Below are 113297 nucleotides of genomic sequence, written 5' to 3' on the forward strand. Positions count from 1 at the left end.
CCGGGTCCGGCGGCGGACGGGGCCCCGCCAACGGGCGACGGCGGCAAGCGGCTGCGGCCCGCAGATGGAACCATTGCGGACATCACCGCCGGTGAAGTTGTCCGGATCTCCGGGGTGAAGAACGGCGGCCAGGCCACCGCCGAGCGGATCGCCGAGGGCGCCGGGGACGTGCCCGGGCTCGGGCTGGGCCGCGGAAACGGACACGGCAAGGGCCACGGCAGGGACAAGTAGGCAAAACTCAGCGCCGGTCAACCAGGCCCGCCATGATCTCCTGCAAAGCCTCACAGACGATCATCACCGAACGGCGCTTCAAGTTCTCGGGCCTGGCCAGCAGGTCGATCCGCCGCCGGGTACTGATGCCTTCGAGCGGCCGCAGCACGATGTCCGGATTCAGGACCGGTCCGGCCGTGTACCTGGGCAGTAGCCCAACCACGCCGCCGGCAGCCACCAGGGCCGCCACGGTGGAGTAGTCATTGATGCGGTGGACGATGTTCAGTTCACGGCTGGACACGGCGGCGACGGCGGACAGCACGTCCGCGGGGGAGTATCCCGCGTGGCTGGTCACCCAGGCTTCACCGGCGACGTCGGCCACGGCCAGTGCCCGCTTCCGCGCCAGCAGGTGTGTTGCCGGCAGCGCCACATCCAGCGGCTCATGCGCGAGCGGTATCACGGTGACCCGCTCCGCCGGCCATCCCGGGCTGTGGTCCATGCGGTGCGCCAGCACCAGGTCGTACCGCGCGGTCAGGCCGGGGAAGTCCTGCTGGGCCACGTCCTCGTCGGACAGTTCAACCCGCGGCTGGTCCGGTGCGTCCAGCATCCTGGCCAGCGGAGCGAAAACAGCCTGCCCGGCGCTGTGGAAACCGCTCAGGGTCACCCGCCCTGCGGCCGAACCGTGGTAGCTGCCGATCGCGCTTTTGGCATCGGCCAGGGCGCTGACGACGGCGGCGCCTGCGTCCGCGAGAACCTGACCTGCCTCGGTGAGCACCAGGTTCCGGCCCTCCTTGCGTGTCAGGGGTACCTCCACCGTGCGCTGCAGCAGGGCCAGTTGCTGGGAGACGGCGGACGGGGTGACCATGAGGGTGTCCGCCACCGCCTTGACGCTGCCCAGTGCCCCGAGTTCGCGGAGGATTTCGAGCTGGTGGATCTCCATCTACCCAGTCTATGCATTAGTAACTGCTACATCGTGGATTGAGGGAATCACTGTTGTGCTAAACCGTTACCCGCGTTGTAATGGGGAGGGCAAGACTGCCAAAGACGTGACAACCAAGAGTAAGGAAGCCGATGAAGGCTCTCTATAAGGCCGGGCCGCAGGCCGGATTCGAACTGGTGGACCGTCCGGAGCCCGCGGTGGGCCCGGCCGACGTCAAGATCCGCGTCATGACCACCGGGATCTGCGGCACCGACCTTCACATCCAGTCCTGGGACTCCTGGGCGCAGGGGATCATCGAGGCTCCCCTGATAGCCGGCCACGAGTTCTATGGCGAAGTGGTGGAGGCCGGCGGGCACGTCCGCGACGTGAAAGTGGGCGACCGGGTGTCCGGCGAGGGGCACGTGGTCTGCGGCATCTGCCGTAACTGCCGTGCAGGCCGCCGCCAGATGTGCATCCACACTGTCAGCGTGGGCGTGCAGCGGGACGGGGCCTTCGCCGAGTACGTTGTGATCCCGGAAACCAACGTCTGGGTCCACCACGATCCGTCGGTCACGCCCGAACTCGGTGCCATCTTCGATCCCTTTGGCAACGCGGTGCACACCGCCCTGAGCTTTCCGCTGGTGGGCGAGGACGTGCTGATTACCGGGGCCGGTCCCATCGGGCTGATGGCGATCGCCGTCGCCCGCCACGCCGGGGCCCGCAAGATCGCCATCACAGACGTGTCCCGTCCCCGGCTGGACTTGGCCGGCCAGCTTGGCGCGGACCTGGCCATCGACGTCTCCACCACCCGCGTCCGCGACGCCCAGCGGGAACTGGGCATGCGTGAAGGGTTCGACATCGGGATGGAGATGTCCGGCCACCCCTCGGCGCTGCCCGAAATGATCGACAACATGAACCACGGCGGCCGGATTGCCATGCTGGGCCTGCCCAGCCAGGACATCACCATCGACTGGGGGAAGGTGGTCACCCACATGCTCACTCTCAAGGGGATCTACGGGCGCGAGATGTACGAAACATGGTACGCCATGAGCGCCATGCTCTCATCCAACCCGGTGCTCCACGCGGGCATCTCCGCAGTGGTCACGGACACGCTGCCCGCCACGGAGTGGGAAAAGGCCTTCGACCTCGCCCGCAGCGGCACCGGCGGCAAAGTTGTCCTCGACTGGACCCGACTCTAAGGAACCCCATGTACACCGCAATCAAGGACCAGTTGCAGGCCGAGCTGGAGGACATCCGCACCGCCGGGCTCTACAAGACCGAACGCAGCATCACATCGCCCCAATCAAGCCACATCACCGCCGGCCGGATCGGCTCACCCGGTGCCGGGGTCCTGAACTTCTGCGCCAACAACTACCTTGGCCTGGCAGACCACCCGGAGATTATCAGCGCAGCGAAGGCCGCGATGGATGAGCGGGGCTTCGGCATGGCCAGCGTCCGGTTCATCTGCGGCACCCAGGACCTGCACCTGGAACTTGAAGCCAGGGTCTCCCGCTTCCTCGGCACGGAGGACACCATCCTCTTCTCCAGCTGCTTCGACGCCAATGGCGGGGTGTTCGAGTCCCTCTTCGGCCCGGAGGACGCCATCATCTCCGACGCCCTCAACCACGCCTCCATCATCGACGGCATCCGCCTGTGCAAGGCGCAGCGGTACAGGTACGCGAACCAGGACATGGCGGACCTGGAGGCCAAACTCGTAGCGGCATCGACGCAGGACAAGCCCGCCCGCCGGAAGATCATCGTCACCGACGGCGTGTTCTCCATGGACGGCTACCTGGCCCCGCTCCAGGCCATCTGCGACCTCGCCGAACAGTACGGCGCGCTGGTGATGGTGGACGACTCCCATGCCGTCGGCTTCATGGGCAGCACTGGAGCCGGCACCCCGGAACACGCCGGGGTGTCGGACCGGGTGGATATCTACACCGGGACTTTCGGCAAGGCCCTGGGCGGCGCGTCCGGCGGCTATGTCTCCGGCCGTGCCGAAATTGTCGCGATGCTCCGGCAGAAGGCCCGGCCGTACCTCTTTTCCAACTCGCTGGCCCCGGCCATCGTGGCCGCCACCCTCAAGGCCTTGGACCTGGTGGAGAATTCAGCGGACCTGCGGCGGCAGCTTTTCGACAATGCGGCACTGTTCCGCCGCCGGATGACGGAGGAAGGCTTTGACCTCCTTCCGGGCGAACACGCCATTGTCCCGGTTATGTTCGGCGACGCGGTGATGGCCGCCAAGGTGGCAGACCGCATGCTGCAGCACGGCGTCTTCGTTACTGCCTTCAGTTTTCCGGTGGTCCCGCGGGGAGCAGCGCGCATCAGGGTGCAACTTTCGGCTGCGCATTCCGCCGACGACGTCGAAGCGTGCGTCCGTGCCTTCGTCGCCAGCCGTGCCGGGGCGGGAGCCTGACCCTGCGCGGCTGGGGCGGCAACTCTGCAAGGATGGACGCATGGCAGCACATTACGATGTCCTGATTGTCGGCGGCGGCATTGCCGGATTGTCCCTGGCGTCCGCGCTGGCGGGCAAATGCAGAGTTGCGCTGGTGGAGGCCGAGCAGGAGCTTGCCTACCACACGTCCTCCCGCTCCGCCCGCCAGCTGATCCCCAGCTTTGGCCCGCCCGTGGTCCAGGAGCTGACAGCCAGGACACTTGAGCTGATCGCCGCCCGGGACGCCGAACTGCCCGAACCGGTCCTGACGCCCCGGAGCTTCATGCTGATCGGCAGCGAGGCCGGGGTGGCGGCGGAAGCAAGCGGTTCCATGCGTCCCATAACCCACGCCGAGGCGCTGGAACTTTGCCCTGCACTGGTCCCGGATTCGTTCTCCGCGGCGGGCCTGGACACAGGGTCGTTCGGTTCCAATGCCCCCTTGCTGCTGGAGGACCACCGGCAGCGGGCAGTGGCCGGCGGAGCGGACATCTTTACCGGGGCCAAGGTCCATTCCGCGCAGCGGCTCGGGTCCGGCTGGGAGGTCGGCGCGGGCACGGAAGCCTTCCAGGCAGCCGTCCTGGTTAACGCGGCCGGTGCCTGGGCCGATGAACTCGCCGTCATCAGCGGGGTGGAAAAGCTGGGATTGCAGCCGTACAGGCGCACCGCGGCGATTGCCGCCGTCGAGCATCCCCTGCCGGAACACAGCCCTATGGTGGCTGCCGCGGACCACACGTTCTACTTTCGTCGCGAAGGCAATGACGTCCTGATCTCGCCGTCGGAGGCCGTGCCCAGCGGGCCCGAAGATGCCAGGCCGCGGGCAGGCGACGTCGAGCGCCTTGTGGAGCGGCTGAATACCGTCACCACGCTCGGCATCACGGAGGTGCGCAAGGCATGGACTGGTCTTCGCACCGAAGCTGCCGACGGTGTCCCGGTGGCGGGATTCGACGCCGAGGCACCAGGCTTCTACTGGCTCGCAGGACAAGGCGGCTACGGTTTCCAGACGTCCTCCGCCATGGCGGAGCTGGCTGCCGGGCAGATCCTGGCCGGCCAGCGCGCGACAGGCGGGTACAGTCCGGAATCCCGGACAGCACAGGCGCTGGCGGCAACGCGCTGGTCCATCCGGCGCTGAAGAATGGTTGCATGAGCACCCTGATCACCAACATCGCCGAGCTGATGACCCAGGACCTGGAACACCGGGTCCTGAAAGACGCCGCGGTGGTGGTCGAGGGTGAGCGGATCGCCTGGATCGGGGCCGCTGCCGATGCGCCGGCAGCGGACGACGCCGTTGACGCAGGCGGTCGGGCCGTACTTCCAGGCTGGGTCGATTCCCATACCCACCTGCTGTTCGCCGGCGACCGGACGGCCGAGTTCGAGGCGCGCATGGCGGGTGAGCAGTACGCCGCCGGCGGCATCGCGGTGACTATGGATGCCACCCGCAGCACCTCCGACTACGATCTCACCCGCCTGGCGCTCGGCCGGGTTGCGGAAGCGGTCTCGCAGGGAACAACCTACCTGGAAACAAAAACCGGCTACGGGCTGGACGTGGAGCACGAGGCGCGCAGTGCCCGCATCGCCTCCACCGCCGCCGACCAGGTGACCTACCTCGGCGCCCACCTGGTACCCGCCGGCCAGGATCCGGACGCCTACACGGACCTGGTCTGCGGGCCCATGCTGGCCGCGGTCCGTCCCTACGCGCAGTGGGCTGACGTGTTTTGCGAGGAGGGAGCCTTTTCCGAGGAACAGTCCCGGCGGGTTCTGCTGGCCTGCCGCGACGCCGGCCTTGGGTTGCGCGTGCACGGCAACCAGCTCGGCGAGGGCCCGGGCGTGCAGCTTGCCGTGGAAGTCCGTGCGGCCAGCGTGGACCATGTGAACTACCTTGCGGACGGGGACGTCGAAGCCCTGGCGGGAACCTGGTCGGGCTGGGACGCCGCCCGGGGTACCGGGGAACGGGGCACCGTTGCCACCTGCCTGCCCGCCTGCGACCTCTCCACCCGCCAGCCGCTGGCCCCGGCCCGCACACTCCTGGACGCCGGTGTCCAGGTGGCCCTCGCCTCCAACTGCAACCCGGGCACGTCCTACACGAGTTCGATGGCGTTCTGCGTTTCCACGGCCGTGTTGCAGATGCACCTCAGCGTGCACGAGGCGGTACGTGCGGCGACGTACGGCGGCGCCCTGGCGTTGCACAAGGAAACGGGCAGGGATGCCGACGGCGAACGGGCAGTGGGTTCCGTCGCCGTCGGACACCGGGCGGACCTCCATATGCTTAACGCGCCGTCGGCCACACACCTGGCTTACCGGCCGGGCATGCCGTTGACGTACGCTGTGTGGCGGGCGGGTGTCAGGCAACGGTAATCCGCTCCACCCCAAATGACGGTTCTTGATCGTTTTGATTCTGTTATGATCAGAAAACGTCATCCGAGGCGGTGGCTGCTGTACTGAAAGGCCCTGCATGACCCGCACCGACCGACTGACCGCAATTCTTGACCTCCTGGCCAGGACGGGCCAGGTGGAAGTCGACGAAATCGTCAGCACCCTCGGTGTATCGCCGGCAACGGCACGGCGGGACCTGGACAGCCTGGCCAAGCGCCGGCTCCTGACCCGCACCCGCGGCGGAGCCACCACCGGCGCCCTGGCCTACGACCTTCCCGGCCGCTACAACCGGGACGACCACGCCGAGGCCAAGGAACAGATCGCCCAGGCAGCCTCCGCCCTGATCAGGCCGGGTGCAGTGATTGGGCTGTGCGGCGGAACCACCAGCACCGCGCTCGCCCAGATCCTCGCCACCCGCGAAGACCTCAACGCACCGTCAAACCAGCCCACGCTGACGGTGGTCACGAACGCCATCAACATTGCCGGGCAGCTGGCCGTCCGGCCCAACATCAAGGTGATGGTCACCGGCGGCATCCTCAACCCGCGCTCATATGAACTGGTGGGGCCTTACACGGACATCATCATGCAAAAGGTGGTGCTGGACATCGCCTTCATCGGTGTCAACGGCATTGACCCGGAAGTGGGGCCCACCAACACCGGGGAGGGGGAGGCCTCGGTCAACGCCCTGCTCGCCAGCAGGGCACGCGTGTCCTACGTTATTGCGGACTCCTCCAAGGTGGGCGTGCGTGCGTTCGCCACTATGGACGGCTACAACTTCACCCGGCTGATCACCGACGCCGGTATCTCGCCGACGGACAAAGCCGCGTTTGAAGCCAACGGCACGGAAGTGATCGTCGCACCCGCTTAACGGACTGCGTGGCGGGGGCCGGTCAGCCGCGTTCCAGAAACTGCAGGCAAGATGGGTACATGCTGGTTCCCTCCCGCCGCCGTTTGAAGCTCGAAGTCTGGGTCGTCCTGGGCCTTTCCCTTGGCCAGTCTGCCGTGTACTCCGTGGTGCAGCTCCTGGACAAAATGACCCGCGCGCCCCTGGCCGAGGGAACCTCGACACTGAACCGCTCGCAGAGCACGCGTGAGTACTTCGACCTGACCTACCAGTTGCTGGACATCATCTTTGCCCTGGTACCGGTCCTGCTGGTGATCTACTTCCTGACCGACCAGCGGCAGGCCGGCCCGGGCGATGGCGGGAATCCTGGCTCGGCGTTCCGGAAACTCGGTTTCAATTTTGCGCGGCCGGGAAAGGATCTTTTGCAGGGACTCGGACTGGCGGCCCTGATCGGGGTTCCCTCCCTGGGCCTCTATGCCGCGGGCAGGGCACTGGGCATCACCACCGCCATCATCCCCAGCGCGTTGGACGCCTACTGGTGGACGGTGCCGGTCCTGATCCTGTCCGCCCTTCGGCATGCCGTGGTGGAGGAAGTCATAGTGGTGGGCTACCTGATGAACCGCTTCGGAAAGTTCGGCTGGAGCGTCCCGCTGTCCATTGCCGCCAGTTCACTGCTCCGCGGCACGTACCACCTGTACCAGGGCTTTGGTCCCTTCATCGGCAACGTGGTCATGGGTGTGGTGTTCGCGTGGCTGTACACCCGGACCAAGCGCGTCATGCCGCTGGTGATTGCGCACGCGCTGCTGGACATTGTGGCCTTCGTCGGTTTCAGTCTCTTCGGCAAGGCCGTGGGACTGGGATAGCGGCCCAGCTACGGAGCAGTGCCCAATCGGTAAGCGCCCGGTCCGCGTCCGGGCCGGGAGGAAACACGAAAGGCTTTGCTTAGGTCCGCGCGGGTACTGCCCCGAAGGCATCTGCCCCTGGAAAGACAACTGCCCTCAAACAGATTCGGCCGCCGTCAGCGGGTGACGCCGTTGTCACGCACTGATGGCGGCCGAAGCTCCGAGGGCCTTTGCGCCCGGTCTGGAAGCGGTCAGATGGTGACAGCTCCGTTGGCGGTTTCAAAGGTCACCGACAGAATGCCGGGCGTACCATGCGGGGCAACCCACTCGACAGCAACATCCTCCAGCGGCTTCTCCACCGGCTCACCCAGCCACTCGGTAACCCGGGAGGCTGAGCCGGCGATGGTCAGGCAGCTCATCTTGATGTTGCTCTCGTAGGCGTTGGACGGGTGCAGCGAGGGATCGCCTTCCCACTTCAGCATGTAGGGCACCTGGGGATCGGCAATGAGGCCCAGGATTCCGATCTGCTTCCAGACCAGTTCACGGCCGTCCGGGAACTTGCGGTTGCCGTTGACCGCAGCCCGGCCCAGGCGTTCCTCGAACGGGGCAAGGTCGTCCACTTCGACGCACCAGCCCATCCAACCGCCGCCCGCCGCGGAGCGGGCACGCACGGCCTGTCCGAACGGAGCCTTGTCCGACGCGGGGTGGTCCAGGACCTCCACGACCTCAAGGTACTTGTGGCCCGCGAGCGGGATGATCATATTCCGGGTTCCGAACCGGGGGTGTACCCCGCCCTTGACTGCCTCAACGCCGAGGGCAGAAGAAATACGTTCGGTTGTGGCCGCCAGGCCATCGTGTTCACAGGCGTAAGAGACGTGATCCATGCGCATGCCATCATCTTGGCACTTTGTGATCGGGCTCTCAGCTAAGGGTAGCCTTACTGGGATTTTCCGATTTCAGCCCATCAATACCAGCTCCGGACCTGGCAGGACCCGCGGGACCATGTTCGTCACAATCCTGTCCGCACGGCGGGACAGCTTCCTACACTGGGCTCAGGTCATGAGTGCCAGCAACCAGCCCCGGCTCGCTGGCCGGCAACCCTCCATCCGCGGTGGGGTGCCCCGGGTGAGGACCTGGCTGTCCGGCAATCGGCCGGATGGCAAGCGCGGCCCGTGGTGCTTCCAGCATGCCGGGCCCATGTCAAAGGAGCCTTGAATGTCCAACGGATGGTCCTTCGAAACCCGCCAGATCCACGTAGGCCAGGAGCCGGATGCCGCCACGGGTGCCCGGGCACTGCCCATCTACCAGTCCACGTCCTTCGTCTTTCCAAGCGCCGAGAGTGCCGCGAACCGTTTCGCCCTCGCGGAACTTGCCCCGATCTACACCCGCATCGGCAACCCCACGCAGGACGCCGTGGAGCAGAGGATCGCCAGCCTTGAAGGTGGCCTCGCCGCGCTTCTCCTCAGCTCCGGGCAGGCGGCGGAGACGTTCGCTGTCCTGAACATTGCGGAGGCCGGTGACCACATCGTTGCCAGCCCCAGCCTGTACGGCGGGACCTACAACCTGTTCGCCCACACCCTGAAGAAGTTCGGCATCTCGGTCACCTTCGTGGCGGACCCGGACAACCTGGACCACTGGCGCGAGGCAGTGCAGCCGAACACCAAGCTTTTCTTCGCCGAGGTGGTATCCAACCCGCGGCAGGACGTGCTGGACATTGAGGGCGTTTCCCGCACCGCCCACGAGGCGGGAGTGCCCCTGATCGTGGACAACACGCTGTCCACGCCGTACCTGATCCGGCCGCTGGAATGGGGAGCGGACATCGTGGTCCACTCGGCCACCAAGTACCTGGGCGGCCACGGTGCAGCCATTGCAGGTGTCATCGTCGACTCGGGCAAGTTCGACTTCAGCAAGGACCCGGAACGTTTCCCCGGCTTCAACACCCCCGACCCCACCTACAACGGCCTCGTGTATGGCCGCGACCTCGGCGAGGGCGGGGCCCTGGGCGCCAACCTGTCCTACATCCTCAAGGCCCGCGTCCAGCTCCTGAGGGACCTTGGTTCGGCGGTGTCGCCGTTCAACGCCTTCCTGATTGCGCAGGGCCTTGAGACCCTGAGCCTGCGCGTGGAACGTCACGTGGCCAACGCCGTCGAAGTTGCCCGCTGGCTGGAAGGACGTGACGACGTCGAATCCGTCGCCTACGCAGGGCTGCCCTCCAGCCCCTGGTACGAGCGCGGCCGCAAGTACGGGCCCCGGGGGACCGGCGCCATCGTCGCCTTCAACCTGGGTGGCGGGGCTGAGGCCGGTAAGCGGTTCGTGGACGCCCTGGAACTGCACTCGCACGTGGCCAACATCGGGGACGTCCGCTCCCTGGTCATCCACCCGGCATCCACCACGCACAGCCAGCTCTCCCAGGAACAGCAGGCGGTCGCCGGTGTGACCCCGGGACTTGTCCGACTCTCAGTGGGCCTGGAACACATCGACGATATCCTCGCTGACCTTGAGGCCGGCTTCCGTGCCGCCAAGGAGGCGCCGGGCGCCTGAGCCGGATGCTCCCGGGAGCACCATCCGACGGCGGGTGGCGGGCCGGTGCCGGCAAGCCGGGGAAGTCATAACCAGTCACACTCTTGGCCCGGGGCGGGTGGTGTTTCGTACACTCGAACCAGGTCATGAGTGCCAGTGACAGCCCCGGCTTGCTGGCCGGCAACCCTCCTTCCGCGGTGGGGTGCCCCGGGTGAAGACCTGGCCTGCCGGTCATACCGCCGGTGGGCAAGCGCGTAGAAGAGGTCTTGCCATGACGGTTACCGTCACCCGTACCACCGTTCCCGAACACGGAATCGTCCGCTACGCCTCCATCGGAGGACTGGAACTGGAAGCCGGCGGTTACCTGCCGGACGTCACCCTCGCCTATGAAACCTGGGGCACGCTCAATGCGGACGGCAGCAACGCAATCCTGGTTGAGCACGCCCTGACCGGCAGCACCCACGTCACGCGCGGCGACAGCGACGAGCCCGGCTGGTGGGAACAACTGGCCGGTCCCGGCGCCCCCGTTGATACGGACCGCTTCTTCGTGGTCTCCATCAACATCGTGGGCGGTTGCTACGGGTCCACGGGGCCGTCGTCGACCGCCCCGGACGGAACGCCGTGGGGTTCCCGTTTCCCCCTGGTGACGCTGCGGGACAGCACCGTGGCAGAGGCCCGGCTGGCAAACCAGCTCGGAATCGGCAGCTGGTACGCGGTCCTCGGCGGCTCGTTGGGGGGCGCCCGCGCACTGGAATGGGCTGTCACCTACCCGGAACGGGTGCAGCGCTGCGCCGTCATTTCCATCGGCGCCGCCAGCACGGCGGAACAGATCGCGTTCGCGCAGGCCCAGACCCTCGCCATCCGCCAGGACCCCAACTTCAACGGCGGCGACTATTACGGCGGACCCTTCCCGGAGGACGGCCTGGCCCTCGCACGCCGCATCGCCCATATCACGTACCGCTCCGCCGCCGAGCTGGAAGGCAGGTTCGGGCGGGCGCCCCAGGCTCCCGAATCACCACTGCAGGGCGAGTGCCTTGCAGGCCGCGGGCGGTACCAGGTAGAGAGCTACCTGGACCACCAGGGCAACAAACTGGTCAAGCGTTTTGATGCCAACAGCTACATCGCCATCACCGAGGCGCTCATGAGCCACGACGTGTGCCGGGGTCGTGGCACGCTGGCCGAAACACTTGCCCGCTCCGACGCCCGTTTCTTCATTGCGGCAGTTGACTCGGACCGGCTCTACTTTCCCTCGCAGTCACGCGAACTTGCCCGGGCGCTTCCAGGGGACGTGGACGTCCACCTCATCGAGGCGCCTATCGGGCACGACGGATTCCTGACCGAGATCGGACAGCTGGGTCACCAGCTGCGGACAGGCTTCCTGGTCTGAGCCCTGGCCCAGGTTTCCTGGCTGAACCCGGGCCGGTCAGCCGTTCATGATCTCGCCGCGCCGGGTCATGTACTCCTCCACAGAGAGCTCACCGTTGCTGTATTGCTGGTCCAGTTCGGCGAGCTTCCGGGCCCGGTAGCCCTGCGGAGCCGACGGAGCCGGGGGAGTGGCGGGGGCGGCAGGCTGTTCCGGGACCGGCTGCTGGAACGGCGGTTCCTGGGATGCCCGGTCCCCGTTTCCCGCAGGCGGCACCGGGGGCGGCCCGTACTGGTTGGGCAGAGGCAGCGGATTGTCCATGGGCTGCGGACGCTCGAGGTGGCGGAATCCGCCGGCAAAGTAGTCCTGCTGCGTGTAGCCGTCGCGTGGCTGCTTGCTCTGCGGACCCGCGGAGCCAGGAAACTGCCCGGGGAACTGTTCGGGGTACCGGCCGGGGAAGCTCTGGTCATAGTTCCGGCGGGCCACGGATTTCCGGTACATCCGCATGGCCACCGGGATCAGGAGTGACAGGATGATGATCCAGAAAAACAGGTTGCTCACGGTGCTGCGCCTCTCATGTGTGTCCTTCAAGCTTAGTCCCGGACGGCACGCGGATGGCCGGGACTCCGGTGAAGGCGGCGTACCGGTCTATGGCCTCCTGGACCGCGGCCGCCAGCGGCGGAGTGTCAGCGGAACGGGGCAGGCGGATGTCCAGTTCGCACCGGCCGGGAAGCAGCCTGTGCCGCCAGGACCCTGCCATCCGCCCGTCCAGCAGCACCACGTGGATCGGCTCGCCGGCAAACGGAAACGAGGGGGCACCGCCGCCCATGTAGTGCCTCGTGGCGAAGTACCCCATGACGTATTCGTCATAGCACTGGATCAGGTCAATCCGGGGCCGCGGTGCCGGGCTGCCCGATTCCATTCCATGGCCAGGCCCGGCGCCGGCAGCGTAGTAATGCACGACGCCGTCAATCGCCGTTGCGGCGAGGGCTCCGGGCCGTGCCTCCATGGTGAGCTGCACCCCCTTCCGGACGTCGGTCACGGTCAGTCCCGACCAGCCGGCGCAATCCCGGACGGTGGCAGGCCCGCGGCTGGTGAAGTAGCGGAAGGCAAGTTCCGCCAGTGCTTCCCCACGGGCAGGTGCTGGCTGCGGGCCTGCCGGGACCCGTTCGTCAAAAAGTGCATAGGTCTGTTTGAGTGCGCCCCCGGGGCTGCGGACAGGCCTGCCACTTGCCAGGACACCGCTGATCTCCGCATGCATGATGATGTATGCAAGCCGCAGTCCCTTGGCTTCAAGCCCGGCTGGCCGCAGCTTGGCGGCGAGTTGGTCGCGGGTGAGGTGGTTGCCGCCCGCGACCGCCCCGGCAAGCACCTCTCCGGCCTGCCCGGCCGTGGCGGAATCGATCCCGGTGCGGCGGTATGTCAACGCATTCAACTGCTGGAGCCGCGGTGCGGACAGCGCGGTAAGCCAGCGGAGATCGTCCCGGTGGACGAAATGCCAGGTTGGCCGGAGGATGTGCGTGCGCAGGATCGTGCCTTCCGCCACAGCCTGCTCAATATCGGCGGCCGTCGCGGCCGGACGCCCGTGGGCCGAAACCCGCTGGGCAAGGCTCCAGCGCGCGTAGGCAAACTCCTGTGCCTGCACCGCCAGGAGCTTCCGCAGAGCCGCCCCGGGAGATTCGGCGCCCGGTTCCCGAAGCATCTGGGCCTGCAGCCGCAGCCGTACCACCGTATCCGGTTCCATGAGCAGACCAGCCGCAGTCCGGCGCTACCGCCGAACTGCCTCGGTGCTGCCCAGCGGACCTTCGCCCGAACCCAGGGGGACTCCCGGGCCGAAGACGGGACCCGGCGTCGGCCGTTTCGCGGTGACGCCATCGCCAGATGACTGGTGCCGCAGGCGGCGCACAACCCACGGGACGAAGTATTCGCGCGCCCACACCAGGTCTCCGGACCGTGCCTCGCGCCATGAGCGGGCCGGAAGCGGCTTGGGCTGGAGCGGCTCCAGGGTATGCTCCACGTTCAGTGCATCCAGGACCATGGCCGCGATGGTGTGGTGTCCCAGCGGGGAGAAATGCAGCCGGTCCTGGTCCCACATCTGGGGGTCACTGAGCTGCCGGAGGGACCACATGTCCGCGATGACGGCGTCGTGCCTGGCTGCGACGGTGCGCAGGTTCTCGTTGTAGATGGCCACCTTGCTGCGGATCCGTCCGAGCACGGATGAGCCGGTGTCCGGCCCGTTAAAGAGGACAACGGTGGCGCCGCCCATGGCCAGGATCTGGACCACGGAATCCAGCTTCTCGGCCAGCGCGTCGGGATCACCGCCTGGCCGGATGAGGTCATTTCCTCCTGCGGACAGGGTGACCAGGTCCGGCTTCAGCGCCAGGCAGGGGGCCAGCTGCTGGTCCACAATCTGCTGCAGCAGCCTGCCCCGCACGGCCAGGTTGGCGTAGGCGAAGTCGGGCTGCGTGCGGCCCAGCTCCTCGGCAACCCGGTCGGCCCAGCCGCGGTAGCCGCCGGGGCTTGAGGGTTCGGGGTCGCCGATGCCCTCGGTGAAGGAATCTCCCATGGCCACGTACCGGGTCCACGGGTGGGAACCCGGGTGCGCCGGCGTGGTTTGGATGGCACTTGCGTCAGTCACGGTCCCTATCCTGCCTTCCGGCTTGCTGGCTACGCGAACGTAGGTTGCTGCGTGCGGCTTCCTGTAAGAATGGAAACCATGACTGAAGCCGAGGTATTTCCTGCCCCTGTCGTCCTGTGGTCCCATCCGGAGGACCAGCGTGACGGGAAGCCGTTGCTGGTGCTGCTTCACGGCTACGGCGCCAATGAGCAGGACTTGCTGAGCCTGGCCGACCTGCTGCCGCGGGACTTTGCTGTGGCCTCCGTACGGGCGCCCATCGCCATGGGCCCCGGCTTCACGTGGTTTCCGCTCACGGCGTCCATCGACTACTCGTTGGAACGGGTCAAGGAGGCGTCACTTTATGTTCTCGACTGGATCGACACCATCAAAGCCGGTCACCCGTCGGTCACCCTCCTTGGCTTCTCGATGGGCATGGCCATGGCCACCACGCTGCTGCGTCAGCGGCCCACGGACTTCGCTGCCGTCGTCGGCCTCTCAGGCTTCGTGGTGGACGCCGGGGACGACCCCACCTTCCGCGACGCCGAACTGGACGGAACCGTCCCCATGTTCTGGGGCCGCGACCAGCAGGACCCGGTGATCACCCCGGACAAGATCGAGTTCACCATGGGCTGGGTCCGCAAGCACGTCAAGCTCACCAAGGTGCTCTACACGGGCATGTGGCACGGCATCAACCAGCAGGAAATCGGGCATGTGGGCGAGTTCCTCACCCACGAGGTCCTGAAAAAATAGAAGTCAGTCGGACCCGCGAGCAACCACGCGGACGGTCTGGTTGTTGACGGTGACGGTGTCGCCGTTGCGCAGCTGGCGGCCACGCCTGTCGTCGATCTCCCCGTTGACCTTCACAAGCCCGTTCCTGATCAGCTCAGTCGCCTCCACGCCGTCCTCCACAAGGTTGGCAAGCTTCAGCAGCTGGCCGAGGCGGATCATGCTGTCGCGGATGGGAACGTCGTCAACCGGGTTGCTCATACAGCAATGATGCCTGACGTAAGGTGGATCCAGTGACCTCCACCTCCCGCCTGCCTGTACTCGCAGGCCTTCCGCTGGCGGTGGGCGCCGGCCTTGCCATCCCTGTCCAGGGACGCATCAACGGAGCGCTCGGAGCCCGGCTGGAGGACGGCATCGCCGCCGCAGTGGTGAGTTTCACCACGGGCCTGCTGGTCATGATCCTTATCTCGCTGGTCCTGCCCCGCGGCCGCGCCGGACTGGCCCGGATCCTCCCTGCCGTCCGGGCCCGCGCGTTCCCCCGTGTCTACGTCCTGGCCGGTGGCATCGGCGCACTCTTCGTCTTTGCCCAGTCCTTCACGGTGGGCATCCTGGGTGTTGCGCTGTTCACGGTGGCCACCGTCACAGGGCAGACAGTCAGCGGCCTTCTGGTGGACCGGCTGGGCCTTGGCCCGGCAGGCAGGAAGCCGGTCACCGGCATCCGGATCATCGGTTGCGTGCTTACCATCGCCGCGGTCGCCTGGGCTGTCTCGCCGCGCTTCACCGGGGCCGGTACAGGTCACGACGCCGGTCCTGCAGCGCTGCTTCTTCCCCTCCTGCTTCCCGTTGCGGCAGGGTTCCTGATGAGTTTCCAGCAGGCCATGAACGGTACCGCCACGGTGCATTACGGGACGCCCATCGCCGCCACGCTGGTCAACTTCGTGGCGGGCAGCCTGGTGCTGTGGGCCGCGCTCGCCGTCAAGGTCGCGGCAGCAGGCCCGGGCAATCCGCTGCCGGGCGAGTGGTGGTATTACCTGGGCGGGCCCATGGGTTGCGTCTTCATCGGCCTGGGCGCGCTGCTGGTCCGGAGCCTGGGCGTGCTGGTAACTGGACTGGGCATGATCGCGGGCCAGTTGCTGGGGTCCCTGGCCCTGGACGTGGTGCTGCCGGCCCCGGGCTCCGTGGTGGCGCCCGCAACCGTCCTGGGCACCGTCCTGACGCTGGCCGCCATCATCCTGGCCACCCTGCCGTGGCCCCGGGGCGCGCTCCGCGGGCGGCGGCCGGTAGGCTAGGACACGCAGCTTTTTCGCATCCCTTCACCCGCCCCGCCCGGCCGCCGGAAGTGCCATACCTCTGGTGTTGCCCGGGGCCTGAAAAAACGCGGACCGCACCCAGCGGCCCTGTAGAAATTGGAGTTACCCATGGCAGCAAAATCCGTTCTCGACCAGGTCATCTCCCTCTCCAAGCGGAGGGGCTTCGTGTTCCAGGCCGGTGAGATCTACGGAGGTTCGCGTTCTGCCTGGGACTATGGGCCCCTGGGTGCCGAGCTGAAGGAAAACATCAAGCGCCAGTGGTGGCAGTCAATGGTCCGCGGCCGTGAGGACGTGGTGGGCCTGGACTCCTCCGTCATCCTGCCCCGGCAGGTATGGGAAGCGTCCGGCCACGTGGAGGTCTTCTCCGACCCGCTGGTGGAATGCCTGTCCTGCCACAAGCGCTACCGCGCGGACCACCTCGAGGAAGAGTACGAGGAAAAGAAGGGCCGCCCGGCCGAGAATGGCCTCAAGGACATTGCCTGCGCCAACTGCGGCACCCGTGGGGAATGGACCGAACCGCAGGAATTCTCCGGCCTGCTCAAGACCTTCCTGGGGCCCGTGGCCAGCGATGAAGGGCTGCACTACCTCCGCCCTGAAACCGCCCAGGGCATCTTCGTGAACTTCAACAACGTGCTCACCACCTCCCGCAAGAAGCCGCCGTTTGGCATCGGCCAGATTGGCAAGTCCTTCCGCAACGAGATCACCCCGGGCAACTTCATCTTCCGCACCCGTGAGTTCGAGCAGATGGAGATGGAGTTCTTCGTTGAGCCCGGCACCGACGAGGAATGGCACCAGTACTGGATGAAGGAGCGCATGGCCTGGTACACCGGCCTGGGCATCCGCGAAGAGAACCTCCGCTTCTTCGAGCACCCGCTGGAAAAGCTCAGCCACTACTCAAAGGGCACGACGGACATCGAGTACCGCTTCGGTTTCCAGGGTTCCGAGTGGGGCGAGCTGGAAGGCATTGCCAACCGTACCGACTTCGACCTCTCAACCCACGCCAAGGCCTCCGGCACGGACTTGAGCTACTTCAACCAGGCCACCAACGAGCGCTACACGCCGTACGTGATCGAGCCCGCCGCCGGCCTGACCCGTTCCTTCATGGCCTTCCTGATCGACGCCTACACCGAGGACGAAGCCCCCAACGCCAAGGGCGGGGTGGACGTCCGCACGGTCCTGAAGCTGGACCCGCGCCTGGCCCCGGTCAAGGCCGCGGTGCTGCCCCTGAGCCGCAACGAGGACCTTTCCCCGAAGGCCAAGGACCTTGGCGCCCAGCTGCGCAGGAACTGGAACATCGACTTCGACGACGCCGGCGCCATCGGCCGCCGCTACCGCCGCCAGGACGAGATCGGCACCCCGTTCTGCATCACCGTCGACTTCGACACCCTCGAGGACCAGGCCGTCACCATCCGCGAGCGGGACACCATGAGCCAGGAACGCGTCTCCCTGGACAAGGTGGAGGGCTACCTGGCCGCACGCCTGATCGGCGCCTAGGCATGGCCATCGAATACCGCGAATGGCAGGAGGGCGACGACCTCGCCCTCCTGGAGATCTGGGGTGACCCGGAAACCGCGCAGGCCCGCCAGTTCCGCGGCGCCCTCGCGCTTTCGTCCAACGGGGGCAGCGGCGCCCCGTGGCGCCGCTGCATCGTGGCCGAGGACGTCATTGACGGCGTCGGGATCCCCGTCGCCGCCGGCGTCGTCTATGAAGCCTCGCTGCATCCCGAGCGGCTGTGGACCTACGTCGAGGTGGCACGGGACCACCGGCGCGCCGGCATCGGTGCCAGCCTGCTGGCCATGCTGCGGCGGGAAGCCGAACACGCGCCCTCGGGCGTAACGAAGCTGCGCGCCAAGGTGGAGCCCGGGACCCCGGGCGCCGCCTTCGCCGAGGCTGCCGGGCTTTCGCCCATCCAGCGTTCCCGGCTGGTCATTGTTGACCCGGGCGCCCTCCGGCTTCCCGTGTTCCCGGAGAAGGATTACGGCGGGCGACCCGTCAGTGGCGAAAACGCAGGCTCGGACGTGGTGATGGACCTGGCCACCGGATCCGTGGAGCTGACCGACGTTGTGGGCCGGTACTACACCTCCATCCACGGCTGGGACCCGCCAGGGGTGCTGTCCGTGGGGCAGGTGCAGAAGCTGTTCCTGGACGAGCTCACCGGTGCGCACGGCGCCATCGTGCTGCGGGCACTGCCCGAGTCGGCTTTCGGCGCCGGGGTGGCTCCGGGCCGCAAGGGCCGGATCCGTGCATTCGCCGTCAGCTACGCCGCTCCCGCGGACCCCGCCGAGGGCGCTGGGTCTTCGGATGGAGTCCGGCAGGACCGGCCGGAGGCCGCAACCGACGTCTTTGTCGGCCATGAGCCGGCGCTGGATGCCGGCGACGCCGCTGAGGCCGTGCGCGACATCCTTGCATTGATCGCGTACCAGCACCCAGTGATGCTGGAACTGGACGACTCCATGACAGCGCTGCGCGCCGCCGTCGAGCCGCTCCTGGAGAGCGGCAAAGCCCGCCTCGCGGGTGCGGAAACGCTTGTCGTGTCGGACTGAGCCCGGCGGGGAAACGGTTCAGGGAGAGGGGTTCACAAGGTGACGTGGACCGATGATTCCGGCAGGAGTTGGTTATAGGCGCGGGGCGGCAGGACGCCCACCCCCGTGCTCTCGGCGAAGGCCTTAATGACGAAACCGGTGGCGAGGGTCTGCCAGAGGCGGATCTTGCGGAGCATGAAATGGCCTGCACCCTGCAGCGCTACGTACTGCATGCTTGCGGTTTCCGGAGAGGCGCGCCGGGCGTAAGCCAGCGACTGCGAGGGGCTGGTCCACCGGTCGTTGGTGCCGTGCACAATCAAGACCTTTTTGCCTGCCACGTTAGCCACCGGGGTCTGCGGGCTCAGCCAGGGCGCCAGGGCCACCACGGCCTCCACCTGCGGATGGTCCGCTGCACAGACAGCTGTCAGCCCGCCCATGGAATGGCCCAGCAGGAAGACTGGCACACCGGGGTGTTGCCCGGCGATCTGCCGCAGCGCCCAGCGCGCGTCCTGCAGCGGTGTCATGTCTGGACCGTTCCAGCCGCGGACGCTGTTGCGCAGCGACCATACCGCCAGCCCGTGTTTCCTGCCTGCACGGTGCAGGTGCCTGGCGAAGGGCACCATGCGTGCCGGGCTCAGGTGCCGGGCTTCCACCGGTTCCCGGCTGTGGGATTTACCGCCGTGCAGCACCAGGGCAACGCCCCGCGTGGGACCCGTTGCTTCCAAAACGGCCAGCGCGGCCTGGTGTCCGGACGCTGGGGGAACGCTGCCGGATGGCAGCCTGCTGGCGTCGTCGGTGCTTTGGTTTGCCACTTCTGGTACCTCCCGGTGATCCATTTATCAACCCTACGGTGCCGGACGTAGAGTTCAACGTATGAGGTTTCACTGCTGATGGGCGCCGGCCACTCCCATGCTTCGCCAGGCCATTCGGAGCCGACGCCGGAGGCGATGGCTGCCCGCCGGAAGGCAAACCGCATCCTTGCGGCGGTGCTGATTCCCATCACCCTGCTGACACTTGCGGGCATGGCCATGCTCTGGCCCTCAGGAAGCAAGGAGGGCATCTCGCTGGCCAACCCTTACTCGGCAGCCCCGGGCGTCACGTTCGACACGGGCACCATCCAGAGCGTGGTGACGGAAAACTGCATGCAGGGGGCGGCCCGGCAGGGCCAAACACAGCAAAGCCAGCCGCCACAGGGCCAGCCACAGCAGAACCCAGGGCAGCAGGGATCGGACTGTACCTTCGCCTTCACCGAGCCGGACAAGGGCGGAAGTCCGGTGAAGGTGGTCATCAACCCGGACGTGGCGAAGTCGCACGGCGTCAAGCCCGGGAACCAGATCCGCTACCTTAACCTGTCGAACGCCCAGGGCGCATCCGGCTCGCAGGGTTCGCCCGCCTACATCTTCGTGGACTTTGTCCGCACCCTGCCCATCGTCCTGCTGGCCCTGCTGTACGCGGTGGTGGTTATCGCTGTCGCCCGGTGGCGTGGCCTGCGGGCACTGATCGGGCTGGTGGGCGCGTACTTCGTGCTGGCCAGTTTCATGCTTCCAGGCCTGGTGGAAGGGAAGCCGCCGCTGCTGCTGGCGCTGGTGGGATCCACGGTGATCATGATCGGCGTCCTCTACTTTGCCCACGGCTTTTCGGCCCGGACCTCCACCGCGCTGCTGGGAACCATCTTTGGGCTCGGCATCACCGCGCTGCTGGCGGCCTGGGCCACGGATGCGGCCAACCTGGCCGGGGTGGGCAACCACGACGCCACCACCCTGGTGAACACGTCGTCCAACATCTCCATCACCGGGGTGATCCTTTGCGGGCTCATCATCTCGGGCCTGGGCGTGCTCAATGACGTCACCATCACGCAGTCATCCGCCGTGTGGGAACTTTACGAACTGGCCCCGGCCAGCAGTGCCCGGAAGCTGTTCACCTCGGCCATGAGGATCGGCCGCGACCACATTGCCTCCACGGTGTACACAATTGCGTTTGCATACGCGGGGGCGGCGCTGCCAATCCTCATCATCGTGATGCTGTACGACCGGCCGCTGGGGGAGACTCTCACCAGCGCAGAACTTTCCGAGGAAGTGATCCGCACCCTGGTCGGCTCCATCGGGCTGGTCCTGGCTATCCCGGTCACCACCCTCATAGCCGTCCTGGTGGTCAAGGCGACCGGGATCCGGTCCGGTGCCGCCGGCGCCCCCGCCGTCGAAACCTCCGCTGTCGAAACCTCCGCTGTCGAAACCCCCGCTGTCGAAACCCCCGCAGGGGCCCCCACCGGAAGGTCCGCGACTGCCCGCAGCTACCGGCTTGCGGACGACGTCGAGGATGCGGGTTCGCTTGCGGCGGCAGCCCTGGAAGGACGCGCCCGGCGGTCCGCCGATGGCTTGGACGGGGCGCCGCAAACCCGGCGCGGCCGGCGGGCCGACAGGGGCTGAGGGCAGTCCGGACGCCGGCGGGTGCACCGCAAGCCGGCCGATTTGCCCGCCTTTGCAACAATGGGAAGGTGACTGTTGCAGCAACCCCTCCCGCTCCCAAGCTGGAACTCCCGCCCCTGAAGCTGGGTCCCATCACCGTGGACACGCCGGTGATCCTGGCGCCCATGGCCGGGATCACCAACTCCGCTTTCCGTCGCTTGTGCCGGGAGTACGGCGGCGGCATGTATGTGGCGGAGATGGTCACCTCCCGCGCGCTGGTTGAGCGGACCCCCGAATCCCTCCGCATCATTTCCCACGACGACGATGAGAAGGTCCGTTCGGTCCAGCTCTACGGCGTGGATCCGGTTACTGTGGGCGCGGCCGTTCGGATGCTGGTTGAGGAAAACCGGGCCGACCACATCGACCTGAACTTCGGCTGTCCGGTCCCCAAAGTTACCCGGCGCGGCGGTGGCTCCGCCTTGCCCTGGAAGATCGACCTCTTCACCGCAATCGTGCAGACGGCCGTCAAGGAAGCTGCCAAGGGCAATATCCCGCTGACCATCAAGATGCGCAAGGGCATCGACGACGACCATCTCACCTACCTCGACGCCGGCCGCATCGCCCGCGACTCGGGCGTGGCCGCCGTCGCGCTCCACGGCCGTACCGCCGCCCAGTTCTACTCGGGGCAGGCGGACTGGTCCGCCATCGCCCGTCTCCGCGAGGCGCTGCCGGACATCCCGGTGCTGGGCAACGGTGACATCTGGTCTGCCGAGGACGCGGTCCGGATGGTCCGCGAAACCGGCGTGGACGGCGTGGTGGTTGGCCGTGGCTGCCAGGGCAGGCCCTGGCTGTTCGGCGACCTGCAGGCCGCATTCGAGGGCAGCGACCAGCGCCACAGGCCCAACCTGGGCCAGGTGGCGGTCGGCGTGTACCGCCACGCGGAGCTCATGATCGAAACCTTTGGCGGCGACGAGTACAAGGCCCTCCGCGAGATCCGCAAGCATATGGCCTGGTACTTCAAGGGATACCCCGTGGGCGGGGACCTGCGCGCCAAGCTTGCAACGGTTCCAACCCTTGAGGTCCTGCGGTCCCTCCTGGACGAACTTGACCGGGACGTGCCTTACCCTGGCGTTGATTCCGAGGGGCCGCGCGGCCGGGCCGGAACGCCGAAGAAGCCGGCGTTGCCCAAGGACTGGCTGGACTCGCGGGCGCTCAATGACGCACAGTCACGGGACATCGCCGCCGCGGAACTGGACGTCTCCGGTGGCTGAGACACGCGTGGCCGAAACCTTCGCCGCCCCTGCGCGCTCCGGCTACGGCGCCGATGATTCCGCCCGCTGGGTGGAGGAACCGCCGAAGAGCACCTACCGTTCCGACTTTGAGCGCGACCGTGCCCGTGTCCTGCATTCCTCGGCCCTGCGCCGGCTGGGGGCCAAGACGCAGGTGGTGGCACCGGACACTGACGACTTTGTCCGGACCCGCCTGACGCACAGCCTGGAAGTGGCCCAGGTGGGCCGCGAACTGGGACGCGCCCTGGGTTGCGATCCGGACGTGGTGGACACTGCCTGCCTGAGCCATGACCTGGGCCACCCGCCGTTCGGGCACAACGGGGAATCGGCGCTCAACGAGGTGGCGCACGCCATCGGCGGCTTCGAAGGCAACGCCCAGACCCTCCGGCTCCTGACCCGTCTGGAGCCCAAGGTGCTGACGGCGGACGGACGGCCGGCCGGGCTGAACCTCACCCGGGCCAGCCTGGACGCCGCCGCGAAGTATCCGTGGTCCGCGCTGGAGGCACCGGTTATCCACGGCCAGCGGACCAGCAAGTTCGGCGCCTACGAGGACGACCTGCCGATCTTCAGCTGGATCCGGCAGGGCGCGCCGGAACGCCGCTCCTGCCTGGAAGCCCAGGTGATGGACCTGGCGGACGACATCTCCTATTCTGTCCACGACGTGGAGGACGCCATCGTGGCCGGCCACTTCCAGCTGCGGTGGATGGACAACCCGGACCACCGCGCCCGCGTGGTGGGCTACGCCAAGCAGTGGTACCTGCCGCATAACGAACCCGCAGCGATCGACGCCGCCCTGGCCCGGCTCGAGGCCACCGATGTGTGGGTCCGGGAGGCGGATGGCAGCCGCAAGTCCATGGCCGCCCTGAAGAACATGACCAGCCAGCTGATCGGCCGGTTCTGCCAGAGCGCGCTTGAAACCACCCGCGCCGTGTACGGCCCGGGCAGGCTCACCCGCTACGGCGCAGAACTCATGGTTCCGGATGAGACCGTGATGGAAATCGCGGTCATGAAGGGCCTGGCCACGACTTTCGTGATGACCACCGAACACCGGCAGCCCATCTATGAGCGCCAACGGGAGGTCCTGCATGCCCTGGTCACCGCGCTGAGCGCCACCGGGGACCGGCACCTGGAACCGATGTTCGCCGCCGACTGGCGGGACGCTGCCGACGACGGCGCCCGGCTGCGCGTGGTGATCGACCAGGTGGCCTCCCTGACGGACGGCTCGGCGCTGGCCATGTACGAGCGCCTGGTGGGGAGCCTGCCGTCACTGTGGTGATGAGGTTGGGCCCCAAGGCTAGGATTGCTCTGTGGCTGGGCTGATAAAACGGGAAGATATCGACGAAGTACGCCAGCGCACGGACATCAAGGAAGTGGTGGACGGCTACGTCACGCTCAAGGGCGCCGGCCTGGGAACCTTCAAGGGCCTGTGCCCCTTCCACGACGAGCGCTCGCCGTCGTTCACTGTCCGTCCCCAGGTGGGCCGCTACCACTGCTTCGGCTGCGGCGAGGACGGCGACGTCATCGCCTTCGTCCAGAAGCAGGACCACACCTCCTTCCAGGAAGCCGTGGAGAAGCTCGCAGCCCGCATCGGCTATGAGCTGCGGTATGAGGACGGCGGCAGCGGCCCAAACCGGGAGGAAGTGGGGCGCCGGCAGCGGCTGCTGGACGCCCACAAGATCGCGGACGAATTCTTCCGGGCCCAGCTGCTGACGCCCGGGGCCGCCGAGGCACGCAACTTCCTGCACGGCCGCGGCTTTGACCGGGCGGCAGCGGAACACTTCGGCTGCGGCTATGCCCCGCAGGGCTGGGACGCCCTGCTGAAGCACCTCCGCGGCCGCGGGTTCACGGACCAGGAACTCAAACTCACCGGGATGTTCTCGGAAGGCAACCGGGGGATTTACGACCGTTTCCGCGGCCGGCTCATCTGGCCCATCAGGGACATCGCGGGGGACACCATCGGCTTCGGCGCCCGCAAGCTCTACGAGGACGACCAAGGGCCCAAATACCTCAACACCCCCGAAACGGCGCTGTACAAGAAGTCCCAGGTCCTCTACGGCATCGACCTCGGCAAACGCAGCATCGCCAAGGACCGCCAGCTGGTGGTGGTGGAGGGTTACACAGACGTCATGGCGTGCCACCTGGCAGGAATTACGACGGCGGTGGCCACCTGCGGCACGGCGTTCGGCACCGAACACATCAAGATCGCCCGCCGGCTGCTTTCCGACGACGGCACCGGGGGAGAGGTCGTCTTCTGCTTTGACGGCGACGCCGCCGGGCAGAAGGCCGCGCTGCGGGCCTTCGAGGAAGACCAGCGCTTCACTGCCCAGACCTACGTGGCCGTGGAGCCCACCGGCGCCGACCCCTGCGACCTGCGCCAAAGCAAGGGCGACGAGGCAGTACACGCGCTGGTGCGGTCCCGCCGGCCACTCTTCGAGTTCGCCATCCGGGCCACCTTGAAGCAGTTCAACCTGGACACCGTCGAAGGGCGCGTGCAGGGACTCAAAGCCTCGGTGCCGGTGGTGGCGGCCATCCGTGACGCCTCCACCCGGACGGGCTACTGCCAGGCGCTCACAGGGTGGCTGGGCATGCCGGACCCCAACGAGGTGCTGCGCCTGGTAAACGCAGCGGTGAAACGCGGTGACACCGGACGGCCGCCGGTACCCGGTTCCGGGCAGGCAGCACCGGCCGGAGCCCATGCTCCGGCGGGCCGCGCTTCGGCCGGGGGTCCCGGCGTTGCCGCGGGCCCGGCGTCGGGAGCTGTTCCCTCCTTCCACCGGCCTGACCCACGGGACCCCGTGGCTTCAATGGAGCGGCAGGCCCTCGAGGTGGCGCTCCAGATGCCGTCCCTGCTGGCAGGTGGGGTCTGGGACCGGTTCGCCGCGGCCAGGTTCGCCACCCCGGCGTTCCAGGCTGTCCACGACGCCATGCGCGCCACGGGCGCAGGCCTGGTGGTGGACCCGGTGCGGTGGGTGGAGCACGTGATGCATGAGGTCCCGGAGCCGTTGCGGCCTCTGGTGTCCGAACTGGCTGTGGTGCCGTTGCCGGCGAGTACTGAGGAAGCGGTGCAGAAGTACTGCCGGGACATCCTCTCGCGCCTGTTCGAGCTGCAGATCACGCGTGTCAAAGCGGAAAAGATGGGGCAGTTGCAGCGCCTGGACCCCGCGTCGGATCCGGAAACCTACCAGCGGCTCAACCGGGAACTTCTGATGCTCGAGATGGAACGCCGTGCCCTGCGCGCCGAGGTGTAGCCGTGCGGACGCTGAAGGGTCGGGTTTTCCCCGATTTCGTTTCCCGATTTCGCTTCCAGCCGGTGCGTTTGCTAGGCTGATACCCGCTTCATTCCTCCTTAGCTCAATTGGCAGAGCATTCGACTGTTAATCGAAGGGTTGCTGGTTCAAGTCCAGCAGGAGGAGCTGCCAATCCCCGTTCCGGTCTCCGGAGCGGGGATTTTTGTTGCCCCGGCGGGCCCGCAGCACACCCGGTGGCCACGCGTTTCCCGCGGAAATCCGCCGATTTCGCTTTCGCCTTACTCCTTTGCTAATGTCATACCTGCTTCATTCCTCCTTAGCTCAATTGGCAGAGCATTCGACTGTTAATCGAAGGGTTGCTGGTTCAAGTCCAGCAGGAGGAGCTTCAACAAAAAGTCCCCGTCCTTCCATGTGGAAGGGCGGGGACTTTTGGCATTCAGACAAAGTCCATTTCCACCTGCAGGAACCTCTCCGCCTCGGCGATGGCGGCCTCGAAGGCTTCCTTCTCGGTGGGGGACTTGCGTGGCTGCCGCGGGCTCCACTCGTGCGAGGCCGAGTGGATCCGGACGAACCCGGTGTCCGGTGGGGCGTAAAAGATCCCGAAACGCTGCACCGGCCATTCAGGGGAGGTCTCCGGGGCCACCAGCAGTGCCGACTTGAAGGCCGGGTTGAACCACTGGGCGATCGGCCGCCGGCGGTCCTCCGTAAAGAGCCCTCCGGCGTACAGGGCGGCGGACTGCTGTCCCATCTGGGCACGCAGCCGGTCCCACCACAGTGGCAGGATCCCGGCATCGCACCGTTGCCATGTGGCCGGAAGCGGCGGTTGGTCCTGCCAGCTGGGCACGGACACATTTTATCCCGGGAGGGGCGCAACGGGGCAGTGGCAGAGCCCCTCACCGGCAACTGGCTAAGTCCGGTCGCGGTGCTTCCAGGGACCCGGGTTGACCCGGTACAGGAGTGCCGCGCCCGCTACCGCGCCCAGCGCGATCCCCACGGCAGGGTTGCCCAGCACCCGCCCCGCGAAGTAGCCCGCGACGGCGCCGAGCACCGCCCCGAGGAAGAGGCCACGGCCGTTGCGGTGCGGCTTTCCCTTCATGGAGCCTCTTTCAGGAGGTTGACGGACGTCAGTGGATTGAAGGGACGGTGCGCGGCCGGACGATGATCCAGAGCGCCCCGATGGCGAGCAGGATGCAGGCTCCCTGGACGGCACCCATCGGAGCGGCGCTGGTGATGCCCAGCCATCCAACCACCGGTGAGATAAGCCCGGCCATCATGAATGTCGAGAAACCCAGCAGCGAGGCCGCGGTGCCTGCCTGACCGGCATGGCCTGCGAGGGCGAGCACCTGCACGCAGGGAAACATGAAGCCCGTACCCATGATGTAGAACCACAGCGGAACCAGCACGCCCCAGAGGCCAAAGCCCAGCCGGTCGAACACGACGATCAGCATCGCCATCAGGAACATCCATGCCGTCGCCGCGGCAAGGATCCATTGCGGCGGGACCCGCCGGATCAGACGCGAACTTGTCTGGATACCGGCAACGATGCCGAGCGAATTGATGCCAAAGAGCAGTCCGTACTCCTGCGCGGAGAAGCCGAAGACGTCCTGGAACAGGAAGGGCGACGCCGACAGGTAGGTGAACAGTCCACCGAAGTTCAGGCCGGCCACCATGAGCAGGCCCATGAAGATCCGGTCGCTGAAAAGCACGCGATAACGCTGCCGGGCGCTCAAACCGCTCTGGCCCCGATTCTCCGGTGGAAGGGTTTCCCGGACCAGGAAGAGGGCGGCGATGATGACCAGCGTCCCGTAGGAAGCAAGGAACACGAAGATGCCTGGCCATGGCATCACCAACAGCAGCTGCGAGCCGATGACGGGCGCAAGGATGGGCGCCAGGCCATTGACGAGGCTCATCCGTGAGAACATCCGCACCATGGCGTACCCCGAGAACAGGTCGCGGACCATGGCCATGGCCACTACGCCGCCACCGGCCGCGCCAACGCCCATCAGCACCCGGAAGATGCCCAGCGTGGTGATGTCGGTGGACAGTGCCGCTCCCAGCGAGGCCGCGATGTGCAGTGCCGTTGCCAGGATCAGGGGATACCTGCGGCCGAACTTGTCGCTGAACGGGCCCACCACAAGCTGACCGAAGGCAAAGCCCACAGTCGTGCCGGCAAGCGTCAGCTGCACCTGGGCCTCGGTCGCCCGCAGGCTCGCCTCCAGGGCAGGAAACGCCGGCAGATAGAGGTCGATCGTGAACGGACCCAGGGCCGTCAGCGCACCGAGAAGGAGTATGTACAGAAGCTTCCGGCGCCGGCTGAGTAGGTCGCCCGGATTGGAGGGAGTGGTCACGGATGTCAATCCTAGGCCCGGTCGCGTCGGATTTTGCAGCGTTGTAGGCCGCGCCGTCCGGCAAGCCCCGAAGGTCGCCCGGAACCTGAATGATAGTTTTGTGCCGGGGACTGTGCCAACGCACTTTCCCGCAGCATACGGAAGCCGGAACGAACAAAACCAGTAAGGCGGAACCGATGAGCGGACGTCACAGCGGGGGCACCAGCCCGGGATTGCGCATCACCGCGCTCCCAAGGACGCTAAAACTCCTCTTCCGGCTGGCTCCGCGCCAGCTGAACGACGAGATCGCCTTCGCCAAGTTCGAGCTCAAGCGCAAGGGTATCCAGGTTGGGGTTGCAGCCGCGTTCCTTGCCGTTGCACTGGTTTTCCTGGTCTTCCTGGTGATCGGCCTCATCGTTGCAGCCATCATGGGCCTGGCTACCATCATGCCCGCCTGGCTGGCAGCTTTACTGGTCTCCGCGGCCTTCCTGCTGATAGCGCTCATCGGGGGCCTGATCGGCCTGCGCAAGTTCAAGAAGGCCATGCCCCTGCTTCCGGAGGAAACCATCCGGGGCATCAAGCACGACATCGGCGTCGCCAAGGAGGGCTCCGCCTTCAACGCCGCTGTCCTGGACCCGAACAGTGCCGAAGCGAAAGCTGCCAAGGCGGCCAAGGAAGAAGCCGCCGCCAAGGCCAAGGCCGAGAAGGCGGCAAAGGCGGCCGAGCACGACAAGGAATTCCCGCACGCCTCCGAGCCTGAGCTGGCCCGCCGGCTCAACCAGCGCCGGCACCACCTCACCGAGGTCCGCGACAACCTCGGCACCGAACTGGACGTCAAAACGCAGGCGCGGTACCTGCTCGCCGTTGCCCAGGGCAAGGCCAGCGAGGGCCGGGCCCTGGCCCTCCGCGGAAGGGACGCCGCGGGCGCAAAACTGGCCGCGCTTTCCGGATCCACTGAGGGGCTGCAAAAGCGCTGGAAGCCGCTGGCGGCACTGGCCGCCGCCGGCACCGTCATGCTGGTCCTGCTCCGGAAACTGATCCGCACGTACTAGCAGCCGGCCCAGCGGCCACTGAACGCCGGCGCTCTTGCCGGCCACGACAAGACCGCGCCAACCAGGCAGCAGGAAGGGAAGGGGGACGGGTGAAATTTATTGGTGCCGGCGCCCGTCCCGGCCGCCCCCAGGTGGACCATGACCTTGTGTTCACCATCCCGAACCTGCTCACCGTGGTGCGGTTCATGGGGGTTCCGCTCTTCATCTGGCTCGTCCTGGCGCAGAAGGAGTACGGCGCCGGCGTAGTTGTCCTTGCCATCATGGCCAGCACCGACTGGATTGATGGCTACATTGCCCGCCGCTTCGACCAGGCCTCGAAGCTGGGCCGTGTCCTGGACCCCATCGCCGACCGGCTTGCCCTGATCGCCGTAGCGGTCACCCTGGTGATTGCCGGCGTCGTCCATTGGTTGTACCTGGCCGCGCTGGTGGTCCCGGACGCCGTCCTGCTTGTCCTGACGCTCTCGCTGTTCGGCGGCCATCCCGACCTTCCGGTCAGTGTGGTGGGCAAAGTGCGGACCGGACTGCTTCTCCTGGGAACGCCGATGCTGGTTCTTTCCAGGCTGGATACCGGATTTTCGTCCGGGTTGTTCGTTGCCGCCTGGATAGTGCTGGGCCTTGGCCTGATCGGCCACTGGATCGCCGCCTACAACTACTTCTGGGCTATCCTGCGCAAAGGCAGAATGCAGCAGCATCACGACGGCGGGACCACCTGATGGTGTGGGTGGCCGTTTTGCTTGCGCTGCTTGGAGCCTTCTGCCTCGCCCTGGGTGCCCAGCGGCAGGGAAGCGCCGTCAAGGCAGACACCGGGGGGTTGGCACTTAGCTCGAACAGCTTCCTCCGCCTGCTCAGGAATCCGCGGTGGGTGTTCGGCCTCCTGCTGCTGTGCGCCGGCATGGCCATGAACGCAGTGGCGCTCGTGTCCGCCCCGCTCACCGTCGTCCAGCCAATCGGCGCCATCGCGCTGGTCATCACAACCATCATCAATGCCAAGGACCAGGACCTCACCATCAACCGCGCAACGGTAGTGGCCATTGCCGCTTGCGTGACGGGCTCTGCGCTCTTTGTCCTCCTGGCAGTCAACGTCACCCAGGAAAACCACCATGTGAGCCTCGACGCCGAACTCACCATTGTGCTGCTGCTGGCCCTCGCCGTTGGACTCTTCGGCACATTGGCCGTCATGTTCAAGCACCGGATAAACGCCTTCGTCTACATTCTGGGCGCCGGCGTCCTCTTTGGATTCGTGGCCGTCCTCACCCGCATCATCGGCAAACACCTCTTGGATCCCAACGGGCTGTTCCTGCTGAACGTGCAGTGGTACTCGGTAGTGGCCCTCATCGCCGCAGGAGGGCTGGGGTCATGGTTTGTCCAAAGCGCCTACTCCGCGGGTCCGCCCGACCTCGTGATCGCGGGCCTCACGGTGATCGATCCCCTCGTGGGGATAGCCATCGGGATCGTCATCCTCGGCGAACTCCGGCCGGATGTGCACGCCGTCATGGCGATTGCCATGGGAACCGCCGCTTCCCTTGCTATCGTTGGGGTTATCGCCCTTTCCCGCCACCACCCCGAGGTCACCAAGCGCAAGAAGGACGCGCGGAAGGCCGCGGGCAGGCCGTCCCACTAGCCCGTTCCCCAGTACAGATCCAAAATCCACGAAGCCGGGCGCAACCATGCCAGGCCAGCCGTGCTGCCAGTCATCGCTGTCCGCACCGTGACCATCAGGAGTTTTCCACGTGACCACGCCAGCCGACCTGCCGCCACTGACCATCCTGATCGCCGCGGATACCTATCCGCCCCACATCAACGGTGCAGCCCAGTTCGGCTACCGCCTGGCCAAGGGCATGACGGGCCGGGGGCACGACGTGCACGTGCTGGCCTGCCGGAACGACAAGGGCAAGAGCTTTACTGAATTCCGGGATGAGGCCACAGTGCACCGGCTCCGCTCGCACGCCGCCCCCACCCATGAGTACTTCCGCATTTGCTTTCCCTGGGAAATCAAGAAGGAGATCAGCCTCCTTTTTGACCGGGTCAAGCCCGACGTCGTCCATATCCAAAGCCACTACATGATCGGCGAACACGTCCTGTATGAGGCCGTAAAGCGCGGCGTGCGGATTGTGGCCACCAACCACTTCATGCCTGAAAACCTCAACCCCTTCCTGCCGTTTCCCCAGTGGTTCAAGGACATCATCGGCCGCATCTCCTGGAAGGACATGGGCAAGGTGATGGGCCGGGCGGACGTGATCACCACGCCGACGCCGCTGGCAGCCAAAGCCATGCACGAGCACGCATTCCTGCGCAAGGTCCTGCCGCTGTCCAACGGCATCGACTCCGCCGCCTATGAACTGCAGCCGGGCGAGCGGATCGAGCCCCACCAGCACCCCACCGTGATGTTCGCCGGCCGGCTCGCGGAGGAAAAGCACGTGGATGTCCTCATCCGGGCCATCGGAAAGACCCCGCCCGAACTGAACGTGCACCTGGAGATTGTTGGCGGCGGCGAGGTCCGGGCCTCCCTTGAGGATTTGGTGCAGCGGCTTGGGCTGGGCAGCCGGGTGAAGTTCCTGGGCCTGATCAGCGACGAGGACCTGAGGAAGGCCTATATCAAGGCGAACCTTTTCTGCATGCCGGGCACCGCGGAGCTGCAGTCGCTGGTGACCCTCGAGGCCATGTCTGCCTCCACCCCGGTGGTCCTGGCGGACGCCATGGCACTGCCGCACCTGGTGCGTGACGGCGAAAACGGCTATCTCTTCACGCCGAACGACAGCGACGACCTCGCCAAGAAGATCACCCAGATCCTCGAGTTGCCGACAGACCAGCAGCTCGCCATGGGCCGGGCGAGCCGGGAGATGGTGGAGCCCCACAGTATCCAGGGCACCCTGCAGACCTTCGAGGACCTGTACCGCGGCGCGGGCTACGAGGACAAAGTGGTCTGAGGGCTTTCCCTGATTTGCTAGAGTGTTTTTGCCCTGCCGCCGCAGATCGATCCGGTGCGGTGCGGGCAGCCACGGGGCTATAGCTCAGCTGGTTAGAGCGCGGGACTCATAATCCTAAGGTCCTCGGTTCAAGTCCGAGTAGCCCTACGTCAGTAAACCGCGGCCGACGATTCGTCGGCCGCGGTTTCCTTTGTTTAGCGCCCGATATGCGGTATGTTACTGACCGGTAACATACGCGCTTCGCTTCGAAGCGCCCGCCGCTGAACATCCGGAAGGCAACCATGTCCACTTCTGCTGCAGAACCTTACGAGCTTCCCTACGCCGACGCCGACTTCTACGCCTTCGAGCAACTGCTGACCGCCAAGGAGCAGGACCGGCTGGCCGAGGTCCGGGACTTCCTGGCGCGCGAGGTCCGGCCCATCGCCGCGGACTTTTGGAACCGCGGCGAGTTTCCAATGGACCTCATTCCCAGGCTCGCCGATATCGACCTGGTCAGCCCGGTCCGGCGGCAGGGGCACTCCAACCTCTTCGCGGGCCTGATCCATGCCGAGGTGACGCGTGCAGATGCTTCCATCGCCACCTTCCTGGGCGTCCACGACGGTTTGTTTACCGGATCCATCGAAGCGCTCGCGTCGCCGGAACAAAAGGATGCCTGGCTTCCCGATATCTACGCCCTGAAGAAGATCGGCGCTTTCGGGCTGACGGAGCCGCTGGGCGGAAGCGACGTTGCCGGAGGCACGCGGACCACCGCCCGGCGGGCCGGCGGCAACTGGATCCTGAACGGGGCAAAACGCTGGATTGGCAACGCCACCTTCTCGGACTGGGTGGTCATCTACGCCCGGGACGTCGAAGACAACCAGGTCAAGGGCTTCCTTGTCGACACCGGGTTGGAAGGATTTGGTGCCACAAAGATCGAGAACAAGATCTCCCTTCGCACTGTCCAGAACGCCGACATCACCCTGGACAACGTGGTGGTCCCTGGCTTCTTCAAGCTCGAGCACGCCAACAGCTTCCGCGACGTCAACAAAGTCCTCAAGGTTACCCGCCTCGGCGTCGCCTGGCAGGCGGTGGGCCAGCAGCTGGCAACCTTCGACGTTGCCCGCCGGTACGCGGTGGAGCGGCACCAGTTCGGCCGCCCGCTGGCATCCTTCCAGCTGGTGCAGAGCCAGCTGGTCCGGATCCTGGGCAACGCGGTCAGCTCCATGGGGATGATGGTGCGGCTCTCGCAGCTCGAGGATGCCGGCCTGGCGAAGGACGAACAGTCCGCGCTGGCGAAGGCCTTCACCACCGAACGCATGCGGGACAGCGTAGCTATCGGCCGGAGCATCCTGGGCGGCAACGGCATTGTGACTGACTTTGAGATGGCAAAGATCTTTGCTGATGCCGAGGCCATCTACTCCTACGAGGGAACGGCTGAAATCAACACTCTTGTCACCGGACGGGCGATCACCGGCATTTCCGCGATCGTCTGACCTCTGCCGCTACGGCGGTCCGCCCAGGGGCAGGAGGACGGAAGGCCGCAGGTCGGTGACGAACTGCAGGGGGTTGATGTAGTCCTCCCCGCGCCGCACTCCCCAGTGGATGCAGGCCGAAGTGCCGCAGTGCCCATTGAGTGCGGTGCCCACAATCTGGCCGGCGGCAACCACGCTGCCGGCGGCCAGGGTGCTCTCCACGGGTTCGAAACTGCTGCGCAGCCCGTTTCCGTGGTCGATGGTGATCACAGGCCGGTCAACGACGACACCCACAAAGCTGACGGTTCCCGCTGCGGGGGAGATAACCGCTGCGCCTTCCGACGCCGCACCGAGGTCCACGCCCCGGTGCCCGCTCAGCCAGGGCTTGGGTGGGGGATCGAAATCCCGCAGCGCCCGGGGCCGGTGGACCAGCGGCCACTGCCACGAGGGTGAGGCAACGCCGGCACCGGGATCTCCCGCCGGCGTCAGGTCTGCCTGGGCGGGGAAGGCGGGACTGTATGGCACCGGCTGGGCTGCGGATGCCACGGAGGCGGGAAGCATCAGCAGGGCGGCCAGGAGGAGCGGCGGTTTCATGTGGCCAGCATGCGCCCCTGGAACGGGGCCCGCACGCCGGTTCGAACCTATGTGGATAAACCGCCAGGCGCATCGGCCGCTGTCCGGCGGAAGTGGGTCCCTGTAGTACACTTGATGGAGCAGTTTGCTGCGCCCTCAACGCTTCCCGTGCCAGTGGTCCACCTTAGTGGTGTTTCCGTCTGTCCGGATTGCGTCGGCACATCTCATTCAGGAGTGTGGGGGAGCAGCAGCTGACTACGCGCATCCAGCCCTCCGCAAGGCGAAGCCCCGGCAACGTCTTCGAAGGATCGCGCCTCCTGCGGTCCGTGCCTTACGGCACGGATGGGAAGTGCGATGGGTGCCAGGAGCACGGCCCGGCCTGGGCCACGCTAATCAACCGTCAACTATGGCAGGGTAAGAAGCCTCAGGGCTCTCTCATGAATGACCTGCCGGAAGGAGCGTCGGCATGCCCGTCGTAACCATGCGCCAGCTGCTTGACAGCGGCGTCCACTTTGGACACCAGACCCGCCGTTGGAACCCGAAGATGAAGCGCTTCATCTTCACCGAGCGCAACGGCATCTACATCATCGACCTTCAGCAGTCGCTGTCCTACATCGACCGCGCCTACGAGTTCGTCAAGGCCACTGTTGCCCACGGCGGCACCGTGCTCTTCGTCGGCACCAAGAAGCAGGCCCAGGAAGCAATTGCCGAGCAGGCAACCCGCGTTGGCCAGCCCTATGTCAACCAGCGCTGGCTCGGCGGTATGCTGACCAACTTCCAGACTGTCGCCAAGCGCATCCAGCGCATGAAGGAACTCGAAGAGATCGACTTCGACGACGTCGCCGGTTCCGCTTACACCAAGAAGGAGCTGCTGCTCCTCAAGCGCGAACTCACCAAGCTCGAGGCCAACCTCGGCGGTATCCGCAACCTGACCAAGGCACCGTCCCTGCTCTGGGTCGTGGACACCAAGAAGGAGCACCTCGCCGTTGACGAGGCAAAGAAGCTGAACATCCCGGTGGTGGCCATCCTGGACACCAACTGCGATCCCGACGAAGTCGACTTCCCGATCCCGGGCAACGACGACGCCATCCGCTCCGTGAACCTCCTGACCCGCGTTGTTGCCGACGCCGTTGCCGAGGGCCTCATCGCCCGCAACAACCGCGGCACGGGCGCTACCGAAGCTCCGGAAGAGCCGCTGGCCGAATGGGAGCGCGAGCTCCTGGAAGGCAGCAAGGCTGAGGAAGCTGCTGCCCCTGCCCAGGCAGAAGAAGCTGAAGCTCCGGCTGCTGCCGAGGCTTCCGCGGACGACGCCAAGTAAGACAACTAAATCCGGATTCTCCGCGCTGCCCGCAGCCGGAGCTGCTGACAGGATGGCCGCCCGTGAACACGGGCAGCCGTCCTGTCGGTCCGTACACCACATCAAATTTCTAGACAGAGGGGTTCACATGGCGAACTACACTGCCGCGGACATCAAGGCCCTGCGCGAGCGCACCGGCGCCGGCATGATGGACGTCAAGAAGGCTCTTGACGAAGCCAACGGTGACGCCGAGAAGGCCATCGAAATCATCCGCATCAAGGGCCTCAAGGGTGCCACGAAGCGTGAAGGCCGCTCCACCGCTGAAGGCCTCGTTGCCGCCAAGGTCAGCAACGGCGTCGGCGTCATGATCGAGGTCAACTGCGAGACCGACTTCGTCGCCAAGGCTGACAAGTTCATCCAGCTGGCCGACAAGGTCCTCGCCGTTGCCGTTGAGTCCGGCGCCGCCGATCTCGAGACCCTGCTCGCCACCGAAGTCGACGGCAAGCCGCTTTCCGAGGTCGTTGTCGAAGAGGGCGCTGTCCTGGGCGAGAAGGTTGTTGTCCGCCGCATCTCCCGCGTCGAGGGTGCCACGGTTGACGCTTACCTGCACAAGACCTCCAAGGACCTGCCGGCCCAGGTCGGCGTGCTGTTCGCAGTTGACGGTGAAGGCGAAGCCGCTGCCACCGCCGCACACGACGTCGCCGTCCACATCGCCGCCATGGCTCCGAACTACCTGACCCGCGACGATGTTCCGTCCGAGCTGGTGGAGTCCGAGCGCCGCATCGCCGAAGAGACCGCCAAGGCCGAAGGCAAGCCCGAAGCCGCCCTCACCAAGATCGTGGAAGGCCGCGTGACGGGCTTCTACAAGGGCGAGGTCCTGGTTGACCAGGCATTCGCGAAGGATGCCAAGAAGTCCGTGGCACAGGTCCTCGAAGAGGCTGGTGTCAAGGGGACCGCGTTCACGCGTTTCCGCGTCGGCTCCTAGTCGAATCTGCAAGGGGGTGGCCACTTCGGTGGCCGCCCCTTTTGCATGCATCGGGACCGGTACCTGACACCGGCCCCGGCAGGATAACCTTTTTTCAGAGTCATCAACGGGAAGGCACCATGGAAGCCGTCAACACTTTAATCGAGCCAGAGAAAAGCAGGCGCCGGGTCCTCCTGAAGCTTTCCGGCGAGGTCTTCGGCGGCGGGAAGCTGGGTGTCGACCCCGAAACCGTTCGCGATGTGGCCAAGCAGATCGCCGCAGCCGTTCCCGAGGTTGAGGTAGCCATCGTGGTTGGCGGCGGCAACTTCTTCCGCGGTGCCGAACTGTCCCAGAGCGGCATGGACCGCTCCCGCGCCGACTACATGGGCATGCTGGGAACCGTCATGAACTGCCTGGCACTGCAGGACTTCCTGGAGCAGGCGGGCGTGGAGACCCGCGTCCAGAGCGCTATCACCATGGGGCAGGTGGCGGAGGCCTACATTCCCCGCCGTGCGATCCGGCACATGGAAAAGGGCCGCGTGGTGATCTTCGGCGCCGGGGCGGGCCTGCCCTACTTCTCCACGGACACGGTTGCCGCGCAGCGGGCCCTCGAGGTCCACGCCGACGTCGTGCTGATGGCGAAGAGCGGCGTGGACGCCGTATACACGGCCGACCCCAAGAAGGACCCGGCCGCTGAACGCCTTGAAACCCTCAGCTACGATGACGCGCTCCGCCGCGACATCCGCGTCATGGACCAGACGGCCATGACCATGTGCAAGGACAACAACCTCTCCATGGTGGTCTTCGGCATGGAGGGTGAAGGCAATGTCACCCGCGCCATCCTGGGCGAGAAGCTGGGCACACTGGTCACAGCCTAGCTCCGGCTAGGATGTTTTCAGGAGTTCCGTCCCCGCCCCGGCGGGGGACGGAAGCAGCAACAGAGAACAACGCAGGTGCACGGAGCCGGTGCCCCGGACCGCACCAGAATCTGAGGAGAGACCGTGATCGAAGAAACCTTGCTCGAAGCCGAAGAAAAGATGGACAAGGCAGTAGAGGTAGCCAAGGAGGATTTCGCGGCAGTCCGTACCGGCCGGGCCAATCCGGGCCTGTACAACAAGGTCCTGGTGGACTACTACGGCTCGCCCACGCCGCTCCAGCAGCTGGCATCGTTCGCCATCCCGGACGCCCGGACCATCCTCATTACCCCCTTCGACAAGACCGCCCTCCGGGACATTGAGCGCGCGCTCAGCGACTCGGAAGTTGGTGCGAACCCCTCCAACGACGGCAACGTCATCCGGATCACAATTCCCGAGCTTACGAAGGAACGCCGCAAGGAATACGTCAAGATCGTCAAGACCAAAGGCGAGGACGCCAAGGTTTCCATCCGCAACATCCGCCGCAAGGCCAAGGAAACCCTGGATCGGCTGGTCAAGGACGGCGAAGCCGGCGAGGACGAGGGCACCCGGGCCGAGAAGGAACTGGACGGCCTCACCAAGGCCCACGTTGACGGCATCGATGAGCTGCTGAAGCGCAAGGAAGCAGAGCTGCTCGAAGTCTGATGGGGCAGGCAGATCAGGCCCCCGCACCACGGGCACGCACACGGGGGAAGCAGCCCAGGAGCAATCCGACGCCGAGGGCCGGCCGGAACCTGCCGGCCGCCGTCGTGGTGGGCCTGGCCATGCTCTTTGCAGTGCTGGGCGGACTGCTGTTCCTCCCGCTCGGCTTCGTTGCCGTAACCACCGCCTTCGCAGTCTTCGGCGTCTGGGAAATCTACCGGGCCCTGGAGGCCAACGGAACCAGGATGCCCATCGTGCCGGTTATGACCGGCACGGTGGCCATGCCGTTCGTGGCCTACCTCGGCGGCATGGAAAGCCTGCTGTTCGCCATGCTGCTCAGCTCCGTGGCGGTGCTGCTCTGGCGCTCCATTGAAAGTGCGGCAGGCTCGGCCAACAGCATCTTTGCAGGCGTCTTCACGTTGGGCTGGGTCCCGTTCTTCATCAGTTTCGCCGCACTGCCGCTGCATGCCAGCGGCGGTGCATCCCCGCTGGGGCTGTGGCCCGGCGGGACCATCCCCGAAGGTGCCTGGCAGGTGGCCGTGATGCTCCTGCTGGTGGTCTCCAACGACACCTTCGGCTACCTGGTGGGAGCGTCCCTGGGGAAACATCCCATGGCGCCCAAAATCAGCCCCAAGAAATCCTGGGAGGGATTCGCCGGTTCCGTCGCGGGTGCCGTGCTCATCGGCATCCTCGCCTGCCTCTTCATCCTGGACAAGCCATGGTGGGTAGGGGTGGTGCTGGCGGTCGGCACGGTGGCCGCCTCCACCGCCGGCGACCTCGCCGAATCCATGGTGAAGCGCGAACTGGGCGTCAAGGATATGAGCAGCATCCTGCCCGGGCATGGAGGAGTCATGGACAGGCTCGACTCCATCGTGTTTGCCTCCCCGGTTGTTTTCGTCCTCTACGGGCTGGTCGCCGGAGCCTGACACAAACCCTCGCCGGGCCCGGCACCAATAAACTGGTGCCACAGCGCTACGGCTGAACAGCATTGAAGGAATCACAGTGGCATTGGACATTCATCGGCACATCCCCGGGTCCTTTGAGCGCGTGCAGCGCAGCGAATACGGCTACAACGCCAAGCAGGTGGACCAGTTCCTGCAGCGCGCACGCATTTCCCTGGAAACGCCCGAAGCGGCAGCCGAGCCGGTCAGCAGTGCCGACGTCCGCGCTGTCTCCTTCGACCCGGTCAAGGGCGGCTACGCCGCATCCGTGGTGGATGCCGCCCTGGACCGGCTTGAGGACGCCTTCGCCCGCAGGGAACGCGATGAACTGATCGCAGCACGGGGTGAGGAAGCCTGGCTGCGGGAAATCGGGAACCTCAGCGGCATCCTCCGCGGCCGGCTGCACCGCCCGGACGGCGAGCGTTTCCGCCGGCCGGCCAAAAAGAAGGCGCGCAGCTACAACACCGCTGACGTGGACCGGCTGTGCCGTGAGCTCGTGGCTTACCTCGAGCAGGACAAGCCCCTGAGCGTGGACAGCGTCCGCAGGGCCGTGTTCCGCCCTGCCGTGGGCCGGGAAGGCTACGAGGAAGCCCAGGTGGACGCATTCCTGGACAGGGTTGTCGAGCTTATGGCCGCGATCGACTAATCGGCCGGCCAGGCAGGTTAATTTTCGCCAGGTGTGGTCGGGGACAACGGTGCGTGCCGCTCCCACACGCCCCGGTAGCCGCGGTATCCGAAGTAGGCCGAAGCCGCCAGGAACGTCAGCCCGCCCACCGCTCCAACAATCACTGCCGCCGTCGTTCCCGCCCCTGAAAGCGTCAGCAGCAGACTCGCAAGGATGGCGATGAGTGCGGCATTGGCGGCCGTCATGAAGAGCATGCTGCTGCCGGCCAGATGGCTGAGGGAGCTCCTGTTTCCGAAGAAGAAATAGGTCCGGGAGGATCCCGCCTCGTCGTCATGGTAAGCCGCCATCAGATAGGGAGCCAACCCCGGGTCCAGATCGACGTAGGCGGCCCGCAGCCTGTTCATGGCGGTGACGTACATCAGGTCCTCCTGCGCCACGTTCAGGACCCGCACCTGGGTGAGCAGCCCCATGGCCACATCGATGCACAGGACAATCACGGCCACCATGACGAACGCGTCCGAAAACCTGGTGGCCTGACCCACTAACGCCATGCTCACCACACTCGCTGACGTGAACGTCAGGAACATGCTGATCCGGGTGAGCACCTCGCTCTGCGTGGTGCTGCGGGATGCCAGCAGGCCCCAGTGCTCGGTGGCGAGCAGTTGGGCCCGCACGGCCGGAGGAACCGGCTCCTGCCGGCCCAACGGACTTCCGCCGTCGGTGGACATGGCGTCATTGTCCACCCAATCACCGTTCAGTGGCCAGCGGCCGCTCCGGGGTATGGAGACGGGTCATGACCCGGGCCATGGTTTTCGGCACCCGGCCGGCGGTGGCGCGGGAAACCAGCACCATGACCGCGAAGGCCGTGGGCACGCTCCACGCCGCCGGCTGCGCGAGCCATGCCGGTGTGTTCGCAGCGCCCGCCACCGCGCCGGTGATCATTGCCCCGCCACACAGGAGCCCGCCGGTCACCATGCCGGCGACGGCCCCAACGTCCGTCAGGCCCCGCCACCAGATGCCCAGGAGCAGGACCGGGCAGACGGTGGAGGCCGTGAAGGCGAACACCAGGCCCACGCTGCCGGCCAGGGCAAAGGAATCGGTCATCAGGGCAAACCCCAGCGGCACGACGGCGGACAGCAGCGCCGCGACGCGGAAGCCGCCAACGCCGGCGCCGAGGACGTCCTGGCTGATGACGCCGGCCAGGGAAACCACCAGGCCCGAGGTGGTGGACAGGAACGCCGCGAACGCCCCTGCCACCACCAGCGCGGAGAGCAACTCCCCGGCTGTCCCGCCCACGAGTTCGCCCGGGAGCAGGAGCACCATGGCATCGGCCTGTCCCGCGCGTGCAAGGCCCGGGGCAAACATTCGCGCCACCAGGCCATAGGCGGTCGGGAACAGGTAAAAGACCGAGAGCAGCCCCAGGACGATGAGGGTGGTACGCCGTGCCGACTGCCCGTCCGGATTGGTGTAGAAGCGGACCAGGACGTGCGGCAGCCCCAGCGTGCCGAAGAGCAGCGCCACCAGCAAGGACACGTTCTGGTACAGCCCGGCAGGCGGCGCGCCGGTGGGATTGACGGCGGGCGGTGAGAGCTCCGGGGTCCCGTTGCCTGCCAGCATGAACACGATGAACACGACCGGCACCGCCAGGGCAGTCAGTTTGAGCCAGTACTGGAAGGCCTGCACGAACGTGATGGAGCGCATGCCGCCGGCAACCACCGTGAGGCAAACGACGATCACCACCGCCACGGACCCAACCCAGGACGGCAGGCCGGTGGTGATCCGGATGGTCAGCGCGGCGCCGTGGAGTTGGGGCACGATGTAGAGCCATCCCACGAGGACCACCACCAGGCTGGTGACCTTGCGGACCTGCCTGGAGTCCAGCCGGGCCTCGGTGAAGTCAGGAATTGTGTAAGCGCCGGAACGCCGCAGCGGCGCGGCGACGAACAACAGCAGCATCAGGTACCCGGCCGTATATCCCACCGGGAACCACAGCGCATCGGTTCCGGACAGGAGGATGAGGCCCGCCACTCCCAGGAAGCTCGCGGCGGACAGGTACTCACCACCGATGGCGGAAGCGTTCCACCAGGGGCGGACGGTCCGGGATGCCACGTAGAAGTCACCGGTGGTGCGGGAGATCCGCAGGCCATAAAAGCCGATGACGGCGGTGGCCACGGAAACCAGGGCCAGGGCGGCAATGGCAACACCGGGACTCACGGAGCAGTCACCGGTCCCTGCTCACTGGTCACCGGCCAGGTCGCGGTAGCGGGCCTCGTTGCGGGCAGCCGTCCGGATATACAGCCATGCACTCAGCCCCATTACCGGATAGATCCCGGCACCCAGCAGGAGCCAGCCGAACGGGATTCCCGCCAGCCGGGTCCCGGCAAGGCCCGGAACTGTCGCCAGCAGCAGCGGAAACGCGCCAAGGATCAGCAGGAAGCCGCCGGCCACCACCAGGGCCAGCCGCAGCTGGGACCTGATCAGTGACCGGACGAAGACCTGGCCCACATCCGATTCCAGCGCCGCTTCCCGTGTCTCCCGGGCAGCCCGGGGTGCTGTGGCGGGAGCGGTCACGCGCACCCTGGTCATGAGGTTGGCCTGATCCGGGTGGCCTCGAGCTTCTCCCGCACGGAGGGCAGGTGGCGCCTGCTGATGGGAAGGCTGGCACCTGCCACCGTGACGCAGGGACCGTCGGCGGCCAGCTTCATGGAGGTGACATGCTTGAGCGCCACCAGGTAGGAACGGTGCGTGCGGATGAAGCCGGCATCCGCCCACTGCTGTTCGAGATCGGCCAACGGCACCCTGATCAGGTAGCTGGCGTCGGCTGTGTGGAGCCGGGCGTAGTCTCCCTGTGCCTGCACGTAAGTGACGTCGTCGCGCCTGATCATCCTGGTGGTGCCGCCCTGGTCCACCGTGATCATCTCCGGCGAGCTGTCGCCGTCGCGCAGCTCCGTGATGCGGCCCACCGAACGGGCCAGGCGCTCGGCGCGGACGGGCTTGAGGAGGTAGTCGACGGCGGCCAGTTCGAAGGCCGCCAGGGCGTGTTCCTCGTCTGCTGTGACAAACACAACGGCGGGCGGATGGCTGCTCGCGGAGATGGCGCGGGCGATGTCCAGGCCGGATACGGCCGGCATGTGGATGTCGAGGAAGACCGCATCCACGGAACCGGTGGATAGGGCCCGGAGGGCTTCGGTGCCGGACGTGGCGCGGAGGATTTTGCCGATGCGGCCGTCCCTGCCCAGCAGGAATGCGAGTTCTTCCACGGCGGGCAGCTCATCATCAACGACGAGGACGTTAATCATGCTCCTAGGTTAGCTTTCCGGCAGCGGGACCCGGGTCAGGCGTCATGCCCCGGCTGGGACTTGGGGACCCGCATGGTGATCAGGGTGCCTTCGCCCGGAGCCGTTTCGATCACCAGGCCGTGGTCGTTGCCGTAGACCTGGCGGAGCCGGGCGTCCACGTTCCGCAGCCCCACATGCTCCCCGTCAGTATGGCCCGCGAGCATTGACGTGAGTTGTTCCGGGTCCATGCCCACGCCGTCGTCCTCGATGGTCACCTCGGCAAAAGCGCCGGCGTCGTCCGCGGTGATGCTTACATGGCCCGGCCCTTCCTTGGCCTCCAGCCCGTGCCGGACGGCGTTCTCCACCAGCGGCTGCAGGCTGAGGAACGGAATCACCGTGCTGAGCACCTCTGGTGCGACCCGCAGGCTGACCTGCACCCGCTCGCCAAACCGGGCCCGCTCCAGCAGCAGGTAGCGGTCTATGCAGCGCAGTTCCTCGGCGAGCGTGGTGAAGTCCCCGTGCCGGCGGAAGGAATACCGGGTGAAATCCGCGAACTCCACCACCAGCTCCCGCGCCCTCTGGGGGTCCGTGTTGATGAAGGAGGCAATGGCGTTGAGTGAGTTGTAGATGAAATGCGGGCTGATCTGGGCGCGCAGGGCACGTACCTCGGCCTCCATCAGCAGGGTCCGGGACGCCTCCAGCTCCGCCAGCTCCACCTGCGCGGCCACCCAGTCCGCCACCTCTCCGGTAGCGCGCACCAGGCCGGCTCCGGCGGCCGGCGCGAAGGCCGCGACGGCCCCCACCACCCTTGAGGCCGCCCGGACGGGCGCGATCACGGCTGCCAGGTTGCCGCCCGTGCCGTCCGTGCCGGCCGCCAGCACCGCTGTGCGGCCGCCTGCCAGGACAGGTGCGGCTAGTTCCATCACGCGGGGTTTGAGCTCTTCACCGGATCCGTCCCAGGCCAGGACGCCCGAGGTGTCCGTAATGGCCAGCGCGTCGGAACCAAGCAGGGTGCGCAGCTGGCGGCTGGCTTTCGCCGCGCCGGCCGGATTCAGGCCGCGCCGGAGGTGCTGGCCCGCCTGGGACGCTGCGTGGAGGGTGTGGTAGGTGGCCCGCTCGGCATCCGTGCCCAGGTCACGGAAGGAGCGGAGCACCTTGAGTCCCACGCCGACGACGACGGCGATGGCCATGGCGATCACGGCCACGGCCGCGGCGGTCAGGAGGGGGGAGTCCGGCATGGTGCCCAGCGTAGCGGTGGGTGCCGCTTGCCGCAGCATCCCGACCGTTGAGCGACCACGGGTGCGCTGCTACTGGAATGTGACGGCGGACGCACAGCACAGTGAGTGGAGTCACACCCGTGGTGTCCCTGTACAGGGCAGGCCGGCCGGTGTGTCCCGGCAAGTCTCAAGGAGGAGGAAAGATGGGTAACGATGCCCATACTCCGGACGCTGCGGCGTCCGTGGACTTTGAACAGGTCCAGTCGACCGGGCAGTTCCAGGAACTGCGCAAGCGTCACCGCAGCTTTGTCTTCCCCATGGCAGTGGCCTTCCTGCTGTGGTACTTCGCCTACGTCCTGCTCGCCGATTATGCCGTGGGATTCATGTCCACGAAGGTGTGGGGCAACATCAACATCGGGCTGATCCTCGGCCTGCTGCAGTTCGTTTCCACGTTCGCCATCACCAGCTGGTACGTCAGCTACTCCAACAAGCGCCTCGACCCCATTGCCGCTGAGATCCGGGACGAGATCGAAGGGCACGAATTCGACAAGCAGGGCAACCGGGTGGGAGGAGCCAACAAATGATCACCATTGCCGCCGCGGTGGACGTCGCCGCCCTCAAGGACACCACGCTGCTCAACATGGGCGTCTTCGGCCTCTTCGTAGCCGTCACCATGGTGATTGTGTTCCGCGCCAGCCGGAACAACAAGACCGCCGCCGACTACTACGCCGCCGGGCGTTCCTTCACCGGCTCCCAGAACGGAACGGCCATCGCGGGGGACTACCTCTCCGCAGCGTCCTTCCTGGGCATCACGGGCGCCATCGCCATCAACGGGTACGACGGCTTCATGTACTCCATCGGCTTCCTCGTGGCCTGGCTGGTGGCGCTGCTCCTGGTGGCGGAACTGCTCCGCAACACGGGCAAGTTCACCATGGCGGATGTCCTGTCATTCCGGCTCAAGCAGCGGCCCGTCCGGATCGCCGCCGCCATCTCCACCCTTGCCGTCTGCTTCTTCTACCTCCTCGCGCAGATGGCAGGCGCAGGCAGCCTCATCTCGCTGCTGCTGGGCATCAGCGACTGGGGCGGACAGGCGCTGGTGATCATCGTCGTCGGCGGCCTCATGATCATGTACGTCCTGATCGGCGGCATGAAGGGCACCACCTGGGTCCAGATCATCAAAGCCATCCTGCTGATCGCCGGTGCAGCCGTCATGACGCTCTGGGTCCTGGCCATCTACGGCTTCAACCTCTCAAGCCTGCTGGGCGCCGCAGTGGAAACCGCCAACAACCCGGCAGTCCTGAACCCGGGCCTGCAGTACGGCAAGACCGAAACCTCCAAGCTGGACTTCATGTCCCTGGGCCTGGCCCTGGTACTGGGAACGGCGGCTCTGCCTCACGTCCTCATGCGCTTCTACACCGTCCCCACGGCCAAGGAAGCCCGCAAATCCGTGGTGTGGGCCATCTGGCTGATCGGCCTCTTCTACCTGTTCACCCTGGTGCTCGGCTATGGTGCGGCCGCCCTGGTGGGCCCCGAAACCATTCGGACCGCCCCGGGCGGAGTCAACGCAGCTGCACCGCTGCTGGCCTTCTACCTCGGCGGGCCGCTGCTGCTGGGCTTCATCTCGGCCGTGGCGTTCGCAACCATTCTTGCCGTGGTTGCAGGCCTGACCATCACCGCCGCCGCTTCCTTCGCCCATGACATCTACGCAAGCGTCATTTCCAAGGGCAAGGCGGACGCCGACACCGAGGTTAAGGTCGCCCGGCGGACCGTCGTGGTCATCGGCGTCCTCGCCATCCTGGGCGGCATCCTCGCCAACGGGCAGAACGTGGCGTTCCTGGTGGCCCTGGCGTTCGCTGTTGCGGCGTCGGCCAACCTGCCCACCATCATCTACTCGCTGTTCTGGCGGAAGTTCACCACGCAGGGTGCGATCTGGAGCATGTACGGCGGCCTCGGCGCGGCCATCGTGCTGATCATCTTCTCCCCGGTGGTTTCGGGCGGGGCGACATCCATGATCAAGGACGTCAACTTCGCATTCTTCCCGCTGAGCAACCCCGGCATCGTCTCCATCCCGCTGGCCTTCCTCCTGGGCTGGCTCGGAACGGTGCTGGATAAGAAGCGCGAGGACAGCACCAAACAGGCGGAAATGGAAGTGCGCTCCCTTACCGGGGTTGGTGCCGAAAAGGCGGTCAACCACTGACCGGCGGAAGAGCCGCCTGATTCCTGACAACGAAAGAGCCTCCGTGCCGAAATCTAACGGCACGGAGGCTCTTTCAGCGCTGAAAGGATCAGCAACTTCCTAATGCGGCTCTTCGTTACGCCGCAGGCCTCAGCTTGATATTGGTCATCTTCAGCTCGTCAGTGCCCTCGAACCGGTACGCCAGGTCCACGTTCTTGCCCTCGCACGTAATGAGGCCGGCAATGTCGGCCGACTTGACGCCGTTTTCCGTGGCTACCTGGAGATCGTTGTAGGCCGGCTCGCAGGTCTCGTCCATGCCCAGGCTTTCGACGCCGGCAATGAAGGACTCCTTGGACAGCTGCTCCTGTAGTGCGGGGTCCAGGTAGTCATCGTAGGCTTTGGAGCTGTCGCCGGCGATCACCAGTTTGGTGAAGCCGTCCGCAAGGCCCTTAGCCTGGTTGGTGGCGCTGCCCGCCACGTTGACCAGGATGACGATGCCGAGGACCACGAGCAGCAGGACGCCGCCGATGGCGGTCAGGATGATCCACAGCCTGGGGCGCTTCCTCGCCGGCGGCTGCCCGCCGGGAAGACCGAACGGGCTGCCCGCCGGGTACTGGCCCGGCTGTTGGGGAAGCTGCTGCTGCCCGGGGCCGGGATGGCCCGGCTGATATGGTTCCTGGGGACTGCTCAAGGTGGAGCCTTTCCAAAAGTGGTGCTGGGCACCGCCTGGTTGCGGGGGCCTTGTTCCGGCTCCCGGCGGATGTCTGGGACCAGCCTATAACCCGGGCGCCCGCGCCTTGCTGCCGGGCCGGCCTCCCGCCGTCGTATCCGCCGCTCACTTGTGGCGGCAAGTCCACGGATCCGCGCTTACCTTGATCCGCGCTCCAGCAGGGGCTGTACGCGGAACGGAATGAGCTCGCCCATCGCCAGCGCGGTGTCAGCCCGCTCCACGCCGTTGCATGCCAGGATCTTGCCGTTGATCCGGAAGAGGTCTTCGGCGTCCACTGCCACCACCCGCAGCAACAGGTCGGCGGACCCGGTGAGGCCGTAGCCCTCCAGGATCTCCGGTATCTCCGCCAGCTGGCCGGCAAGCTGCGTGAGCTTCTGCTGCTGCACGTGCACCGAAATGAACGCCATGAGGGGATACCCCAGGGACGCGGGATTGATTCGGCGTTCGAAGGACAGGAAGACGTGCTTCTTCTCAAGTTGGGCCATCCGCGCCTGCACCGTGTTCCGGGAGAGGCCGAGCTGCTGGGCGAGTGCCACAACCGTTTTCCGCGGATCCTCTGCGAGGGCGGACAGCAGCCGGGTGTCGGTGCCATCCAAAGCTTGCATAATGCGCAAACCTAGCACGGTCAGGGAACCCCGCACAGAGCATTATGCTCAACGACTGGCGCGGCGGTTGTACCCTGTGAGCATTGTGAGTAGGGTCACAAATATCCGGGCAACGGCGCCCGGGAGGCGCGCAGGCGGGAGCCACAAGTTCCCAGGCTGCGGGTCAACGACGTGAGAAGGTTGCGGGCTATCGTGTCTACAGACGAAACGGGCCAGGGCGGCGCACACGCCTCCAACAACGCCCAGGGTACCTCCGGACCGGCACATGGGCTGGTCCAGCTGATCACCCCTGCGGGGGAGCGGGTCAGCCATCCCGAATTCGATTTCTGGGTCCGGGACATCACGGATGAACAGCTCTGCTCGCTGTTCGAGGACATGAGTGTCGTCCGGCGCATCGACCTTGAGGCCACCGCCTTGCAACGGCAGGGTGAGCTGGCGCTGTGGCCGCCGCTGCTCGGCCAGGAGGCTGCGCAGATCGGATCCGGCCGGTCCCTGCGCACTGACGACTTTGTGTTTTCCAGCTACCGGGAGAACGGGGTGGCCTACTGCCGGGGCGTGGGCCTTACGGACCTGGTCCGGGTGTGGCGCGGCAACGCATCCTCCGGCTGGGACCCCTACGCCGTCAACATGGCCACACCCCAGATCATCATTGGCGCCCAGACGCTGCACGCCACCGGCTACGCCATGGGCATCCAGAACGATGGCGCCGATTCCGTGGCCGTTACCTATTTTGGCGACGGCGCCACCAGCGAGGGTGACGTCAACGAGGCCATGGTCTTCGCCGCCAGCTTCCAGGTTCCCGTGGTGTTCTTCTGCACGAACAACCACTGGGCCATCTCGGAGCCCGTCCGGCTCCAGTCGCACATCCAGCTTGCGGACCGGGCCGCCGGCTTTGGAATCCCCAGCATGCGCGTGGACGGCAACGACGTCCTGGCGGTGATGGCCGCAACACGGGTCGGCCTGGACCGGGCGCGGCGGGGAGGCGGTCCCACCTTCATCGAAGCCGTCAGTTACCGGATGGGTCCACACACCACGGCCGATGACCCCACCCGCTACCGCGACCCCAACGAGCTCGAGGACTGGGCCGCCAAGGACCCGATTAGCCGCGTGGCGGCGCTCCTGGACCGGAAGGGGCTGCTGACCGAAGACCTGCAACAGCAGGTCAAGGACAAGGCCGACGCCGTCGCCCGCGAGATGCGCGATGGCTGCACCGGCATGCCGGACCCGCAGCCGCTGGACGTTTTCAAGCACGTCTACAGCATGCCGAACTCCTGGCTGGACCGGCAGCAGGACCACTACGCCCGTTACCTGGCCTCCTTCGGTGATCCCGCCGGGGCCACTCTTGAAGAAGGTGCACGCTGATGACCCAGATGACCTTTGCCCGCGCCATCAACGCCGGCCTGCGGAAGTCCCTCGAAAACGATCCGAAGGTGGTCCTCCTCGGCGAGGATATCGGCACCCTCGGCGGTGTGTTCCGTGTGACGGACGAGCTGCAGAAAGATTTCGGTAAGCACCGGGTGGTGGATACGCCCCTGGCCGAATCCGCCATCGTGGGGACCGCCGTCGGCCTCGCCTACCGGGGCTACCGTCCCGTGGTGGAAATCCAGTTCGACGGGTTCGTCTACCCGGCCTTCGACCAGATCGTCAGCCAGGTGGCCAAGCTCCATTACCGCACGCGCGGAGCTGTGAAGATGCCCATCACCATCCGTGTTCCGTACGGCGGAGGCATTGGCTCGCCGGAGCACCACTCCGAATCCCCGGAAGCCTACTTCACGCACACCGCCGGGCTTCGGGTGGTTACCGTGGCCAACCCGCAGGACGCCTACACCGTCATCCAGCAGGCCGTCTCCTGTGATGATCCGGTCCTCTACTTCGAACCCAAACGGCGCTACCACGACAAAGCCGACGTGGATGAGTCCGCCGGCCCGGGCACTTCCCTTCCCATGGACCAGGCACGGGTCCTCACGGAGGGCACCGATGTCACCTTGGTCGCCTACGGACCACTCGTCAAGACTGCTCTGGATGCCGCAACGGCTGCCGCGGACGAGGGCATTTCCATCCAGGTGATCGATCTGCGCTCGCTGGCGCCGGTGGACTACGAGACTGTGGTTGCCTCCGTCCGGCGGACGGGGCGGCTGGTGGTTACGCACGAGGCGGGCCAGTCGGGCGGGCTGGGCGCCGAAGTGGCGGCCAGCATTACCGAGCGCTGTTTCTACCACCTGGAGGCAGCGCCGGTCCGGGTCACCGGTTTCGACATCCCCTACCCCTACTCGAAGCTGGAGATGCACCACCTTCCAGGCCTGGACCGTATCCTCGACGGCGTGGACCGTGCGCTGGGCCGCCCCAACTCACTCAGCGGGCTGGAAGGATGAACCGCACCATGATCAAGGAATTCCGGCTCCCGGACCTGGGCGAGGGGCTCACCGAGTCAGAAATCCTCAGCTGGAAGGTCGGAGTGGGCGACACTGTGAGCCTTAACCAGGTGATCGCCGAAGTGGAAACCGCCAAAGCGGTGGTGGAGCTGCCGTCGCCGTTCGCGGGGGTCATCAAGGAGCTGCACGAACAGCCGGGCACCATCGTGGAGGTAGGAAAACCCATCGTGTCGTTCGAAGTGGCGGACGACGCCGGGACACCACCTTCCGCGGCCGGGGGCACTGCTGCCGGGGTGCGGGAGGCGGAGGGGGAGGCGCCCAAGAGGCAACCGAACCTCGTCGGGTACGGCGCCGTCGTCGAAAGTTCCGCCCGCCCCGCCCGGCGGGCCCGCAACTTTCCCCTCGCCGGCTCGGCCGGAGCAAGGTCACCGATGGTTGAGCCCGTCCAAACCAGTCCTGCCGCGCCGGAAGCCGCGGTGGCTGAACCGGGGCCCGAACACCAGGGCGACCGGCCCCGTTCCACGCCCCCGGTGCGCAAGCTGGCCAAGGACCTCGGGGTGGACCTGGCAAGGGTTGCCGGAACCGGCCCCAACGGCCTCATCACCCGTGAGGACGTCCACGCTTTCCTGGGCGGCGAACCGGCAGGGGCTCCGGATGCCACCCGGCCGCTCCCGGGCGCTTCCGGGCAGCAGAAGGAGCGGGAGACCCGGACGCCCATCAAGGGCGTGCGGAAGTTCACGGCGGCGGCGATGGTGGAGAGCGCCTTCACTGCGCCCCACGTCACCGAGTTCCTCACCGTGGACGTCACACCCGCCATGGAACTGCTGGCGAGGCTCAAAGGCAGCAGCGCGTTCTCGGACGTAAAGCTCACGCCCCTGACCCTGGCCGCAAAGGCCGTGCTGATCGCGCTGCGGCGCAACCCCAGCCTGAACTCACGCTGGGACGAGGCCGGCCATGAGATTGTCACCTTCAACTACGTGAACCTGGGCATCGCCGCAGCCACCCCGCGCGGGCTTACGGTGCCCAACATCAAGGACGCCGATGCACTGTCCCTGCACCAGCTGGCCGAAGCCCTGGCCGCCCTCACTGAGACTGCCCGCGCCGGAAAAACACCTCCGGCTGACCTGTCCGGTGGCACCATCTCCATCACGAATATAGGTGTCTTCGGCATCGATGCGGGGACTCCCATCCTGAACCCGGGGGAAGCGGCCATCCTCGCCATCGGGGCGGTACGGACCATGCCGTGGGAGTACCGGGGCGAGGTAGCCCTGCGGCAGGTCATGACACTCAGCCTTTCCTTCGACCACCGCCTGGTGGACGGAGAACAGGGGTCCAGGTTCCTTGCTGATGTGGGCGCGATCCTGGCAGAACCCGGCATGGTTCTGACGATGGTTTAGCGGGAAGCCGCCCGCACGTCCGCTACAGTCACCCCTGGGGTGCCGGGGGACTGCTGACGGTAAGGGCGGCCAGCGCCATCCCCTCAAGCAGCGGACGGGCAGCCGCAGCCGATATCCTCCGGCCGTGGCTGCGCACCGAATGGGGGGTGGAATTGATAAGGCCGAACGTAGCGTGTGCCCGCATCCGGAGCTCGGCTGCATCCACATTCGGGTGGACCCCGGCGAGGACGTCTACCCACACCTCCACATAGCTGCGCTGAAGGGTGCGCACCGCGGCCTGGTCCTGCTCGGAGAGGTTGCTGAAATCCCGGTCCTGCACCCGGATGACGTCCGGTTTGCCCAGGGCGAAGTCCACCTGGAACGCCACCAGCCGCTGCAGGGCGGCCAGGGGATCGGGGCTGGCCTCCACCACCTGGCGGCCACCGTCCAGCAGATCCTGGCTGACCGTCAGCAGCAGGTCGGCCAGGACCGCCTGCTTGCCCGGGAAATGACGGTACACGGCCGGGCCGCTGACTCCTGCCGCCGCCCCGAGGTCTTCCAGCGACACCTTGTTGAACCCGTCCACCGCGAACAGCGCGGCGGCGGCGCTGAGCAGCGCCTGGCGGCGGTTCTCCTTCGCCTTGCTGCGCTGTGTTGATGGGCTGGGCTGCGTCTCATTGGGGCGCTGTGTTGATCGCTGCGTCTCATTGCTGCGTTCGCTGGTCTGCGTGGCACCGGTGCTGGGCACTTTTTCCTCCTCGGACCCGCAGATTCTAGCAAGGCGGCCCCCGTGTTGGACATCACAGTTAAGAGGGACTAACCTGAATTTCAGTTATTGGGCACTAACCGAGTTGGTTCATTCCGGCTTGGTCGACACAGGAACGGACCCGTCAATGGAGACCCTTGTCAGCAGGCTCGACCCGGCCAGCGAGGCGTTCAGTGCCAACAGCCAGGCCCAGAAGGAGTTGGCGGAGGACCTCCGGAAAAGACTGGCCGACGCAGCCCTGGGCGGTCCACAAAAGGCCCGGGAACGCCACGTGGACAGGGGCAAGCTGCTGCCCCGGGACCGCATCGACCAGTTGCTGGACGACGGCAGCCCCCTCCTCGAGATTGCCCCGCTGGCAGCCAACGGGATGTACAACGACGAAGCCCCGGGGGCGGGCGTCATCGCCGGTATCGGGCTGGTGCACGGCCGCCACGTGCTGGTGGTCTCCAACGACGCCACCGTCAAGGGCGGCACGTACTACCCGATGACCGTCAAAAAGCACCTTCGTGCCCAGGAGATCGCCTTTGAAAACAGGCTCCCATGCATCTACCTCGTGGATTCCGGCGGAGCGTTCCTGCCCAAACAGGACGAGGTCTTTCCGGACAGGGACCACTTCGGCCGGATCTTCTACAACCAGGCGCGCCTTTCAGCGGCGAAGATTCCCCAGATCGCGGCGGTCATGGGTTCCTGCACCGCGGGGGGCGCCTACGTCCCGGCCATGAGCGACGAGACAGTCATCGTCCGCAACCAGGGGACCATCTTCCTGGGGGGTCCGCCGCTGGTGAAGGCCGCCATTGGCGAGATTGTCACCGCCGAGGAGCTGGGCGGTGGGGACGTGCACTCGAGAATCTCCGGCGTGACCGACCATCTGGCGGAAAACGATGACCATGCGCTGCAGATAATCCGCGACATCGTGGCTACGCTGCCGCTGCCGGCGCCGCCCGCCTGGCAAGTTGAATCCGCCGTCGAACCTGCCGCCCGGACGGAGGATCTGTACGGGGCCGTGCCCACGGACGTCAACGCCGCCTACGACGTGCATGAAGTCATCGCCAGGCTGGTCGACGGCAGCACATTCCATGAGTTCAAGAAGGACTACGGCACCACGCTGGTCACCGGTTTCGCCCGGCTGCACGGGCATCCCGTGGGAATCGTGGCCAATAACGGTGTGCTGTTCAGCGAGTCCTCCCTCAAAGGCGCGCACTTCATCGAACTCTGTGACCAGCGCGGAATCCCGCTGATTTTCCTCCAGAACATCTCTGGCTTCATGGTGGGCCGGGACGCGGAGCAGGGCGGCATAGCCAAGAACGGGGCCAAGATGGTCACTGCCGTGGCCACGGCCAGGGTCCCCAAGCTGACGGTGGTGATCGGCGGCTCCTTCGGGGCGGGCAACTACTCCATGTGCGGCCGGGCCTACTCCCCGAGGTTTCTTTGGATGTGGCCCGCGGCCCGGATTTCCGTGATGGGCGGCAACCAGGCCGCCAGCGTGCTGGCTACCGTCAAACGGGACCAGTACGAAGCGGCGGGGGAGGAATGGCCGGAACGGGACGAGGAGGAGTTCAAGGCCCCCATCCGCCGGCAGTACGAGGACCAAGGGAGTCCCTACTACTCCACCGCCCGCCTGTGGGATGACGGCGTGATCGACCCCGCAGACACCCGCACCGTCCTGGGACTGGCGCTCGACGTCGTGTCCCGCACCGCGCTGCCGGACACTTCCTTCGGCCTCTTCCGGATGTGAGCCTGCCATGACCGCACCAACTGACGTCTCAACACCGGCCATGCCCGTGGGCGGGGCCCCGCTGTTCGGTACCGTGCTGGTAGCCAACCGTGGCGAAATCGCCTGCCGGGTGATCCGGACGCTGCGTGCCCTCGGCATCCGTTCGGTCGCCGTGTACAGCGATGCCGACGCCGGCGCACGGCACGTGCGCGAAGCCGACACTTCGGTGCGCATCGGCCCGGCCCCTGCCGCCGAAAGCTACCTCAACATCGAGGCCGTGCTCGCTGCCTGCCGGAAAACAGGCGCCGAGGCGGTGCACCCGGGCTACGGCTTCCTCAGCGAGAACGCCGACTTTGCCCGGGCCCTGGAAGATGCGGGGATCACCTTCATCGGCCCCGGCGTGGAAGCACTCAATGTGATGGGTGACAAGATCCGCTCCAAGAACCACGTGGCCGGATATGGCGTCCCCGTGGTTCCCGGTGTGGCCCGCCCCGGAATGACGGACGCCGAACTGGCCGAGGCCGCGGCCGGCGTCGGATTCCCGCTCCTGATCAAGCCCTCCGCCGGTGGCGGCGGGAAGGGGATGCACGCGGTGGACAAGGCAGAGGACCTTTCGGCTGTCCTGGCCACGGCCCGGCGGGTGGCGGCAAGCGCCTTTGGCGACGACACGTTGTTCCTGGAACGCCTGGTGACCAGCCCGCGCCACATCGAGGTGCAGGTGCTGGCAGACAGCCACGGCAACGTCATCCACCTGGGCGAGCGGGAGTGTTCCCTGCAGCGGCGGCACCAGAAGGTCATCGAGGAAGCGCCGTCACCCCTGCTGGAGAGCCTCACCAACGGTGCCGCCATCCGGACACGGATTGGCGAGGCAGCCTGCAACGCCGCCCGCAGCGTGAACTACACCGGCGCCGGAACCGTGGAGTTCCTGGTCTCCGACGACGAGCCGGACCAGTTCTACTTCATGGAAATGAACACCCGCCTCCAGGTGGAGCACCCCGTCACGGAGATGGTGACTGGCCTGGACCTCGTGGAATGGCAGGTGCGCATCGCAGCAGGGGAGGTCCTGGCCGTCCGGCAGGCCGACGTCGAACTGACCGGCCATGCGGTGGAAGCCCGCGTCTACGCCGAAGTGCCGGAAAAGAACTTCCTGCCCTCGACCGGCAGGGTATACCTGCTGGACGAACTGCCGGCCGGTACGCCCGGCAACGTCCGCGTCGATTCTTCATTGGTCGAAGGGCTAGAGCTGTCCTCGAACTACGACCCCCTGATGTCCAAGGTCATCGCATGGGGCGGGGACCGGGCCGCCGCGCTGGACACTCTGGACGGCGCGCTCGCCGGCTACACCGCACTGGGCCTGCACACCAACGTCGAGTACCTCCGGCTGCTGATCAACGACCCGGATGTCCGGGCGGGACGCCTGGATACCGGCCTGATTGAGCGGAGGATGCCGGACCTTGCCTTCCGGCGGGCGGGTGAGCCCGAACTGGTGGCGGCGGCGCTGTATGCCTTGGCCGGCAGGGAGCAGCGGCTTCCTGCGGCGGGGCCCTGGCAGGTGCGCAACGGCTGGCGGCTTGGTTCCCCGGCGCCCCGGCGGGTCAGCCTTGGGACTCCCGAGGGCGGCATGGCTGACGTGGAGGTTACCGGTGGCGTCGGCTCCGGCCCGGCGACAGTGACGGTCGACGGCGGTGCCCGCCGCACAGCGTCCTTGCGCTTTGGGGGGCGGGGCCGCGTGGAGCTGGCTCTGGACGGCGACGTCCACCGCTACGCGCTGGCGGAGGACGGCAACCTGCGGCTCTTCCTCGGCAACGAGGGATGGTCCTGCCGGCTGGACGTCCTGACACGCGAGGCCCGGCTCGAGCGGATCCTCGCGGCGGTACAGCGGGATGAGGGGTCCGCTGACCCGGCGGTGCGTTCTCCGATGCCCGGCACCGTGGTGTCGGTCCCGGTCAACGACGGCGACGCCGTGGACGCGGGCCAGGTCCTGGTCTCGGTGGAGGCCATGAAGATGGAACACCAGCTGCTCGCCCCGCTGGGCGGAACGGTGCACCTCAGCGTTCGTCCCGGTGAACTGGTGAGGGCGGACCAGGTCCTCGCCACCGTCCACCCGGCAGCCGCAGAACCTCCCTACGACAATCCCACAACAGGCGAAGGAGCCTAACAAATGCCAGGCGTTGAACTCACCGAGGAGTACCAGGACCTCAGCGATACCGTGCGGGACTTTGCGGACAATGTAGTGGCCCCGGTATCGGCAAAGCACGACGAGGAGCACAGCTTCCCGTATGAGGTGGTGAAGCAGATGGCTGAGATGGGACTGTTCGGCCTGCCCTTCCCCGAAGAGTTCGGCGGCATGGGCGGGGACTACTTCGCCCTCGCCCTGGCGCTGGAGCAGCTGGGACGGGTGGACCAGTCCGTGGCCATCACGCTGGAGGCAGGTGTCTCCTTGGGCGCCATGCCCGTGTACCGTTTCGGCACCGAAGAGCAGAAACAGGAATGGCTGCCCATGCTGGCGTCCGGCCAGGCGCTCGCCGGCTTCGGCCTCACCGAACCCGAGGCAGGATCCGACGCCGGCGGCACCAAGACCACGGCCCGGCGGGACGCCGGGAACTGGTTGATCAACGGCAACAAGGAGTTCATCACCAACTCCGGGACCGACATCACCCGCCTGGTGACGGTCACGGCCGTCACAGGCCAGAAGGAACGCCCCGACGGGACTGTGCAGAAGGAGATCTCCACCATCCTGGTGCCCACCGACACCCCCGGCTTCAAGGCGGAAAAGCCGTACAACAAGGTGGGCTGGAACGCCTCCGATACGCACCCGCTCACCCTTAAGGACGTCAGGGTCCCCGAAGCGAACCTGCTGGGAATCGAAGGCCGGGGATACGCGAACTTCCTCTCCATCCTCGACGAGGGGCGCATTGCCATCGCGGCGCTGGCCACCGGTGCGGCGCAGGGCTGTGCGGACCTTTCAGTCAGGTATGCGAAGGAGCGCAGGGCCTTCGGAAACGAGATCGGCAAGTACCAGGCCATCTCGTTCAAGATCGCACGCATGGAGGCCCGGGCCCACACCGCCCGCCTCGCCTACTACGATGCGGCTGCCCGCATGCTCGCCGGCAAGCCGTTCAAGACGCAGGCGGCCATCGCTAAGATGGTCGCAGGCGAGGCGGCCATGGACAACGCGCGGGATGCCACCCAGGTATTCGGCGGCTATGGCTTCATCAACGAGTTCACCGTGGCACGCCACTACCGCGACTCCAAGATCCTTGAAGTGGGGGAGGGCACCACGGAGGTCCAGCTGATGCTGATCGCCCGCGAACTGGGTCTGTAGTAAACGGATGTAGCCGGCCTGAGAGGATCACTGATGATTGACAAGGTTGTTGCCAGCGCGGACGAAGCGGTAGCGGACATCCCCGACGGCGCCTCCCTGGCCGTGGGCGGGTTCGGTCTCTGCGGAATTCCGGTCACCCTGATCGACGCCCTGCACCGTGCCGGCACATCCGGTCTGGAAACCGTCAGCAATAACTGCGGCGTGGATGACTGGGGGCTGGGCATCCTGCTCCGGGATGGGCGCATCCGTCGCACCATCAGCTCCTACGTTGGCGAGAACAAGGAGTTCGCACGCCAGTACCTCGCCGGTGAACTGGAGGTGGTCCTCACGCCTCAAGGCACCCTGGCCGAGAAGCTGCGGGCCGGCGGCGCGGGGATCCCGGCCTTCTACACGAAGGCGGGAGTAGGCACGCAGGTGTCCGAAGGCGGCCTGCCACAAAAGTACGACGCCGACGGTGGCATTGCGGTGGCGTCCGCACCAAAGGAGGTGCGTTCTTTCAGCGGCGTGGACTACGTCCTGGAGGAGTCCCTGACCCCCGACTTCGGGCTGGTGCACGCCTGGAAAGGCGACCGGCACGGCAACCTCGTCTTCCATGCCACCGCCATGAACTTCAACCCGTTGTGCGCCATGGCCGGACGGATCACCATCGCGGAGGTGGAGGAGCTCGTGGAGCCCGGTGAACTGGACCCGGAGCACATCCATACCCCCGGCATCTTCGTTCAGCGGGTGGTGGTGGCGCCCGGCGGGGAGAAACGGATCGAGAAGCGGACCGTGGCCCTCAATCAGCAGTCAGGAGCATGATCATGGACCCGAACAGCCCCGAAGCGCCGCGACCGGAAGCCGTGCGGCCGGAGTACCGGCGGGCCCCCTCCCAGCAGCATGCCGCTCCGGGCGATTCAACGGCACCGGCTGAAACCAGGGGCTGGACGCGCAATGAGCTCGCCGCCCGGGTGGCGAAGGAGCTCAGCAACGGCCAGTATGTGAACCTCGGCATCGGCATGCCCACGCTCATTCCCAACTACATTCCGGAGGGCGTGGAGGTGGTGCTCCACTCCGAGAACGGAATCCTGGGGGTCGGGCCGTACCCGGCGGAGGATGCGGTAGATCCGGACCTGATCAACGCCGGCAAGGAAACCGTCACGGTGAACAAGGGCGCGGCGTTCTTCGACTCCGCATCGTCGTTCGGGATGATCCGCGGCGGCCACGTGGACGTCGCAGTCCTCGGGGCCATGGAGGTGGCGGCGAATGGCGACCTGGCCAACTGGATGATTCCGGGCAAGATGGTCAAGGGCATGGGCGGGGCGATGGACCTGGTCTTCGGGGCCAAGAAGGTCATCGTGATGATGGAGCACGTGGACCGGAACGGCAACCCCAAGATTGTCCGGCGGTGTTCGCTGCCTTTGACCGGCCAGGGCTGCGTGGACCGGATCATCACGGACCTCGCGGTCATCGATGTGGTTGCAGACGCTTCCGGGTCCCGGCTGGTCCTGCGGGAGCTGGCCCCGAACGTTTCCGTGGAGGACGTTGCCGCCGCCACCGGTGCGGAGCTGTTCGAGGAAGACCGGGAACTCACCGTATGACCGGCCATCAAAAGGTTTCGCCAGGCCCAACCACCCAACCGGCAGGAGAAACTTCCGGGACAGCAGGCCCAGCCGACGGCGGGCCGCGGGTCATCGAGCAGCGCGGGCTGTATTTCGACGAGCTGGAGGAGGGCGTCCTCTACGCCCACCGTCCGGGCAGGACAGTGACGGAGGCGGACAACGTCCTCTTCACCACCCTCACCATGAACACCCAGGCCCTGCACCTGGATGCGGCCTGGAGTGCCGGCCAGCCCTTCGGCCAGCGGCTCGTGAACTCGATGTTCACGCTCGCCACCGTGGTGGGCCAGTCCGTCAGCCAGCTGACCCAGGGCACCATCGTCGCCCAGTTGGGGCTCACGGACGTGTCCTTCCCGCATCCGCTGTACCACGGGGACACCCTCTACACGGAGACGCTGGTCACCGGAAAAAGGCTGTCCGACTCCAGGCCCGGCCAGGGGATCGCCACCATGCAGCACACCGGCAGGAACCAGGACGGCACCGTGGTGGCGCTGGCCACCCGGAGCTGCCTGATGTGGACGCGGGAGGCTCATGCGCGCCAGCGCGGCACGAAGGAGGCTGGCGATGAAACCCGCCAGGAGAGCGGCCATGGGGACGGGCAGGAGAGAATGCAGGTATGACCTTTGTGATGGGACCCGCCCTGCTGTTTTGCCCCGCTGACCGGCCCGAACGCTACCAAAAGGCCGCTACGCGCGCCGACGCCGTGATCCTGGACCTCGAAGATGCTGTGGCGCCCGCGGACAAGCAGCGTGCCCGCGGCGCCATCCTCGCCCAGGTGGGGGCCACCGGCGACGAGCCCGAGCTGGATCCCAGCAGGACCATCATCCGTCTGAACCCGGCCGGGACCGAGGAGTTCGAAAAGGACCTTCATTGCCTCGCCCACACCCCGTACCGCACCGTCATGCTGGCCAAGGCGGAGAGCGCAGAGCAGCTGGAGGCGCTTGACGGGTACCAGGTCATTGCACTGTGCGAAACGGCCCTGGGGGTGGTGAACGCCCCCGCCGTCGCGGCCGCGCCGAACGTGGTGGCACTGATGTGGGGAGCCGAGGACCTGCTGGCAACGCTGGGCGGGACCTCAAGCAGGAACGATGACGGCTCTTACCGGGCCGTGGCGCTGCAGGCGCGTTCGTCGGTGCTGCTGGCCGCCCGGGCTTTCGGCAAGGAAGCGGTGGACGCGGTGTACGTGAACATCCCTGACCTCGCCGGCCTGGCCGCGGAAGCGGCCGACGCCGTGGCATCAGGTTTCAGTTCCAAGGCCTGCATCCATCCCAGCCAGGCCGCCGTGGTGCGCGGTGCCTATGCCCCGTCCGAGGCTGACGTTACGGAGGCTGCAGCCCTTCTCCAGGCCGCCCGTGCCGCCGGTTCCGGCGTCTTCCAGTACAACGGAAAGATGGTCGACGGCCCCATCCTCAAGCACGCCGAGGCCGTCATCCGCCGTGCCGGCCAGCATGCGTAAGGCGCCGGCATGCGCAAGGCGCCCACACGCTTAAGGCGCCCGGCGCCGGCCACTTACCGGCGCCGGCCGGGCTCCCGGCGCAGCGACAGCGGCGGTATGGGCTCGTAGAGCAGCGTCCGCACCCAGCGGTTCCCCGTCTCGCGGAACTCCTGCCGGGTGGCGAAACGGTAATGGTAGCTGCGGACGCGTACCCACCGGGGCGCCCTGCCGTCGAACGGGTCGTGGCGCAGGAGCCGCAGCGTTTGCCTGTCCGCCTCCAGCAGCTTGGTGAGGAAAGCGTAAAACCACTCCTCATGCACCGTGCGCAGCGGCAGGAACCACATGAGCCAGTCCAGCCGCAGGTGGTAGGGCGCCCACTGCCGTGGGATCCGCCGCAGGTCCCCGGGCTTGCCCTTGAACCCGTACTCACGCCACGAGGAGCCGTCCGGCTCCTCGTCCAGGGTCCCTTCCACCACGATCTCTATCCGCTGCTTGGTCACTGAGCCGAACGCCCCGTAGGTGTTGACCAGCTGCCAGCGGTTGAAGCTGGCGTTCATCAGTTGCCTGCTGGAGAGCAGGTTCCGCAGCGGCCAGTAGCTGAGCACCACGAGCAACAGCGTGGCAGCAAGTGTGACCCCCAGCCACCAGTTCGGCGTCTCCTGGGTCCCGCCGTGCCAATCCAAAGGGATGGCCGGCACCACGGCGTGGGCTACGGGATCGCTCACCGCAGCGAAGGCCAGGACGATGGCGATCCAGTTCAACCACGCGAAGTTTCCGGAGGCCACCAGCCACAACTGTGTGGCAATGACGATCCCCGCCGCCACGCTGGCCACCGGCTGCGGCGCGAACAGGAAGAACGGGACCACGAGCTGGGCGAAATGGTTGCCCAGCACTTCCACCTTATGCAGGGGCTTGGGCAGCAGATGGGCCTGGCGGCTCAGCGGACCGGGCATCGGCTGCGTCTCGTGGTGGTAGTACAGCGCGGTCAGGTCGCGCCACTCGCGGCCGCCACGGATCTTGATCATCCCGGCTCCGAACTCCAGCCGGAACACCAGCCACGCAATCAGGATCAGGATGGTCCGGGGCGGGTCCGTCTGGTCTGATCCCAGGAACGCCACGGTGAAGCCCGCTTCCAGGAGCAGCATTTCCCAGCCGAAGCCGTAAAACGTCTGGCCGACGTTCACGATCGACATGTACAGCAGCCAAAGGGCCAGGAATGCAATGAGCGGCACCCACGGCGGCCCCAGCTGCGGGATGCCGGCCACGAGCAGTGCCGACACCAGGAGGCCCGTTGCGCAGACCACCCGCAGCAGACGGTCGGAGTAGCGCCAGCGGAACAGGGTAGGCCGTCGCAGCCTCTTGAAGGCGCCGAGGTATTCCGGCACCGGGAGAAGGCCGCGTTCGCCCAGCAGTGCCGGGAACTGGTTGAGGGAGGAGAGGAACGCCACGAAGTAGAGTGCGGCGACGCCCCGCTGCAGTACTTGCCGGGCGAACTCGTATTCCGGCGCATCGAACCATGACAGCCAGTCCACGGAATCCACGTTACGCCGGGCCGTCAGCAGGTCAAGGATGGTGCGGGATACTTAAGCAATGCAGCCACGCAGAATCGTCCTCCTCGGATCCACCGGTTCCATCGGCACCCAGGCGATTGACGTCGTCGACGGCGCCCCGCACCTTTTCGAGGTCGTGGCACTCAGTGCGGGCGGCGGCAACCTGGAACTCCTGGCCCGGCAGGCAGTACACACCGGGGCTGCCGCGGTGGGTATCGCCAGCGGCGATCCCCGGCGGCTGGAAGCACTGATTGCAGACGCCGCAGCCGTGGCAGGGAAGCCCGGCTACCGCCCGGATGTCGTGTCCGGGCCCGATGCCTCCACCCGCATTGCGGAAACTGAGGCGGACGTGGTGCTCAACGGCATCACCGGATCCATCGGACTGGCCCCCACGCTGGCCGCGCTGAAGTCCGGAGCAACACTGGCTCTGGCCAACAAGGAATCCCTCATCGTGGGCGGAGAACTGGTCAAGGCGGCGGCCCGGGAAGGCCAGATCGTCCCGGTGGACTCCGAGCACTCAGCAATTGCCCAATGCCTGCGGTCCGGATCCGCCGCCGAAGTGGAGAAACTGATCCTCACAGCGTCGGGCGGGCCGTTCCGGGGCAGGAGCCGCGACGAGCTCCACGGCGTCACCCCGCAGGAAGCCTTGGCGCACCCCACCTGGGACATGGGCGTCATGGTCACCACCAACTCGGCCACATTGGTGAACAAGGGCCTGGAGGTGATCGAGGCGCACCTGCTGTTCGGCGTTCCGCTGGACAGGATCGACGTCGTGGTCCACCCGCAGTCCGTGGTGCATTCCATGGTCCAGTTCATCGACGGCTCCGTCATCGCCCAGGCGTCACCACCGGACATGCGCCTGCCCATCGCGCTGGGGCTGGGCTGGCCGGACAGGGTGCCCAAGGCCGCCGCGGCGTGTGACTGGACCCGGTCCGCCACCTGGACCTTCGAACCACTGGACGCTGCAGCGTTCCCTGCCGTGGACCTTGCCAAGGAGGCCGCCAGGCAGGGGAGCACCTACCCTGCTGTCTTCAACGCCGCGAACGAGGAAGCTGTGACGGCCTTCCACGCGGGCCGCATCCGTTTTACAGACATCGTGGACACCGTGGACAGTGTCCTCAGCGAGCATTCAGGTTCTTCCCGGCTGACAGTGGAATCCGTGCTGGATGCTGAGGCGTGGGCACGCGCCCGCGCCCACGAACGTTTAGCAGTCAGCAGCCTCTAGGAAGCAGCACCACCTCCATGACCCCTGTTCTCCTTTTTGTCCTCGGCGTCGTCTTCGTAGCCATCGGCATCGCTGCCTCCATCGCGCTCCACGAAGTGGGCCACCTGGTACCCGCCAAGCTCTTCAAGGTGCGGGTCACCAAGTACATGATCGGGTTCGGCCCCACCCTGTGGTCCCGGCGGAAGGGCGAGACCGAGTACGGGATCAAGGCCATCCCGCTGGGCGGCTACGTGTCCATGATCGGCATGTACCCGCCTAATACGGAGGACGGCTCCGTCCGCCCCTCCAGCACCGGAATGTTCCAGACCCTCGCCACGGAAGCACGCTCGATGGCGCATGAGGAAGTGGGCCCGGGCGACGAGAACAGGGTCTTCTACCGGCTTCCGGTGTGGAAGAAGATCACTGTCATGCTGGGCGGGCCGGCCATGAACATGGTCCTCGGCCTGCTCCTCACCGCCGTCCTGCTGATGGGCTTCGGCATGGCGACCGCCACCACCACCATCTCCGACGTTTCCAAATGCCAGGTGGCGGCCGGCGAGACGGTGGACCCGGACTCCGCCGACTGCCGGCTCACCCCCGCAGCCGCAGCCGGCCTTCAGCCCAACGACACGGTCACCACTTTTGACGGGAAGGACATCACCAGCTGGGACCAGCTCACCGAGTGGATCCGCGCCTCCGCAGGCCGCGAAGTGGACATCACCGTGGAACGCAACGGGGCCACCCTTTCCACCACCGTGACACCGGTCCTGTCCGCCAGGCCCATCATCGGCGCCGACGGCAGGCAGGCAACGGACGACGCCGGCACCCTCCTGTACCAGGACGTTGGCTTCCTGGGAATTGGCGCGCAGACGGAACTGGTGCCCCAGCCGGCCTCGACCGTCCTGCCCATGGCGGGGGAGAACATCCGCCAGGTGGCCGGCGTCATCTTCAACCTGCCGGCACGTGTGGTGGGCGTGGCGAAAGCGGCCTTCAGCGAGGAACCACGCGACCCCAACGGCCCCATCAGCGTGGTGGGAGTTGGCCGGGTGGCAGGCGAGGTGGCAGCAATGGAGGAGATTCCGGTCCAGTCGCGGGTGGCCACCCTGATTGGCCTCCTGGCCGGGCTGAACTTCGCGCTGGCCGTGTTCAACCTCGTCCCGCTCTTGCCGCTCGACGGCGGACACGTTGCCGGCGCGCTCTACGAAGGCGCCCGGCGGACGGTCGCCCGGCTCTTTGGCCGGCCCGACCCGGGCGCATTCGATATCGCCAAACTGCTTCCCGTGACCTACGTCGTGGCAGCCCTGCTGATGGGAATGAGCGCCCTGCTGATTTACGCCGACATTGTGAAGCCGGTTAATCTCTTCGGCTGAGGTTTCGCCTGACGCGGCAGTCCCAGGCGACTGAATCTGCCTCTCAGCCTTCTATGACTGATATTGGATAATCAGCCATTTTCAATTGATTCCCCATCATCAGCCGTATACGGTTGAAGCATGTACGTCCTGACGATCGACCAGCGGGGCAGCACCTCTGACATGGACCGCGTGCCGGAGCTGATTTCGGAACTGGCAGCACTCACATCCGCAGCATTCGAGCGCTCGGTAGGTGACGAACTCCAAGGCGTGGTGGAACAAGCCAGCCAGGTGGTGGACGTCGCACTGCAGGCACTGCGGGGCGGGCACTGGTACGTGGGGATTGGCATCGGTGCCGTGCAACTGGTTTCGGGGGGCAGCCCTCGCGAGGGCTCCGGAAGTGCCTTTGTGGCCGCGCGTAAGGCGGTGGAACTCGCCAAAGGCGCGGCCAGCCAGGTTCCGCTGTCAGTGGTATCCGGCAACATGGGTCGTGACAGCACCCGGCACCCGGCCCAGGAAAGTGAAATGGCCAGCGCAAATGCCCAGGCGGTTCTTCGGTTGATCGGACGGCTTGTGCAGCAGCGCACCCGGGCCCAGTGGCGGGTGGTGGACCGGCTCCGCGCACTGGAGGGCGGGGCTGGCAGGCACGGCAGCCAGAAACAAGTGGCCCGGGAGTTGGGAATTACAGAGCAATCGGTGAGCCGCGCGGTGCTGAGGTCCGGCTGGCAGGAAGAATGGGCTGCCAGGCCGGCAGCAGCCATGCTCCTTGAACATGCCCACGCCAACATTGCCCGTGCCGAGACTGAACATCCCCAGGCCAAAGGAGACCGGTGACCGTATTCTGGATAGCTGCCGCATTGCTGGTGGCCGGGTTCGGCGGGTGGCCCGTCACCTCGCTCGTCTTCAAACTCGCCCGGACCATCGACGACAGGGCGGACGCGGCGAAGGCTGCGGAACAGGCCCGGCGGGCTGCCGAGGACCCGTCCGCGGATGTCACGGTGGACTCAGCATCTGGAAGCCTGCCGGACACAGCCGGCCAGAGCGTGGACGGTGAGCTTACCGCGGAACCGGACCGGCCGGCGTCGGGCGCTTCACCTGCCGAACCCGCGCCACCCGGCCAGCGCATCCTTCGCGGCGGAGCCATCATCGGCATTCTTGAGCGGCTGGGAGTGTGCCTGGCAATCCTCACCGGCCAACCCGTGGCCATTGCCTACATCGTGGCCATCAAGGGCCTGGGCAGGTTCGCGGAGCTGAAGGAGACCCCCGTAGCGGCGGAGCGGTTCATCATCGGCACCCTGGCGTCCATGCTCTGGGCGGCAGGCACCGCGGCAGCCATCAAAGTCCTTTTCCTCAGCTAGGGTGCCGTCGCAGGCCCTGCCGGCAGGGCTTGGCGGCCCGGCCCGGGATGGGTGCTTGGGCTGGCATGGCGATAGGGTAGCGGTATGACAGTTTTTGCCGTTGAGTACGTTTACGCCGCCGATTCCACCGAAGCCCGGAACGAGGCCCGGCCCGCCCATCGCGAATGGACCGGCACCCTTGCCCAGGACGGTGCCATCCTGGCCAGCGGACCCTACGGTGACGGCGCAGGAGCGCTGCTGATTTTCAAGGCAACGGACGAAGCCGCCCTCAACTCCATCCTGAAGCAGGACCCCTTCGCGGCTGCCGGAGTTATTGCCGGAACACGCATCACCGAATGGTCTCCTGTGACCGGCATGCTCGCCGGGCTCACCGCCTAAGCCGTTTTCCCCCTTTTACATCTAGGAGTCCACGTGACCTCGGTCAGCCTGGGAATGCCGTCAGCCCCGCCACCCGTCCTTGCCCCGCGCCGCAAGACGCGCCAGATCAAGGTCGGCTCCGTCGGGGTGGGATCGGATTACCCCATCAGCGTGCAGTCCATGACTACCACGCCCACCACTGACATCAATGCCACGCTGCAGCAGATCGCGGAGCTGACTGCATCAGGCTGCGACATTGTGCGTGTTGCCTGCCCCTCCGCTGACGACGCCGAAGCGCTGCCCATCATCGCCCGGAAGTCCCAGATCCCGGTCATCGCGGACATCCACTTCCAGCCGAAGTACGTCTTTGCCGCCATCGAGGCCGGCTGTGCGGCCGTGCGGGTGAACCCCGGAAACATCCGCAAGTTCGACGACCAGGTCAAGGAAATCGCCGCCGCCGCACGCGATCACGGCACGTCCATCCGTATCGGCGTGAACGCCGGGTCGCTGGAACCCGGCATACTCAAGAAGTACGGCAAGGCAACCCCGGAGGCCCTGGTGGAGTCCGCGGTCTGGGAGGCTTCCCTGTTCGAGGAGCACGGTTTCCACGACTTCAAGATCTCCGTGAAGCACAATGACCCCGTTGTCATGGTCGCCGCGTACGAGATGCTGGCCGAAAAGGGCGACTGGCCCCTGCACCTGGGCGTGACCGAGGCAGGCCCGGCGTTCCAGGGAACCATCAAGTCGGCCACCGCCTTCGGTGCGTTGCTCTCCCGTGGCATTGGTGACACCATCCGCGTCTCCCTTTCGGCCCCGCCGGTGGAAGAGATCAAGGTGGGAAACCAGATCCTGCAGTCCCTCAACCTCCGCCCCCGCAAGCTGGAAATCGTCTCCTGCCCGTCCTGCGGCCGTGCCCAGGTGGACGTATACACCCTGGCCGAGCAGGTCACCGCCGGCCTGGAGGGAATGGAGATTCCGCTCCGTGTAGCGGTGATGGGCTGCGTGGTGAACGGTCCCGGCGAGGCACGCGAAGCCGACCTCGGCGTTGCTTCCGGCAACGGCAAGGGCCAGATTTTTGTGAAGGGCGAGGTCATCAAGACTGTCCCCGAGAGCGCGATTGTTGAGACACTGATCGAAGAGGCCATGCGTATCGCGGAAGAGATGGGGGAGGCCGATGGCGAAGATGCTGTCAAAGGTAGCCCCGTGGTTAGCGTCTCGTAGGGACGTTCCTGATCCGGCGGGGCTTTCCGTCCGCACGCTGGACGGTCACGACACCGCGGCACTCAAGGCCCTTGCGCAGCAGGACCCTGTTGCCAACGTGTTCATCCTTGCCCATTTGCACGCTGTGGGCACGGCGGCGCCCACTAGCGGGGGCGCCGGTATCCTCGGGGTTTTCGACGACGGCGTCCTGGTAGGTGCCTGCTGGGCGGGCGCCAACCTGGTTCCGGTCCAGTTGGACCCTGCCCTGGCCGGGGCGGTTGCCGAGGCCGCCAACAGGTCCGGGCGCCGTTACGCCTCAGCCTTCGGGCCGGCGCCGGCGGTGCTCGCCCTCTACGCAGAGCTTCTGGAACTGGGGCACCGGGCGCACGAGGTACGCGAGGACCAGCCCTTGATGATCATCGACGGCCCTCCTTGCGTAAAGCCCAACCCCGGCCTGGGCCGGGGGAGCCTCGCGGATTTTGACCGCATCCTGCCCGCCTGCGCCGCCATGTTCGAGGAGGAGGTAGGGTATTCGCCCTTCCTGGGCGGTCGGGAGTTCTACAGCCGACGGGTGGAGGGCCTTATCCGGCAGGGCCATTCCCTGGTTCACCTCAATGAAGCCCACGAGGTGGTGTTCAAGGCGGAACTCGGGGCGGTCACATCGGAGGTCACCCAGGTCCAGGGTGTCTGGATGAACCCCCTCTTCCGCGGGCAGGGGCTAAGTTCCGGATACATGTCCGCCGTGGTTGAGCAAGCGCAGAAGCTGGCACCGGTCACCAGCCTGTACGTCAACGGCTTCAACCTGCGGGCCCGCTCAACCTACGAACGAGTCGGTTTCCGGCAAGTGGGAACATTCGCTACAGTTCTCTTTTAGCTGGCCACTGCCGGCTTGAATCTAAATATTGGGGGAAAATTGAAGACGTCCGTGCTGGGAACTTTCGCGGCCACCGCCCTGCTTGCCATGACAATCCCCGCCTGTGGCGGCGCGTCCGCCCCGGCCAACGGTTCCCCGGCAGCGGAAAGCTCCGCAGCGGCGAGCACAGCTCCCGCCGCCACCCCCACCCCCACGGCAAAGGCGTATACCAGCGACGATCTGACGGTCATCGTACGCCAGCTACGGGACTCGGCTGATCGGCGGCTGTCGGCTGTGCCCAGCGCCGATTTGGGTGCGACGCTGGAGCAAACAAAGGAGATGCTGTCTTCCGTCGAGGTTGAGCCAGCGGAGTGCAAGGAGCTTGCCGCCTCAACCACCTTGCCGTCCATGGACGGGGCGGCGATGGCCATGGGTCTTAGCACCGACACCGATACCGGGACGGTCACCGCGGTTTCCCTGATGGCGGGACTGGATAAGTCTGTCCTTGCAAAGGTTGCAGATCCGTCTGCCCAGCTGGAGAAGTGCTCCCATATGAACATGACGGCTTCGGGCGTGAATGTATCGCTGACGGTCACGCCACTGGACGGCGTTGCCAGGATGGCCGGAAGCACCGCCTACCGCACGGACACCCAGCTGCCCGACGGCCAGGTGCAGTCCGTTATCACGGCGCAGGCGGTCCACCAGGGGGTGGTGATCACCGCAGTCACCTCCGGGGCAGACAGCGAAGCCAGCGCCACCCGCGCAGGTGCGCTCGTGGACTCAGCGGCCGCCCTCCTCAAATAGGTTCCCGGTGAGGTACCGCTGCACGTTCGGGGAAATGAGCCGGACAACCTCGTCCGGCTGCGCAGACGCCAGGGGCTCAAGCCGGACCACGTAGCGGACCATCATCAGTCCCACCATCTGTGTTGCCACCAGGTCCCCGCGCACCGCCACCTGTGCCGGTGACCCCGGAATACCGGCCGTGATCCGGCTGATGATGGTGCGGTTGATCATTTTCCTAAGGAGGGCTGTCTTCGCCTTTGATCCGAGTGTTCCGCGCAGGAAGGCCACCAGGCTGGGCTGCGCAGGGCTTTCCCAAAGGCGCAGGACAGCACGGACAATCAGCTCGGCCCGCTCGCCCGGGTCTGAGTCCGCCACCCCGGACAGCACGTCCCGGGGGTCAACCGGCAGTTCCACGCTGAGGGCGAAAAGCTCGTCCTTGCCCTTGAAGAAGTGGTGGATCATGGCCGGATCGACACCTGCCGCGCGGGCAACCTGGCGCAGGCTTGTCCCCTCAAAGCCATGTTCCGCGAACAGCCGCCTGGCGGCGTCGAGAATGTGCTCCCGCGAGGCGGTGGCACCACCCCGGCGTCCCCGCCTGGCCGTGGCGGCGGCGCCGTGCCCTGGGGAACTCACGCGCTCCGCCGGCGCAGGGTCAGCGATGCGAGCACCAGAACGCCCAGGACTATGGCGGCCATGATGCCCGCATTCTGCCAGAGCCGATCCGTGGCTTGGGCATGGGCGGCGATTTCCTGCAGCGCATCAACGGAGAACGTCAGGGGCAGGACATTGGACACGGTCTCCAGGACGCCGTTCATCCGGTCGCGGGGCACGAACAGCCCGCACAGGAGGATCTGCGGGACCACCACCACCGGCATGAACTGCACCGCCTGGAACTCGGTCCTTGCGAACGCCGAACACAGCAGGCCCAGCGCCACGCCCAGAACCGCGTTGATCACGGCGATCATCACCACGAAGCCTGGCGGGCCGTCAATGTCCAGGCTGAAAATCCAGTACGCCACGGCGGTTGCCACCAGCGATTGGAGCGCCGCCATGATGGAGAAGGCCAGGCCGTACCCGAAGAGCAGGTCTGCCTTGTGTACCGGGGTCGTGAGCAGCCGCTCGAGTGTACCGGTGGTGCGTTCGCGGAGCATGGTGATGGAGGTGACCAGGAACATGACGACGAACGGGAAGATTGCCAGCATCATCAGGCCCACCCGGTCGAAGGTGCGCGGCGTCCCCGGGGAAAGCGTCTCATTTTCGTAGAGGAAGTAGACGGCGGTGAGCAGGAGCGCCGGCACCACCAGAATGAGGGCGATGCTGCGGCGGTCATGGCGCAGTTGGTCCAAGACCCGCCGTGCGGTGGCCAAAAGCATCCTGGCATCCATTACCGTGCCCTCCTGCCCGTCGCATTGCCGCCGACCGCGTGTCCGCTGCCAACGTCTTCTGCCGGCGGCCGGCCTTCCTGGCCGCCTCCGGATTCCCGGATAATGGCCAGGAAGGCCTTCTCCAGGTCCCTGCTGTGCCCGCGCCTGCTCAGCTCTTCAGGCGTCAGCTGCGCCAACAGCATGCCATCCCGCAGGAGCAGCAGGGTGTCGCAGTGACTGGCTTCCTCCATGACGTGGCTTGAAACAAGCAGGGTGGTTCCTGCCTTCGCCATGGCCTGGAACCGGCTCCACAAATCTGCGCGCAGCACCGGGTCCAGGCCAACCGTGGGCTCATCCAGCACCAGCAGCCTGGGCCGGGCTACCAGCGCACAAGCCAGTGAGACGCGGCTGAGCTGCCCGCCGGAGAGGTCCGCCGTCTTTTGGCGTGCCTGCGGTTCGAGTCCGACGGCGGCAATCGCCTCTGCGACGTCCGCTTTGCCTTTGCGGTGCATGGCGCCGAAGTACCGGACGTTTGCTTCCACGGTCAGGTCCGGATACACGCTCGGGGACTGGGTTACGTAACCCACCTGGTGCCGCAGTTCGGCACTGCCTGCCGGAAGTCCGAGGACCTGCACTGTTCCGGAAGACACAAGCTGGACTCCCACGATGGCCCGCATGAGGGTGGTTTTTCCGCTTCCCGATGGACCCAGCAGCCCGGTGATCCGTCCTGCGGGAACAGCGAAATCCACGTTGCGAAGAACGTGGAGCCTGCCCCGGGAGACTGTCAGGCTGGCCACCGTCACGGCTGGGGCGGGCCTGACGTTCACTGGTTGTACTGCCGCGTGGGACATGGCCGCCTCCGCCGTCGTTCAGGCTGCTCCGAACAAGAGCTGCGCCCTTTAATTCATCACTTGATGAATTAAAGGTAGGTCCCGTGCCGCTGCCGGTCAACAGCTTTCGAAGAGAGAAATACTTGTCAACGTGCCCGCCATCACATAGGTTCGATCTAGCTGCGCTGGAGTGGTTTGGGCGGTCTCACCAGTCCTCACCAGTACTTGGCGATTACGGCGTTGAGCCACGCCCGGATGCGATGACCAGCCTCACTGGGGGGCCAGGGGCTTTGTAATTCCGGGCGTGGCTCTTCTGTGTCCGGCGCAGGTTGTTCCCGCCGGTATCGGCTGCAGTGGGGAGCGGGCGCTGTGTGCCGGTAGATTAGTATCCAGACGAAAATTGTCCGGCCCTGCTGATCCAGCACTTCCCCAGAAACGGATACCACCCGTGGTCCTAAGACTGTCCCAGCTTTTCCTGCGCACGCTGCGTGAAGATCCCGTCGACGCCGAGGTCGCCAGCCACAAGCTCCTGGTCCGCGCCGGCTACATCCGCCGCGCAGCCCCCGGCATCTACACCTGGCTTCCGCTGGGGCTCAGCGTCCTGCGCAAGGTTGAGGACATCATCCGTGAGGAGATGGCGGCCATCGGAGCCCAGGAAGTCCACTTCCCGGCCCTGCTGCCGCGTGAACCCTACGAAGCCACCAACCGCTGGACCGAATACGGCGAGGGCCTGTTCCGCCTCCAGGACCGCAAGGGCGCCGACTACCTTCTGGCCCCTACCCATGAAGAGATGTTCACGCTCCTGGTCAAGGACCTGTACTCCTCGTACAAAGACCTGCCCCTGAGCCTGTACCAGATCCAGAACAAGTACCGTGACGAAGCCCGGCCCAGGGCTGGCCTGCTGCGCGGGCGTGAGTTCATCATGAAGGATTCGTACTCATTTGACGTTGACGACGCCGGCCTGGACGCCAGCTACGCCGCGCACCGGTCTGCCTACCTGAAGATCTTTGCGCGGCTTGGCCTGGAGGTTGTCCCGGTCGCCGCCACCGCCGGCGCCATGGGCGGTTCAAAGAGCGAGGAATTCCTGTTCCCCACGGAGATCGGCGAGGACACCTTTGTCCGCTCGGCATCCGGTTACGCCGCCAACGTGGAGGCCGTGACCACCGTGGTCCCCGAGGAGATCGACTACACGGGTGCCCCGGCGGCCCAGGTGCTCGACACTCCGGACACCCCCACCATCGAAACACTGGTGGCAGCCTCCAACCAGATCTTCCCGCGCCCCGACGGCGGCGCCTGGACTGCCGCCGAAACCCTGAAGAACGTTGTCCTCGCGGTTACGCTGCCCACTGGCGAGCGCCAGATCGTCGTCATCGGAGTGCCCGGCGACAGGGCAGTGGACCTGAAGCGCGTTGAGGCCAACATCGGAGCGTTCTTACCGGTCGCGGGCGAGATCGGCCTGGAGGCCGCAGGCGAAGAAGACCTGAAGAAGCACCCGCTCATCGTTAAGGGCTACCTCGGGCCGGGCATGTCCCTGGACCAGGCCCTGCTGGGCTCGGAAGGCGCCGCGAAGCTGCTCTACCTGGTGGATCCCCGCGTTGTCAGCGGCACCACCTGGATCACGGGCGCCAACGAAGCCGGCAAGCACGTCTACGGTCTGGTGGCCGGACGGGACTTCACCTGGGACGGGGTCATCGAGTGCACCGAAGTCCGCGCGGGCGATCCTGCCCCTGACGGATCCGGCCCTCTGGAAACGGCCCGGGGCATTGAAATGGGCCACATCTTCCAGCTGGGCCGGAAGTACGCGGAGGCCCTGGGTTTGAAGGTACTGGACCAGAACGGCAAGCAGGTCACCGTGACCATGGGCTCATACGGCGTGGGCGTTACCCGTGCCGTGGCAGCCTTGGCCGAGTCCAACCACGACGCCAAGGGCCTGGTCTGGCCGCGCGCCGTAGCTCCGGCCGACGTGCACGTCGTGGCCGTCGGCAAGGGCGAGGACATCTTCGCCACCGCCGAACAGCTGTCGCTGGACCTTGCGGCCGCAGGCCTCGAGGTGATTTACGATGACCGCCCCAAGGTATCGCCTGGCGTGAAGTTCGGCGACGCCGAACTGGTGGGCGTCCCCACCATCCTGGCCGTCGGCCGTGGACTGGTGGACGGTGTGGTGGAAATCAAGGACCGCCGGACGGGTGAGGCAGAGAACGTAGCGGTTGATAAGGCTGTTGACTATGTGGTCAACGCCGTCCGCAACAGCTAACCGCGGCAGTGGAACTAGGACTTGAATCCCTCCAGCTAACCACGCTCCTTCTGCTGCTGCTTGCTGGCTTTGCCGCCGGCTGGGTGGATGCGGTGGTCGGCGGCGGCGGGCTGATCCAGCTTCCCGCCCTGCTGCTGGTCCCCGGTATCAGTCCGGTGCAGGCCCTGGCAACCAATAAGCTCGGCTCCATTTTTGGAACGGCCACCAGCGCCACCACCTATTACCGCCGGGTGGGGCCTGACCTGAAGACCGCCGTGCCCATGGCGGTAATCGCTTTGGCGGGCAGCCTGGGCGGGGCGGTGTTGGCCGCCACCCTCCCCGCCAGCGTCTTTAAACCCATCATCGTGGTGGCACTGGTGGCCGTCGCGCTCTTCACGGCACTTAAGCCCAACGTGGGCGATCTCACGGCACTGCGGCACGACGGCCACAAGCACTATGTCCTGGCATGCGTCATCGGGGCGGTGATCGGCTTTTATGACGGCCTGATCGGACCGGGTACCGGCTCGTTCCTGGTCATCGCGCTGGTATCCGCAATGGGCTATGCGTTCCTGGAAGCCAGCGCCAAGGCAAAGATCGTGAACATGGCCACCAACGCCGGCGCGCTCTTGTTTTTCATGCCGCACGGCTCCGTTCTGTGGGGGCTCGGCCTGCTGCTGGGGGCATCCAACATGGCCGGCGGCTACTTGGGCGCAAGGACAGCCGTCAAACAGGGAAGCCGTTTCGTCCGCATTGTCTTCCTGGTGGTTGTTGCGGCCCTCATAGTGAAACTCGGCTACGACATCTGGCAGGAGAATTTCGCCTGACCGGAGCGGATTCCTGCCCCTCGTGGCATGCTGAGCCGAGGCGTAGCATGCAGTTATGTCACACGGCGACGACGACTATTCCCGGGCCATGGCAGCTGCCCTGCGTCATTCGACGGCCTGGCTGCGGAGCCTCCGGGAGCGGCCAGTGGGGCCCAGGCTCGCGGCCCACGACCTGACCGGGACGTTTGGCGGGCCCCTGCCCAGGCAGGGGATGCCTGCCGACGAAGTGGTCGACTTCCTGGCCGGAACGGCTGAACCCGGACTCATGGCCATGCCCTCCGGCCGTTTCTTCGGCTGGGTCATCGGCGGCACGCTTCCGGCAGCGCTTGCCTCTGACTGGTTGGTCAGTGCCTGGGACCAGAATGCCGGGCTCCGCTATGCCACCCCGGCCATGGCAGCCATCGAAGAGGGGGCCGGCAACTGGCTTCTGGAGTTGTTGGGGCTGCCAGCCGGATCCGACGTGGGATTTGTCACCGGTGCCACCATGGCCAACTTCACCGGGATGGCCGCCGGGCGGTGGCGGCTTCTCACCAACGAGGGCTGGGACCTGGACCGGGACGGGCTGTCCGGTGCACCCCGGGTCCGCTGCTTTGTGGGCCGGGAGCGGCACGACACCGTGGACCTCGGCCTGCGGTATCTGGGTTTGGGGAAACCCACGGTGGTTGATGCGGATGGCCAGGGGCGCGTGGTTCCGTCAGCGCTGGATGCCGCGTTGGCTGAACGCTCCGGGCCGGCCCTGGTGTGCCTGCAGGCCGGCAACCTGCACTCCGGTGCCTTTGATCCGTTTGCCGACGCCATCGCCGTCGCGAAAGAACACGGCGCATGGGTCCATGTTGACGGGGCCTTCGGGCTGTGGGCTGCCGCCGCTCCGGAGCTGCGGCACCTGACCTCCGGCTACGAGGAAGCGGACTCCTGGGCGACAGATGCCCACAAAACATTGAACGTGCCCTATGACTGCGGCATAGCCATTGTCCGTGACGCCGCTGCGCTCCGCTCGGCCATGGGCCTGCACACAAGCTACCTCGTGCATGATGCGGAAGGACCCGGGGACCCGTTCGAGAAGGTGCCGGAGCTTTCCCGCCGGGCGCGGGGCGTGCCGGTATGGGCTGCGCTGAAGAGCCTGGGCCGCGACGGCGTGGCGGCACAGGTACGTGGGCTGGCAGCCGCCGCCTCGGACATCGCGGCCGGACTGGCCAGACTGGACGGCGTCGAAGTGCTCAACGACGTCGACTACACCCAGGTGTGCGTGGCCTTCGGTGACGACGACACCACGCGCGCGGTCACTGCGCGCATCATTCAGGATGGAAGGGTCTGGATGTCCGGGTCGCGCTGGCAGGACCGGGACGTCCTGCGGATCTCCGTCAGTAACTGGCAGACGGCCGGAGAGGACGTAGGCACTGCCGTGGCAGCCGTTGATACCGCGCTGAGCGCAGTACGTGGTGCCTGACTGAACAAGCCTGCCTGGTTGCCGTACCCTCTGCACGTGACGACGCGGCGTCCCGCCTCCTCAGCCGCCCGCACCGGCCCCGCCCGGTTCGGGCAGCTCCTGCGCGGACGGCAGCCCCTCGAGCGTTCGGCCCGCAAGTGTGCTGGCCACCCAAAGCGATCGTGCCAGGTCGCCCCGATGGCCCGGCTTCCCGGCGTACCACAGCGCATTGGCCACCTCCCTGGCAACGGCCCACTGCCGGGCGACCTCGCCATCCAGTCCGGCTGTCGCGCTGAAGGCCGCGCACCGGCCCCGCAGCCCAGCTGCCGCCCCACCGGCCGGCAGTTCCCTGACCCGGTTCCATAGCACCGGAGCCACGGCGAACTCCGGTTCCCCGATCATGGGCTGCGGATCAATGGCGGCGTATCCTGCCACCGTCGGCCGTCCATGGGGGTTGCCGGGCTTGGCCAGGATATTGAGGAAATGCAGGTCTGTATGGACAAGGGCATCCCGTCCGGAGCGCCGTCCCACCGCGCCCCGGGTCTGGCACACCTCCAGCGCCGCTTCCAGCAGCCAGCGGGGGAAGGGGCGTCCCAGCTGCTCCCAGTCCGCGGGCAGGTCATCGCTCCACTGCTCGGCACGGGCGGCAATGTGTTCGAACTCCTGCCACTGCGGCCGGTGGTCCGGGCTGAGGCTCAGCCGGCGGACCAGTCCGCCCCACACCGCCGCGGCGTCCTCCATTGACAAGCTGTAGAGCGAATGCCCGGCGTCCAGTCGCTCGAGGAGCATCGTGCACGTGCCCGCATCGGCTTCGAGCAGGGCCACGGCCCCCTGCCCCCGCCACAGCGCCAGCGCATGCCGTTCGGCCTTGGCTTCATCGTGCGGGAAGGCTACTTTGAGTACCGCCGGGGAACCGTCAGCCTGCCTTACCGGAATCACCATGCCGCCCTGCCCGTTCCAGGGGAGGCTTCCGGCGGGAAGGTCGGGCTCCAGGCCCCACTGATCCAGCCGGCCCCGAATCAAGTCCGGAAGCGAGTCAAGCCAGGCCCGTCCCGTGCTGTTTCGGCGGTACCGGGCGGTGAGGTCCGGAGGAATGGGTATAGCTGGGTGGGTGCTCATCAGCTCCAGCCTAAGTGCTGCCCAGGTACACGCGGCAGCGGGGCGGGAGCGCGACTGTTCCGCAGCGGGTGCATCCAAGGGGCGCGGTCCCAGGGGCTGCGTTCAGGAAGGAAGCAGCGGCAGCCGCGCCTCATCCAGGAGCAGCCCGGGCACCGGGCCGGGGTCCCCGCCCCAGTGCACGGTCCGGGCAGCTGCAGCCTGCAAGGCTTCCAGTGCCCAGGCGCGGGTGGGGCCGCCCGTCAGTGCCACCACGTCTCCGTAAGCGGGCAGGGTCGCGGCTTCCAGACGTGCCAGGCCGGCGGCCGGTGCGGCCAGGAAGTCCGGCTCCAGCACATAGCCGGGCTGCGCCGGCGGTGGCGCGGCGCAGTGCAGCCGGCTGGCGGCTTCGGCATCTTCCGCAAGGGCCTGGTGCCGGCCAAGGAATTCCGACGCCGGGCCGGCAGCACCCGCGGGCAGCCGCGTCAGGGCTGCCTGGTAGCCATATACCGCCTGCAGTTCAGCGGCCGCCAAGGCGGCCAGGGCAGCGCCCGGCCCCGCCCCTTCCGCTGCCGTAGCCTGCTCTTGGGACGGTGCCGGCTCCCCGGACAGCGCCTGATCCGATGGGACGAACGGGCAGGGTGCAGCAGATGGTTCACCGGCTGGTGTCCCTGCAGCCTGCGTTTCCGTCCTGCCGGAACCATCGGCGGGCGCGGCGGTCGCCGTCCCGCCCTGCGCTCCCTGGCTAATCGCGGTGACGGGGTCCGGTGCACCGGACGCCGCCGCGAGTTCTTGTGCAGCCAGGAGCTGGGCTGTGCCAGCTCCCGCCAGAAGGCGGGCCATGCCACCGTCGGCCGTTTCCGCATCCAGGAGCCGTTTGGAACCGCTGTCCGCCAGGGCCCTTGCAAGCTCAAGCATTGTCATCGGCGGTGACGCGGACGGTGTAGGGGTGGCGGAAGCGGAGGGGGTGGCTGATGGTGTGGAAGCCGGGGCGGCCTCCGGCAGGACCAGCGCACGTGCCTGGATGGTCAGCAAGGTCACAACCCGGTCCATGGTGGCGGCAGCACCGCCGTCGGCCGCTCCGTCAGCGAGCTGGAGCCCTGCGCTGCGGAGCACGAGGGCGTCGTCCAAGGCTGCATCGCGTGCCTGCTCCGAGAACGGGGGAGCGGCCGGCGGAGGCGGATCCGCGGGGATCAGGGCGAATCCGAGGCTGAGGACGAGGAGTGCTGAGAGCGACAGGACGGCGTGCCGGAAATAGCGCATCCGCGGGCGGTTTTCCTGGCTGTCGTCGTTCACAACAGACCATGGTGCCACGCTTGGGGGGATCGCCTGCACCACTGAGCCGGTAAAATAGCTACGCTAGTACACACCACATCATCTATAGGGAGGCGGCCGGCATCGTGAGCAATGCAGAAGCCACGGCTTCACCAGACCCCACCGGAACGGGCAGGGCTGGGTCCGCAACGGCACACAATCCGGAAGCTGCCCGGCTAAGGGCACTCCTTGAACCCTCGGTCCTGGCCAACCGCCTGTACCTCGAGGACGTGGAAATAAACGTTGCCGGTTCACACCGGGTGGTCCACGTTGTGGTGGACCTGCCGCAGGAGGAATCCGGCGGGGTCAGCCTTGATGTCATCGCGGACATCTCCAAGGTCCTTTCGGAAGTTCTGGACAGCGATCCCGCCACGGACAGCCGCCCCTATGATCTTGAAGTTTCCTCACCGGGAGTGGGGCGTCCCCTGACCGAACCCCGCCACTGGCACCGGGCAAGGGGCCGGATGGTCACGGTCAACGTCATCCAGGGCGACAACGTCACCGGCCGCATCCAGTCGGTGGACGACGCCGGCGTGACGCTTGTCCCGGAGATCGCCGTCAAGAAGGGCATGAAGCCCAAGCAGGGCGACCCCGTCAAACTTCCTTTCGACAGGATCCGCAGCGGAAAAGTCGAGATCGAATTCAGCCACCTCAACGAGGCCGGTCTGGAACCTGAACACAATGGACCTTCTGAGGAGGCCTGATGGATATTGACATGAGCGCACTGAGACTTCTGGAGCGTGAGCGTGAAATCCCGCTGGACCTCCTGATCCCCACCATCGAGCAGGCGCTCCTGGTGGCATACCACAAGTCTCCCGGGGCCTTTGAAAAGGCCCGGGCCGAGCTGGACCGCAAGAGCGGCCACGTGACTATCTGGGCTGTCGAGATCGACGACGACGGCGCCCCCATCGGCGAGTTCGAGCACACTCCGGAAGGGTTCGGCCGCATTGCCGCCAGCACTGCCCGGCAGATCATCCTCCAGCGCCTGCGCGACGTAGAGGACGACAACGTGCTGGGCGAGTTCAAGGGCCGCGAGGGTGAGCTGGTGGCCGGCACTATCCAGCAGGGCAACAACCCGCACATGATCCAGGTCAACCTGGGCTCCGTGGAGGCGCTGCTTCCGCCGCCCGAGCAGGTGCCCGGGGAGAAGTACATCCACGGCAACCGGCTCCGTGCCCTGGTCATCGACGTCCACCGCGGTTCCAAAGGCCCGTCCGTCACGCTGTCCCGATCCCACCCGGGGCTGGTGCGCAAGCTCTTCGAACTCGAAGTTCCGGAGATCGCCGACCGTTCGGTGGAGATCGTTGCCCTCGCCCGTGAAGCGGGGCACCGCACCAAGATCGCCGTCAAGGCAAACGCTCCCGGCATTAACGCCAAGGGTGCGTGCATCGGTGAAATGGGTTCCCGGGTCCGCGCCGTCATGACGGAGCTCAACGACGAAAAGATCGACATCGTCGACTTCAGCGAGAATCCCGCCACCTTTATCGCCAGCGCACTCTCGCCGTCCCGTGTGAATTCGGTCACCATCACTGACGAGGCCACCCGCTCCGCACGCGTGGTGGTTCCCGACTACCAGCTGTCCTTGGCCATCGGCAAAGAGGGCCAAAACGCCCGCCTGGCCGCAAAGCTCACCGGCTGGCGGATCGATATCGTTTCCGACGCCGCCACGGCCAAGGAAAGCTGACCGGCCGTCCCCGCGGTTCCTGCCACGCCGGAACCGCTCGACGGTTCGGGCAGAAAGGCCCGGAGGGGCTAGAATAGACAGGACCGCGCCTTACGGCCGGCAACCGTGCGCCTTGGGTGTGCCCTCCTCCCGATGGGGGAGAGTCCACCTGCGGCCGGCAGAGATGAACGTCAGGACGATGACCGTGGCAGAAGTACTTACCAGCGGGAGTCAACCGGAACGCACCTGCATCGGTTGCCGGAAGAAGGGACCGCGGTCGGAGTTACTCCGGCTCGTCGCCGAGGGCAACGGATCAACCGCTGTCCTGGTGGATGAACGACGCCGGATGGCTGGCCGGGGTGCATGGCTGCATCCCAGCGCATCGTGCCTGGCTCTGGCAATCAAGCGGCGAGCGTTCGGACGTGCCCTTCGGGGCGCAACCGGAACCGAAGCCGTGGAACGCCGGATCACGTCAGGCCCGAACGTTGCAGCCACCACGGTGGCTGCGACACCAACCGTCCAACCTGAAAGCGGGTCAGAAATCTGATGGAAACCCGATGAGTTCCCAGCGATGAGTGCGTAACGATGACAACTTTGTTGCGCTCTGCAATGGGCCCTTCTGCAGTATCCGCGGCTGGGGCCCGCAGTAAGAAGTAGACGGTTCGTGCCTGGCTCGGTGCGGACCGAGACAGGAGAAATGTGGCCAAGGTCCGCGTACACGAGCTCGCAAAAGAGCTCGGTATTACTTCCAAAGATGCAGTGACAAAACTGCAGGAACTGGGCGAATTCGTTCGCTCCGCCTCATCCACCATTGAGGCACCCGTCGTGCGCAAGCTGCGCAACGCCTTCCCCGACGCTGCCGCGAAGAGCGCAGCCCCAGCAGCCGCTCCCAAGGCGCCTGTTCCCGCCGCGGAAGCACTTCCGTCAACCCCGGCTCCCGGCCCGGCAGCCCCCAAGGCTCCGGCTCCCAAGGCGCCGGCCCCTGCAGCTCCCGCAGCTCCAGCCCAGGCGGCCGCTCCTGAGGCACCCGCCGCCAGCGCTCCGGCTGCACCGGCCGCGCCCGCAGCATCGTCCACCGGGGCAAAGCCCGGCGCGCGTCCGGCTCCCAAGGCTGACACTCCCGCCGCACGCCCGGGAGCCTCCGGCCAGGGTTCCAGCGCGCCCCGCCCGGGCGGACCCCGCCCAGGCAACAACCCCTTCGCAACTTCGCAGGGCATGCCCCGCGGCCGTGGCGGCGACGGTGACCGTGCTCCGCGCCCGGGCAACAACCCGTTTGCCACTTCCCAGGGCATGCCCCGTCCCGGTGGCGGCCGTACCGACGGAGACCGTCCCGGTGGTCCGCGTCCCGCTGCCGGTGCCGGCGGTCCCCGTCCGGGTGGTCCGCGTCCCGCCGCGGGTGCGGGCGGCCCCCGTCCCGCAGCCGGTGCCGGCGGCTCCCGTCCGGGTGCCGGTGCTGGTCCGCGTCCCGGTGGTGCAGGCGGAAACCGTCCCACTCCCGGCATGATGCCGAACCGCACTGAGCGTCCGGCACCTGCGGGTGCCGGCCGTCCCGGTGGCGGTGGCCGTGGTCCCGGACGTCCAGGCGGCGCCCCGGGCACCGGTGGTCCCGGTGCCGGCGGCGGTGCTCCCGCCGGCGGTGGCTTCGGCAAGGGCGGCCGCGGCCGCGGCGGCACGCAGGGTGCCTTCGGTAAGGGCGGTGCAGGCCGCGGCAAGCAGCGCAAGTCGAAGCGCGCGAAGCGCCAGGAACTTGAGCAGATGAGCGCACCGTCGCTGGGTGGCGTGAGCGTACCCCGCGGCGACGGCAACACCGTCATCCGACTGCGCCGTGGCTCGTCCATCACGGACTTCGCCGACAAGATCGAGGCGAACCCCGCCGCGCTGGTCACCGTCCTGTTCCACCTCGGTGAAATGGCAACGGCCACCCAGTCGCTGGACGAGGACACCTTCGCGCTGTTGGGCGAAGAACTGGGCTACAAGCTCCAGGTCGTGTCGCCGGAGGACGAGGAGCGCGAGCTGCTGTCCACCTTCGATATCGACGTGGAGGCCGAACTTGAGGCTGAAGGCGACGACGAGCTCGAGGCACGTCCTCCGGTCGTCACGGTGATGGGCCACGTGGACCACGGTAAGACCCGGTTGCTGGACGCCATCCGCAACTCGGACGTTGTGGCCGGCGAGCACGGCGGCATCACCCAGCACATCGGTGCCTACCAGATCAGCCATGAGCATGAGGGCACGTTGCGCGACATCACCTTCATCGATACCCCGGGCCACGAGGCGTTCACCGCCATGCGTGCCCGTGGTGCCAAGGTCACCGACATTGCGATCCTCGTGGTCGCAGCGGACGACGGCGTCATGCCGCAGACCGTTGAAGCCCTCAACCACGCCCAGGCGGCCAACGTGCCGATCGTCGTGGCCGTCAACAAGATCGACAAGGAAGGCGCCAACCCGGACAAGGTCAAGGGCCAGCTGACCGAGTACGGCCTCGTTCCGGAAGAATACGGTGGCGACACCATGTTCGTTGAGGTCTCGGCCCGCCAGAACGTCAACATCGACGAGCTGATCGACGCTGTGCTGCTGACCGCCGACGCCGCGCTGGACCTCCGGGCCAACCCGGACAAGGCCGCCCGCGGTATCGCCATTGAAGCGAACCTGGACAAGGGCCGCGGTTCCGTGGCCACCGTCCTGGTGCAGTCCGGTACCCTGGCCGTCGGCGACACGATCGTGGCCGGCACGGCCCACGGCCGCGTCCGCGCCATGTTCGACGAAGACGGCGAAGCCCTCGACGTCGCGCTGCCGTCCCGTCCGGTCCAGGTCCTTGGCCTGTCCAACGTGCCGCGCGCCGGTGACACCTTCCTGGTGACCACCGACGAACGGACCGCCCGCCAGATCGCCGAGAAGCGTGAAGCCGCAGAGCGCAACGCCCAGCTCGCCAAGCGCCGTAAGCGCATCAGCCTGGAAGACTTCGACCAGGCAGTGGCCGACGGCAAGATCGACACCCTCAACCTCATCCTCAAGGGTGACGTGTCCGGCGCCGTGGAAGCCCTCGAAGACGCCCTGCTCAAGATCGACGTCGGCGAAGGCGTGCAGCTGCGCGTCATCCACCGGGGTGTGGGTGCCATCACGCAGAACGACGTCAACCTGGCCACGGTCGACTCCGCCGTCATCATCGGCTTCAACGTCAAGCCCGCCGAGCGGGTTGCCGAACTGGCAGACCGCGAGGGCGTGGACATGCGCTTCTACTCGGTCATCTACTCCGCAATTGATGACATCGAGATGGCGCTCAAGGGCATGCTCAAGCCGGAATACGAAGAATTCCAGCTGGGCACCGCCGAGGTCCGCGAAGTCTTCCGCTCCTCCAAGTTCGGAAACATCGCAGGCTCGATCGTCCGCAGCGGCATCATCCGCCGTAACACCAAGGCACGCATCAGCCGTGACGGCAAGGTCATCGGTGACAACCTCACCATTGAGACGCTCAAGCGCTTCAAGGATGACGCCACCGAAGTCCGCACCGACTTCGAGTGTGGTATCGGCCTTGGTTCGTACAACGACATCACCGAAGGCGACATCATCGAGACCTTCGAGATGCGTGAGAAGCCGCGCGTCTAAGTTGTTCCAGCCTCAAAAACGGTGCGGGGTCGTTGGATTTTTCCGGCGGCCCCGCCCCTTCGCTGGGTGGCCAACGTCTTACGACGTCGGCCACCCAGCTTCGGCAGGCCCGATGCCACTCCCAGGCCGCCGGAAAAATCCAACGCGGGTCCGTCGTCGACTCGCGCCTAGTGCGTGGCAGTAATCGAACGTGGGTACGTCAGCTGCAACACGCCGTCGTACGTTCCAAATTTTTTAGGAGTTGTTCATGGCTGATCCGGCACGTGCTGCCAAGATGGCGCAGCGGATTAAGGTTGTTGTTGCTGAGGCCCTCAGCCGAAAGGTCAAGGATCCCCGGCTTGAGGGGATCACTGTTACCGACGCCCGGGTGACCAATGATCTTCAGCATGCCACCGTTTACTACACCGTCTTCGGGGACCAGGCCGGCCAGGCTGATGCCGCCAAGGGACTTGAGAAAGCCAAGGGCGTGCTCCGGCAGGAGGTGGGCCGGAACATCACCGCCCGGCTGACTCCCACGCTCGAATTCGTGGCCGACCAGATTCCCGTCAACGCATCCAACCTGGAGGAACTGCTCCGGGAAGCGAAAAAGCGCGACGCCGAGGTGGCCGCCCTGGCTGCGAAGGCCAAGCACGCCGGCGACGCGTCCCCCTACAAGAGCGATGCGTCCGCTGACGTGGACATCGACGAAGACGACTTCGACGAAGAGGACCTCGACCTCACAGACACCGACGGGTTCGACGAAGACGGCAGCAAGTAGCCCAAAAACGTCAGCAGAAGGCCCGGACCGCAACGCAGTCCGGGCCTTCTGCTTCCCAGAAAACCAGGGGGCCTACCTGATGTCGGCCTTTATCACCCGCCCCGTGGCTGCAGGTGGCTGCATGAAGTCGTCGCCCACCGCATCCACCGTGGCGTACAGTGTCCGGCCGTGAATCTCAACGTCGGCTGGCGCGTTTACCTCCAGGAAGGTGGAACGGTGCCCTTTCCAGGCGTGGAATTTCAGGATCTTGTCACCGAACAGGGAAGCAACGTACACGTCGCCGTTGTTCGCCACTGCGAGGCCTGTGGGGCTGAGGATGTAGTCCACCCAAAGCCGGGTTTCCCCGGACCACGGGTTGACCTTGAAGACGGCGCCGCGGTCACCGAGGGTTGGGCTTTCAGGCCCGCCTGGCAGTGAGGTCACGTAGAGCCAACCGTCAGGCCCGATCTCAACATCGGTGGGGACAGGCTCGAAGCCATATTCATGCCCCGCAGCACAGTCGGGCACCGTGAAGACCTGGCCTTCACCCACTGGGAAGGTGGTTCCCCTGGGAATGAGTGCGAGTCTGGGCGGCAGGACAGCCAAAGTGCTCACCGCACCGGAGCGGAGGTTGACCTTGAGGATGGCGTTCGCTCCGGCGTCCGCGACATAGGCTGTGTTGCCTTCGACGGCAGTGGCATATGCGTTGGAATCCAGCGTGCCTTGATAACGTGCAGGCGGGTACGGCGGCCAGCCGGCCAGGCACTCGCTGCTCACATCTGGGCCGAAGCCGTAGTGCTGTCCGGCATCCGGATTGTTTTTCCGTTCGTGGTCTGCCAGGTCAGCAATCTCCCTGACGTCTCCGCGTGGGCTGATCGCCTTCAAGAAGCCCTGCAATTTGGCGGGATCCGGGTCCCCAGCACCGGAAGTCTCCAAAAAGAAGGTAGTGGCGCCACGGGTTTCCACGCCCGCCACGCCCCAGCCCTGCGGAGCCTGGTAAATATCGTTGACTTCCCCGCCCCTGCCGATCCGGCTGAGTTTGCCGGCAAAGTCCTGGGTGACGTACACGGACTTGTTCGTTCCGACGGCCAAGTGCAAGGGCGAGACAAGGCCGGAGGCCACTTCCCCGTAGGGTTCGTCGCGGTGGTCCCGGTCCGACGCTCCCGCGGGACTGACCGGCGCCATAAGGGCCGCGCTTGCCAAACAGGCTATCAGGGTGAGTCTTTTCTTCATTTGGGTACTCCGGGTTCGGCGCCCGTTACGGGCCGGGTAAGAAGCCGCCGGGAGGCGGAAATTTTCGGAACCCCCGGCCGCCAGACTATGCCCGCGCCTGCGCAGTGTCGTCGGGACTATCCCCCTAATGTGCCCCCTATTTCCATCCCTAACAGGATCTGCCGTGGCTAGGATCTAGCTATGACTATGGCAAGTGACCACCAGGACCCCGCCCGTTACCTTGAACAGGCCGTGGAGCTGGCCACCCGCAACGTCGGCGACGGCGGGGGACCCTTCGGCGCCGTGGTGGTCACACCCGACGGCCGGGTATACGAAGGCGTAAACCGGGTCACGCGCGACAACGACCCCACGGCCCACGCGGAAGTGGTGGCGATCCGCACGGCGGCCTCGGCCCGGGCAACGTTCAACCTCCAGGGTGCCGTCCTGTACACCAGCTGCGAACCCTGCCCGCTATGCCTCGCTTCCGCGTTGTGGGCGCGCATCGACCGCGTCTACTTCGCGGCCGACCGCCACGGCGCCGCCGCGGCCGGTTTCGACGACGCACTCTTCTATGAGTATTTCAGCGGTTCGCGGCCCGACCTCATGCCTGTCACCAGGGGAGACGTGCCGGCGTCGGACGCCCCGTTCAACGCCTGGGGTGCCCACAGACACCGGACGGAGTACTAGGAATGGAACCGGGACTCATTGCCTGCCCCTCCTGTGGTAAGACCAACAGGATTCCGGCGCAGGCAGCGGGCACACCGCGTTGCGGTAACTGCAAGTCAGGGTTGCCGTGGATCGTCAACGCCGGTGACGCCGACTTCGCGGGCGTGGCGGAGCGCTCACCGGTACCCGTTCTGGTGGACTTTTGGGCAGACTGGTGCGGCCCTTGCCGCATGGTGAGCCCCGTGCTGGACAAACTGGCCCGTGAACGGCCCGGCCGGATCAAACTGGTCAAGGTCGATGTGGACAAGGCGCCCGGCCTGTCACGACGGTTTGACGTGCAGGCGATCCCCACCCTGATGGTGCTGGTGGACGGCAAGGTGGCGGCCCGGCAGGCCGGTGCGGCGCCCGCAGAGGTTCTGCGCTCCTGGCTGGACGGAGCCCTTTCGGGCGCAGCACGGTAGCTCCCTCGGCCCGGCCCTGGCCGTCAGCGGCGCTCCCTTGCCGGCAGGCGGGACAGGCCTTCCAGCAAATCCTGCTTCCGGCCGCACAGGGCAATCCGTACCCAGCCCTCGCCAATCGACCCGAAAGCGGTGCCGGGTGCCAGGGCGACGCCCGAGTCTGCCAGGAACTGGCGCACCCAGTTCCGCACATCGCCGCCGCTGGCATGGGAGACGTCGGCCCACAGATAGAAGGCGCCCTGGGCCTGCAGGTACGGGATTCCCTTGGCGTCGAGGACCGCCGAGGCGGCGTCGCGGTTGCCCCGATAGTGCCGGTGGGCGTGCTGAACGTAGTCCTGGGGTCCCGTAAGGGCGGCGAGCGCAGCGTACTGTGTTGGGGCTGCCACACAGGACACGATGGACTCCATCACGTTGTCCATCTGCTGCTTCAGCTCCGGCGGGCAAACCAGCGCGCCGATCCGAAGGCCTGTGAGGCCGTAGGTTTTGGACAGTGTCAGCGAGGTGAAAGCGAGGTGAAGACGCGCGCTTCCCCTGGCGTCCCGCCGTCGAATTTTGCCGGGCTGATGTGCGGCACATCGTAGGTGAACGCCGCGTAGCATTCGTCCGAAATGACCCAGAGATCGTGCCTGCGGCCCAGGGCCATCAGGTCGCGGGTCAGCTCCCCGTCCAAAACGGCACCCAGGGGATTGGACGGCGAGTTCAGGACCAGGACCCGGGTCCGCCCTGTAATGAGGGCTTCGATGTCCTCAGTCCGGGGCTGGAAGCCGTGCTCCGGGTAGAGCGGGTAACCCACCGGGACGGCGTTCAGGAGCCGGCCGGTCATCGCGAAGGTGGGATAACCCGGGTTGGGAATGAGGATCTCGTCGCCGGGAGAGAGCAGCAGGCTCATGGCCAGGTGCAGGCCCTGCTGCGCCCCGGCCACCACATACACCCGCTCGGCGCCGACATCCACGCCCTGCTCTTCCCGGAACCTGGCGGCAAAGGCTTCACGCAGGCCGGGAATGCCTGCATTGGGGGTGTAGTTGGTTTCGTCGCGGTCCAGGCACGCCATGCCGGCGTCCAGCACGTGGCGGGGGAGCGGGAAGCCCGGCTCACCGATACTCAGGACCAGCGCGCCCGGGGTACGCCACGCCGCCTCGGTGATTTCGCGGATCTGGTTCACGGGCACGTCGCGGACATGGGCGGCAAGCTCAGGCATGCCTGCCATCCTAGCCGCCGCTGCTCCGGCCCGTGCGGGCGGCCCAACCTGCGCCGATATACTGGTAGGCGTGCTTTCTGGACTGGTGATAGTGGACAAGCCGCAGGGATGGACCAGCCATGATGTGGTTGGCCGGATGCGGCGCCTCGCAGGGACCCGGAAAGTGGGGCACGCGGGGACACTGGATCCGATGGCCACGGGCGTCCTGGTGGTCGGAATCAACAAGGCCACGCGCCTGCTGACCTATATCGTGGGCACGTCGAAGACCTACACAGCCACCATCCGCCTGGGCCAGTCGACGGTCACGGACGATGCGGAGGGCGACGTCATCGCCACGGCCGGCACCTCGGGCGTCAGCGAGCAGGCAATCCACGACGGCGTCGCCGCACTCACGGGCGACATCCAGCAGGTGCCCAGCAGCGTCAGCGCCATTAAGGTCAACGGGGAACGCGCCTACGCAAGGGTCCGCTCGGGCGAGGACGTGAAGCTCGCTGCCCGGCCCGTCACCATCCACAGGTTCGAGGTCCACGGCATCAGGCGCGATGCGGGGGCCGACGTGCTGGACCTGGACGTAACGGTGGAGTGCTCTTCGGGAACCTATATCCGGGCGCTGGCACGCGACCTGGGCAACGCGCTGGGGGTGGGCGGGCACCTCACGGTGCTCCGCCGGACCCACGTTGGCCCGTACTCGCTGGAGCAGGCCCGTACGCTCGACCAGCTCGCCGAGGAGCTCAACGTGCTGGAGATGTCCCAGGCCGCCCGTGCGCTCATGCCTAACCGGGAGCTGAGCGCTGAGGAAACAACGGAAATTTCGTTTGGCCGCCGCATTGCCGCCGGCGCAGATCCGGGAAGCCCCTCCGCCGCCACCCCCGACCATCCTGCCGCCGCCTTCGCTCCTGACGGAAGCCTGGTGGCGCTGCTCGCAGACGCCGGCAGCTACGCCAAGCCGGTCCTGGTGTTCGCGCCCGGCAACGGTGCACCGGCCAACGCTGCCGCCGGGGAGGCATAGGGGTGGACGCGTATTTCTGGATCATCCTGGCGGTCGGGCTTCTTTCCACCATCATCTGCGTGGTGGCCGGGATCCTGAAGAAGGCGCCGAATGACGTCACCATCCTCTCTGTGGCTGCCGTGGAAGTCGCCCTGGCGGTTTACCTGGTAGGTTCCATCGTCCGGGTCATCGCCGGCGAACCCATCGCGGGCGAGGCCTGGGAATTCTGGGGCTACCTTGCCACGGCCATGCTGCTGCCCCCGGTCGCCGTCTACTGGTCCATCCTGGAACGTACGCGGTGGAGTAACTTCGTCCTCGCCGCCGTCGGTGTGACAGCCCTGGTGATGGCCGCCCGCATGAACCAGATTTGGTACTGAAGTGGAAGAAGCACGAAACGTGGAAGACCAGCACTCTCCGGCCGCCGTCGGCAGCGCCCCCGCACGCAACACCCGCAACACGGGACCCGGACGCCTCCTCATCGCCGTGTATGCGGTGTTTGCCATTTCGGCCACGGCGCGGGCCGGCTACCAGATCCTAACCAAGTTCGCCGAAGCCCCGCTGGCATACCTGCTGTCGGCTTTCGCGGCCCTGGTGTACGTGGTTGCCACCATTTCACTGGCAAAGGCGGGCAGCACCTGGTTCAAAGTGTCCGTTGCCGCCGTGCTGGTTGAACTTGTGGGCGTTCTGGTGGTGGGCGCGTTGAGCGTGTTCGACGCCGTGGCGTTTCCGCATGAAACCGTCTGGTCGCTCTTTGGCCGCGGCTACGGCTTCATCCCGCTGCTGCTCCCGATACTTGGCCTGGTATGGCTGTACCGGCGCCGGCCGTCGCAGGGGAAAACGGCGCTGTGAATACGGGTAACCTTGAAGAGTTCCGCGGCCGTTCCGGCTGCGGAACGTTGATGCTGCAGGCAGTCTAAGGCGAGGGTGATGGTCTACATCTGGAACGATCCGTCCGAGGTCCCGGCGGACTTCGGACCTTCTGTTGTTACCTTCGGGAATTTTGATGGCGTCCATCGCGGGCACCAGCAGGTGCTGTCCCAGCTGATCCGGTCGGCGCGCCTCACCCATGCCAAGGCGGTGGCGGTCACCTTTGACCCGCATCCTGCATTCATCCACCGCCCGGAATCCGCCCCCGAGATGATCATGGGCCTCGACGACAAGCTGGAGGCGCTGGGTGAACTCGGCCTGGACGCCATCCTGGTGGTCAAGTACACGCTGGATCTCGCCAGCCTCACGGCCGAGGAGTTCGTGGAGCAGTACCTGGTGGACTGCCTGCATGCCAGCCACGTCGTCATCGGCCACGACGCCCGCTTCGGCCGCGGCAATTCCGGGGACCTCGAGACCATGCAGGCGCTCGGTGGGAAGTTCGGCTTCGAGGTCCACGTGATCAGCGAATTCGGTTCGGAGGGCTACCCCCTGCATGACGACGACGGCAAGGACCGCCGCTGCTCATCCACCTGGGTGCGTGAAGCGCTCCAAGAGGGCGACGTTGCCACGGCGGCCGCCGTGCTGGGCCGGTCCCACCGCATGCGCGGCGAAGTTGTGCATGGTGCCGCGCGGGGACGGGCCTTGGGTTTCCCAACCGCCAACCTCGCCTCCAACGCGAGCGGACTGATCCCTGCCGACGGCATCTATGCGGGCTGGCTGGTGGACCAGGCCGGAAAGCGCTGGCCGGCCGCCATTTCTGTAGGTTCCAATCCCACGTTCGACGGCGTCAGCCGCCAGGTGGAGGCCCACGTGATCGACCGGCCCAAGGAGGCCGTGGAGGACTTCGATCTGTATGGCCAGACAGTAGTTGTCGAATTCGTGAAGCGCCTTCGGGGCATGGTGGCCTATCGTGGGCCTGAGGCGCTCGTGGACCAGATGAAGCTCGACGTCGTCCAGGCACACAACCTCCTGACCACGCGCTGAACGGCCACTGGCAGCAGCAGCCGTTCCGATCCACCAGCCCCGGCGGCACCTGCCGGAGCGTCCGCAAGGAAAGGCAGTACGTGTCCGTCGAAAAGAACACCCGAAAGCTGGACAAAGGCATCGTCCGCGATTTCAGCTCCCGGATGAGCTACGCCTCCTACCTCCAGCTGCCCACCCTGTTGAGTGCCCAGCAACCGGTCAGCGAACCCGAGCACCACGACGAGCTGCTGTTCATCATCCAGCACCAGACCACGGAGCTGTGGCTGAAGCTGGTGTTGCATGAGCTGCGCAGCGCCGCCGCCTGGCTCCGGACCGACGACCTGGGCTCCGCGCTGAAGGGCATCGCCAGGGTCAAGCACATCCAGAAAACCCTTACGGAGCAGTGGTCCGTCCTGGCCACCCTGACGCCCACGGAGTATTCACAGTTCCGCGGCTTCCTGGGCAACTCCTCGGGCTTTCAGTCCGCCCAGTACCGTGCCGTGGAGTTCGTGCTGGGCAACAAGAACCGCAAAATGCTTCCGGTGTTCGAGTCCGATCCGGAGGCGCACGCCATGCTGGACGAGCTCCTGGCAGCCCCCAGCATCTACGACGAATTCCTGGCCTACCTGTCCCGGCACGGGTTCGACGTGCCCGCCGCCGTCCTGAACCGGGATGTCACCCGCGCCCACGAGTTCACCCCGGAACTGGTACCGCTGTTCAAGCACATCTACGAACACGCCGCTGACAACTGGAGCGCGTATGAGGCCTGTGAGGAACTCGTTGACCTGGAGGACAACTTCCAGCTGTGGCGGTTCCGGCACCTGCGCACCGTCCAGCGGACCATCGGCATGAAAACCGGAACCGGCGGCTCCAGCGGCGCCGCGTTCCTGCAGAAGGCCCTTGAACTCACCTTTTTCCCGGAGTTATTCGCAGTCAGGACGGAGATCGGCCAATGACCACAGAGCAGCAGCGCCTGGTGGAATCGGAAGACAAGGCGCTGCAGCAGCGCGCCGAAGAGCTGGACCGCCAGGACCCGTTGGCGCGCTACCGTAGCCTCTTCATCGGCACTGACACCCCGCTGTCCTACCTGGACGGCAACTCGTTGGGGCGTCCGCTGAAGAGGACGCCCGAAGACATCGCGGCGTTCATCCGCGAAGGCTGGGGCGGGCGCCTGATCCGCGGCTGGGACGAGGAATGGCTGGACCTGCCCCAAGCCATCGGTGACCAGCTGGGGCGGGCCGTCCTGGGTGCTGCGCCGGGGCAGACCATCATTGCCGACTCCACCACCGTTGTGCTCTATAAACTGATCCGGGCTGCACTGGCCGCGCTGGCCGACCCGGACCGGAACGAACTGGTCCTGGACACCGAAAACTTTCCCACGGACCGCTACCTGGTGGAAGGCATTGCGCTTGAGGAGGGCCTGACGCTTCGCTGGATCGAAGCCGACCCCGCCGCCGGGGTGACCGCTGAACAGGTGCGTGAAGTAGCGGGGCCGCGTACCGCCGTCGTACTCCTGAGCCAGATCGCCTACCGTTCCGGCCACCTGGCCGATCTGCCGGCCATCACGGCTGCCGTGCACGACGCCGGCGCGCTGGTTGTGTGGGACCTTTGCCATTCCGCGGGGTCGGTGGAGATCGACCTGGACGGGGCAGGCGTCGACTTCGCCGCGGGCTGCACCTACAAGTACCTGAACGGCGGTCCCGGCTCGCCCGCGTTCGCCTACGTCAACCAGCGGCACCTGGCCTCCCTGAACCAGCCGATCTGGGGCTGGATGGGCCGGAAGGACGCCTTCGAGATGGCCGCCGGATTTGAGCCGGCCGCCGGCATTCGGGGATTCCTCAGCGGTACGCCCGCTATTTTCGGAATGCTCGCGATGCGGGGGACGCTTGACCTGATCGAGGAAGCGTCAATGCCGGCCATCCGGGCGAAATCGGAGCAGCTGACAGCCTTCGCCGTGGAAATTTTCGACGCCTGGCTGGCGCCGCTCGGCGCCGAACTCGCCTCGCCGCGCAGCCCTGCGGAGCGGGGCAGCCACATCACCGTGGACCACCCCGGCTTCACCAAGGCCACCGTGGAGGCATTGTGGGATGGGGATGTGATCCCCGATTTCCGCGCGCCGCGTGGCCTCCGGGTAGGACTCTCGCCGCTAAGCACCAGCTTCGGGGAGGTGCTGCAGGGGATGGCAGCTATCCGGGACCGGCTGCAGGACTAACCGGACTGTTTCGACAAGGTTAGGGCCGGGCCGGTAAACTGGACGTTGGATCCGGCTGCAGTCCGTGGCGGCTGGTTCCTGTCGTGTTCGGGCCTCCCCGTTTTTCCGGGGCCAGGCTGGGGCGGCAGACCCGGCAGTGATCTTCTGACCGGGCCCTCACGGCACATTTCATAGGAGTTAATGTGGCACTTGACGCCGCTGTAAAGCAGTCCATCATCAAGGAATACGCAACCGCAGAAGGCGACACGGGTTCGCCCGAGGTCCAGGTTGCTGTCCTGACCCAGCGGATCAAGGATCTGACTGAGCACATGAAGGAGCACAAGCACGACTTCCACACCCAGCGCGGTCTGCTGGCCATGGTTGGTCGTCGCAAGCGTATGCTGAGCTACCTTAAGAAGACCGACATCGCCCGCTACCGTTCGCTCATCGAGCGCCTCGGCCTGCGCCGCTAGTCAGGCTTCGGGGGCGGCCCTTTCCTGCACGGATCGGGCCGCCTTCTTCAAACACAACTAAACAGGAGGATCAACCGCATCACGCATTCGCGGTCCTCGGTAGTGATCCCCGGGAAGACTTCATTGGCTGAAGTCCCGGCCCGTGGGTCTCGATCGATGACCGGGTGCAGGGCCAGTAGACAGATGCTGGCTGGGTTGATGCGGCTGGACTTCCGTAAAACAGAAACGGAGGTGACTCTCTTGGAGGGTCCCGAAATCCAGTTCTCAGAAGCAATCATCGACAACGGCCGCTTCGGCAAGCGCGTAGTCCGGTTCGAAACCGGCCGCCTCGCCAAGCAGGCAGCCGGTGCAGCAATGGTGTACATCGACGAAGACACCGCGCTGCTGTCCGCCACCACTGCCGGCAAGCACCCGCGTGAAGGTTTTGACTTCTTCCCGCTGACAGTCGACGTCGAAGAGCGCATGTACGCCGCCGGCCGTATCCCGGGCTCGTTCTTCCGCCGCGAAGGACGCCCGTCCACCGAGGCCATCCTGGCCTGCCGCCTGATGGACCGTCCGCTGCGCCCCGCCTTCATCAAGGGCCTGCGCAACGAGGTCCAGATCGTGGTCACCGTCCTGGCGATCAACCCGGACGAGCTCTACGACGTGGTGGCAATCAACGCTTCCTCGATGTCCACCCAGCTGTCCGGCCTGCCTTTCTCCGGCCCCATCGGTGGCGTCCGCGTTGCCCTGGTTGCCGACGAAAACGGCTCGCAGTGGGTCGCTTTCCCGAAGCACTCCCAGCTGGAAAACTCCGTGTTCAACATGGTGGTTGCCGGCCGCGTCGCCGGTGACGACGTCGCCATCATGATGGTGGAAGCCGAAGCTACGGACAACTCCTGGAACCTCATCAAGGAACAGGGCGCCACCGCACCCACCGAAGAGGTTGTCTCCGAGGGCCTTGAGGCTGCCAAGCCGTTCATCAAGGCACTCTGCGACGCCCAGGCCGACCTTGCCGCCCGTGCCGCCAAGCCGACGGTCGAGTTCCCCGTCTTCCTCGATTACGAGGACGACGTATACGCCGCCGTGGAGTCCGCAGCCGCCGAGAAGCTGACCGCTGTCTTCCAGATTGCGGACAAGCAGGAGCGCGAGAACGCCGCTGACGTCCTGAAGGACGAGGTCCTGGCAAACCTGGCCGGCCAGTTCGAAGGCCGCGAGAAGGAACTGTCCGCAGCATTCCGCTCGGTCACCAAGCACGTTGTGCGCCAGCGCATCCTCAAAGACCAGATCCGCATCGACGGCCGCGGCCTGACGGACATCCGCCAGCTCACCGCCGAGGTGGAGGTCCTGCCCCGCGTCCACGGTTCCGCGATCTTCGAGCGCGGGGAGACCCAGATCATGGGTGTCACTACGCTGAACATGCTCAAGATGGAGCAGCAGATCGACTCGCTGTCGCCGGTGAAGACCAAGCGCTACATGCACAACTACAACTTCCCGCCGTACTCCACCGGTGAAACCGGCCGCGTAGGTTCGCCCAAGCGCCGCGAAATCGGCCATGGTGCCCTGGCAGAGCGCGCCCTGGTGCCGGTCCTGCCGTCCCGCGAGGAGTTCCCGTACGCCATCCGCCAGGTATCCGAGGCCCTCGGATCCAACGGTTCGACGTCCATGGGTTCCGTCTGCGCCTCCACCTTGTCCATGCTGAACGCCGGTGTGCCCCTGAAGGCCGCCGTCGCCGGTATCGCCATGGGCCTGGTTTCCGACCAGGTTGACGGCCAGACCCGCTATGCAGCCCTGACTGACATCCTCGGCGCCGAAGACGCCTTCGGTGACATGGACTTCAAGGTTGCCGGTACCGCCGAGTTCGTCACGGCCATCCAGCTGGACACCAAGCTCGACGGCATCCCCGCCTCGGTGCTGGCAGCGGCCCTGAAGCAGGCCCGCGAAGCCCGCCTGCACATCCTGGAGGTCATCAACTCCGCGATCGACACACCCGACGAGCTCTCCGAGTTCGCTCCGCGCGTCATCGCCGTGAAGATCCCCGTGGACAAGATCGGCGAGGTCATTGGCCCCAAGGGCAAGATGATCAACCAGATCCAGGAAGACACCGGCGCCGACATCTCCATCGAGGACGACGGCACGGTCTACATTGGCGCCACCGACGGCCCGTCTGCCGAGGCAGCACGTTCCGCCATCAACGCCATCGCCAACCCGCAGGTCCCGGAAATCGGTGAGCGTTACCTGGGCACGGTCGTCAAGACCACAACCTTTGGTGCCTTCGTGTCGCTGACCCCGGGCAAGGACGGACTCCTGCACATCTCCGAGCTCCGCAAGCTGGCCAACGGCAAGCGCGTGGACAACGTGGATGACGTCGTTTCCGTCGGCCAGAAGGTCCAGGTGGAAATCACCAAGATCGACGACCGCGGAAAGCTGTCGCTCGCTCCTGTGGTGGCCGAGGAGGAAGGCGCGGCTGAGGCTGAGACCGAGCGCGCCCACACCACGGAACCTGCTGAAGGCGCGGAAGTCTAACAGCTCCGGTTTCCGGCGCATAAGCAAGGAATCGGCGGGGCCGGTGGATGATCCACCGGTCCCGCCGCTGTTACGATGGCAGCCAGATCCGGCTGCCCGTCCTGAAAGGCCTCAATGACTGTTGTACCCCTGCCTCTTGAGCAGAACCACCGCGGCGACACCCTGGTCCACGGTTCCGACGGCGGCTCCGAAGTCCGGCGCTCCGTGCTGCCCGGGGGAGTGCGGGTGCTCACGGAGGCGATGCCAGGGCAGCGGTCGGCGACTATCGGATTCTGGGTGGGCGTAGGATCCCGGGACGAGGCCCCCGGACAGCACGGTTCAACCCATTTCCTGGAGCACCTGCTGTTCAAAGGCACCAAGCGCCGCACTGCCCTGGAGATCGCTTCGGCCTTCGACGAGGTGGGCGGGGAATCCAATGCCGCGACGGCCAAGGAAAGCACCTGCTACTTCGCCCGGGTGCTCGACACCGACCTGCCGATGGCGATTGACGTGATTGCGGACATGATTACCGGGGCAGTCCTCGATCCGGCTGAGATGGAGCAGGAACGGGACGTCATCCTTGAGGAAATCGCAATGGACAGCGACGATCCAACAGACGTGGCACATGAGCACTTCGTGTCCGCGGTACTGGGCAGCCACCCCCTGGGCCGTCCCATTGGCGGCACGCCTGCCGCGATCAAGGCCGTGGCCCGCGACTCGGTGTGGGAGCACTACCGCCGCTACTACCGGCCCGACGAACTCGTGATCACCGCCGCCGGTGGCCTGGAGCATGACGTTGTCTGTGACCTTGTCATCAGCGCACTGGAATCGGCCGGCTGGTCACTGGAGGCCAACGCCTCGCCCGTCAAGCGCCGTTCCACCGAGCCTTCGCTCATCACGGGCACCGCAGGCCTGCACGTGGTCAAGCGCGCAGTCGAGCAGGCCAACATCATCATGGGTTGCCCCACCATCGTTGCCACGGACGAGCGGCGGTACGTCATGAGCGTCCTGAACGCCGTCCTGGGCGGAGGGATGTCCTCCCGGCTGTTCCAGGAGATCCGCGAGAAGCGCGGCCTGGTGTACTCCACCTACTCCTTTGCTTCCTCCTACGCTGATGCAGGCTATTTCGGCATGTACGCCGGGTGCACGCCGTCAAAGGTCAGGCAGGTGCTGGACCTGCTGGGGGTTGAGCTGGACAAGCTCGCGGAACACGGCATTTCGGACGACGAACTCCGCAAGGCCGTCGGCCAGCTTTGCGGCGGCATCGTCCTTGCCCTTGAGGACACCGGTTCGCGGATGTCCCGCCTGGGCCGCGCTGAACTCGTCTCGGGCGAGTACCAGGACATCGACGAAACGCTCCGGCTTATCAAGGCCGTCACTGCTGAGCAGGTGCAGGACCTGGCAGCCGAACTCGCCGCCGCACCGCGGACGGTTACGGTCGTTGGCCCGTTCGAAGAGACGGAAACCTTCGGGCTCTGACCCCTGCCACCACTTTCCACAGCGGGCATAGGATGGGGCCATCCAACGTCAGCACGTGGTGTAAGGGGTGAAGGGTGTGGGCGAACCCCTGCCGGACCGCAACCACCCCGCCCCCGATTTTCCCGGCGGTGAGCATCTGCGACATGCCCAGCGGAGGAATGAGCCAGACGAAACGAGGCCGGGCCACGTCAGTCCCGCCGCGGAGCATCCCGCCCTGGGCGGCCTCCTCGGTCACTGGCGGGGAAGTACACATCTGGCTGCGGGGCCGTGGGGCCCGGATCGCACCGTGGAGGCTGAGGTAACGTACCGAACCGTGGCCAACGGCTTTGGCGTTGTGCAGAGTTATGGCCACCATGAGCCGGACGGGACGCATTTCGAAGGCCACGGAATGTTCATGGTCGACCCCGACCACCCTGACGTCCTCTGGTACCGCGCCGACAGCGCGGGACCCGCACCGGATGCGCCGGCCCGCTGCACATGGCACGGCGGCGTCCTCCGGGTGGAACGCCACGGGAGCGCCGGATGGACCCGCCATACCTTGCGGGTTGAGGGCGATGTGCTGAGGCATGTGACGGAGCTGAGGTCCCGCGACGCCTCCGAGGGCCATACCGACGGCGGCACCTGGGAAGGTGCAGGCGCTGACGGTACCGGCTCGGTTTATACCCCGTTCATGACCTCAACGTTCCGCCGAACCTGACCATCCTGCGCCGTTTAGGACGGCGCCAAGGGCGCAGTCCTCCAGATCCAGTCCCTCTGCGGATCCGCGGGCAGGATCTTGGAGCGGGGATTCTTCTGCAGTCCAAGACCCTGTAGCCCTGGAGCACTGCGAGTCTCAGGGCTTTCGCCTGCCGAGGTCCGCCGGCCACTGTGGTGGTTCCCGGTCGGGGTGTTCGCTGGTGTGGTGCCGGCCGGTGGGTGAGGTCCAGCCTGGTGGTTGGTTCTTGGCGGCGGGGGTGGGTGTCCAGCCGCTGTTGTGTTTGAGCCGGTGTGTTGTGGGCAGAGCTGGGCCAGGTTGCTGACTCCGGTGGCGCCGCCGTGGTGCCATGCGGTGAGGTGGTCGGTGTCGTTGTCCGGGGTGGAGTTGTTGCAGCCGGGAAAGGTGCACTTGCCGTCCCGCAGGCGCAGGGCTTGTTTCATGGCGTTGGTGATCCGGTAGCTGGTCCGGCCGATTTCCAGCGGTGCCCCGTCGCGGGGGTCGACGAGCACCCGGTGGAAGGAGCCGGCACCGTCGGCTACCAGTTTTCTGGCCATGGACGCCGGGATGGGGCCATAGCCGTCGAGGAGGGCGGGCTCGTCGGTGAGGCCGAGGAGGGCGGACACCGGAACGGTGACCAGCACGTCAGTGCGGGGGGGGGGGGGCTTTCCCGGCGTCAACGCCTGTGTTGAGGAGGTGGGTGGCGAAGACGTCGGCTCTGAGCTGGGGCAGGGTCCTGGACTCGTTGGGGCCCTGTAAGCCGCGGGCGGTGGCCGTGGTCCTGTTCCAGACCGCCGACGCGGTGTCGGCCGGGAGGTAGGCGGAGATCCAGGCCATCCCGTCCCGATCCGGGCGTGCTGCCACGACAGGGCCCCTGCGGACAGGGCGCGGAAGGCGGACGGCAGCGCGCAGATTTGCCGGGCCTGGGTGATGAAGGCCCCCGCCGCCCCGGAACTGATGGTCAGGACCCCGGCGACCTCCTCCACCACGGACATCTCCCGGTACATCCGCTCCTGCACGGTTGCCTCGGGCGCGGTCATCGCCTGCTGCAATTCAAGACAGTCGGCGGCGTCGCGGGCCTTGGCTGCGGCGAGCTGCGCTTCCAGCCCCGACACTAGGCCCATCCGGTCCAGGCGGAGCTCGTACCGCCGCTCCAGCACATCAACCCCGGAAGATCGGTTGGCAGCGGCACTTTCCAGCGCGGCGTCCTCAAGATACAGGGCATCAAGAGCAGCCAGGGAGGCACCGCACGCCGCCCATCGCATCCAATGGTCCTGCCCCGTTTCCCATGCCCACATCATCCACGGAAGCACTGACATTCTGAGCGCGCGCTGAGGAGTGCCGTTCCACATCATCGCCGTAGGCACTCACCTCCCTGTGGGTGCCCCATCAAAGGGTGCCCCATCAAAGGGTGAGGGACCGGCTTCTATCCGCCGGCGAACGGAGGCAGCACGTCCACCACGTCATCCGGGCCAAGGACCATTGACTGGTCGCGCACCGCCACCTCGTTAAGGAGGAAGCTGCTCCGCGACAGGATGCGGGGGAGCGGCGGGGTACCGGCCGGAGGCTCAGGGCGCTCCACGGCCAGCACCGCGTCCAGGAGCCCTGCCATGGTGGTGCCTTCCGGCAGGTCGAACTTCTCTTCCTCAAGACCGGCCGCAGCGCGTGCGGCAGCGAAGTAGCGTACGTTCATCAAATGTCAGCCCCCGATGGCGCTCATGCTGCGGTCCGGCTGGACGAAGTCCGGAGCGTCAAGTCCCACGTGGTCCATGCCGTGGGCCTTTGGCTTGAGCCACATGGCGTCCTGCCACCGGCGTGCAAGGTCGTCGTCGCTCGCGCCGGACCGCAGGAGGCCCAGCAGGTCGAATTCCTCCCTGGAGAACAGGCAGCTCATGATCTTGCCCTCAGCTGTGATCCGCGTCCTGCGGCAGTCCGAGCAAAACGGCTCAGTGACCGAGGCGATGATGCCCACCGTGCCCAGTACCGGGGCGTCTTCAAAGTCCCGGGCGCCGGAGGACCCGGCCGTCCGCCGTCGTACTTCAAAGCGCTCGGCCGGGGCACCGTCACGGGCCCGCGGATCCGGCGTGAGGACAAAGTCTGCGGACAGCAGCGAACGGATCTCGGCCGCCGTGATCATGTTGCGCCGGGTCCAGCCGTGGTCGGCGTCCAGTGGCATCTGTTCGATGAACCGCAGCTCGTACCCGCGCTCGAGTGCCCAGGCGAGCAGCGAAGGGGCCTCAGCGTCATTGATGCCGCGCATGAGGACCGCGTTGAGCTTGACCGGACCCAGCCCGGCAGCCCACGCTGCGTCCACCCCGGCCAGGACCTGGTCAAGGAACGGCCGGCGGGTCAACTTGGTGAACGTTTCCTCGTGCAGCGAGTCCAGGGACACATTGATCCGGGTCAGCCCGGCAGCCTTTAGCGGCGCCGCCTTCCTGGCAAGACCCACCCCATTGGTCGTCATGGAAATCGGCAGCCCCGTATGGTTGCGCCGCAACTCGGCGATGATGTCCACCAGGTCGTGCCGCACCAGCGGTTCACCGCCAGTAAGCCGCAATTCGCGGACGCCCAGGCGCTCCACACCAATCCCGACAATTCGGACAATCTCCGCGGCCGACATGACCGCCTGCTTGGCGAGCCACTGGAGGCCCTCCGCCGGCATGCAGTAGGTGCAGCGGAGATTGCATTTGTCCGTCAGGGACAGCCGCATGTCCGTGGCGCGGCGGCCGTAACGGTCAACCAGTCCGGCACCCGCGCCGTCCGGGCGGGCAGAGGGCACGGACAGCGCGGCATCCTCCCGTGGCTGCGGCATGCCTAGCTGGACACTCATGAATTCAGGCTACGCCACGATGGGCTGTAGATCACATCCATGTCCAGCCAGTGCGCTGCAGGCAGAATCCGGAACGTGCCGGCGCTTCCGGCCACCCGCAAACCTATGCTTGAGGTGTGGACAGCTCCCGGCAGCAGCAGGTGACGCACGACGGCGGCACGGGCCTTCGGAAGCACGCGCCCGCCCGCCTGCAGCAACAGTTTCCCAAGCAACAGTTGACCGTACAACGCCAGCGCTTTGCAGCGTCCGCGGGCATTGTTGCCGTGGGCGGCGCGGTTGTGCTTGGGGAACTTCTGGCGGGGCTGTTGAGTCCCACGCTTTCACCCATGACCGCCGTGGGCGGCGCCGTCATTGACGCCGTCCCGCCCGGCGTCAAGGATTGGGCGGTCGCGCTCTTCGGCACGGCAGACAAGGCTGCGCTCATGGTGGGCATGGGCCTGGTTATCACCGCCTTCGCCGCCCTGGCAGGAGTCCTCGAAGACCGGCGGCGGTTCGCCGGCGTTGTGGTCGTGGCCGTGTTCGGGCTGGTGGGAGTTGCCGCGGTGCTGACAAGGGCGCAGCTGACGCCAGCCGCCCTTGCCCTGCCGGTGGTCACCGCCGCCCTTGCGGCAGTGCTGCTGAGGTTCCTGGTCGGCAGGCTGGAGGCTGCAGCCGGGACAGGCCCGGGCTCAACAGACGGCAGTGCGCGCCGAAGGTTCCTGCAAAACGTGGCAGGCGGTGCACTGGCCACGGCGGCGGGCGGAATCCTTGCGGGGATTTGGCGTGGTGCCACTGCCGGAGTGAACGAAGCCCGTGACCGGGTGAAGCTCCCGGCGGCTGCATCCCCAGCCCCGGCCATACCTGCCGGGGCAGAAACCGGAGTTGAAGGGATGCAGCCCCTGGTTACTCCCAACCCGGACTTTTACCGGATCGATACGGCCTTGTCCGTGCCCGCAGTCAACCCGGACACCTGGGTCCTGAAAGTCACCGGGATGGTGGAACGTGAGGTGGAGCTGGACTTCGCCTCGCTCCTGGCCAAGCCCTTGATCGAGCGCCATGTGACCATAGCCTGCGTCTCCAACACGGTGGGCGGCGACCTGATAGGCAACGCCAGCTGGCTGGGCTGGCCCGTCCGGGAACTGCTGGCCCAGGCCAAACCCAGGCCGGGCGCGGATATGGTGCTCTCACGCAGCGCCGACGGCTGGACCGCCGGCACGCCGCTGGACATCCTCACCGACGGCCGGGACGCGCTGCTGGCCGTTGGAATGAACGGCGAGCCCCTGCCGCTCGAACACGGCTTCCCTGTCCGGCTCGTGGTACCGGGGCTGTACGGGTACGTCTCCGCAACGAAGTGGGTGACTGAACTCAAAGTCACAAGGTTCGCCGATGACGTGGCCTACTGGACGCCGCGCGGCTGGTCCGAGCGCGGCCCCATCAAGATTTCGTCCAGGATTGATGTACCCCGGGGCCGGCAGTCCGTGCCGGCCGGGAGCGTCATGTTCGGCGGCGTCGCCTGGGCGCAGCACACGGGCATCGGCAAAGTGGAACTCCGCATCGACCGCGGGCAGTGGCGGGAGGCCGAACTTGCGCCTGGTATTTCCGTGGATACCTGGTACCAATGGAAACTCGGCGTGGACCTGAAGCCCGGGCAGTATGAGGTCCAGGTCCGGGCCACCGACCTTCGTGGCGCAGCCCAGGATGAAGAAGCAAGGCCCGCCGCGCCGGACGGTGCCACCGGCTTCCACACGGTTAGAGTGGACGTGAAATCCTGACGGCCGGAACCGAAGGCACAGCCATGACCAGCACGCACCCGCACGGCCACCATGACGGCCGTGCCCGGTCCATCGCCAACCACCTCGCGGCAGTCACCGAACTCCTCCGCCCCTTGGCAGCACAGGCGCGCACCGAAGCGGTGCCCCTGTCCCGTGCCCTGGGCAGGGGGCTGGTGCACGGTGTCCTGGCGCCGGTGAGCCTCCCGCCGTTCGCCAATTCCCAGATGGATGGCTACGCCATCCGGTGCAGCGACGTGCCCGACGGCGGCGCGGAGTTGCGTGTCGCAGCTCCCGTTCCAGCGGGGGCCATTGCCGCTGCCCTGGAACCGGGAACGGCGGCTCCCATCATGACAGGCGCGATGATCCCGGCAGGCGCTGACGCCGTCGTACCTGTTGAACGGGCCGTTCCGGACCGATTCCCTGCCCCGGGGGACGAGACGGTGGTGAAGCTCCCGGCCACGGAACCGGGAACCTTTGTCCGCACCGCTGGAAGCGACATCGCCGAAGGGGAGCGGGCGCTGCCTGCCGGTACCTTCCTGGGCCCTGCCCAACTGGGGCTGCTTGCCGCCCTGGGCATCCCGGAGGTCACGGTGTACCAAGGCGTCACGGTGCTGCTGGTGGCTACCGGGGACGAGGTGGTGGAACCGGGCCTGGCACTTTCCGCAGGCAAGATCTATGACGCCAACGGCACGCTCCTGGAAACGGCCATGACGCAGGCGGGGCTTCAGGTCCTGCGCGCCGGGATCTCCACGGACAACCCTGAAGAACTGCAGAACCTGCTGCGGGCCGTCGGTACAGAAGCCGATCTGATTGTCACCACCGGCGGTGTGAGCAAGGGCGCCTACGAGGTTGTGCGGCAGGCGATGGCGGACCAGCCTGTCGACTTCCTGCACGTCGCAATGCAGCCCGGCGGCCCGCAGGGAATCGGCACCTTCGATGGCATCCCGTTCCTGGGCTTCCCAGGAAATCCGGTCAGCTGCCTTGTCTCGTTCGAAATGTTCCTGCGCCCCGCACTGGCGGCGCTGCTGGGCACGCCGGCACCACGCCTGCCCGTCCGCGCCCGGCTCCGCCATGCGCTCACGTCGCCGGAACACAAGCACCAGGTGCGGCGCGGCAGCCTTCAGCCGGACGGCACGGTGCAGCTCGAAGGCGGGGAGAGTTCGCACCTGATGCACGCTTTGGCCGGATCGAACGTCCTGGTCCATGTTCCGGAAGGTGTATCGGGCCTCGCAGCCGGGGGTGAGGTGGAAGTATGGATGCTGTGAATGCAGAACAGACCCCAGCGGCGCTGACGCACCTGCGCCAGGACGGCAGCGCCCAGATGGTGGACGTCTCCACCAAAGCCGAGACCACCCGCGAGGCCACGGCCACTGCCACTGTCAACACCACGGCCCAGGTAATGGGCCTCCTCGGTTCCGGCGGGCTCCCCAAGGGGGACGCCCTGGCCGTCGCCCGGGTAGCCGGGATCATGGCTGCGAAGAAAACCCCTGAACTGGTTCCGCTGTGCCACCCGCTGCCGCTGTCCAAGGTGACGGTGGACTTCGAACTGGCTGCCGAGGCCGTCGTGATCCTGGCCACCGTGAAGACCCGCGGTGTCACCGGCGTGGAAATGGAAGCCCTAACCGCGGCGTCAGTGGCCGCCCTGAGCGTGTACGACATGATCAAGGCGGTGGACAAGCACGCCGTCCTTACCGACATCAAGGTGCTCGCCAAGAGCGGCGGCAAGAGCGGAGACTGGGCCCTGTGACCACGCAAAGCACGCACAGTGCCCCCGAACCGCACCATCACGGCGACGTGCAGGGCCGGAAAGCCGGAGTGGTGATTGCTTCCACCCGGGCGGCTGCCGGGATCTACGACGACGAAACCGGCCCGGTGATCACCGACTGGCTGTCCGAACACGGCTTTGATGTATACCCGCCCATGGTGGTCCCCGACGGTGAGCCTGTGGGCGCTGCCATCCGTGCCCTCCTGACCCAGCGTCCCGCCGTCGTGATCACCAGCGGCGGCACAGGTCTCAGCCCGGACGACCGCACACCGGACGTCACGCTGCCGCTGCTGGACCGCGAGATTCCTGGCATTATGGAAGCGATCCGCCGCGCCGGCGCCGCAAAAACACCGCTGGCTGCCCTGAGCCGGGGTTATGCGGGGGCCGCCGGAAGTACCTTTATTGTTAATCTCCCCGGATCACCGAAAGGCGTCATGGACGGACTGACCGTCCTGGACCCGGTGATCGGGCACCTCTGCGACCAGCTGGAAGGCGGACATGGGCACTGAATCAGCATTCGAGGTGGTTTCCGCAGTTCTAAGCGCGGAACCCATCTCCGTAGACCAGGCCATCGGCGCCGTGGAAAGCGACACCGCGGGTGCAGTGGTGAGCTTCAGCGGCGTGGTGCGCAACCACGACGGCGGGAAGCGGGTTGACCGCCTCAGCTACAGCGCGCACCCCACGGCACACCAGGTGATGGCCGACGTCGTCGCGCGCCTGGTTGCCGAGCAAAACACCGACGCGGACAGCGCTTCCGGCGACAACACCGCTGCAGGCACTACCGTTGCGCAGCCCGTCCGCATCTGGGCTGCGCACCGGATCGGTATGCTCGAGATCGGCGACCCCGCGCTGGTTTGCGCAGTCTCCGCAGCCCACCGCGGCCAGGCCTTTGCCGTCTGTTCCGAGCTGGTGGACAGGATCAAGGAACAGGTGCCCATCTGGAAGGAACAGTTCTTCGCGGACGGAACCGTCGAATGGGTGGGCGCGGGCGCCTGACACTGCAGGTTCCGGCAAGGGAACGGAAAGTCCCGGAGGCCCGGGCTCTCCGTTCTCCTATTGGCAGCGAACATCGCCTACCTGCGGGGTAACGCACACCTCCGGTTCCTTGCCGTGGCAGGCCCGCCGGTAGGGTTAAGGCATGACCGAACAACACTCCGATCCGAAGCTGGTCGCCGTGCTCGGCGCCAACGGACGCATGGGCGCCGAAGCCGTGAAAGCCGTTGAAGCCGCACCCGACATGAAGCTCGTCGCAGCCCTGGGCCGGGGCGACTCCCTGGACCAGGTCACTGCCGCCGGGGCCCAGTACGTAGTTGACCTGACCGTGCCCGAAAGCACCGAAGCCAATGTCCGATTCGCCGTCGAACACGGGATCCACGCCGTCGTGGGCACCACCGGCTGGGACGCGGACCGCCTCTCCGCGCTGGAAGCGCTGCTTGCCGAACACCCGGAAACCGGTGTGCTCATCGCCCCCAACTTTGCCCTGGGCTCTGTCCTGGCGTCCGCCTTCGCCGCTAAGGCCTCAAAATACTTCGAATCCGTGGAGATCATCGAACTGCACCACCCGGACAAAGTGGACGCCCCTTCAGGTACTGCCGTCCGCACCGCGCAACTGATCGCCACCGAACGCAGCGCGGCGCAGGTTCCGCCCAGCCCGGATGCCACCACCAGCGGGAGGGCCGGTGCGCGGGGTTGCGAGGTGGACGGCGTGCGGGTGCACAGCGTGCGCCTGCGGGGGCTCGTGGCACACCAGGAAGTGCTGCTGGGCGGTCCTGGCGAGCAGCTGACGTTCAGGCACGATTCGTACGACCGCGCCTCGTTCATGCCCGGTGTCCTCCTGGGCGTGCGGAACGTGGCCAGCCACCCTGGCCTCACCGTGGGGCTGGACGGCTACCTGGACCTGGGACTGTAGCCGTGGGCACGTTCCTGGCAGCCTTCCGGAAGAACCGCACCAAGATCTGGGTGGGTGCGGTGACCCTGCTGCTGGTTTTCTACCTGGTGGTGTCCTTCCAGCGCTCCATCCTGCTCCTGACGGACAGCAACCTGGCGGCCCAGGCCATCGGCGCCGCATATTTGGTGCTGCCCGTAATCGGCGCGTGGGCCCTGATCCGCGAGCTCCTGTTCGGTGCGCGCACCGAACAGATGGCCAAGGTACTGGAGGCCGAGGGCGGCCTGCCCGTGGACGAGCTGCCGCGCACTCCCGCCGGCCGGATAGTCCGGGCTGCCGCAGATGCCGAATTCGAAAAGTACCGCGCCGAGGCCGAAGCCGCACCCGATGACTGGCGTTCCTGGTTCCGGCTGGGCTGCGCCTACGACGCCGCCGGCGACCGCAAACGTGCAAGGGCCTCGATGCGGGACGCCGTCCGCCTGTTCCGCGGCAAGATTCCCGCTTCCTAGCAGCGCCCGGGCAGCCAGGGGGCCGGGGTTAGCTGACTGCCTTGAGCTGGCCCCGGCCCACCTGGCTCGCCGCATGGCCCACCCATTCCAGCGGACCACGCCACTTCAGCACCGCAAACACCATGCCCACGACGATGGCGGTGGCCGCCTGGGCAAAGTACATTCCGTCCTCCGTCCAGCCTGCCGGCAGCGGTTTCAGGTAGAAACCGGACACCACCCAGACGTGCACCGTGTAGAGCGTCAGGGTCATGGCGCCTGCCCCGCGCAGTGGCAGGAGCAGATCCAGGTCCACCCAGTCGGCCAGCCGGCCCAGCAGGAGGCAAGCACCAATGACGGCTGCTGCCACGCCTGAGGTGTGCAGCAGGTCCAGGGTTGTTCCGGAGTGCGGGGCCGCCGATGCGAGCCACCACCACGACCCCTCCTGCGGGATCCCGGTCAGGTTCACTTGAAGGACGCTGTCCAGCGGGTAGCCGGGTGAATTGAGGACCTGTTCAAGCGCGGCACGCCCGCCCCAGCTCTCCATCGCCGTCACGCCCAGGGCTTTCGCTGCCACGGCCACTGCCGACCCCAGCACCAGCAGCACCACGGGTACCAGCGCCTTGTGGAGCATCAGGCGGCCAATGACGAGGCCTACCAGCAGGTATGAAAGCCACTGGAATACCGGGTAGTAGCCGGTGAAGAACAGGTCCGTGAGCAACCGGGCGGGTGTGGACAGGTCTTCCCATTTCGGGTTATGGCCCAGCTTCAGCGGCGGCTCGGCGGCGAGCAGCCATGGCCGCAGCAGGTAAGCCAGCACCGGGGATGCCAGGACCCAGCCCGCAGCCCAGGCGCACAGGTGCTTCAGCTGCAGGCCCAGGAACGGCAGGACGCAGAGGAACAGCACGGCGTAGTGGACCAGGATGATGGCCAGTTTTACTTCCAGCCCGCCGAGGGCCAGTCCGACGGCGGCAACCACCAGGGCGCGCAGGGCAACGCCCCGGCGTGCGGCAGCCAGTTCTTCGCCCTCGACCTGCTTGTGCTTCCCCGTGGACAGGGCAAGGCCCACCCCCGCCAGCACCGCGAACAGGGCTGCAGCCCGTCCCGAGAACGTCAGGCCTATCCATGTCGGCGTCAGGTCCGCATTCGACTCAAGGGTCGGCAGCAGGTGCGTGGCCATCATGCCCAGCAGTGCCAGTCCGCGGGCAGCGTCAATGCCGTAAAGCCGTACGGGAACGGACGCGCCCCCGGTTTTCCGGGGGGCCTTTGCCGGGGTGCGGGACGTCATGAGCCGATCGTCTCACACCTGCGTTTGAACCCGCTGCCATGTGCCCGGGCACCATCGGTTCTGCGGTGTTGGGATGGAAGGCCAAGCCGAGCGGCAGCCTTGTCTTCGAATATATGTTCGAATAGGATGGTCGGCATGCACACCCCAGCACACGGTATCCCAGGAGATGGACGGGACGGCATCGAATCCGGAGGTACCGGCCTCCTCAAAGCCATGAGCCCGGGAGTGGTGGACTTCCTCTTCCGTCAGCTGGTCACCGGCCGGCCGGCGGAGGACGTCCAGTGGGAACGGGAGGGCATCAGCCTTTCCAGCCAGCCCGAGGGAGCCGAACTTGCCCGCCGCCTCGCCGAGACAGACCTTGACGCATTGACGCCCACCGAGTTGTTCCATTACGTACGTGCCGCCCAGCGGCTCGCCTCCTGGGCCGAGGGCCTGAGGCAGGCAGCGGTGGGGCGATACTGCGGTTCATCGGTGGAACCGCCGCGGCCGGATGGCCAACCCGCCCGCTGACTCCTCCTGAGGTGGCCGGCACACCACAGGCCGCCGGCACGCCCTGCAGCTACGTCCTGTCCGGCCGCCCGCAAACGGCTTGGCCCATGCCTAGGATGAAGAAATGAACGGGCTGCCCTTCGACCCTGCTGATCCTGCTGGCACGCTGACGGTCGCCGCTGTTCAGTACCAGCCGGTAGCGGGAGGAGCAAGAGAGAATGCCGCCGAGCACGTGCGGCTCATCGAGGACGCCGACGCGCACGGTGCCCGGCTGGTTATTTTCCCGGAGCTGTCGCTGACGGGCTACCGCCTGGACCTGCTGTCCGCCGCAGGCTCCTGGATCGTCCAGGCGGACCCCCGGCTTCTCCCCATCCGTGAAATCTGCAGGCACACGGGAATCACGGCTGTGGTTGGCGCTCCCTACCGGCAGCCAGACGGCACGCCGCGCCTGGCTTCGCTTGTGCTGCATCCGGACGGCAGTACGGAGGCTGCACTCAAAACCCATCTCCACGGACTGGAGAAGGATCTCTTCGTTCCCGGGGACGGTCCGCTCGTCACCGTGCTGGACGGCTGGCGGATCGCGCTCGCCCTGTGCTCTGACGCCGCTTTCCCTGCCCATGCAGACGCTGCCGCCACCGGGGGAGCGGACGCATACTGCGTGTCCGCGCTGTACACCGCTGGCGAGGAGCGCAGGCTTGACCTGCATCTTGGTGCACGTGCCATGGACTACAGGATGTTCACCGTGCTGGCCAATCTTGGCGGCAGCACCCCGCTGGGGGAGTCGTGCGGGCTGAGCGGAATCTGGAGCCCGGACGGGCTCCCCTTGAAGCGTGCTTCGGGGATCCGTACGGAAGTGGTGACCGGACTGTTGCAGCGCAGCACCCTCCAGCGCTTCCGGGCCGGCAGGTCCGCACCCCGTGACACGCCACGCGAAATTTGACGTTCATCACGCCCGCGGCATTGTCCTAACCAGCCGGGGACAGGGTAACGTTTTTTCCATGGCTGACTCTTCCGCGCACATCCCTGCCCTCGGTTCCCTCCTGACCGCCATGGTCACGCCGTTCACCAAGGACGGCGCAGTGGACTACGAGCAGGCAGCGGCACTGGCCACCAAGCTGGTGGATGACGGCTGCGACGGGCTGGTGGTCACCGGAACCACGGGTGAAACCTCCACCCTCACCGACGAAGAGAACCTGGGCATGTTCCGCGCCGTCAAGGAAGCCGTAGGCGGACGCGCAGCCATCATCGCGGGCACCGGTACAAACGACACCGCGCACTCGGTCCACCTTTCCCAGCGGGCCGCAGCCCTTGGCGTCGACGGCCTCCTGCTGGTCACCCCGTACTACAACAAGCCCAGCCAGGCAGGCGTGCGCGCCCACTTCGAAACCATCGCCTCCGCCGTTGACGTCCCCGTCATGCTGTACGACATTCCGGGCCGCTCTTCCATCGCGATTGAGCCGGACACGATGATCCGCCTGGCGCAGCACCCCAACATCGTGGCCGTGAAGGACGCCAAGGCCGACCTCGTCGCCGCCACCCGCGTCATGGCCGAGACGGACCTCCTGTTCTACTCGGGCGACGACGGACTGACCCTGCCCTGGATGGCGCTGGGCGCCGTGGGCCTGGTGGGTGTTACCACGCACGTGGCCACCCGCCGTTTCCGCGAACTCATCGACGCCGTCAATGCCAACGACCTCGGCACCGCCCGGAAAATCAACTTCGAGCTCCAGCCGGTAGTCCGAGCCACCATGACCCGTGTCCAGGGCGCCGTGGCGGCCAAACAGATTCTTAAATGGCAGGGAGTCCTGCCCAACTCGATTGTCCGTTTGCCCCTCGTGGAGCCGGACGAAGCCGAGATCGAAATCATCCGCGGGGATTTGGCGGAAGCGGGGCTGGTCTACTCCTGAGGGCGAAGACCGGCACCCTTCCACCTGGAAAGTAGTGCAATATGACCCAAACCGCCCTAACCGGCCTTGTCACCCCTCCCCGCCTGCCTGCGGGCACGCTGCGGATCGTTCCGCTTGGCGGCCTGGGGGAGATCGGCCGGAACATGGCCGTGTTCGAAATCGACGGCAAGCTGCTGGTCGTGGACTGCGGGGTCCTCTTCCCGGAGGAAACCCAGCCCGGCGTCGACCTGATCCTGCCTGACTTCTCCTATATCGAGAACAGGCTGGACGACATCGTCGCCGTCGTCCTTACACACGGGCACGAGGACCACATTGGCGCCGTCCCGTACCTGCTGCGGCTCCGCAACGACATTCCCCTGGTGGGCTCGCAGCTGACCCTCGCCCTGATCGAGGCGAAATTGCAGGAGCACCGCATCCGGCCGTACACCCTCACGGTGGAGGAAGGCCAGGTGGAGAAATTCGGCCCCTTCGAATGTGAGTTCGTTGCGGTCAACCACTCCATCCCGGACGCCCTTGCCGTGTTCCTCCGCACCGCGGGCGGCACTGTCCTGCACACGGGCGACTTCAAGATGGACCAGCTTCCGCTGGATGGCCGGATCACCGACCTGCGGCACTTCGCCAAACTCGGCGAAGAGGGCGTTGACCTCTTCATGTCAGACTCCACCAATGCCGACATCCCCGGTTTCACTACCGCGGAAAAGGAAATCGGCCCCACGCTGGAGCGCCTCTTCGGCCAGGCCACGAAGCGGATCATCGTGGCATCGTTCTCCTCGCACGTGCACAGGGTCCAGCAGGTCCTGGACGCGGCCGCGAAGCACAACCGCAAAGTGGCCTTCGTTGGCCGATCGATGGTCCGCAACATGGCCATCGCCGAGAAGCTGGGCTACCTTGACGTGCCGCCGGGCCTCATCGTGGATATCAAGAACATCGATAACCTGCCGGACAACCGCGTGGTGCTGATGTCCACCGGCTCACAGGGCGAACCGATGGCCGCGCTCTCCCGGATGGCAAACGGCGACCACCGGGTGGTGGTGGGCGACGGGGATACCGTCATCCTGGCCTCCAGCCTCATCCCCGGGAACGAAAACGCCGTCTTCCGGATCATCAACGGACTCCTCAAGCTCGGCGCCGACGTCATCCACAAGGGCAACGCCAAGGTCCACGTTTCCGGACACGCCGCTGCCGGCGAACTCCTGTACTGCTACAACATCCTTGAACCGCTCAATGCCATGCCGGTGCACGGTGAAACCCGCCACCTCATCGCCAACGGCAAGATCGCCATTGAGTCAGGCGTGCCGGAAGCCAGCGTGGTCCTTGCAGACAACGGCACCGTGATCGACCTCAAGGACCACCGTGCAGATGTGGTGGGCCAGGTTGAAGTGGGCTTCGTCTACGTGGACGGCTCCAGCGTGGGCGAGATCACCGACGCCGACCTCAAGGACCGCCGGATCCTCGGCGACGAAGGCTTCATCTCCATCATCACCGTCATCAACCGGACTACCGGCAAGGTGGTGTCCGGGCCCGAGATCCACGCGCGCGGCGTGGCCGAGGACGACTCCGTGTTTGATGACATCATCCCGAAGATCAACAGCGCCCTTGAAGAAGCCGTCCTGAACCACGCGGACCACACCTCGCACCAGCTCCAGCAGGTAATCCGCCGGGTGGTGGGCACTTGGGTGAACCGCAAGCTCCGCCGTCGTCCCATGATCATCCCGGTGGTGCTCGAGGCCTGACAGGCACGCGCACGCAGACAGGCCAAGGCGTCTCCGATATCCACTGTCTGAAACGCTCCGCGCCACAGGGCCCGGTTCCCGGAACCGGGCCCTGTGGCGTTCCGGAAGGCGTGGCCGTCCCGGCTCCGATATCCCCGGAATACCGGCCTGGTTCCGGTAGCGTGGCTATTATGGCCACACGTACTTCCTCCGCGCGCAGTGGAACAGCCAGGGGCAGCTCCAGCAGTAAATCCGGCAGTACCACGGGCCGCGGTTCCGGCCCGGCAGCATCCAAGTCCGGCCGGGGCGGAGGATCCACCAGCACGGCCCGCACGCGGCAACTTCCCGCCGTCGAACACCACCAGCCATGGCTGCTGCGTGTGGTGGGGGGCGCCTGGCTGGGCCTTGGCCACCTGGTGGGCGGGGGAGTGCGCCGGATCGGCCACGACGTCAGCGACCTCCCCGCGGAGGAGCGGCGCGACGGCGCAGCCCTGTTCAATCTGGCCCTCGGAATTTTCATCGCCACCTTTGCATGGTGGGGCCTGACCGGATGGTTCCCGGACGCCGTCTATGCCGTGGTGAACGGCACGTTTGGCTGGATGTCCCTGCTGCTCCCGCTGATGCTGTTCGTCTGTGCCTTCAGGCTCTTCCGCCAGCCCACCGACGGCCGCGGCAACAACAGGGTGGGCATCGGCTTCCTGATCATGACCTTCGCAGGCTGCGGGCTCGCCCACATCCTCGGCGGCCAGCCCACGGTGGCGCAGGGCTTTGACGGCCTGCGCCAGGCGGGCGGAATGCTGGGGTTCCTGGCCGCTACACCGCTGGCCGCCATCCACCCGGCCGTGCCTGTGGTCCTCTACGGACTCCTGGCATTCGTGTCGCTGCTGATCATCACCGCCACGCCATTCACCGCCATCCCGCGGCGGTTGCGGGGAGCTTACGAGCACCTGATGGGCATCGACCTGATGGACGGGGACCAGCAGGACACCCACGACCGCAGCTACCTCGAACGCACGCCTCCGGCCGCGCCCAAGAAGAAGAAGCGCCGCCTGTTCGGAAAAGACGAGGAGCCCGACGCCGCCCTGGAAGGCTACGTGGGCGACGAAGCCTTCGAGCACGCCGTCATCGACGATGACGAACCGAAGCCGCCCCGGCCCGCGCCCGGCGTCCGGCGGCCCACCCAGGCCGAGATCGCCGTCGAAAAGATTAAGGCGGCCCAGGGCCTTGGCGCGGCCGGCGCATCCGCTGCTCCCGCGGAAAACGCCACCGAAGCCATTCCCATGATTACCCCCGGCCTGGCAGCAGCGGGTGCCTCTGCCGCCGCGGGCAGCGTCCCGAAGGTGCCCTCCAGCCCGGTAGCTCCCGCGCCGCCGCCCGTTCCGATCCCGCAGCGCACGGAGCAGTTGTCGCTGGCCGGTGACGTCACCTACACCCTGCCTGCTTCGGACTACCTGACCCCGGGCTCAATCCCCAAGGAACGCACCGAAGCCAACGACGCCGTCGTCGCCGCCCTCACGGACACCCTCCAACAGTTCAACGTGGATGCCACCGTGACCGGCTTCAGCCGTGGTCCCACCGTGACCCGCTACGAAATCGAACTGGCCCCCGGTACCAAGGTGGAACGGGTCACTGCCTTGTCCAAGAACATCTCCTACGCGGTGGCATCCAGCGACGTACGCATCCTGAGTCCCATTCCGGGCAAGTCGGCCATCGGCATCGAAATCCCCAACACCGACCGCGAGACAGTGTCCCTCGGCGACGTCCTGCGTAGCCAGAACGCCCG

109 protein-coding genes, 3 tRNA genes, 2 pseudogenes and 2 riboswitches (2 of these 116 running past the window's edge) are annotated in these 113297 nt (G+C 66.4%); of the genes and pseudogenes, 83 read left to right on the top strand and 31 right to left on the bottom strand.

Annotated elements, in window-relative coordinates; translation table 11 throughout:
- A protein-coding gene (locus tag AC5RUU_RS03685; RefSeq protein ID WP_493973860.1) for a hypothetical protein crosses the window boundary here: on the top strand, positions 1 to 231 show its final stretch. 423 nt of this gene lie to the left of the window's left edge; 231 of the gene's 654 nt are visible here — the last part of the coding sequence; its start codon lies off the left edge, out of view; its stop codon occupies positions 229 to 231.
- A gap of 7 nt (positions 232 to 238) precedes the next feature.
- Here AC5RUU_RS03685 and AC5RUU_RS03690 read toward each other — a convergent pair whose 3' ends face one another.
- Entirely contained in the window at positions 239 to 1150 is a 912-nt protein-coding gene (locus tag AC5RUU_RS03690; protein WP_493973861.1) for a LysR family transcriptional regulator, read from the bottom strand.
- Between the two features lie 131 nt (positions 1151 to 1281).
- Here AC5RUU_RS03690 and tdh point away from each other — a divergent pair, with 131 nt between their 5' ends.
- The 6 genes from tdh to AC5RUU_RS03720 all read left to right on the top strand — a co-directional run bounded on the left by tdh (position 1282) and on the right by AC5RUU_RS03720 (position 7640).
- On the top strand, positions 1282 to 2328 hold the full coding sequence (gene tdh / locus AC5RUU_RS03695) for an L-threonine 3-dehydrogenase (RefSeq protein ID WP_493973862.1): 1047 nt from the start codon (positions 1282 to 1284) through the stop codon (positions 2326 to 2328).
- 8 nt (positions 2329 to 2336) lie between these two features.
- Positions 2337 to 3545 carry a glycine C-acetyltransferase gene (locus AC5RUU_RS03700; RefSeq protein ID WP_493973863.1) on the top strand — a complete coding sequence of 403 codons (1209 nt, stop codon included), beginning with the start codon at positions 2337 to 2339 and terminating at the stop codon, positions 3543 to 3545.
- 40 nt (positions 3546 to 3585) lie between these two features.
- Positions 3586 to 4692: an NAD(P)/FAD-dependent oxidoreductase gene (locus tag AC5RUU_RS03705; protein ID WP_493973864.1), complete on the top strand. Its 1107-nt coding sequence runs from the start codon at positions 3586 to 3588 to the stop codon at positions 4690 to 4692.
- A gap of 11 nt (positions 4693 to 4703) precedes the next feature.
- Entirely contained in the window at positions 4704 to 5915 is a 1212-nt protein-coding gene (gene hutI / locus AC5RUU_RS03710) for an imidazolonepropionase (RefSeq protein ID WP_493973865.1), read from the top strand.
- A 97-nt stretch (positions 5916 to 6012) separates the two neighbouring features.
- Positions 6013 to 6801, top strand: coding sequence for a DeoR/GlpR family DNA-binding transcription regulator (locus AC5RUU_RS03715; RefSeq protein WP_493973866.1), 789 nt, complete (start codon positions 6013 to 6015; stop codon positions 6799 to 6801).
- A gap of 59 nt (positions 6802 to 6860) precedes the next feature.
- Positions 6861 to 7640 carry a CPBP family intramembrane glutamic endopeptidase gene (locus AC5RUU_RS03720; RefSeq protein ID WP_493973867.1) on the top strand — a complete coding sequence of 260 codons (780 nt, stop codon included), beginning with the start codon at positions 6861 to 6863 and terminating at the stop codon, positions 7638 to 7640.
- Between the two features lie 230 nt (positions 7641 to 7870).
- On the opposite strand, the gene AC5RUU_RS03725 is transcribed toward AC5RUU_RS03720, so the two are convergent.
- A complete protein-coding gene (locus tag AC5RUU_RS03725; protein ID WP_493973868.1) occupies positions 7871 to 8509 on the bottom strand; it encodes a VOC family protein in 639 nt (212 codons plus the stop codon).
- Positions 8510 to 8674: 165 nt separating this feature from the next.
- A riboswitch (SAM riboswitch) is annotated at positions 8675 to 8791 on the top strand.
- A 43-nt stretch (positions 8792 to 8834) separates the two neighbouring features.
- Here AC5RUU_RS03725 and AC5RUU_RS03730 point away from each other — a divergent pair.
- Entirely contained in the window at positions 8835 to 10160 is a 1326-nt protein-coding gene (locus AC5RUU_RS03730) for a bifunctional o-acetylhomoserine/o-acetylserine sulfhydrylase (RefSeq protein ID WP_493973869.1), read from the top strand.
- A 121-nt stretch (positions 10161 to 10281) separates the two neighbouring features.
- A riboswitch (SAM riboswitch) is annotated at positions 10282 to 10398 on the top strand.
- Between the two features lie 12 nt (positions 10399 to 10410).
- A complete protein-coding gene (gene metX, locus AC5RUU_RS03735) occupies positions 10411 to 11526 on the top strand; it encodes a homoserine O-acetyltransferase MetX (protein WP_493973870.1) in 1116 nt (371 codons plus the stop codon).
- Positions 11527 to 11562: 36 nt separating this feature from the next.
- On the opposite strand, the gene AC5RUU_RS03740 is transcribed toward metX, so the two are convergent.
- Genes AC5RUU_RS03740 through AC5RUU_RS03750 form a run of 3 tightly spaced genes read right to left on the bottom strand, consistent with a single transcriptional unit; the run spans position 11563 to position 14140 of the window.
- Positions 11563 to 12063: a hypothetical protein gene (locus AC5RUU_RS03740; protein WP_493973871.1), complete on the bottom strand. Its 501-nt coding sequence runs from the start codon at positions 12061 to 12063 to the stop codon at positions 11563 to 11565.
- Between the two features lie 13 nt (positions 12064 to 12076).
- Positions 12077 to 13246 (bottom strand): winged helix DNA-binding domain-containing protein, encoded by a 1170-nt coding sequence (locus AC5RUU_RS03745; protein WP_493973872.1) that lies wholly within the window; start codon positions 13244 to 13246, stop codon positions 12077 to 12079.
- A gap of 24 nt (positions 13247 to 13270) precedes the next feature.
- Positions 13271 to 14140 carry an SGNH/GDSL hydrolase family protein gene (locus AC5RUU_RS03750; RefSeq protein ID WP_493973873.1) on the bottom strand — a complete coding sequence of 290 codons (870 nt, stop codon included), beginning with the start codon at positions 14138 to 14140 and terminating at the stop codon, positions 13271 to 13273.
- A 78-nt stretch (positions 14141 to 14218) separates the two neighbouring features.
- Here AC5RUU_RS03750 and AC5RUU_RS03755 point away from each other — a divergent pair, with 78 nt between their 5' ends.
- On the top strand, positions 14219 to 14869 hold the full coding sequence (locus AC5RUU_RS03755; protein ID WP_493973874.1) for an alpha/beta hydrolase: 651 nt from the start codon (positions 14219 to 14221) through the stop codon (positions 14867 to 14869).
- Positions 14870 to 14872: 3 nt separating this feature from the next.
- Here AC5RUU_RS03755 and AC5RUU_RS03760 read toward each other — a convergent pair whose 3' ends face one another.
- Positions 14873 to 15106: an RNA-binding S4 domain-containing protein gene (locus AC5RUU_RS03760; protein WP_493973875.1), complete on the bottom strand. Its 234-nt coding sequence runs from the start codon at positions 15104 to 15106 to the stop codon at positions 14873 to 14875.
- A gap of 32 nt (positions 15107 to 15138) precedes the next feature.
- Here AC5RUU_RS03760 and AC5RUU_RS03765 point away from each other — a divergent pair, with 32 nt between their 5' ends.
- From AC5RUU_RS03765 to AC5RUU_RS03775, 3 genes are all read left to right on the top strand, one after another.
- Positions 15139 to 16134 carry a DMT family transporter gene (locus AC5RUU_RS03765; protein WP_493973876.1) on the top strand — a complete coding sequence of 332 codons (996 nt, stop codon included), beginning with the start codon at positions 15139 to 15141 and terminating at the stop codon, positions 16132 to 16134.
- A 129-nt stretch (positions 16135 to 16263) separates the two neighbouring features.
- Positions 16264 to 17649, top strand: a complete 1386-nt coding sequence (locus AC5RUU_RS03770) for a glycine--tRNA ligase (protein ID WP_493973877.1) — start codon at positions 16264 to 16266, stop codon at positions 17647 to 17649.
- 2 nt (positions 17650 to 17651) lie between these two features.
- On the top strand, positions 17652 to 18698 hold the full coding sequence (locus tag AC5RUU_RS03775; RefSeq protein ID WP_493973878.1) for a GNAT family N-acetyltransferase: 1047 nt from the start codon (positions 17652 to 17654) through the stop codon (positions 18696 to 18698).
- A gap of 32 nt (positions 18699 to 18730) precedes the next feature.
- Here the strand turns inward: AC5RUU_RS03775 and AC5RUU_RS03780 are convergent, their stop codons facing one another.
- Entirely contained in the window at positions 18731 to 19489 is a 759-nt protein-coding gene (locus tag AC5RUU_RS03780) for an alpha/beta hydrolase (protein WP_493973879.1), read from the bottom strand.
- Positions 19490 to 19567: 78 nt separating this feature from the next.
- On the opposite strand from AC5RUU_RS03780, the gene AC5RUU_RS03785 reads away from it, so the two are divergent.
- From AC5RUU_RS03785 to AC5RUU_RS03810, 6 genes are all read left to right on the top strand, one after another.
- Positions 19568 to 21103, top strand: a complete 1536-nt coding sequence (locus AC5RUU_RS03785; protein ID WP_493973880.1) for a YibE/F family protein — start codon at positions 19568 to 19570, stop codon at positions 21101 to 21103.
- 68 nt (positions 21104 to 21171) lie between these two features.
- Positions 21172 to 22353: a tRNA dihydrouridine synthase DusB gene (gene dusB / locus AC5RUU_RS03790; protein ID WP_493973881.1), complete on the top strand. Its 1182-nt coding sequence runs from the start codon at positions 21172 to 21174 to the stop codon at positions 22351 to 22353.
- Between the two features lie 7 nt (positions 22354 to 22360).
- On the top strand, positions 22361 to 23647 hold the full coding sequence (locus tag AC5RUU_RS03795) for a deoxyguanosinetriphosphate triphosphohydrolase (protein WP_493974019.1): 1287 nt from the start codon (positions 22361 to 22363) through the stop codon (positions 23645 to 23647).
- A gap of 31 nt (positions 23648 to 23678) precedes the next feature.
- The gene (dnaG, locus tag AC5RUU_RS03800; protein ID WP_493973882.1) at positions 23679 to 25619 is read left to right on the top strand and encodes a DNA primase; all 1941 of its coding nucleotides are present in this window, start codon (positions 23679 to 23681) and stop codon (positions 25617 to 25619) included.
- 92 nt (positions 25620 to 25711) lie between these two features.
- Positions 25712 to 25784 (top strand) — tRNA-Asn (locus tag AC5RUU_RS03805).
- A gap of 145 nt (positions 25785 to 25929) precedes the next feature.
- Positions 25930 to 26002, top strand: a tRNA-Asn gene (locus tag AC5RUU_RS03810).
- 53 nt (positions 26003 to 26055) lie between these two features.
- On the opposite strand, the gene AC5RUU_RS03815 is transcribed toward AC5RUU_RS03810, so the two are convergent.
- The 3 genes from AC5RUU_RS03815 to AC5RUU_RS03825 form a co-directional block, all read right to left on the bottom strand.
- Complete coding sequence (locus tag AC5RUU_RS03815; RefSeq protein WP_493973883.1) at positions 26056 to 26463, bottom strand: hypothetical protein; 408 nt, start codon at positions 26461 to 26463, stop codon at positions 26056 to 26058.
- Between the two features lie 63 nt (positions 26464 to 26526).
- Positions 26527 to 26715, bottom strand: a complete 189-nt coding sequence (locus AC5RUU_RS03820; protein ID WP_493973884.1) for a hypothetical protein — start codon at positions 26713 to 26715, stop codon at positions 26527 to 26529.
- A 28-nt stretch (positions 26716 to 26743) separates the two neighbouring features.
- The gene (locus tag AC5RUU_RS03825) at positions 26744 to 27967 is read right to left on the bottom strand and encodes a multidrug effflux MFS transporter (protein ID WP_493973885.1); all 1224 of its coding nucleotides are present in this window, start codon (positions 27965 to 27967) and stop codon (positions 26744 to 26746) included.
- A 176-nt stretch (positions 27968 to 28143) separates the two neighbouring features.
- Here AC5RUU_RS03825 and AC5RUU_RS03830 point away from each other — a divergent pair, with 176 nt between their 5' ends.
- The 6 genes from AC5RUU_RS03830 to AC5RUU_RS03855 all read left to right on the top strand — a co-directional run bounded on the left by AC5RUU_RS03830 (position 28144) and on the right by AC5RUU_RS03855 (position 33397).
- Positions 28144 to 28998 (top strand): phage holin family protein, encoded by an 855-nt coding sequence (locus AC5RUU_RS03830; RefSeq protein ID WP_493973886.1) that lies wholly within the window; start codon positions 28144 to 28146, stop codon positions 28996 to 28998.
- An 89-nt stretch (positions 28999 to 29087) separates the two neighbouring features.
- Complete coding sequence (locus AC5RUU_RS03835; protein WP_493973887.1) at positions 29088 to 29711, top strand: CDP-alcohol phosphatidyltransferase family protein; 624 nt, start codon at positions 29088 to 29090, stop codon at positions 29709 to 29711.
- A complete protein-coding gene (locus AC5RUU_RS03840) occupies positions 29711 to 30619 on the top strand; it encodes a DMT family transporter (protein ID WP_493973888.1) in 909 nt (302 codons plus the stop codon). Before AC5RUU_RS03835 ends, AC5RUU_RS03840 begins: the two co-directional genes overlap by 1 nt.
- A 109-nt stretch (positions 30620 to 30728) precedes the next feature.
- The gene (locus tag AC5RUU_RS03845) at positions 30729 to 31925 is read left to right on the top strand and encodes a glycosyltransferase (protein WP_493973889.1); all 1197 of its coding nucleotides are present in this window, start codon (positions 30729 to 30731) and stop codon (positions 31923 to 31925) included.
- Positions 31926 to 31998: 73 nt separating this feature from the next.
- Positions 31999 to 32072, top strand: a tRNA-Ile gene (locus AC5RUU_RS03850).
- Positions 32073 to 32206: 134 nt separating this feature from the next.
- Positions 32207 to 33397: an acyl-CoA dehydrogenase family protein gene (locus AC5RUU_RS03855; RefSeq protein WP_493973890.1), complete on the top strand. Its 1191-nt coding sequence runs from the start codon at positions 32207 to 32209 to the stop codon at positions 33395 to 33397.
- 9 nt (positions 33398 to 33406) lie between these two features.
- Here AC5RUU_RS03855 and AC5RUU_RS03860 read toward each other — a convergent pair whose 3' ends face one another.
- Positions 33407 to 33970: a M23 family metallopeptidase gene (locus AC5RUU_RS03860; RefSeq protein WP_493973891.1), complete on the bottom strand. Its 564-nt coding sequence runs from the start codon at positions 33968 to 33970 to the stop codon at positions 33407 to 33409.
- Positions 33971 to 34415: 445 nt separating this feature from the next.
- Here AC5RUU_RS03860 and rpsB point away from each other — a divergent pair, with 445 nt between their 5' ends.
- From rpsB to AC5RUU_RS03890, 6 genes are all read left to right on the top strand, one after another.
- On the top strand, positions 34416 to 35267 hold the full coding sequence (gene rpsB / locus AC5RUU_RS03865) for a 30S ribosomal protein S2 (protein ID WP_493973892.1): 852 nt from the start codon (positions 34416 to 34418) through the stop codon (positions 35265 to 35267).
- 127 nt (positions 35268 to 35394) lie between these two features.
- Complete coding sequence (gene tsf / locus AC5RUU_RS03870; RefSeq protein WP_142044739.1) at positions 35395 to 36231, top strand: translation elongation factor Ts; 837 nt, start codon at positions 35395 to 35397, stop codon at positions 36229 to 36231.
- A gap of 119 nt (positions 36232 to 36350) precedes the next feature.
- Positions 36351 to 37088: a UMP kinase gene (gene pyrH, locus AC5RUU_RS03875; RefSeq protein WP_493973893.1), complete on the top strand. Its 738-nt coding sequence runs from the start codon at positions 36351 to 36353 to the stop codon at positions 37086 to 37088.
- Between the two features lie 123 nt (positions 37089 to 37211).
- Complete coding sequence (frr, locus tag AC5RUU_RS03880; RefSeq protein ID WP_493973894.1) at positions 37212 to 37769, top strand: ribosome recycling factor; 558 nt, start codon at positions 37212 to 37214, stop codon at positions 37767 to 37769.
- Positions 37769 to 38692: a phosphatidate cytidylyltransferase gene (locus tag AC5RUU_RS03885; RefSeq protein ID WP_493973895.1), complete on the top strand. Its 924-nt coding sequence runs from the start codon at positions 37769 to 37771 to the stop codon at positions 38690 to 38692. Before frr ends, AC5RUU_RS03885 begins: the two co-directional genes overlap by 1 nt.
- 76 nt (positions 38693 to 38768) lie before the next feature.
- Entirely contained in the window at positions 38769 to 39353 is a 585-nt protein-coding gene (locus AC5RUU_RS03890) for a DivIVA domain-containing protein (protein WP_493973896.1), read from the top strand.
- Positions 39354 to 39370: 17 nt separating this feature from the next.
- On the opposite strand, the gene AC5RUU_RS03895 is transcribed toward AC5RUU_RS03890, so the two are convergent.
- From AC5RUU_RS03895 to AC5RUU_RS03915, 5 genes are read right to left on the bottom strand one after another with little or no spacing between them, the layout of a single operon-like run.
- Positions 39371 to 40060 carry a hypothetical protein gene (locus tag AC5RUU_RS03895; RefSeq protein ID WP_493974020.1) on the bottom strand — a complete coding sequence of 230 codons (690 nt, stop codon included), beginning with the start codon at positions 40058 to 40060 and terminating at the stop codon, positions 39371 to 39373.
- 19 nt (positions 40061 to 40079) lie between these two features.
- Complete coding sequence (locus tag AC5RUU_RS03900) at positions 40080 to 41546, bottom strand: sodium/solute symporter (protein WP_493973897.1); 1467 nt, start codon at positions 41544 to 41546, stop codon at positions 40080 to 40082.
- A 21-nt stretch (positions 41547 to 41567) separates the two neighbouring features.
- Complete coding sequence (locus tag AC5RUU_RS03905; RefSeq protein ID WP_493973898.1) at positions 41568 to 41918, bottom strand: DUF485 domain-containing protein; 351 nt, start codon at positions 41916 to 41918, stop codon at positions 41568 to 41570.
- Positions 41915 to 42631: a LytR/AlgR family response regulator transcription factor gene (locus tag AC5RUU_RS03910; protein ID WP_493973899.1), complete on the bottom strand. Its 717-nt coding sequence runs from the start codon at positions 42629 to 42631 to the stop codon at positions 41915 to 41917. The genes AC5RUU_RS03905 and AC5RUU_RS03910 overlap by 4 nt, the downstream gene beginning before the upstream one ends.
- Before the next feature lie 35 nt (positions 42632 to 42666).
- The gene (locus AC5RUU_RS03915) at positions 42667 to 43848 is read right to left on the bottom strand and encodes a sensor histidine kinase (RefSeq protein ID WP_493973900.1); all 1182 of its coding nucleotides are present in this window, start codon (positions 43846 to 43848) and stop codon (positions 42667 to 42669) included.
- 182 nt (positions 43849 to 44030) lie between these two features.
- Here AC5RUU_RS03915 and AC5RUU_RS03920 point away from each other — a divergent pair, with 182 nt between their 5' ends.
- Both AC5RUU_RS03920 and AC5RUU_RS03925 read left to right on the top strand, forming a co-directional pair.
- A complete protein-coding gene (locus tag AC5RUU_RS03920; protein WP_493973901.1) occupies positions 44031 to 44411 on the top strand; it encodes a DUF485 domain-containing protein in 381 nt (126 codons plus the stop codon).
- Complete coding sequence (locus tag AC5RUU_RS03925) at positions 44408 to 46024, top strand: monocarboxylic acid transporter (protein WP_493973902.1); 1617 nt, start codon at positions 44408 to 44410, stop codon at positions 46022 to 46024. Before AC5RUU_RS03920 ends, AC5RUU_RS03925 begins: the two co-directional genes overlap by 4 nt.
- Before the next feature lie 115 nt (positions 46025 to 46139).
- Here AC5RUU_RS03925 and AC5RUU_RS03930 read toward each other — a convergent pair whose 3' ends face one another.
- Together AC5RUU_RS03930 and AC5RUU_RS03935 are read right to left on the bottom strand one after the other, a co-directional pair.
- Complete coding sequence (locus tag AC5RUU_RS03930) at positions 46140 to 46694, bottom strand: hypothetical protein (RefSeq protein WP_493973903.1); 555 nt, start codon at positions 46692 to 46694, stop codon at positions 46140 to 46142.
- Between the two features lie 176 nt (positions 46695 to 46870).
- Complete coding sequence (locus tag AC5RUU_RS03935; RefSeq protein WP_493973904.1) at positions 46871 to 47338, bottom strand: Lrp/AsnC family transcriptional regulator; 468 nt, start codon at positions 47336 to 47338, stop codon at positions 46871 to 46873.
- A 192-nt stretch (positions 47339 to 47530) separates the two neighbouring features.
- Between AC5RUU_RS03935 and pdhA the strand changes: the two genes are divergently transcribed.
- From pdhA to AC5RUU_RS03950, 3 genes are read left to right on the top strand one after another with little or no spacing between them, the layout of a single operon-like run.
- Positions 47531 to 48700 carry a pyruvate dehydrogenase (acetyl-transferring) E1 component subunit alpha gene (gene pdhA / locus AC5RUU_RS03940; protein ID WP_493973905.1) on the top strand — a complete coding sequence of 390 codons (1170 nt, stop codon included), beginning with the start codon at positions 47531 to 47533 and terminating at the stop codon, positions 48698 to 48700.
- Positions 48700 to 49710, top strand: coding sequence for an alpha-ketoacid dehydrogenase subunit beta (locus AC5RUU_RS03945; RefSeq protein WP_493973906.1), 1011 nt, complete (start codon positions 48700 to 48702; stop codon positions 49708 to 49710). The genes pdhA and AC5RUU_RS03945 overlap by 1 nt, the downstream gene beginning before the upstream one ends.
- 8 nt (positions 49711 to 49718) lie before the next feature.
- Positions 49719 to 51107, top strand: a complete 1389-nt coding sequence (locus AC5RUU_RS03950) for a dihydrolipoamide acetyltransferase family protein (protein ID WP_493973907.1) — start codon at positions 49719 to 49721, stop codon at positions 51105 to 51107.
- A gap of 28 nt (positions 51108 to 51135) precedes the next feature.
- Here AC5RUU_RS03950 and AC5RUU_RS03955 read toward each other — a convergent pair whose 3' ends face one another.
- The gene (locus AC5RUU_RS03955; protein WP_493973908.1) at positions 51136 to 51834 is read right to left on the bottom strand and encodes an SACE_7040 family transcriptional regulator; all 699 of its coding nucleotides are present in this window, start codon (positions 51832 to 51834) and stop codon (positions 51136 to 51138) included.
- 145 nt (positions 51835 to 51979) lie between these two features.
- Here AC5RUU_RS03955 and AC5RUU_RS03960 point away from each other — a divergent pair, with 145 nt between their 5' ends.
- The 7 genes from AC5RUU_RS03960 to AC5RUU_RS03990 are packed head-to-tail and all read left to right on the top strand — an operon-like array spanning position 51980 to position 59945.
- On the top strand, positions 51980 to 53587 hold the full coding sequence (locus AC5RUU_RS03960) for a carboxyl transferase domain-containing protein (RefSeq protein WP_493973909.1): 1608 nt from the start codon (positions 51980 to 51982) through the stop codon (positions 53585 to 53587).
- Between the two features lie 7 nt (positions 53588 to 53594).
- Positions 53595 to 55724 carry an acetyl/propionyl/methylcrotonyl-CoA carboxylase subunit alpha gene (locus tag AC5RUU_RS03965; RefSeq protein WP_493973910.1) on the top strand — a complete coding sequence of 710 codons (2130 nt, stop codon included), beginning with the start codon at positions 53595 to 53597 and terminating at the stop codon, positions 55722 to 55724.
- Between the two features lie 3 nt (positions 55725 to 55727).
- Positions 55728 to 56891 (top strand): acyl-CoA dehydrogenase family protein, encoded by a 1164-nt coding sequence (locus AC5RUU_RS03970; RefSeq protein WP_493973911.1) that lies wholly within the window; start codon positions 55728 to 55730, stop codon positions 56889 to 56891.
- 33 nt (positions 56892 to 56924) lie between these two features.
- The gene (locus AC5RUU_RS03975; protein WP_493973912.1) at positions 56925 to 57692 is read left to right on the top strand and encodes a CoA transferase subunit A; all 768 of its coding nucleotides are present in this window, start codon (positions 56925 to 56927) and stop codon (positions 57690 to 57692) included.
- Positions 57689 to 58471 carry a CoA transferase subunit B gene (locus tag AC5RUU_RS03980; protein WP_493973913.1) on the top strand — a complete coding sequence of 261 codons (783 nt, stop codon included), beginning with the start codon at positions 57689 to 57691 and terminating at the stop codon, positions 58469 to 58471. The genes AC5RUU_RS03975 and AC5RUU_RS03980 overlap by 4 nt, the downstream gene beginning before the upstream one ends.
- Positions 58468 to 59109 carry a MaoC family dehydratase gene (locus AC5RUU_RS03985; RefSeq protein WP_493973914.1) on the top strand — a complete coding sequence of 214 codons (642 nt, stop codon included), beginning with the start codon at positions 58468 to 58470 and terminating at the stop codon, positions 59107 to 59109. The genes AC5RUU_RS03980 and AC5RUU_RS03985 overlap by 4 nt, the downstream gene beginning before the upstream one ends.
- The gene (locus tag AC5RUU_RS03990) at positions 59106 to 59945 is read left to right on the top strand and encodes an HpcH/HpaI aldolase/citrate lyase family protein (RefSeq protein ID WP_493973915.1); all 840 of its coding nucleotides are present in this window, start codon (positions 59106 to 59108) and stop codon (positions 59943 to 59945) included. Before AC5RUU_RS03985 ends, AC5RUU_RS03990 begins: the two co-directional genes overlap by 4 nt.
- Positions 59946 to 59998: 53 nt before the next feature.
- Here AC5RUU_RS03990 and AC5RUU_RS03995 read toward each other — a convergent pair whose 3' ends face one another.
- Positions 59999 to 61456: a lipase maturation factor family protein gene (locus AC5RUU_RS03995; RefSeq protein ID WP_493973916.1), complete on the bottom strand. Its 1458-nt coding sequence runs from the start codon at positions 61454 to 61456 to the stop codon at positions 59999 to 60001.
- A 58-nt stretch (positions 61457 to 61514) separates the two neighbouring features.
- On the opposite strand from AC5RUU_RS03995, the gene dxr reads away from it, so the two are divergent.
- The 8 genes from dxr (at position 61515) to AC5RUU_RS04035 (ending at position 68599) form a co-directional block, all read left to right on the top strand.
- Positions 61515 to 62699, top strand: a complete 1185-nt coding sequence (gene dxr, locus AC5RUU_RS04000) for a 1-deoxy-D-xylulose-5-phosphate reductoisomerase (RefSeq protein ID WP_493973917.1) — start codon at positions 61515 to 61517, stop codon at positions 62697 to 62699.
- A gap of 17 nt (positions 62700 to 62716) precedes the next feature.
- Positions 62717 to 64048 (top strand): M50 family metallopeptidase, encoded by a 1332-nt coding sequence (locus AC5RUU_RS04005; RefSeq protein WP_493973918.1) that lies wholly within the window; start codon positions 62717 to 62719, stop codon positions 64046 to 64048.
- A gap of 120 nt (positions 64049 to 64168) precedes the next feature.
- The gene (locus AC5RUU_RS04010; RefSeq protein ID WP_493973919.1) at positions 64169 to 64861 is read left to right on the top strand and encodes a MarR family transcriptional regulator; all 693 of its coding nucleotides are present in this window, start codon (positions 64169 to 64171) and stop codon (positions 64859 to 64861) included.
- A complete protein-coding gene (locus AC5RUU_RS04015; protein WP_493973920.1) occupies positions 64858 to 65385 on the top strand; it encodes a hypothetical protein in 528 nt (175 codons plus the stop codon). The genes AC5RUU_RS04010 and AC5RUU_RS04015 overlap by 4 nt, the downstream gene beginning before the upstream one ends.
- An 84-nt stretch (positions 65386 to 65469) precedes the next feature.
- The gene (locus tag AC5RUU_RS04020; RefSeq protein WP_493973921.1) at positions 65470 to 65763 is read left to right on the top strand and encodes a YciI family protein; all 294 of its coding nucleotides are present in this window, start codon (positions 65470 to 65472) and stop codon (positions 65761 to 65763) included.
- Between the two features lie 33 nt (positions 65764 to 65796).
- Positions 65797 to 66963, top strand: a complete 1167-nt coding sequence (gene ispG, locus AC5RUU_RS04025; protein ID WP_411376019.1) for a flavodoxin-dependent (E)-4-hydroxy-3-methylbut-2-enyl-diphosphate synthase — start codon at positions 65797 to 65799, stop codon at positions 66961 to 66963.
- Entirely contained in the window at positions 66926 to 67816 is an 891-nt protein-coding gene (locus AC5RUU_RS04030; RefSeq protein WP_493974021.1) for a GNAT family N-acetyltransferase, read from the top strand. Before ispG ends, AC5RUU_RS04030 begins: the two co-directional genes overlap by 38 nt.
- Positions 67817 to 67867: 51 nt before the next feature.
- The gene (locus AC5RUU_RS04035; RefSeq protein ID WP_493973922.1) at positions 67868 to 68599 is read left to right on the top strand and encodes a hypothetical protein; all 732 of its coding nucleotides are present in this window, start codon (positions 67868 to 67870) and stop codon (positions 68597 to 68599) included.
- On the opposite strand, the gene AC5RUU_RS04040 is transcribed toward AC5RUU_RS04035, so the two are convergent.
- The 3 genes from AC5RUU_RS04040 to AC5RUU_RS04050 are packed head-to-tail and all read right to left on the bottom strand — an operon-like array spanning position 68576 to position 70793.
- A complete protein-coding gene (locus AC5RUU_RS04040; RefSeq protein WP_493973923.1) occupies positions 68576 to 69211 on the bottom strand; it encodes a TetR/AcrR family transcriptional regulator in 636 nt (211 codons plus the stop codon). The two genes, AC5RUU_RS04035 and AC5RUU_RS04040, sit on opposite strands and share 24 nt — an antisense overlap.
- A complete protein-coding gene (locus AC5RUU_RS04045) occupies positions 69208 to 69963 on the bottom strand; it encodes an ABC transporter permease (protein WP_493973924.1) in 756 nt (251 codons plus the stop codon). Before AC5RUU_RS04045 ends, AC5RUU_RS04040 begins: the two co-directional genes overlap by 4 nt.
- A complete protein-coding gene (locus AC5RUU_RS04050) occupies positions 69963 to 70793 on the bottom strand; it encodes an ABC transporter ATP-binding protein (RefSeq protein WP_493973925.1) in 831 nt (276 codons plus the stop codon). The genes AC5RUU_RS04045 and AC5RUU_RS04050 overlap by 1 nt, the downstream gene beginning before the upstream one ends.
- A gap of 427 nt (positions 70794 to 71220) precedes the next feature.
- On the opposite strand from AC5RUU_RS04050, the gene AC5RUU_RS04055 reads away from it, so the two are divergent.
- The 3 genes from AC5RUU_RS04055 to AC5RUU_RS04065 are packed head-to-tail and all read left to right on the top strand — an operon-like array spanning position 71221 to position 75276.
- Positions 71221 to 73026: a proline--tRNA ligase gene (locus AC5RUU_RS04055; protein ID WP_493973926.1), complete on the top strand. Its 1806-nt coding sequence runs from the start codon at positions 71221 to 71223 to the stop codon at positions 73024 to 73026.
- Positions 73027 to 73034: 8 nt separating this feature from the next.
- Positions 73035 to 73829 carry a sulfite exporter TauE/SafE family protein gene (locus AC5RUU_RS04060; RefSeq protein ID WP_493973927.1) on the top strand — a complete coding sequence of 265 codons (795 nt, stop codon included), beginning with the start codon at positions 73035 to 73037 and terminating at the stop codon, positions 73827 to 73829.
- A gap of 55 nt (positions 73830 to 73884) precedes the next feature.
- A complete protein-coding gene (locus AC5RUU_RS04065; protein ID WP_493973928.1) occupies positions 73885 to 75276 on the top strand; it encodes a pyridoxal phosphate-dependent decarboxylase family protein in 1392 nt (463 codons plus the stop codon).
- A 60-nt stretch (positions 75277 to 75336) separates the two neighbouring features.
- On the opposite strand, the gene AC5RUU_RS04070 is transcribed toward AC5RUU_RS04065, so the two are convergent.
- Both AC5RUU_RS04070 and AC5RUU_RS04075 read right to left on the bottom strand, forming a co-directional pair.
- Positions 75337 to 76374, bottom strand: coding sequence for an aminoglycoside phosphotransferase family protein (locus tag AC5RUU_RS04070; protein ID WP_493973929.1), 1038 nt, complete (start codon positions 76372 to 76374; stop codon positions 75337 to 75339).
- Between the two features lie 102 nt (positions 76375 to 76476).
- On the bottom strand, positions 76477 to 77646 hold the full coding sequence (locus AC5RUU_RS04075) for a DUF4439 domain-containing protein (RefSeq protein ID WP_493973930.1): 1170 nt from the start codon (positions 77644 to 77646) through the stop codon (positions 76477 to 76479).
- Positions 77647 to 77750: 104 nt separating this feature from the next.
- Between AC5RUU_RS04075 and rimP the strand changes: the two genes are divergently transcribed.
- From rimP to rbfA, 5 genes are all read left to right on the top strand, one after another.
- Positions 77751 to 78368 carry a ribosome maturation factor RimP gene (gene rimP, locus AC5RUU_RS04080; RefSeq protein WP_493973931.1) on the top strand — a complete coding sequence of 206 codons (618 nt, stop codon included), beginning with the start codon at positions 77751 to 77753 and terminating at the stop codon, positions 78366 to 78368.
- A complete protein-coding gene (gene nusA, locus AC5RUU_RS04085; protein WP_493973932.1) occupies positions 78368 to 79348 on the top strand; it encodes a transcription termination factor NusA in 981 nt (326 codons plus the stop codon). The genes rimP and nusA overlap by 1 nt, the downstream gene beginning before the upstream one ends.
- 178 nt (positions 79349 to 79526) lie before the next feature.
- Positions 79527 to 79874: a YlxR family protein gene (locus tag AC5RUU_RS04090; protein ID WP_493973933.1), complete on the top strand. Its 348-nt coding sequence runs from the start codon at positions 79527 to 79529 to the stop codon at positions 79872 to 79874.
- Between the two features lie 152 nt (positions 79875 to 80026).
- On the top strand, positions 80027 to 82933 hold the full coding sequence (gene infB / locus AC5RUU_RS04095; RefSeq protein ID WP_493973934.1) for a translation initiation factor IF-2: 2907 nt from the start codon (positions 80027 to 80029) through the stop codon (positions 82931 to 82933).
- A gap of 247 nt (positions 82934 to 83180) precedes the next feature.
- A complete protein-coding gene (gene rbfA, locus AC5RUU_RS04100; protein WP_493973935.1) occupies positions 83181 to 83690 on the top strand; it encodes a 30S ribosome-binding factor RbfA in 510 nt (169 codons plus the stop codon).
- A gap of 72 nt (positions 83691 to 83762) precedes the next feature.
- Here rbfA and AC5RUU_RS04105 read toward each other — a convergent pair whose 3' ends face one another.
- Entirely contained in the window at positions 83763 to 84902 is a 1140-nt protein-coding gene (locus tag AC5RUU_RS04105) for a ScyD/ScyE family protein (protein ID WP_493973936.1), read from the bottom strand.
- Between the two features lie 180 nt (positions 84903 to 85082).
- Between AC5RUU_RS04105 and AC5RUU_RS04110 the strand changes: the two genes are divergently transcribed.
- Together AC5RUU_RS04110 and trxA are read left to right on the top strand one after the other, a co-directional pair.
- A complete protein-coding gene (locus AC5RUU_RS04110) occupies positions 85083 to 85568 on the top strand; it encodes a nucleoside deaminase (RefSeq protein WP_493973937.1) in 486 nt (161 codons plus the stop codon).
- A gap of 2 nt (positions 85569 to 85570) precedes the next feature.
- Positions 85571 to 86008: a thioredoxin gene (trxA, locus tag AC5RUU_RS04115; RefSeq protein ID WP_493973938.1), complete on the top strand. Its 438-nt coding sequence runs from the start codon at positions 85571 to 85573 to the stop codon at positions 86006 to 86008.
- 23 nt (positions 86009 to 86031) lie between these two features.
- Here the strand turns inward: trxA and AC5RUU_RS04120 are convergent.
- A pseudogene (locus tag AC5RUU_RS04120) lies at positions 86032 to 87203 on the bottom strand (pyridoxal phosphate-dependent aminotransferase).
- Positions 87204 to 87273: 70 nt separating this feature from the next.
- Here AC5RUU_RS04120 and truB point away from each other — a divergent pair.
- From truB to AC5RUU_RS04170, 10 genes are all read left to right on the top strand, one after another.
- Positions 87274 to 88212: a tRNA pseudouridine(55) synthase TruB gene (gene truB, locus AC5RUU_RS04125; RefSeq protein ID WP_493973939.1), complete on the top strand. Its 939-nt coding sequence runs from the start codon at positions 87274 to 87276 to the stop codon at positions 88210 to 88212.
- Between the two features lie 2 nt (positions 88213 to 88214).
- Positions 88215 to 88568, top strand: a complete 354-nt coding sequence (locus tag AC5RUU_RS04130; RefSeq protein ID WP_493973940.1) for a hypothetical protein — start codon at positions 88215 to 88217, stop codon at positions 88566 to 88568.
- Between the two features lies 1 nt (position 88569).
- Positions 88570 to 89040, top strand: coding sequence for a hypothetical protein (locus tag AC5RUU_RS04135; protein WP_493973941.1), 471 nt, complete (start codon positions 88570 to 88572; stop codon positions 89038 to 89040).
- A gap of 78 nt (positions 89041 to 89118) precedes the next feature.
- The gene (locus tag AC5RUU_RS04140; RefSeq protein ID WP_493973942.1) at positions 89119 to 90102 is read left to right on the top strand and encodes a bifunctional riboflavin kinase/FAD synthetase; all 984 of its coding nucleotides are present in this window, start codon (positions 89119 to 89121) and stop codon (positions 90100 to 90102) included.
- An 80-nt stretch (positions 90103 to 90182) separates the two neighbouring features.
- Complete coding sequence (gene kynA / locus AC5RUU_RS04145; protein WP_493973943.1) at positions 90183 to 91037, top strand: tryptophan 2,3-dioxygenase; 855 nt, start codon at positions 90183 to 90185, stop codon at positions 91035 to 91037.
- Entirely contained in the window at positions 91034 to 92293 is a 1260-nt protein-coding gene (locus AC5RUU_RS04150; RefSeq protein WP_493973944.1) for a kynureninase, read from the top strand. The genes kynA and AC5RUU_RS04150 overlap by 4 nt, the downstream gene beginning before the upstream one ends.
- 182 nt (positions 92294 to 92475) lie before the next feature.
- On the top strand, positions 92476 to 92745 hold the full coding sequence (gene rpsO, locus AC5RUU_RS04155; protein WP_009372966.1) for a 30S ribosomal protein S15: 270 nt from the start codon (positions 92476 to 92478) through the stop codon (positions 92743 to 92745).
- Between the two features lie 240 nt (positions 92746 to 92985).
- Positions 92986 to 95250, top strand: coding sequence for a polyribonucleotide nucleotidyltransferase (locus tag AC5RUU_RS04160; protein ID WP_493974022.1), 2265 nt, complete (start codon positions 92986 to 92988; stop codon positions 95248 to 95250).
- A 114-nt stretch (positions 95251 to 95364) separates the two neighbouring features.
- Entirely contained in the window at positions 95365 to 96708 is a 1344-nt protein-coding gene (locus AC5RUU_RS04165) for a M16 family metallopeptidase (RefSeq protein ID WP_493973945.1), read from the top strand.
- Between the two features lie 76 nt (positions 96709 to 96784).
- Entirely contained in the window at positions 96785 to 97405 is a 621-nt protein-coding gene (locus tag AC5RUU_RS04170; RefSeq protein WP_493973946.1) for a DUF1579 family protein, read from the top strand.
- Positions 97406 to 97540: 135 nt separating this feature from the next.
- On the opposite strand, the pseudogene AC5RUU_RS04175 reads toward AC5RUU_RS04170, so the two are convergent.
- The 3 genes and pseudogenes from AC5RUU_RS04175 to moaA form a co-directional block, all read right to left on the bottom strand.
- A pseudogene (locus AC5RUU_RS04175) lies at positions 97541 to 98526 on the bottom strand (HNH endonuclease signature motif containing protein).
- Between the two features lie 302 nt (positions 98527 to 98828).
- The gene (locus AC5RUU_RS04180) at positions 98829 to 99095 is read right to left on the bottom strand and encodes a MoaD/ThiS family protein (RefSeq protein WP_493973947.1); all 267 of its coding nucleotides are present in this window, start codon (positions 99093 to 99095) and stop codon (positions 98829 to 98831) included.
- A 6-nt stretch (positions 99096 to 99101) separates the two neighbouring features.
- Positions 99102 to 100232 (bottom strand): GTP 3',8-cyclase MoaA, encoded by a 1131-nt coding sequence (moaA, locus tag AC5RUU_RS04185; protein ID WP_493973948.1) that lies wholly within the window; start codon positions 100230 to 100232, stop codon positions 99102 to 99104.
- Between the two features lie 326 nt (positions 100233 to 100558).
- Between moaA and AC5RUU_RS04190 the strand changes: the two genes are divergently transcribed.
- The 7 genes from AC5RUU_RS04190 (at position 100559) to AC5RUU_RS04220 (ending at position 106142) form a co-directional block, all read left to right on the top strand.
- Positions 100559 to 101983 carry a molybdopterin-dependent oxidoreductase gene (locus AC5RUU_RS04190; RefSeq protein WP_493974023.1) on the top strand — a complete coding sequence of 475 codons (1425 nt, stop codon included), beginning with the start codon at positions 100559 to 100561 and terminating at the stop codon, positions 101981 to 101983.
- 23 nt (positions 101984 to 102006) lie between these two features.
- A complete protein-coding gene (locus AC5RUU_RS04195; RefSeq protein WP_493973949.1) occupies positions 102007 to 103248 on the top strand; it encodes a molybdopterin molybdotransferase MoeA in 1242 nt (413 codons plus the stop codon).
- Complete coding sequence (moaC, locus tag AC5RUU_RS04200; RefSeq protein WP_493973950.1) at positions 103236 to 103730, top strand: cyclic pyranopterin monophosphate synthase MoaC; 495 nt, start codon at positions 103236 to 103238, stop codon at positions 103728 to 103730. Before AC5RUU_RS04195 ends, moaC begins: the two co-directional genes overlap by 13 nt.
- Complete coding sequence (locus tag AC5RUU_RS04205; RefSeq protein WP_493973951.1) at positions 103727 to 104257, top strand: MogA/MoaB family molybdenum cofactor biosynthesis protein; 531 nt, start codon at positions 103727 to 103729, stop codon at positions 104255 to 104257. The genes moaC and AC5RUU_RS04205 overlap by 4 nt, the downstream gene beginning before the upstream one ends.
- A complete protein-coding gene (locus AC5RUU_RS04210) occupies positions 104247 to 104744 on the top strand; it encodes a molybdenum cofactor biosynthesis protein MoaE (RefSeq protein WP_493973952.1) in 498 nt (165 codons plus the stop codon). Before AC5RUU_RS04205 ends, AC5RUU_RS04210 begins: the two co-directional genes overlap by 11 nt.
- 142 nt (positions 104745 to 104886) lie before the next feature.
- Positions 104887 to 105657 carry a 4-hydroxy-tetrahydrodipicolinate reductase gene (dapB, locus tag AC5RUU_RS04215; RefSeq protein ID WP_493973953.1) on the top strand — a complete coding sequence of 257 codons (771 nt, stop codon included), beginning with the start codon at positions 104887 to 104889 and terminating at the stop codon, positions 105655 to 105657.
- Between the two features lie 2 nt (positions 105658 to 105659).
- On the top strand, positions 105660 to 106142 hold the full coding sequence (locus AC5RUU_RS04220; protein WP_493973954.1) for a hypothetical protein: 483 nt from the start codon (positions 105660 to 105662) through the stop codon (positions 106140 to 106142).
- Positions 106143 to 106170: 28 nt separating this feature from the next.
- On the opposite strand, the gene AC5RUU_RS04225 is transcribed toward AC5RUU_RS04220, so the two are convergent.
- Positions 106171 to 107406 (bottom strand): heparan-alpha-glucosaminide N-acetyltransferase domain-containing protein, encoded by a 1236-nt coding sequence (locus tag AC5RUU_RS04225; RefSeq protein ID WP_493973955.1) that lies wholly within the window; start codon positions 107404 to 107406, stop codon positions 106171 to 106173.
- 135 nt (positions 107407 to 107541) lie between these two features.
- Between AC5RUU_RS04225 and AC5RUU_RS04230 the strand changes: the two genes are divergently transcribed.
- The 5 genes from AC5RUU_RS04230 to AC5RUU_RS04250 all read left to right on the top strand — a co-directional run.
- The gene (locus AC5RUU_RS04230; protein WP_493973956.1) at positions 107542 to 107916 is read left to right on the top strand and encodes a hypothetical protein; all 375 of its coding nucleotides are present in this window, start codon (positions 107542 to 107544) and stop codon (positions 107914 to 107916) included.
- Between the two features lie 103 nt (positions 107917 to 108019).
- A complete protein-coding gene (locus tag AC5RUU_RS04235; RefSeq protein WP_493973957.1) occupies positions 108020 to 108835 on the top strand; it encodes a carbon-nitrogen hydrolase family protein in 816 nt (271 codons plus the stop codon).
- Positions 108836 to 108893: 58 nt separating this feature from the next.
- Positions 108894 to 109802: a 4-hydroxy-tetrahydrodipicolinate synthase gene (gene dapA / locus AC5RUU_RS04240; protein ID WP_493973958.1), complete on the top strand. Its 909-nt coding sequence runs from the start codon at positions 108894 to 108896 to the stop codon at positions 109800 to 109802.
- A gap of 41 nt (positions 109803 to 109843) precedes the next feature.
- Positions 109844 to 111535, top strand: coding sequence for a ribonuclease J (locus tag AC5RUU_RS04245; protein ID WP_493973959.1), 1692 nt, complete (start codon positions 109844 to 109846; stop codon positions 111533 to 111535).
- Between the two features lie 170 nt (positions 111536 to 111705).
- Positions 111706 to 113297: the 5' portion of an FtsK/SpoIIIE family DNA translocase gene (locus AC5RUU_RS04250; protein WP_493973960.1), read on the top strand. Its footprint extends 1312 nt past the window's final position; 1592 of the gene's 2904 nt are visible here — the first part of the coding sequence; it begins with the start codon at positions 111706 to 111708; the stop codon falls past the right edge of the window.

The organism is Arthrobacter sp. K4-10C (assembly GCF_059090085.1).

Excerpts from the sequence above, each read along its gene's own strand:
- AC5RUU_RS03945 (WP_493973906.1), top strand. The coding sequence starts at position 48,700 with ATGACCCAGATGACCTTTGCCCGCGCCATCAACGCCGGCCTGCGGAAG.
- AC5RUU_RS03970 (WP_493973911.1), top strand. The coding sequence starts at position 55,728 with ATGCCAGGCGTTGAACTCACCGAGGAGTACCAGGACCTCAGCGATACC.
- dapA (WP_493973958.1), top strand. The coding sequence starts at position 108,894 with ATGGCTGACTCTTCCGCGCACATCCCTGCCCTCGGTTCCCTCCTGACC.
- AC5RUU_RS04190 (WP_493974023.1), top strand. The coding sequence starts at position 100,559 with ATGACCGCCGTGGGCGGCGCCGTCATTGACGCCGTCCCGCCCGGCGTC.
- tdh (WP_493973862.1), top strand. The coding sequence starts at position 1,282 with ATGAAGGCTCTCTATAAGGCCGGGCCGCAGGCCGGATTCGAACTGGTG.
- AC5RUU_RS03910 (WP_493973899.1), bottom strand. The coding sequence starts at position 42,631 with ATGATTAACGTCCTCGTCGTTGATGATGAGCTGCCCGCCGTGGAAGAA.
- AC5RUU_RS04050 (WP_493973925.1), bottom strand. The coding sequence starts at position 70,793 with ATGTCCCACGCGGCAGTACAACCAGTGAACGTCAGGCCCGCCCCAGCC.
- AC5RUU_RS03920 (WP_493973901.1), top strand. The coding sequence starts at position 44,031 with ATGGGTAACGATGCCCATACTCCGGACGCTGCGGCGTCCGTGGACTTT.
- AC5RUU_RS03950 (WP_493973907.1), top strand. The coding sequence starts at position 49,719 with ATGATCAAGGAATTCCGGCTCCCGGACCTGGGCGAGGGGCTCACCGAG.
- AC5RUU_RS04180 (WP_493973947.1), bottom strand. The coding sequence starts at position 99,095 with ATGAACGTACGCTACTTCGCTGCCGCACGCGCTGCGGCCGGTCTTGAG.
- AC5RUU_RS03745 (WP_493973872.1), bottom strand. The coding sequence starts at position 13,246 with ATGGAACCGGATACGGTGGTACGGCTGCGGCTGCAGGCCCAGATGCTT.
- dxr (WP_493973917.1), top strand. The coding sequence starts at position 61,515 with ATGCAGCCACGCAGAATCGTCCTCCTCGGATCCACCGGTTCCATCGGC.
- AC5RUU_RS04070 (WP_493973929.1), bottom strand. The coding sequence starts at position 76,374 with ATGAGCACCCACCCAGCTATACCCATTCCTCCGGACCTCACCGCCCGG.
- AC5RUU_RS04030 (WP_493974021.1), top strand. The coding sequence starts at position 66,926 with ATGCTGTCAAAGGTAGCCCCGTGGTTAGCGTCTCGTAGGGACGTTCCT.
- trxA (WP_493973938.1), top strand. The coding sequence starts at position 85,571 with ATGGAACCGGGACTCATTGCCTGCCCCTCCTGTGGTAAGACCAACAGG.
- AC5RUU_RS03905 (WP_493973898.1), bottom strand. The coding sequence starts at position 41,918 with ATGACCAGGGTGCGCGTGACCGCTCCCGCCACAGCACCCCGGGCTGCC.
- AC5RUU_RS04045 (WP_493973924.1), bottom strand. The coding sequence starts at position 69,963 with ATGGATGCCAGGATGCTTTTGGCCACCGCACGGCGGGTCTTGGACCAA.
- AC5RUU_RS03980 (WP_493973913.1), top strand. The coding sequence starts at position 57,689 with ATGATCATGGACCCGAACAGCCCCGAAGCGCCGCGACCGGAAGCCGTG.
- AC5RUU_RS03855 (WP_493973890.1), top strand. The coding sequence starts at position 32,207 with ATGTCCACTTCTGCTGCAGAACCTTACGAGCTTCCCTACGCCGACGCC.
- AC5RUU_RS04235 (WP_493973957.1), top strand. The coding sequence starts at position 108,020 with ATGAACGGGCTGCCCTTCGACCCTGCTGATCCTGCTGGCACGCTGACG.
- AC5RUU_RS03770 (WP_493973877.1), top strand. The coding sequence starts at position 16,264 with ATGGCAGCAAAATCCGTTCTCGACCAGGTCATCTCCCTCTCCAAGCGG.
- AC5RUU_RS03925 (WP_493973902.1), top strand. The coding sequence starts at position 44,408 with ATGATCACCATTGCCGCCGCGGTGGACGTCGCCGCCCTCAAGGACACC.
- AC5RUU_RS03705 (WP_493973864.1), top strand. The coding sequence starts at position 3,586 with ATGGCAGCACATTACGATGTCCTGATTGTCGGCGGCGGCATTGCCGGA.
- AC5RUU_RS03775 (WP_493973878.1), top strand. The coding sequence starts at position 17,652 with ATGGCCATCGAATACCGCGAATGGCAGGAGGGCGACGACCTCGCCCTC.
- pyrH (WP_493973893.1), top strand. The coding sequence starts at position 36,351 with ATGGAAGCCGTCAACACTTTAATCGAGCCAGAGAAAAGCAGGCGCCGG.
- AC5RUU_RS04020 (WP_493973921.1), top strand. The coding sequence starts at position 65,470 with ATGACAGTTTTTGCCGTTGAGTACGTTTACGCCGCCGATTCCACCGAA.
- AC5RUU_RS03725 (WP_493973868.1), bottom strand. The coding sequence starts at position 8,509 with ATGCGCATGGATCACGTCTCTTACGCCTGTGAACACGATGGCCTGGCG.
- AC5RUU_RS03860 (WP_493973891.1), bottom strand. The coding sequence starts at position 33,970 with ATGAAACCGCCGCTCCTCCTGGCCGCCCTGCTGATGCTTCCCGCCTCC.
- AC5RUU_RS04230 (WP_493973956.1), top strand. The coding sequence starts at position 107,542 with ATGCACACCCCAGCACACGGTATCCCAGGAGATGGACGGGACGGCATC.
- AC5RUU_RS03690 (WP_493973861.1), bottom strand. The coding sequence starts at position 1,150 with ATGGAGATCCACCAGCTCGAAATCCTCCGCGAACTCGGGGCACTGGGC.
- AC5RUU_RS03935 (WP_493973904.1), bottom strand. The coding sequence starts at position 47,338 with ATGCAAGCTTTGGATGGCACCGACACCCGGCTGCTGTCCGCCCTCGCA.
- AC5RUU_RS04065 (WP_493973928.1), top strand. The coding sequence starts at position 73,885 with ATGTCACACGGCGACGACGACTATTCCCGGGCCATGGCAGCTGCCCTG.
- AC5RUU_RS03915 (WP_493973900.1), bottom strand. The coding sequence starts at position 43,848 with ATGCCGGACTCCCCCCTCCTGACCGCCGCGGCCGTGGCCGTGATCGCC.
- AC5RUU_RS04105 (WP_493973936.1), bottom strand. The coding sequence starts at position 84,902 with ATGAAGAAAAGACTCACCCTGATAGCCTGTTTGGCAAGCGCGGCCCTT.
- AC5RUU_RS03895 (WP_493974020.1), bottom strand. The coding sequence starts at position 40,060 with ATGTCCACCGACGGCGGAAGTCCGTTGGGCCGGCAGGAGCCGGTTCCT.
- metX (WP_493973870.1), top strand. The coding sequence starts at position 10,411 with ATGACGGTTACCGTCACCCGTACCACCGTTCCCGAACACGGAATCGTC.
- AC5RUU_RS03990 (WP_493973915.1), top strand. The coding sequence starts at position 59,106 with ATGACCTTTGTGATGGGACCCGCCCTGCTGTTTTGCCCCGCTGACCGG.
- AC5RUU_RS03975 (WP_493973912.1), top strand. The coding sequence starts at position 56,925 with ATGATTGACAAGGTTGTTGCCAGCGCGGACGAAGCGGTAGCGGACATC.
- AC5RUU_RS03730 (WP_493973869.1), top strand. The coding sequence starts at position 8,835 with ATGTCCAACGGATGGTCCTTCGAAACCCGCCAGATCCACGTAGGCCAG.
- AC5RUU_RS03755 (WP_493973874.1), top strand. The coding sequence starts at position 14,219 with ATGACTGAAGCCGAGGTATTTCCTGCCCCTGTCGTCCTGTGGTCCCAT.
- AC5RUU_RS03960 (WP_493973909.1), top strand. The coding sequence starts at position 51,980 with ATGGAGACCCTTGTCAGCAGGCTCGACCCGGCCAGCGAGGCGTTCAGT.
- AC5RUU_RS03830 (WP_493973886.1), top strand. The coding sequence starts at position 28,144 with ATGAGCGGACGTCACAGCGGGGGCACCAGCCCGGGATTGCGCATCACC.
- AC5RUU_RS03985 (WP_493973914.1), top strand. The coding sequence starts at position 58,468 with ATGACCGGCCATCAAAAGGTTTCGCCAGGCCCAACCACCCAACCGGCA.
- AC5RUU_RS04225 (WP_493973955.1), bottom strand. The coding sequence starts at position 107,406 with ATGACGTCCCGCACCCCGGCAAAGGCCCCCCGGAAAACCGGGGGCGCG.
- AC5RUU_RS04010 (WP_493973919.1), top strand. The coding sequence starts at position 64,169 with ATGTACGTCCTGACGATCGACCAGCGGGGCAGCACCTCTGACATGGAC.
- AC5RUU_RS03715 (WP_493973866.1), top strand. The coding sequence starts at position 6,013 with ATGACCCGCACCGACCGACTGACCGCAATTCTTGACCTCCTGGCCAGG.
- tsf (WP_142044739.1), top strand. The coding sequence starts at position 35,395 with ATGGCGAACTACACTGCCGCGGACATCAAGGCCCTGCGCGAGCGCACC.
- AC5RUU_RS04210 (WP_493973952.1), top strand. The coding sequence starts at position 104,247 with ATGGGCACTGAATCAGCATTCGAGGTGGTTTCCGCAGTTCTAAGCGCG.
- AC5RUU_RS03965 (WP_493973910.1), top strand. The coding sequence starts at position 53,595 with ATGACCGCACCAACTGACGTCTCAACACCGGCCATGCCCGTGGGCGGG.
- AC5RUU_RS04165 (WP_493973945.1), top strand. The coding sequence starts at position 95,365 with ATGACTGTTGTACCCCTGCCTCTTGAGCAGAACCACCGCGGCGACACC.
- AC5RUU_RS03720 (WP_493973867.1), top strand. The coding sequence starts at position 6,861 with ATGCTGGTTCCCTCCCGCCGCCGTTTGAAGCTCGAAGTCTGGGTCGTC.
- AC5RUU_RS03840 (WP_493973888.1), top strand. The coding sequence starts at position 29,711 with ATGGTGTGGGTGGCCGTTTTGCTTGCGCTGCTTGGAGCCTTCTGCCTC.
- AC5RUU_RS03885 (WP_493973895.1), top strand. The coding sequence starts at position 37,769 with ATGGGGCAGGCAGATCAGGCCCCCGCACCACGGGCACGCACACGGGGG.
- nusA (WP_493973932.1), top strand. The coding sequence starts at position 78,368 with ATGGATATTGACATGAGCGCACTGAGACTTCTGGAGCGTGAGCGTGAA.
- AC5RUU_RS03700 (WP_493973863.1), top strand. The coding sequence starts at position 2,337 with ATGTACACCGCAATCAAGGACCAGTTGCAGGCCGAGCTGGAGGACATC.
- dapB (WP_493973953.1), top strand. The coding sequence starts at position 104,887 with ATGACCGAACAACACTCCGATCCGAAGCTGGTCGCCGTGCTCGGCGCC.
- moaC (WP_493973950.1), top strand. The coding sequence starts at position 103,236 with ATGGATGCTGTGAATGCAGAACAGACCCCAGCGGCGCTGACGCACCTG.
- hutI (WP_493973865.1), top strand. The coding sequence starts at position 4,704 with ATGAGCACCCTGATCACCAACATCGCCGAGCTGATGACCCAGGACCTG.
- AC5RUU_RS04245 (WP_493973959.1), top strand. The coding sequence starts at position 109,844 with ATGACCCAAACCGCCCTAACCGGCCTTGTCACCCCTCCCCGCCTGCCT.
- rpsB (WP_493973892.1), top strand. The coding sequence starts at position 34,416 with ATGCCCGTCGTAACCATGCGCCAGCTGCTTGACAGCGGCGTCCACTTT.
- AC5RUU_RS04005 (WP_493973918.1), top strand. The coding sequence starts at position 62,717 with ATGACCCCTGTTCTCCTTTTTGTCCTCGGCGTCGTCTTCGTAGCCATC.
- moaA (WP_493973948.1), bottom strand. The coding sequence starts at position 100,232 with ATGAGTGTCCAGCTAGGCATGCCGCAGCCACGGGAGGATGCCGCGCTG.
- AC5RUU_RS03785 (WP_493973880.1), top strand. The coding sequence starts at position 19,568 with ATGGGCGCCGGCCACTCCCATGCTTCGCCAGGCCATTCGGAGCCGACG.
- AC5RUU_RS04150 (WP_493973944.1), top strand. The coding sequence starts at position 91,034 with ATGACCACAGAGCAGCAGCGCCTGGTGGAATCGGAAGACAAGGCGCTG.
- AC5RUU_RS03760 (WP_493973875.1), bottom strand. The coding sequence starts at position 15,106 with ATGAGCAACCCGGTTGACGACGTTCCCATCCGCGACAGCATGATCCGC.
- rbfA (WP_493973935.1), top strand. The coding sequence starts at position 83,181 with ATGGCTGATCCGGCACGTGCTGCCAAGATGGCGCAGCGGATTAAGGTT.
- AC5RUU_RS04140 (WP_493973942.1), top strand. The coding sequence starts at position 89,119 with ATGGTCTACATCTGGAACGATCCGTCCGAGGTCCCGGCGGACTTCGGA.
- AC5RUU_RS04110 (WP_493973937.1), top strand. The coding sequence starts at position 85,083 with ATGACTATGGCAAGTGACCACCAGGACCCCGCCCGTTACCTTGAACAG.
- AC5RUU_RS04090 (WP_493973933.1), top strand. The coding sequence starts at position 79,527 with ATGACCGTGGCAGAAGTACTTACCAGCGGGAGTCAACCGGAACGCACC.
- AC5RUU_RS04195 (WP_493973949.1), top strand. The coding sequence starts at position 102,007 with ATGACCAGCACGCACCCGCACGGCCACCATGACGGCCGTGCCCGGTCC.
- AC5RUU_RS03820 (WP_493973884.1), bottom strand. The coding sequence starts at position 26,715 with ATGAAGGGAAAGCCGCACCGCAACGGCCGTGGCCTCTTCCTCGGGGCG.